Source organism: Acidobacteriota bacterium (genome assembly GCA_020845575.1).
Classification (GTDB): Bacteria; Acidobacteriota; Vicinamibacteria; order Vicinamibacterales; family Vicinamibacteraceae; genus Luteitalea.
The window spans coordinates 1-115,343 of sequence record JADLFL010000001.1 but is presented as its reverse complement, the minus strand read 5'-3'; the positions used below and the strand labels follow the sequence as shown (position 1 = coordinate 115,343).

Sequence of the window (115,343 nt, the reverse complement as noted above, 5' to 3'; positions counted from 1 at the left end):
GGCGTGGTGCCAATGGTGTCGGTAGCGTACGCGATGCAGGGATCGACGACACCTCGGCCATGGCCAACTCGACGCCGGCGGCCTGACGCCATCGGAACTCGTGGGTGGCGCGATCGACGTGATACGGTTGGCGCGCTATGCCTGCACACGGCGCGACACGACGGCACATCCCCCGACGGCACGTGCTCCATCTGCTGGGACTCGCGGCGCTTGGCACCACGGCAGGGACGGGCCACGCAGCACAGGGGCCCGCTCCTCTGCGCGTGCTCTCCTACAACATCAAGCGCGGCCTTGGCATGGACGAGGTCACCGACATCACGCGCGCGGCGGCGGTCATCAACCGGCTGACGCCTGACGTGGTCGCGCTGCAGGAGATCGATGTCGGTGTCGAGCGGTCGGGACGGATCGATCAGGCGAAGGAACTGGCCCGCCTGACGAACATGACGGGGTTCTTCGCCGAGTTCATGCCGTATCAGGGGGGCCAGTACGGCCAGATGGTGTTGTCGAAGCTGCCGGTGATCGAGTCGCGGCGCATCGCGCTGCCCGACGGTCAGGAAGAGCCGCGCGCATCGGCCGTCATGCGCGTGCGTGCGCCGTTCGGCGAACTCACCATCGCGTGCGTGCACTTCTATCGCACGGAAGCAGACCGCCTCGCGCAGGCGAAAACGCTCATCGCCGAACTGGCCACGCGGCCGGAACCGGTGCTGCTCGTCGGCGACTTCAACTCGCGACGTGGAAGCGTGGTGATGAACCTCGTCGAGCAGACATACGCGAATCCGGCCAAGCACGGCCAGCCGAACACCATCCCCGCGTCGGCGCCGCGCGCCGAGATCGACTTCATCACCTACCGTCCGGCCAGCGCCTTCACCGTTACCGACTACCAGGTCATCGCCGAACCCGTCGTCTCTGACCACCTGCCCGTCGTGATGGTGTTGCAGCCGGCCGCGCGCTGAGATCAGTCTCCCGCTGCGTCTCCGGCGAGTTCGGAGGCCACGCTCCGACCGTCGAGGCTTGCCTCGACGGCGAAAGCGCCTCTATGCTGCGCGATCGATGGCGCGCACGTTCCCCGTCGAGGAGATCGCTCGCCGCATAGAGGCGCTCGAACCCATGCGCCGTGCGGCACGCAGGTCGACAGTCGGCCTGATCGTGCGCTTCGGCGTGCTCGGCGTGGCGTATCTGTTCGCCCTCATCGTCGGCACGGTCGGCGCGATGTACATCGTCGGGCGCTTCGTGACGACGGTTCCTGTCGTGTGGCTCGGCGCCGCGCTGCTGGCCGCCGTGTTCATCACGGCCATGACCATCGCGATCGGGAAGCGTGTGTGGCGTGCACACAGTGACCCGACGCACGCCTACGAGGCTGCCTACGCCGCCTCAGTCGCGGTACCACTGCTTCGAGACGTCCTGCCCGGCTGCGAGGCGTCTGCCGAGCCGGTCATCGATGTCCACACGTTCGGCGCCAGCCGCCTGTTCACCGTACCCGACGAGAGATTCGAGGAGCGGACCGGCACGCCAGGCTTCGTGGGAACGTGCGGCATCGAAGGCCGCGTGGACGATGTGCCGTGGCGTGCCGCGGTGCTGCGCGTGCGGCGCTGGGGACGCGACTACGACAGCCGCGAGCGAAGCCTGCCGGCGTTCACCGGCGTGTTCCTCCACGTGGAGCATCACGGCGCGGCCTCCGACAGCGTACGCCTCGTGGACAGCGGCAGAGACCGTGCGGACCTGCGTTACCACTTCCCGCAGGGCGCGACGCTGCGTGGCTTTCCCGACGTCGACGATCCGGAGTTCGCCAGCCAGTTCCACGAGCTTGCTGCGCCGGGCTCGCCAGGGGCGACACTGCCATCAGCCGCACTGCGTCGCGCGTGTCTCGACGTGCGGCGTCAACTCGAACGGCCGCTGTTCCTGGCCTTCAACGAGACCGGCGCATACCTCGCGATCTCCTGGCCATCCACCGAAGCGCCGTTCGAACCTGGTGGCCTCATGCAGCCATCGGCCGCACATGTCGCCGCCGACCTCGACGTCATCGAACACCTGCCCGCCGCCGCGGCCACGCTCGCCCGCGCCTGGCGCTGACGCGACATCGCCATGACGACCGCGCAACTGCCAGACGCACTACACGGCATCCTGAGCCGGCACTTCCGCACGCCCGCGCCGGGCGAACTGCACGACGCGCTCGATCTCGGGCCGGCGGGATTCGGGCTCGACTCCATCGCACTCGCCGAACTGCTCATCGTGTGCGAAGACCACTTCGGCTGCCCGTTCCCGTACACGCTCTTCGACGAGGGACCGCTCACGGTCGGCAGACTCATCGCGCACGTGCGCGACGCCCGCGCGTCGACGATCGAGCCATGACCGCGCACAACCCGCTGGTGCCCACCGGCGGCGATCACTGGCCCGACGTCGATCCCCCCTGGCGGCTTCGTCTGCTGAGCGCGTACGACAGCGCGACACGGGCTGTCGCGCGCATCAATCTGCCTGGTGCCGTCGCACTCTGCGACACAGCGGGTCGCGCCGCAAACCTCGCGCGAGTACAGGGTCCGTCGACCTCCGACATCGCTGCGTTGTTCGACTGGCTTCCGCCCGGCGATCGCGGACGCGTGGCGCGCGACATCTCCGCGCAGCGGGTGAAGAATCGCCTGGCGATCGCACTTGTCCTGGGCGATCGCACCGCCGATCTCGCCAGACTCGTACGCTGGCCCGACGAGGCGGCGCGGCGCGCGCTCGTGGAATCCCCGTCAGGCGTGGTGATCGTCGCGTGTCACATCGGCGCGTTCTTCGGCGTGCGCGCGGCGCTGCACGGCGTGGGCCGCTCCGTCTTCATGCTGCGCGACATGATGAAGGCCGATGCCGCGGCCAGGGCCGGCGTCCTCAAGCGCGCCGTCGACGGCCTTCGCGCAGGCGAACTCGTCGTCGCAACGCTCGATGGCCCCGGCGGCACGAGTACACGCGAGGTGACGTGTCTCGGCCGACGCGTCGCGTTCCGGCGAGGACCGTTCACGCTCACCCGCCTCACGGGCGCCCCGATCGTACCCGTAGCCTGCGCCTGGACGCCACACCATCACATCGAGATGCGCGTCGGACCACCCATCGCGCGCCCGTCGCGAACCGACCTCGACGCCGTGGGCTTCGAGGACGACATGGCCGCTCGGACGGCGCAGTGGTTCGATGCCTACCTTCGGGCCGAGCCGCAGGAGATGTGGCCGAACACGCTGCGCCACTACCTCGCCGCGCCGCGCGTTGACGCGTCACCCGAGTGAACCGGCGATCACGAGACGTCGCAGTTCGTCGTACTGCACCTTGCCGGCTGCGGTACGAGGCAGGCGACCGGCCGGCACGAGCAGGATCCTTCCCGGCGTGAAGCCCATCGCCCGTCGAACCTCCGCCCCGATCGCGGCGACGAGGGCGTCGGCGTCGGGCCCGCTCGTCGGCACGGGCGCGGCATGTTCGGCGACAACGACGACGTCCTCGGTGCCTGTCAGCGTCGACAGGACCACGCCGACGGCCGCCGCACTGGCCACGCCCGGCACGCGATGCACCGCGTCCTCGATCTCGCGCGGCGCGATGGCCACGCCGCCGCGCTTGATCAACACACGCGCGCGAGCCGTGACGAACAGATACCCGTCGCCATCGACATGCCCGACATCACCCGTGTGGAGCCAGCCATCACGCAGCGTCCGTCGCGTCGCATCCTCATCGTCGAAATAGCCGCTGAAGACGGGTATCCCACGCGTGAGGATCTCGCCCGTCGATCCGGGTGGCAACGCGAGGCCATCCGCATTGGCAATCCGAAGGTCCATGCCCTCCAGCACTCTGCCGCACGAAACCACGCCATGGCTGTCGACGCGGAGACGTTCGCCGGGACGCGTGGTCGTCACCACCAGCGTCGCTTCGGCAAGTCCATACGCGGGGCGCACCACGCCGGGACACGCGAATCGCCGTTCGAATGCCTCGATCGTCGCGAGCCTGACGGGTTCACCACCATTGCCTGCGAAGCGCAGCGCCGAGAGATCGAGCCCGGTGGGATCGACGGTGTGTGCCGACAGGCGATACGCGGAGTCCGGAGCACCGGTGACCGTGGCTCTGACGCGCGCGACGAGCGCCAGCCACGGATGCAGGTTCCCCATCGACGGCGGCACCAGATGCGACGACGCGCCCACGAAGAGCGCGTTGAACACGTAGCGCACGAGACCCAGGTCGTGGTGGAGCGGCACCCATGTCGCCAACACGTCGTCTGCGGAGAACGCAAGGCAGGCGGCCGTCATGCGCAGCGACGCCGTCAGGCTGCGATGCGTGATGACCGCGGCACGCGGCTCGCCGGTCGTGCCGGAGGTGAGCTGCAGGAACGCCGTGTCCTCCGGCGCCGGTTGCACGTCAGGCGTCGGCGAGGCCTGACACGTCGCGACGTCCTCGACCGACACGGCACCGTACGCGGTATCGCCCGTGGCAACGCCGGCGACGAGGGGCACCTCACCGACCGCGAGAGACGCACGTACCAGGTGCAGGCGACGACGGATCGCGTCAGGCGGCAGGCTCGGGTTGACGACGACAGGCACGGCGGCGAGCAGCTGCGTGGCGTACACCGCGCGAATCAGATCGAGGCCTGTCGGGAGCGCGATGACGCACCTGTCGCCGCGGCCGACGCCTCGGCGGGCGAACGCGCCGGCGATGTGCCTCACGTCTCGAAGCAATTCGCCGTACGTCGTCGTTTCGCCGGCGGCCGAGTACGCCACGGCGTCCGGCCGATCGCGCGCGTGGGCGATCAGGGCCTCGATGATGTTCTCTGCGCTCGGCATCGGCAGACAGGATTTCGGCGCGGACACTACCACGATCCCTCCCGTCGCCTCGCCCCTGCGCTATAGTGACGCGCTGGTGAACCCCGAACATCCGCCAGATCTCGACGCGCACGAAGCGCGATGGGGCCGCTGTACGCCGCAGGCGCTCGTCGCGCCCGGTGATGCGCGCAAGGTCTTGCGGCGCATACCGCTGGCGGCGCGCCTGGCGGTGGCGGCGATCCGCGATCCCACGGCGTTTCGCACCACGATGGTGGCCATTCGCCGGTACGGCGCCCTGCAAAAGCCCCTGGAGCTGTTCGAGTACCTGCGCGTCGTCCGGCGGCAGCGTGTGGTGCGATTCATGGAGATCGGCACGCTGTGGGGCGGAACGTTCTTCGCGCACTGCGCGTCGACGGCGCCGGACGGCCACGCCATCGCCATCGACGCGTTTCCGCAGGAGAGTGCCGACGCGATGTCGGCGCGATATCGTGCGTTCGCACAGCCGGCGCAGCGCGTCACCTGCGTCTGGGGCGACTCGCACGCCGACGAGACGAAGCACGCCGTGGCGACGGCACTCGACGGCGCGGCGCTCGACCTGCTGTTCCTCGACGGCGATCACTCGTCCGAGGGAGCCGCGCGCGACTATGAAATGTACGCGCCGCTCGTGCGCTCGGGCGGCATGATCGCGTTCCACGACATAGACGCCGCACACGAGGGCGGCGTCCCCGCGCTCTGGCGCTCGCTGCGCGAGCGGCACCGGAGCCTGGACATCGTCGATCGCCGGCACGCGCCGCACGGGCTCGGCATCGGCATCCTCTTCAAGGAGTAGACGCGCGTCGATGCAGCGGTCCATCCCGGGGTTGCACCACGTCACGGCCATCACTCGCGATCCGCATCGCAACGCCGGCTTCTACGTACGGGTACTGGAACTCGCCCTCGTCAAGCGCACCGTCAACTTCGACGTACCAGACGTCTTTCATCTCTACTACGGCGACGCGGCGGGACACCCGGGTACGCTGCTCACGTTCTTCGTCAGGCTAAATGGCGAGTCCGGTCGTCAGGGCAACGGTCAGGCAACGCGCGTCAGGCTCAGCGTGCCGACGTCGCACGTCCAGCCCTGGGCCGAATGGCTCACGGAGCATGGCGTCGGCGTCGAACGCGGCGAGACGTGGTGCGGCGCGCCAGCGCTCTCGTTCCGCGATCCTGATGGCCTCTCGCTCGAACTCGTCGGCGTGCCGGAGGGCGGCGTGACGTACGACAGACCGCGCGTGATTCTGGGGCTCCACAGCGTCGAACTGCCGACGGTCGATCCAGCCCCCACCAGCGCGCTGCTGACCGACACCATGGGATTCCACATCGTCGAAGCGCGGGCGTCGCGACGACGATTCGCGATGTCGGGCGGTGAGCCGGGCGTGTTCGTCGACGTGCTGACCGACACCACCGGCGCCGACGGGGCGATGGGCGTTGGCTGCGTGCACCACGTCGCGTTCCGCACCGAAGACGATGACGGGCAGCGCGCGTGGCAGGCACGCCTGCGAGGCGCGGGCCTCGACGTGACCGACGTCAGGAACCGCACGTACTTCCGGTCGATCTACTTTCACGAGCCTGGCGGCGTACGCCTCGAGATCGCGACCGACGGGCCTGGATTCGCCGTCGACGAACCCGCACACGCGCTCGGCGCGCGTCTTCAGCTGCCCTCGTCGCTGGAACACGCGCGTCGCGAACTGGAGAACCGCCTCGGCGACCTCCCTGGCTCCGTCATCTGACAAACATGTTGCGTACTTTCCTCTCGGCCCTCATCGTCACGACTGCGCTGACACACGCCGTCGCGTTCGCGCAGGCGCTGGCGGCAACCGACACCGAACTCTCGTACATCGACACGGGCATCGAGAACGCCTCGCCCGTCTGGTACGAGCGTGCGGAGGATGGCGCGTATCTCGTGCACCTCCTCTACGACCACGAGCGCGACTCACCGAATCGCGCCGCTGGTCACATCAGCGTGCGGCTCGTCGGACGCCCCGGCGCGCGCATCACGATCGAGTTCCGCAATCTCGACAACGTCTGGAACGGCACACCCGGGTCGGTGGCGCGGGAACTCCGAAGCGTGGCGATCTCACCGGACGGCGACACGTGGACCACGGTGCCCACCACCGCATTGCCGGACAACCGTGTACGCGTCACCGTGACGATGCCCGGGGAATCGCTGTGGCTGGCGCGCATGCAGCCGTATCGCCTGTCGGATCTCGATCGCTTCCTCGCGCGCGTCAGCGCGAGCCCTCACGCGTCTGTCGCCACGATCGGCCACACGGTGCAGGGGCGTCCGCTGGAGATCATCACCATCGGGAACGAGGAAGCACCGACGCGCGTGTTCGTGCGCGCACGGGCGCATCCGTGGGAGTCTGGCAGCAACTGGGTGGCGCAGGGGCTCGTGGATCGACTGCTGCGAGACGATGCCGTGGCGCGGGAATGGCGGGCACGCCACGTGCTGTACGTGCTGCCGATGGCCAACAAGGACGGCGTGGCACGCGGCCTCACGCGCTTCAACGCCAACGGGCGCGACCTGAATCGCAACTGGCAATCACCGGCTGACGCCACGCTCGTGCCCGAGAACGCGGCGCTCGAACGCTGGCTGGAGGCGATGATCGCGAAGGGGCGCACGCCCACCCTCGCCATCGAACTGCACAACGACGGACGCGGCCTGCTGCACATCAGCCGTCCGCCGGTGCCGGGCCTCGACGCGCACCTCGCACGCATGGCGCGCCTCGAAGCCCTGCTCCGCGCGCACACGTGGTTCACCGAAGGCCACACCGACGGCGAGTTCCGCAACAGCGGCACGCTCGGCGACGGCTGGCTGCAACGCTACGGCATCGACGCGGTGGTCCACGAGCTCAACGCCAACTGGATCGAAGGCCGCAAGAGCCACACGTCCGCCACCCTGTGGCAGGAATACGGCGCGTCACTGGTTCCTGTCCTCGACGCGTACCTGCAGGGCAGGTAGCGGTTGGGCCGGGCTCGGAGAGCCGGCCCGAGCAGTTGCCCGTTGCCCGTTGTCGGTCAGGCAATCCCCCTGGCAATCGTCGCCCACTCGACGACCTTGCCCGTGGTGATGGCCTGGTGGCCCATGATGGCGGTCAGCGCGCCTGTCGCGCCGACCATCACGTCGGCGGGGTTGTGGCCGGTGCCGCGGATGCAGTCGTAGAACGCGCGCATGTGCGCGTTCTGATCCTCGTCGACCTTCGGCACGAGTTCGGCCGGCGGCGCCTGGCCGTCGAGCGGATACACGCGCGTATCGCCCATCAGATCGCACGCGCCCTTCTGTCCGTAGACGTGCACGAACTGCCCGCCGCCGGGCAGCCCCTTCGGATGGAACACCATCTGCGTGAAGTACAGCTTCACGCCGCCCGGATAGTCGTAGCTGAGCGTGTAGCCGTCCATGATCGATCGCCCCGGCGGGTCGTCCTTGTACAGCAGGATGCCGCCGAAACCGGCCGCCTTCACCGGCGTGGCGCCGATCGCCCAGTTGCACAGATCGAGGTTGTGCACGGACATCTCGATCAGGTACCCGCCGGACTTCTCGACGTCGAAGAACCAGTCCGCCGAACTGCCGGTATGGCTCAGGTCACTCTCGGAGTGCCGCTGCGCCTTCACCATCAACACGTCGCCGATGGCGCCGCTCCGAATCTTGTCCACCGCCGAGCCCAGACGACGATACGACCGCAGCTGCTGGCCCGAGACGAACACCTTCCCTGACGCTTTCACGGCCTTGACCACGGCCGCAACGGTGTCCGGCGTGATCGCCACGGGCTTTTCGCAGTAGACGTGCTTGCCCGCCTGCAGCGCCGCCACCGCCATCTCCGCGTGCAGGTGCGGCGGCGTGGCGATGACCACCGCCTGGATGTCCTTGCGGTCCAGCACGCGGCGATAGTCGTCGTACGACGCCGGCGTGTCGCGCGCCGCCAGATCGACGGCGGCCTTCAGGCGATCGGCCTTCACGTCGCACACCGCGGCCACCTTGCCGAGGTCGAGCACGGCGCGCAGGTCAGCCGTGCCCCGTCCGCCGGTGCCGATGACGCCCGTCGCGATCGCGCCGGCCACGGGCGTTGCGGGGATTGGCGCCTGGGCTGACGCCACGGCGCGGCCCGCCAGCGCGGTGGTGACGGCCAGCGAGGTGCCGGCGCCGAGGAAGGCTCGTCGAGTGCAGTCGTTAGTCACGTAAGGAAATCCTTTCTCTACCAATCAGGCGCGCGTGCGCAGTCCGCGAATCACGCCGTCCACGTATTCCCTCGCGCGGCGCGCGAGCGCATCGATGCCTTCCGCCGTCGACGGGCGCGGCACGAGCGGTTCGAAGATGTTCTCGAAGACGAGCGGGATCGTCAGCCCCGTGTGCATGACGGGCTCGAAGAGGCGGTAGTGATCGATCTCGCCGAAACCCGGGCCGCAATCCTCGTCTTTCGGCCAGTCGCGATGGTCCTGGATCGCGAACGCGCGGATGTCCGAGACGCACGTCCTGATGTCGGCGATCGGATCATGGCTCTCGTAGTCGAGCACGTTGCCCGCGTCGTAACACAGGCGCACGCCCTCGTCTCCTACCTCGGCGATGATCCGCGCGCACATCTCGCCGGTGGCCGTGTTCCCGCCGTGCTGCTTGATGAGCACCATCACGCCCGCCTGGCGCGCCACGGGCCCGATGGCCTTCAGGCACGCGATCACGCGCTCGTACTCGCCGGGCCGCGTACGGCCGAACGTGAGCACGTAGGGGATCCGCGCCGCGGCCGCCTGCGCGATGCGCCGCTGATGCGCCTCGGCGGCGCCTGCCTCTTCGAGGAAGACCGTCGAGAACATCATCACGGGATCGAGTCCCATGTCGCGGCACCTGCCGGCGAGCGCCGCGGCCTCCGACGGTGGCGCGTCGACGGCCATCGCCGGACGCTCGCGCCCGTCGCTCCCCTTGTGCGTGACACCCCACGCCACGTTCCGATACCCCGCCTTCACGACGCCCTCGAGCGCGCGTTCCATCGGGAAGGCCGCGTACGGCAACGTCATGCAGGCCATCTCGAACGCCGTCGGCGCCAGCGATGGCGGCTGGGCCGCCTGCGCGATCGCCCGTCCACCAGCGACGGCCGGTATCAACCCCGACGCAGCCACGGCTCCGAGGAACTCCCGTCTGTGCATGCGCGACAGTATATGTGCGTCACGGCGCTATGATTCCCGCCATGCGTACCGTCCTCGTCGCACTTGGCGCTTTCATCCTCTCGTCGCCGGTCGCCTACGGAGCGACCACCATCCGCATCATGCCGCCCGATGGCGGCGTGCTCGTCGCCGGACAGATCATGGACATCCGCGTCGAGGCAACCAGCAGCGACGCCGCGGCGCCCACGGGTCTGCGCGTCTGGGTCGATGGCCAGGAATGGACCGCGCGCAACGACCCGAAGGCCCAGGATGGCGCCCCGGCCAACACCGCCAACTTCCTCTCGCGCCGCTTCAGCGCCTCGCGCCAGGGGCCGCTCGTGATTCGCGCTACGACGAGCGACGGCGCGTCCGCCGAATCGCACCTGCAGGTCGAGACGTGGGCGGGCCCCGCGCGCCGACGCCAACCGCGCGCGCGCAACGTCATCTTCTTCCTCGGCGACGGCATGGGCGCCGCCCACCGCACGGCCGCGCGCATCGTCTCGCGCGGGACCCACAACGGCAAGGCCGCCGGCCGGCTCGCGATGGACACATTGGAGGTCACGGGACAGGTGATGACCGGTTCGCTCAACGCCGTGATCACCGACTCGTCGCCCGGTATGGCCGCCTACGTCACCGGGCAGAAGAACGCCAACAACCAGGAGGGCGTGTTCCCCGACAACACGCCGGATCCGTTCGACAACCCGCGTATGGAGTACCTCGGCGAGATCCTGCGGCGCACGCGCGGTCCCGGATTCAACGTCGGCATCGTGACCACCGCCGATCTCACCGACTCGACGCCGGCGGCCAACGCGGCGCACACGTCGAGCCGCTTCGCGGGACCCGGCATCGCCGCGCAGTTCTTCGACGAACGCGCGACCAACGGCGTGACGGTGCTGATGGGCGGCGGCGCGAACCACTTCGCCCCGAAGGACGCGGGCGGCACGCGGCCGGACACCCGCAACCTGATCGAGGAGTTCCGCGGCGCGGGCTACGACACCGTGCGCAACGGCACCGACGTGCGGCGTCTTCTCGATCCGCAGACGCCGGCGCCGAAGGCGCTGCTCGGACTCTTCCATGCACAGCACATGGTGGTGGCTTTCGACAAGGTCGGCGCCGGGCGGTACAGCGACGAGCTCGCGCTCGAGAAGAACGCGCCGTACCGCGACACGCCGATGCTCGAGGACATGACCCGCCTCGCGCTCAGGTCGCTCACGGCACACTCGCCGGCAGGCTTCTATCTGATGGTGGAAGGCGCGTCGATCGACAAGCGCGCGCATGCCGCGGATCAGGAACGCTCCATCTGGGACATCATCGAGTTCGATCGCGCGATCGCCGTTGCGCTGGAGTTCGCGAAGCAGACCAACAGCGACAACAATCCGGACAACGACACGCTCGTGATCGTCACCGCCGACCACGAGACGGGCGGCATGGGCATCATCGGCGTGGGCAACGAGCACTACGTGCCGTCGCAGATCGGCAAGGCCGTGCGCGACTACGCCGCCGTCTTCCGCTTCCTGCCCGAGCAGGTCCTCCCCTTCACCACCAACTACGTGGTGGACGAGCGCGGTTTCCCCGTCGATCCCGATCCCACGCGCAAGCTGTTGCTCGGATGGTCCGCGGCGCCCGATCGCATCGAGAACTGGATGGCCGATCGCGTGCAGACCGAAGCCGGCGTGCTGAAGAAGGAAGACGATGGGCGGCTCGTGGCGGTGGCCAATCCGGCCCGCGGCGAGGCGGGCGGCGTGCCCGGGTTCGTCGTGTCCGGCACGATCGAGAACGGCGAGACCGCATGTCCCGATTCGCGCGGATGCCCGGCAGACACGGCGTCCAACGGCCACACGTTCGCGGGCCACACGGCGTCCGACGTGCCGCTCTCCGCGTCAGGCCCCGGCGCGTGGCAGTTCACGGGCGTGTACGAGAACTCCGACGTGCTGCTGAAGATCCTGCGCGCGACGGCGGGCACCTATCCGCCGAAGTGATGCCGATGCGCGTCAGACCCACCACTGACGACGACGCGCCGGCGCTGCAGGCGCTCGTGGAGGCCGTGGCGCGCGAGCGCAGGTACCTCGGCTCGACGGACGGCTTCACGATCGCGCAAACGCGCGAGTACCTGTCGCACGTGCGCGCGTCCAACGGCGTCGCGCTCGTGCTCGTCGATGCCGATCGCCTCATCGGCTGGGTCGACATCGTCTGCGGTCCCTTCGAGGGACTCAGGCACTACGGCCGCCTCGGGATGGGCCTCGCGCCGGACGCACGAGGCCGCGGCCTGGGGCAGCGCCTGCTCGACGATGCCCTCGCCGAAGGGTTCGGCAAGGGCCTGACGCGGATCGAGCTCGAAGTCTTCGGGTCCAACCTGCGGGCGATCGCGTTGTACAGGCGCGCGGGATTCGTCGAAGAAGGCCGCCGGCGCCTCGCGCGCATCCTCGACGGGACCGAGGACGACATCCTGCTGTTCGGCCTGCTCCGCCGCGAGTGGCGCGGCGAGCCCCGCCTTCCGACTCCCTGACGCCTGTCCGCTCAACCCGCGGCAGCGGCCGTGGCGCGCGGCAGCGTCAGCGTGAACACGGTACCGCCATCGGGCGGGCAATAGACGGAGAGCGATCCGCCGTGGAGCTCCGCCGTCCGTTGCGCGATGGGTAGGCCGAGCCCGCCACCGCGCGCCTTCGTGGTGAAGAACGGTTCGAAGATCTGCGCCCGGATGTCCGGCGGAATGCCGGGGCCCGTGTCGCGGACCTGCACCTGCACGAATCCATCGACCGTGGGCGTCAACGACACGGTGATGCGCCCTTCGCCTGCCAGCGCCTGTGCGGCGTTGAGCACGAGGTTGAGGATCGTCGCGCGCGTCAGATCGGCGTCCGAGTGGACCATCAGCGCGGGGCCCGTCACGTCGAGCTCGATCTCGGCGCCCGCCGGATCCTGCCGCACCGCCGCGAACACATCGTCTATCAGGGGCAGGAGGTCGACGTCGGCAAAGCGCGGCGGACGCGGGCGCGCGAACACGAGCAGGTCGCTGATCAGGTCGTTGAGTGCCTCGGTGCGCGCGAGGATCTCCTGCATCACGCCCCGCTCGGGGTCGTCGGCGCGCCGACGGCCGATGAGGACCTGCATGGCGCCGCGGATCCCGGCCAGCGGGTTGCGCACCTCGTGCGCGAGCACGGCAGCCATCTGACCGACGCGTGCCAGCGCCGCCTGGTGCGTGAGCGAGTCCTCGGCGGCCTTGCGCGCCGTGACGTCGGCGCGGATGGCGATGTACTGGTACGGCTTGCCCGCCTCGTTGACGAACGGCACGATCGTCGTGTCCACCCAGTAGTAGTGCCCGTCCTTCGCGCGATTGCGGATCTCGCCGTGCCACACGCGTCCGCTGGCGATCGTGTGCCAGATCGCGCGGATGAACTCGGGAGGATGGTGGCCCGAATTGATGATGCGATGGTCCTGTCCGATCAGTTCGTCGGAGGTGTAGCCCGAGATCTCCACGAACTTGTCGTTGACGTACGTGATGCGGCCGCGCACGTCGGTGATGGCCACGATCGCCGCGGCGTCGAGCGCGCGCTTGAAGTCGCTCAGGTGCTCCACGCTGACCTGCGCCTGCCGCTCCACCGCGACGAAGCGGCGGACGACGAACGCCGTGATGACGAACACCGCGATCCGCAGCAGGCCGTTGACCAACACGCCCGGCGCGGCCTGCGGATCCCATGCGAGGTACAGATCGACCAGAACGAGCGCCGACGACACGTAGGCAGCCACCAGTGGGTACGCGCGCCATGGACTCCACAAGCCGAGGAGGATCACGCCCACGTACAGGATTCCGATCGCCGTGCCGACGGGCGCTTCGATGTCGATGGCGAGGATGACGATGGCAAGCGCGAGACCCAGGACGGGCAGGGCGGTGTCGCGCGACCATGCGGGGCGTGAGGGGACGGTCACTGGCGGCGATGCTATCCGGGTTGGCGCGTCCGGGCCAGCGGCCAGCACGGCACGAGCGTCCAACCTCCCTGTGGGCATGGTTCGGAGGCCAGCAACAGCCGTGCCGCTGAGGGCAGCGCGGAAAACGCGGCCAACGTGGGGCACTGCGCAGACGTGGGGGAAAAGTCCGCGCGCACGTGCGGGAAAACCCGCGGCCTACGCCGACACCTTGCCCAGGCCGAACTTCTCGACGCGGTAGCGGACCTGGTCGCGATTGAGGCCGAGCAGCGTCCCGGCGCGCGCGTGGTGACCGCCGGCCCGTTCGAGCGCCTGCACCACGAGGCTGCGTTCCAGTTCCTCGAGGTTCACGCCTTCGGCCGGCAGCGCCATACCCGCGGCCAGCGGCGGAGCCCCGGCCAACGCCGGGAAGTCGGCGGGCTCCAGCCAGGGATGCTCGCAGAGCAGCATGGCCCGCTCGACGGCGTTACGCAGTTCGCGGATGTTGCCCGGCCATCCGTACTCCTGCATTGCCTTGAGCGACTCCGGCGACGCGCCGCGCACCGACTTGCGGAACTCGCGATTGAACTGATCCACGTAGAAGACCACGAGCGCCGGGATGTCCTCGAGGTGCGAGCGCAACGCGGGCAGTTCGATGGGCAGGACGTTGAGGCGGTAGTAGAGGTCCGACCTGAAGAGGCCGCGCTTCACCTGCTCCTCGAGGTTCCTGTTGGTCGCCGCGATGATGCGCACGTCCACGCGCACGTCGTGCTGCCCGCCCACGCGCTTGAACGCCTTCTCCTCCAGCACGCGCAACAACTTGGCCTGCAGCGCGGGCACCATCTCGCCGATCTCGTCGAGGAACACGGTGCCGCCGTCGGCCGATTCGAGCAGGCCCCGCTTCTGCTGGCGCGCGTCGGTGAACGCACCCCGTTCGTGGCCGAACAGCTCGCTCTCGAGCAGCGTCTCGGGAATCGCCGAGCAGGTGATGTTCACGAACGGCTTGTGCGCGCGGTCGCTGTTGAAGTGCAGCACCTTGGCGGCGAGGTCCTTGCCCGTGCCGCTCTCGCCGGTGAGCAGCACCGTGGACGCCGGACTCATGGCCACCTTCTTCAGCAGCGCCTTCACCTCGATCATCCCGGGCGACTCGCCGATGATGCGCTCGGGCGCGAACGGCTGCGCCTTCTCGGCGCGCAGCTGGCGCACTTCGCGCCGCAGCTGCGTGGTCTCGAGCGCCTTGGCGACGAGATCGGAAATCGCGTCGATGTTGAACGGCTTGTTCGCGACGTGGTAGGCGCCCGTCTTCATCGCCTCGACGGCGGTGTCGACGGTGGCGTACGCGGTCAGCAGGATGACGACGATGTCGGGGTCGTAGTCCTTGATGTGGCGCAGCACCGAGACGCCGTCGGTGTCGGGCAGCTTGTAGTCGAGCAGGACGAGATCGACGCCATCCTGCACGCGCTGGATCGCCTCCTGCCCGGTGCCCGCCTCGATCACGCGCATCCCGTCGGCCTGCAGCCGCTCGGACAGCGACCACCGAATCAGCTGCTCATCGTCGGCGACGAGGATCGTCGGCATGGGGGGAGTATACCGGCCGGCAACGGGCAACCGGCAACGGGCAACCGGACGCCCGGGCTCGAACAGTTGTTCCGGTTTGCCGGTTGCCGCTCTCCCCGTCCTCCCTATGGCAGCGGATAGTTTCGTGGCACGCGCACGACGAGGGTGCCGGCGACGCGGTCGTGCCAGGACTGGCGTTCGGGGTCGCGCGTGATCGCGAGGACGCCGAGGCCGAAGGCGCCCAGGGAGAAGATGGCGACGAGGGCACGCACCAGGGCGTCCACCAGGCGCAGCTCCGCACCGTCGACGCGCACCACGCGCAACTGGCAGATGATCCCGCCGACGGTGGTCGACTTCCAGAGCCAGAACGCGATGTGGTACACGAGCAGCAGCGGCACGATGAAGTCATCGGGATCGCGCCCGCCGATCGTCGACGCGACGACCGCGACGATCAGTACGTCGAGCAGGAACGCGCCGGCGCGCGGGCCGAGGTCCGCGCGTGGAAACGCCAGCAGCGCGCGCCCGGCGGCCGACGGCGCCGCACCCGCCCGGGCCATCGGCGGCACGCCGGCGAACGCGGGTGGCGGCATGGCGAATCCGTCAGCACCACCTGACATGTCCAGCGGCGCGGCCGCCTCGTCGAATCCGGCCAGAGGAGCGGCACCGACGGCGGCCGTCTCGTAGGGCGTCCCCACGGGCGGCGGAGGTGGCGCGGGCGGCGGAACGCGCACGGGCGGCGGGTTCTCACGCCGGAACCCGCGCACGAACGCCATCGCGGCGGAGCCCAGCCCGAGCACGCTCGTCAGGCCCCACACCACGATGCCGAGCACGGGGATCATCGCGACGATGGTCAGCACCACGAAGCCGATGGCGAACGATCGCGTGCCTTCCATCCGGCTGTCGGGATCGTCCTGCTCGAACAGGCGGGATCCGATCCAGCGCCCCACGGCGATCTTGCCGACGATCCACGCGATGATCAGCGCGCCGAACAGCACGGGCAGCGCCGCCAGACCAATCACCGTCACGGCCAGCAATGCCACGACCGGTGCCGTCAGCACGATGACGAGCAGTCCGGCGAGGAACGTGCTCAGCGGGCGATCCACGATGATCGCGGTGGCCGACGCCGTGGCACGTGGGAAGAGCAGGTTGATGAGCGCCTGCACGAAGAACACGACGGCCACGATCCACCACACCCAGGCCATGTCCGGCACGATCAGCCGGCCGAGCAGCAGCCCGCGCGTGACGTACGGCACGACGAGCCGCGCCTGCGTGCCGATCACCGGAATACCGACGAGGATCTGCTCGCGACCCGGACGGAAGTCCGCCGGCGCGTCGACGGCTCCCGCCACGACGACGAGTTCGCCGCGTACCGTGGCGCCAGGCTCGATGGTGACGGTGCCGCCAACGACGACCAGCTGCCCCTCGACGAACGCCTCGGGGCCGAGACGCACGTCGCCGAGCGTGACCGACAGGTCGCCGCAGACGGCGCCCTCGACCACCGCGTTGCCGAGCACGACGGCGAAATCGCGCACGACCTCGCCCTGGCGCACCACGTGGTCCTGACCGAGACGGAACCCGGGGCCGGAGTGATAGCCGTCGCACGGTCCGTCGATACGCGTGATGCGCGCTCCCGCCTCGGGCGGAGGCACGGCCTCGCTGCGCACCGCCGGAGCGTTCGGCGCGGGTGACACCGGCGTATCGGACTGCGCGAACGCCGTTGCCGACATCGCGCACAGCACGATCGTGGACACCAGTCGGAGTCGTCTGGTCATGACTGGGAAGCCCCTCCAAGGGCGACGCGGCTCAGAGCCGCCAGACACACCGCGCACGCGGTGCACAACAGGACCGAAATCACCAGTGCGAAACGCGCCACGGGCGCCACGACGCCCGTCCACGTCAACTGCAACAACTTCATCAGCGCGTGGTTGGCTTCGGCGAGTGCCACCACGCGCGTCGTGCCTTCGTGGACGGGCGCGGGCAGCGACGGGGCGATCGCCGCCACGAGCGCGGGCCACTGCCACACGAGCACGCCCACCACCAGGCACAGCGCCGTCGCCGCCGCGACCTGTACCGGCCACGGCCATGTGAACCACGGACGACCGACCACCGGCGTCACGGCCGCCATCACGCGCGGCCGCAGCGTGCGTGGCGCGCGCGGTGGCGGCAACGCCGCGAGGGCCCGCTGCACCTGCCGTTCGAGTGCTCCCTCGTCTTTCGTCATGACAACCACCTGCGGAGCGCGAGGCGTCCGCGATGCATGTCCGTCTTCACCTTGCTCACCGACACGCCGAGCAGGCGGGCGATGTCGTCGTACCCATGCTGCTCGAAGTGGAACAGCACGATCGGCACGCGCTGGTGCGGTGGCAGTTCGCGCAACGCCGCTTCCAGCCGCGCCTGCCGCTCCGACTCGTCGAGGGCCTCGTCAGGCCCCGCGCCGGCGCTCGGCACGTCGTAGGTCGTGTCCGCCGTGTCGCCCATCTCGCTGAACAACCGCCACCGCGCCCGATGGCGCTCCAGGTGATTCAGGCAGAGATTGGTCGCCACCGCCTTGAGCCAACCCGCCACGCGCGCGTCGGAACCAATCGACGCGAACCGCTCGAACGCACGCAGGAACACCGTCTGGGCCACGTCTTCCGCGTCGGCCTCGTCGCCGAGCAGCCGAACGGCCACGGCGAAGACCATGTCCTGGTACTCACGAACGAACGCATCGAATTCGGCCGCGCCTGGCGCGCCCGTCGGGTCGCCACCGCCGGCCATCTACGTCACATACACGGGAGGATGGGGAAAGTTTCAGTAGAGATCCGGCAACCGGCAATCGGCAAGCCGGCAACCGGGGGACCATCGCCGCCACGGCGTGGGGGCCGGCCTTGCCCGGCCCCTTGCTACGGCGCGATGGCCGAGAGACCCGGCCCGGTCAGCTGGCCGGTGCGCATCACGCCATTGCGGATCTTGAACAAACCCGGGAAGCGGGGCTCCCATGCGGCGCTGGCCGAGGGTACGAACTGGCGCGCATTGGCTTCGATGCCGGCGTTGCCCGGCACGCGCGCGGCGATACCCGCCGACTGGATCAGCGACGCGCCGGGGCACGTGAGGTCCTGCACGCACAGGAACATGCCGTACTTCTGCGCGGCGGCCGCCATCAGCATCGCCTGGCTCTGCCCCTTGCACGCCTTCAGCGCCACGCCCGTGTACCCCATCTCGCGCGCGATGAGCAGCGACTCGAGGTCGATGAGCCCCTCGTCGACGACGACGGGGAGAAGCTTCGATGCCTCGTGCATGACGTTGGCGCGATCGGTGGCGAGGTCGCGCGACGTCGGCTGCTCCACGTACTTGATGCGGCGGAAGCCGTCCGGCGTTGCCTCGCGCACCTTGCGCAGCAGCGCGAGCAGGTACTCCACGTTCGGGCACCCCTCGTTGAAGTCGAGCAGGTAGTTCCAGTCGTCGACGCGCCTGGCGGTCATCGCCTCGCGCGCCACGCGATCGATCCGCGTGATGCGATCGAAGTCCTGCGCCTCGTTGCCGCCGTTCAACTTGATCTTGAAATGCGTCAGGCCGTCGCGCGCGATCCACTCCGCCAGCGTGTTCGGCAGCCCATCGTCGAGGCGCGTCTTCACGTCGGACGACTCGATGGCATCGCTCGCACCAACCGAATGGAAGACAGGCGTCTCGGCGCGCGGCGCAACGGGCACGTAGCGATCGAGGTATTCGCCGGCGAAGCGCGGACCGAGATCGCGCGAGAGATCGTGGCGCACGTGCGCCTTCGAATACGTGGCGTAGCTGCTGACGCCGAACGCCTTGCCGTAGGCGTCGTGGATCGCGGCGTCGAAGGGGCTGGCCACGACGAGCGTACACAGCGGCGGGATCGGGTGCGTCAGGGCACGCGTGCGCGTGAGGTCGACAGCGGCGCGCAGGTACGCCGGTTCGAGCACACGCCACAGATCGAGCGGATGCCCCTCCTCGTCGCACGCCGCGGTGAGCGTGCGGCACGACTCGGCGAGTGCCATCATCGCGCCGAGCCCCTCGTCCTGCGAGGCCTTCGGATACGCCCACGCGTTGCCGAGCGTCATCGATCCGAACCCCGTCGATTCGATGCCGCTGCCCGTGCGCACGCGCACGTGGACGTTCAGCAGCGTCACGCGATCGACCGAGCGTCCGCCGAACATGTACGGTGCGCGGTACGTGTGGCGCTCGAAGTCGTACGTGGCGTCAACGATCCGGATGTCCGTCGGTCGGCTCGCCCTGACGGCCTGAGAACCGGCGCTGCCGGTGCCCGATGCCCGGTGCCCGGTGCCCGGCGCGTGTGCCGCCGCAAGGGCGAGCGGCGCCACGCAGAAGCCGATCGCCTGACGACGAGTGACACCGGCACGCATGGCAGACGAAGGAGATGGTGGTGTGCTGTTCATTGTCGACACGTCCGTTCTACGTGGTCTCACCAGCAGACACAACAGCCTGTACCTGCGCATCGGTCACGCCCGCGAGACGCACGCGCTTCCGGCGCGCCCGCTCCCCGGACACGATCGCGACATGCCGCTTCGGGATGTCGAACGCCTCCGCGAGCACGTCGACGAGCGCGGCATTGGCCGCACCATCGACAGGCGCCGCCGCAAGCCGCACGAGCACCGCCCCGTCGCGCGTCCCCGCCACCCCCGACCGCACGGCCCGCGGAATCACGCGAACCTCGATCGTCACGCCCTCATCCTGCGCGCGCACCCGTGCAGTATCTCGCACCCTTCTCTCCTCTGTCCTAACATGGCCCCGTGCGCGCGCTGCTGGTGGAGGACGATTCCCGAATTGCGGAGTTCGTGGCCAATGGACTGCGTGAGGCGGGGTTCGTGGTGGATCGGGCCGCCGAGGGCGAGACGGGGCTGGATCTCGCGACGTTCGGCAAGCACGACGTGGCCATCGTCGACCTGATGCTGCCGCGGCTCGACGGCCTGGAGTTGATCCAGCGGATGCGCCAGCGCGGCGTGCTCACGCCCGTCCTCATCCTGAGCGCCAGGCACTCGGTCGACGACCGCGTCAACGGACTCACCGCCGGCGGCGACGACTACCTCACGAAGCCGTTCGCCTTCCCCGAACTCCTCGCGCGCGTGAACGCGCTGATCCGTCGCGCCACGCAGGCGCCTGTCGCCACGCAGCTCACCGTTGGTGACCTGCACCTCGATCTCGTGTCGCGGACGGCCACGCGCGAGGGCCGCGTCATCGAACTGCGTCCGCGCGAGTTCACGCTGCTGGAGTACCTGATGCGCCACGCGGGCCGCGTCGTCTCCAAGACGATGATCCTGTCGCACGTGTGGGACTACTCCTTCGATCCCGGCACCAACGTCGTCGACGTACTGGTGTTCCGCCTGCGCGAGAAGGTGGACCGCGGCTTCGAGTCGAAGCTGATTCACACCGTGCGCGGAGTGGGTTATGTCGTCAAGGTGGCGTGACGGCCTGCGCGACGCGCTCGGCCTGCGCCTCGCGCTCTGGTACGCGGTGGCCTTCGTGGCCAGTGCGCTGGCCCTCGTCGCGCTCACGTACGTCCTGCTCTCGGCATCACTTCGTCGCTACGATCACGACGCGATCGACACGGCCCTCGTGCAGTACGCCCGCGCGTACGTGCGCGGCGGCGTGCAGGCGCTGGCGCGCGAGATCCAGGACGGCACGCTCGCGATGGCGCCCGGCTCGATGCTGGTCCGCACCGTCGGCCCCGGACAGGAGCTGGTGTTCTACAGCATGCCGCAGCAATGGCGTCGCCTCGACCTCTCGCGGGTCGAGACACCTCGCCAATTGGGCGAGGAAACGTGGTCCACGCTGCCGATCGGTTCGACGGGCGAGGTGCTCGAAGTGGCATCGGTCAGGCTCGGCGACGGCACACTGCTCCAGGTGGGACGCAGCACCGAGCGTCGCAACGAAGTGCTCCAGCGATTCAGGCGCGTGCTGCTCATCGACCTCGCGCTCGTCCTGATAATCGCGTTCGCGGGTGGCGTGGCGATCACGTGGTCGGGCCTGCGGCCAGTGCGCGCGCTGGCCGACACGGTGCGCGGCATCGTCCGGACAGGACGCACCGATGCGCGCGTGCCGCCATCCAATCCCGACGATGCGCTGGGTGAGCTGGGAGGGCTGGTCAACGCGATGCTGGATCGGATCGATCGCGTGGTGACCGGCATGCGCGGCGCGCTCGACAACGTGGCGCACGACCTGCGCACGCCGCTCACGCGCCTGCGCGGAATCGCCGAATCGGCGCTCGCGTCGGGTGACGCCGAGCGCATGCGCGCGGCATTGGCCGAGTGCGTCGAAGAGGCAGACAGCGTGGACAGGATGCTGCACTCGCTGATGGACATCTCCGAAGCCGAGACGGGCACGATGGCGCTGCGACGCGAGCCCGTGGCGCTCGCGGACGTCGTGCGGCAGACGCTCGATCTCTATGAGGACGTGGCCGACGAGAACGGTCTGGTGATCGCCACCGACGTGGCACCCGATCTCGTCGTCTCCGTCGATCGCGCGCGCCTGCGCCAGGTGCTCGCCAATCTCGTCGACAACGCGGTGAAGTACACGGCACCCGGCGGGCGGATCGCGATCGACGGCCGCCGCGACGGCCACGAGGCGTCGATCGCCGTGACGGACACGGGCTCGGGCATCCCCGCCGACGAACTGCCGCACATCTGGGAACGCCTGTACCGTGGCGATCGCAGCCGCGCCACGCGCGGACTGGGCCTGGGCCTGAGCCTCGTGAAGGCCATCGTCGAAGCGCACGGCGGATCCGTTGCTGTCACGTCGACGACGGGTGTCGGCACGCGATTCGAGGTCCGTCTGCCCCTCGATGCGCCGTCCCTGTCACAGATGTAATCGCCGCGTAAGACTCGCGTAATCCTGTCTTCGTCAGAGATCTCAGGACCGGAATTCCTGACTTCCTTTCCCGAGGACCTATGGCTAGCGACTACATCAGATTCGGACGGAAGGGCGCGGCGGTGGGGGCGGTGCTCCTGACCGGCGTCCTTCTTGGATATTCGGCGGCGCCACAGGCGACCGTCACCAATCCTGCGCCCGTGGCGCACGAGGCAGGCAGCGCGACGCGCGCGCTCGGGCCTGCCACGCACTCCTATGCCGGCATCGTCGAGAGCGTGACGCCCGCCGTTGTCACCGTGCGGTCGGAGCGGCGCGTGCGGCAGGTGAGCCAGCCGATGCAGGACGACTGGCTGCGCGAGTTCTTCGGCGACCGCGTGCCGGCGCCCCGGCGCTCACCGAGGACCGGCGGGCTCGGTTCGGGCGTGATCGTTCGCGCCGACGGCTACGTGCTGACCAACCACCACGTGATCGACGGAGCCGAGCAGGTCACCGTGGAACTGACGGACGGGCGCAGCTTCAAGGCCGACGTCGTGGGTTCCGACGCCGCGAGCGATCTTGCGGTGTTGAAGCTGGAGAACGCGTCGAACCTGCGCACGCTCAGCCTCGGCGACTCGAACGCCGTGGCGGTTGGCGACGTGGTGCTTGCCGTGGGCAACCCGCTCGGCGTGGGTCAGACGGTGACGATGGGCATCGTGAGCGCGAAGGGCCGCGCCACCGGCGGCACGACCTACGAGGACTTCATCCAGACCGATGCGCCGATCAACCAGGGCAACTCCGGCGGTGCGCTCGTCAACACCGACGGTGAACTGATCGGCATCAACTCGCAGATCCTGTCGCCGTCGGGCGGCAACATCGGCATCGGCTTCTCGATTCCCGCCAACATGGCGCGCAACGTGATGACGCAGCTGATCGATCACGGCAGCGTGCGGCGCGGCATGCTCGGCGTGACGATTCAGCCCGTGACGTCCGAACTCGCGACGAGCCTCGGTCTGAGCGGCGCGCGTGGTGCGCTCGTGAACGGCGTGCAGCCGAACACGCCGGCGGCGTCGGCGGGCCTGCGACGCGGCGACGTGATCACGCGCGTCAACGGCGAGGACATCAAGGACTACAACGACGTGCGCAACCGTGTGGCGCAGACGCAGCCCGGCACCGAGCTGTCGCTCGACGTGGTGCGCGGCGGCAAGACGCAGGCGTTCACGGTGAAGGTCGGTGAGCTGAAGCCGACAGGCGACGAGGCACCGGCAGATGAACGCGGCGGTGCGACATCCGACACGACGGGCTTCGGCATGGGCGTGCAGCCCCTCACCCCCGCGCAGGCGCGCGAGCTCGGCATCGACGCGAACCGCGGCGTCCTCGTGGCCACGGTCGATGGCGACGGCCGCGCGGCGTCCGCAGGTCTGCGCGAAGGCGATGTCATCGAGGAGGTCGACGGCGCACCGGTCTCCAACGTCGAGTCGCTGCGCACCGCACTCACGAAGGGCGACCGCCCCGCCCTGCTCCTCGTCCACCGCGGCGAGAACACGATGTATCTCGCGCTTCCGAGAAAGTAGAAGCGCGAGATCCGGCAACCGGCAATCGGCAACGGGCAACCGGTGAAGTCTCCGGCCCCCTGGCACTGTCCGGTTGCCGGTTGCCCCTTGCCGGTTGCCGAACGATCCGGTGCCCGGTGCCCGCTGTCCGGACTACGGTCTTTGTATCGTCTTGTGCAGGCCGTTCAGCAGCATCAGCGCGGCCGTCGCGTAGTGGCTGTGGTACTCGGCCACCATTTCGCCCTTCACGATCACGGGGTCCGTACTCACGAGACGTCTGGCTTCGTCGAGATCGGTGGTGGCGAAGATGAAGAGGCCGCGCCAGCCATCGACGCCATCGAGCGGACCGGCCATCACCAGCTTCCCTTCATCGGCCAGGCGCGTCATGTTGGCGAAGTGCCCCTTGAACATCTCGTCGCGCTCGGGCCCCTTCGGCACGGGCGTCTGACTCGATCTGAGCAGCACGAACACGTAGCTCCGCATGCCACGTTCGTCCGCTCCTACGCGCGCCGCAAGCGCCGCGTCGTACGACGATGCCGGCTGCGGCGCCGCCGCCGGAGCTGCCGGTGTCTGCGCGAATGCCGATGCCGTCGCCAGCAGGGTCAGGACGAGAACAGTCACGAGGCGCATGCCCACGACGATACACCCACCCGCCTTCGCGCCTGCGGCGCTACGGCGCAGCAGGCCATGACGCGTAACTCCCCACATCGTAGGGGCCGGGCTTGCCCGGCCCGCGACACGGCGGATCGCGACGAACGGGCCGGGCAAGCCCGGCCCCTTGTCGCGCAGCGCCTCCATGGGCGACACGCGCGAGGCGCGGACAGCTGGGAGATAGCCGGCGGCAAGCGCGACGGTGACGAGAACGGCGGCAGTCGACACGAACGTCGTGACGTCCGTGGCCGACGTGTCGAACAGCAGCGCCGTCATCAGTCGCGTGAGGGCGAGCGAGGCAACGGTACCGATCGCAACGCCGATGGCTGCGATGACGAGCGTCTGGCGCACGACGCCCTGGCGGATGTCGCCGGCCGTCGCGCCGAGCGCCATGCGCACGCCGAACTCCTTCACGCGTTCGCCGACGCCGTATGCAATGGTGCTGTAAATCCCGAGGCACGCGAGCACGCGGTTCATCACGTCGGCGATGCGCTGCCAGTTGGTGGTCTCGGTGACGAGTTCGCGCTCGCCGCGCCGCGTGAGGCTGTAGAACTTCGCGCGGCGGTTGTTGTCGGACACACCCCACGCAGCCTCGATCCAGCCGCGGTTCTGCAGCCTGACGAGCGCCGCGTAGATGGTGCCCTGAAGGAGATCGAGCTTCGACGAGTCATGTGGCATCACCACACGACGGCACGCTCACTCATGTGCGATGTCAACAGAAGGACACCTGTGCCAGGGGCTCACCCCTGGTGACGGCAGGGAATCGGCTACCATCGCCAACGCGCTCCGGTGCCCTTCGATCTGGCTGTGCCAGCGCATCAGCCGCTCGGCCACGATCCCCCGCGGCTGCCCCGTGTCCCGCCCCGTCGCCACCAGTCGCGTGCTGTGCTCGCTCGTCGGCAGGTCCGGATTGACCGTGACTCGGGTCACTCCCGGGCCGGCCGGGATCGGCACCGTCCTGGTGAGCAGCACCGCGCCCGTGGCGCCATAGAACGTCATCGCGACATTGACCGCCTCGTCCGACGGGTTGAAGATCGCGAACGACTCCTGGAAGTGCACCGACAGTCCCGTCGCCCCTTCCGCGCACAGCCACGTCGACGAGGGACGCACGCCTTCGGTGGCCTCGCCCGCCGGCCACCCGCTCCCGTGGTAGTTCCACTTCTTGCTATTCAGGAAACCATTCGTCCCACCAAGGATGATTTTTCATCGCTGGCTCGCGTTGCAGCAGGAGATCTCGAACGTGATGTCGAAACTTTCGCACCGCTCCGATCATCTCGGTTGCCGGTACGATCTCGGCGTTCTCGGGCAAGAGCGTTGATGACACACGCATCGTCCATCCTGATCGCTCGAATTCCAGGCGACCTCCGTCCGCGACGTGACAAGTCGATGACTCTCCATGCTTCAACTGGAGAACAGCTCCGGCCATGTGCACCGCAAATCCAAGGATGGGTTGCGGGTACCATGTTTCGTTCGCTCCAGGGAACGCGAGCATGTTCGTGGCACCAACGACAAAGCTCACAGGCATCACGAAATATGTCTCCTCGAGAGCTGCCGGGTTCGCGCTATTCGGACTCTCGGACAAATCCCGTGTTAGTTCCGCTTCGTCTACTTTGAACTCGAGCACAATCATGGGACACGAATAGGATACGCCGTAATCACGGAGCCTGCCGCATCGGTAACGATTCGTAAGCCTGATGTTGCACTACCAGCGTGGTCCGTCCCGATCGCGCGACCCATATTCACGTCCAGGACTCGCGACGCCCCCTCAACCCGCCATGCGGTACTACCTCGCGTAGCTTCACTGACCAGCGCACGAATCTCGCTTGGCCCCATTCCCTGCGCGAACCTCGACACCGAAGTTGTCGTGACCGCATTTGACGCGTGCCGCAGCAAGATGTGCTCCATGCCGGCCTTTGCGCTGCCCATTGGAATCTTGATCGCGGCCGGTAGTGCCTTTACGGCGGTTTGCCGGAGACCGCCTACGATGCCACCTGCGTTCAGTACGTCCGAGACGATGTCGCTGGTTGTGACGTTGCCGTTGGGCTCCGTCAGCGTCGTGGGGTCGATTTTGCCAAAGCCCGCAGCATTCGGATACTTCTCGAGGACCGTGGGGCCGTCCCACGTGTCCGCCGCGGGCCCACCCACCGGTGCCACCATGCGGTCACGTAGCCACGCGAGCATGTCGGCAACGGCCGAAGCGGTCCACGCACTACCGCCCTCACTGCCCCCACCTGCGCGAGCAGACACGCACACGACTTGCGTGTCCACCGTCTGCCCGTCGAGTTCGATCTGGATCCACGAGTTGCAGTCCGCTGCCGCCAACCGCCCATCGGGATCGATCATCACCAGTGGACTGTTCAGCGCATAGGCATAGCGATTCCACCGCTGCGGATTGCCGACGGCGCCCGCATACAGCGGGTCGACACTGGGCATCCGGCCAATCGCGGCCAGGTACAGGCGTGCGCCGAAGTAGTCGACGCCCACCTCGCCATCCCGCTCGTGGCCCGTGTACTGTTCGCGCGGCTGCGGGCCGGTCGTCGTGCTCGCCGCCGCCCCGAACGGTTCGTAGTCGGCGCGGCTGACTACTGCCCCCGCTGCGTCGAACAACACCCGCACCGACCCCAGCGCGTCCAGCCCGTAGTACCGGAACCGCGGCCCGCCGCCCCCGCCCGGCTGCAGCATCCCGCCCGCGTCGCCGTGGGACGGCGGAGCGGACAACGCCGCCCAGGGGACGGCGTCGCCCGACAGCGGTGTGTCCGCCGGCAGGCCGGCGCGGAGCACGGGCGCCGGGAGCAGCGTCGGCGGGATCGCCCCGTCCGCTCGCTCGTCAGCCATCGCACCGGTCGAGCCGATCAGCGCCAGGACCAGCACGCCCAGCAGCCGTCTGATGTAAGCCCTCACGCGATGCGCGCTCATGGCCGTTTCCCCAGCGTCAGGTGCGACCCGTGCCACGTACTACTGCTCTGGACCTCTGCTCCGCCCCCCGCCAGACTCCCCGGCACCGGCTTGCCCACCACCACCGCCGCCGTCTCGGCCGTCCCCACCACCGGCGGCAGCTCCACCCCCTCGGTCAGCGTGTACGGCGCCGGCCCGCCGCTGCCCACGGCGCTCGTCTGCGCCTCGCTCGCCTCCGGACCGCCGCTCTGCAGGCTGGCCCCCGTCGGCCAGTACATCGCCCGCTCCGCCACGATCGCCTGCGTGCTCGTCACCTCCGTCGTGAACGCCTGCGCCCCCGCTGTCCCGTTCGCCCACACCGTCCCCCGCACCCCCGGCGGCACCCCCAGGACATCACTCCCGATCACCGCCCCGGCCGCCGTTCGGTACGTCAGCGTCACCGTCGCCGACACCGTCGACAGGTTCGTCACCAGGAAGTACGTCTCGAACGGCGCGCTGCCCGCCCCTTCCGCGAACCGCCACGCCGTCCCCGTCCCGCTGAACGTCGGTGCCCCCGGGCCCGCGTGCCCGATCGTCCACGCCGGCCCGGCATACACCATCCGTTCGGCCACGATCGCCGTCGGCGTCAGCGCGTAGACCTCCAGCCCGAACCCGCCGGCCGGTACCGACGACGGCGTGGCCACCACCACCCGGCCCAGAGCCGGGATGCCCACGTCCTGGGTGTAGATCGACCCGTTCTCGTGCCGGTACGCGAACCGCACCGTCGCCGCCACCGCGGTCGGGTTCCACACCGCCACGTACGTCGTGAAGAACCCCTTGCCGCCTTCGGCAAACGCCCACGACCCCTGCGCCGCCGGCACGCCCGCACTCCGGGGCCCTGCGATCTGGCTGTTCCAGCGCATCAGCCGCTCGGCCACGATCCCCCGTGGCTGCCCCGTATCCCGGCCGGTCGCCACCAGCCGCGTGCTGTGCTCGCTCGTCGGCAGGTCCGGATTCACCGCCACCCGCGTCACCCCCGGCCCGGCCGAGATCGGTACCGTCTTGGTGAGCAGCACCGCGCCCGTCGCCCCGTAGAACGTCATCGCGACGTTCACCGCTTCGTCCGACGGGTTGAAGATCGCGAACGACTCCTGGAAGTTCACCGAGAGCCCCGTCGCCCCCTCCGCGAACAGCCATGTCGACGAGGGGCGCACCCCTTCGGTGGCCTCGCCCGCCGGCCACCCGCTCCCGTGGTAGTTCGACAGTTCCGCCACCAACGGCCGCGCCGCGTCCTGCGTCTGCACCACCGCCGCGTGCGGCGTGTTGGCGATCACGAACGGGTCGGCGTTGACGTGCAGCCCGATCCGCTGTTTCGCGCTGAGGGCATACGTGCGCTTCACGCCCTTGCCGCTCGGCTGCACGTACGTCACCCGCGCCGTCACCGCCACCGGGTGCGGGTTGTAGATCAGCAGATAGGTCGCGTCGGACGTCGACGTGTGCGCCAGCGCGAAGTAGTCGCCCGGCAGCGTCGGATCGATCGCCTCACGCCGCCCATCGTCATCGACGATCGTGACCTGGCCGATCGCGCCGGCCGTGGCGTGGGTCAGGCCGCTCAACACGAAGCTGAATTTCTCGTTCGGCTCCGCGTACGCGTCGTTGACCAGTGGTACGTCGAAGAAGCGCTCGACGGTGCCCGGGTCGAACGTCAGCACGGCCGACGTGTGCACGTAGTCGTGCGTCGCAACCGCTTCGCCGGGAGTCGTCGTCACCGTGGCCGTGACCGTATAGCCACTCACGCCCGAGAGTTGCACGTACACTCGCACGGTCCCCGCGCTCTCGTTGGCCGACGTCGCGAGCACCTTGACCGCCACCGGCGGATCGTCGTCGAGGATCGACACGACGTGCGACGTGACGGCACCGAGCACGGCGCTCGTGGCCCCGGTCAGCCGCACCACGAACGTCTCCGTGGGTTCGTCGAGCGTGTCGTTCACCACCGGGACGAACGCGCCGATGACGGTGCCGCTTGCCGCCCCGGCCGGGAACGTCATCATGCCGGCGGTGACCGGTGTGTAGTCCGCACCCGGCGTGGCGGTCCCCGATGACGGTGTCACCGGCGTCTCCCACCGCACCGTGACGGGGCACGCCAGCGCCGCGCCCGTGGCCGTCGTGACCCGGACGCCCGCACCGACGCTGCCGACGTTCTCGTTCGGACTGCTGGATGGCGAGACGAACTCGACCACAGGTGAGCTCAGGTCGGCCTCGAAGGCGCCGAGCAGCCGCCCGCCCGCGTAGATCGTGTCCGCCGTCCACTCCAGGGCGCCTGTTGCACAGGACTTGCGGTAGCGGCTGAGCGTCGACGCGCCCAGCGCCGAGCGCAACGAGTAGTCCGTAGTCACGGCGGTCCCGACGGTGACCTGCCGCTTGATGCGCCACTCGTCGGCGTCGTAAACGTTCAGGAGCGACGCCCCTGGCGCCGTGACCTGCGTGGGCAGGCCGGTGGCGGTGTAGCCGAAGCTCGTGGTCCCGCTCGCGTGCGTGTACGTCAGCGTGCGCCCGTCCGCGCCATAGGTGAAGGAGGCGGAGGCGAGTCCGGTGATCTGCTGGAGACGCCGCGACGGATTCGCATAGTCGTAGGTGAACGACCCGTGCGGCGCGCGCCCTTCGGTCAGGCGATCTCCGTTTGCCGCGTACGTCCAGGTGATCGCCCCGTAGACGCCCTGCGCGGACGTCAGGCGCCCGAGCGGGTCGTAGCCGAACGTCTGGGAATGGCCCGGCCGGGCGTCGCCGATGGTGGTGACCAGCGAGGCGCGATCGTAGCCGTAGTCGAGACTCAGGGTGTTGGGCGCGGTGACAGGCCCGGCCGACAGCAGGTCCACGCGATCGCGCGTGTCGTACGTGATCGCGTGCTTCACGGGACCTGTCGTGTACGACGTCAGGTTCCCGGTTTCCGCGTCATACGTGAACGTGGCGTACGGCGCGCCCAGCCACTTGACGGCGGTGAGCCGGCCGGCCGCCGCGTATTCGTACGTGGCCGTGTGCCACGACGGGTACTTCAGCGTGATGAGGCGGTCCAGGTTGTCGTAGGTATAGGTCGAGCCGAACGTGATGCCATCGACCGTGTCGGCGCGCTGCGAGGGACGCCCCGCGGTGTCGAACTGCGTGGCCGTTGTCACGCCGCCGAACGTGCGCTGAGACACGCGGCCCAGCGCGTCGTAGGTCACGCTCAGGTCGTACGACGTCCCGGGCGCGTCGCGTCCGACGAGCCGATGCGCGTTGTCGTACGTGTAGGTAAGCGTTTCGCTCAGCGGCGTGGTCACGCTCGCGAGCGTGCCCACAGGGTTCCACGTGTAGGTGGTCGTCCCGCTCTCCGGGTGGGTCTCCGATATGAGCCGCCCCGCGCTGTTGTACGTCCACGTGCGTATGCCGCTCACAGGACCAGCCGTGGCCGTCAGCGCGCCCGCCGCGTCGTAGGTGTACGTCGTCTCCTGGTTGGCCGCGTCGCGTACCATCTCCAACTGCCCGCCGCCGGGGCCGCTGTCGCTGTAATAGTGGTAGACCGTCTTCCGGCCTTCCGGATCGGTGATCCACGTCTCGGTGCCGTTGTACGTGTACAGCGTCTGGCTCGTGCCGTCTGCCGCGACCTGTCGCGTCGGGCGATCCAGCGCGTCGTATTCGTATGCGACGGAGCGCGTACCGGTTCCGGTGGTGTAGGGCAGATAGCTGCGCGTGACGCGCCCGATCGCGTCGTACTCCTGCCGTGTCTGCACACCATGGGCGTCCTGCGTGCGGATGGGTCTGCCGAAACCATCCACGTATGTCCTGACGTGCGTGCCACCGCGTTTCTGCTGGCTGTACCCACCAGCGGCCGCGGCATAGCTGAATTCCGTGAACTCCGCGTCGCCTGGCGGCGTCACCCGCGTCACTCGCATCAGATCGTCGTACTTGAATGTTGTCGTCAGGCCGCCGTTCAGCGGCCCCACTGTTTCCACCGCCACAGTGCCGTCCGCGCTGATCGTGCGCGTCACGTCCGCGCCGGTCGTGAGGCCCGCATTCGGCGCGTCGATCGTCGCCACCACACCGTAGTTGTAGGTGAACGTGGTGGTCTTGCCCGCCGCGTCGGTCACCGTGCTGACGTTGCCCTGGGTGGTTCGCGTGAAACTGGTCGACACGCCGCGGACGGTCTGCTGCGTCGGGAAGCCCGTCGCTGCCTGATACGTGGCCGACGACACCAGCGACTGACTGCCCACGCTCACCGTCGTGGAAGCCACGCGATCGCGGATGTACGGCGTCGAACCGGTGCCGTACCAGAACGTCTGCGTCGTCGTCCTGGCGCGCGCCGGGAGCGGGTGATACCAGGACACGACCTGCTTCGGCCTGAAGTAGTCGTTGTAGCGGTACGGCAGCGTGTCGTCGTACGTGAACACGCTGTGCCAGATTCGCGGCCCCTGCGTCAGCGTCGTCTGGAGCACGATGGCCTTGCGCACCTCTGGTGCACCCCACACGCCGCTCGGCAGCGGCTCCACGTTGTCGTCCGACACGGGCAGCGACCAGCCCCAGGTCGTGAGTGATTCCTGCAGCACGTTGGAGGACAGATCCTCGACGGTCTGCCGATCGATCGCTCCCACGAGCCAGGGGGCGAACTCGGCCATCCCGCCGCCCTGGTGCAGCCCGATGCCGCGGTAGCGATACGTCTCGCGACGGGTCGGCCCCGTGACGACGGAGATGTTCTCGTACGGGCCGGTACGGTACGCGAACGACCACGTACCATTGCTCGCGCCGGGCGTCAGCCCTATCGTGCGCGAGAACACGCCGCGCGTACTCAGCGTCGTGTCGTAGTCCCACACGTGCGTGTTGATGTCGCCGTAGGTGTAGCGGACCTCACCGCCCAGCGGCCCGGCGACCGTCAGCAACTCCGGGCCCGGCAACGTCGTGCGGTACGTGAACGTCCACGACGTGCCCGCCACGGGCCCCGACGTGCCGGTGAGCCACACCTGCGTCGGATGCCCCGATGGCTCGATGTGCGTGTACGTCCACGTCCGCCCCGCGTACTGCATCGTCGCCAGGGCATACCCGTAGACGAGCGGCGTCACCGTGAACGTGACCACGCGCGTCTGGCTGTCGATGATCTGCGTGATCTGCTTCACGCCGTCGGTCGGTCCCTGGTTGCTGGCGAAATACTGGAACTGCAGCTTGTTGTTGTACTGGTCGCGGATCTCCGTGACGTAGCGGACCTGTCCCTCATCGGCGTCGACGGCGCCGATATGGCCGAAGACGTAGATGAGGCCGTTCGGCAGGCGCAGCGTGTGCGTGGACGCGTTGTAGCGCCACAACTCCGCGGTCACCAGATTGCCGAACGTGTTGTCGGGATCGCCCGGAAGCGCGTTGTACAGGGCATGCCCGCTGCCGTCGCCCATCTCGATCGCCCGCTGCCCGGGCGTGCTCGCGTGCAACACGCGTCCGAAGTGCAGCGACCAGCCGAGTCCCACCCACCGGCGCGGCTTGAAGTGATTGGGCGTGTCGTGGTAATCGCGGTGGATCTTGCTGTTGTAAACCCGCTGCACGCGCAGGTTGAGGCCTGCGTTCCCCGGGAGTTCGAGATCCGTGAACGTGAGGAGCAGGTTGCCCGAGAACGGATCCACGTGCTCGAACGGCACGACCGAGTGCGTTCCTCGCAAGGGCGAGAGTCCCGACGCCCCAAGGGCACCCTGCCCAGACGCCGGTGCGACACCGCCCCACAGCCCCGCGGTGAGCCCGATGGCCGCCGCGACACACCACGACCGGCACGCCGCCATATACGCTCCCTGAAAGGACGCGCGGAGTCTGGATCAAGTCGTGATGTCAGTAAAGGGAATATCGCAAGCTCATCTTTCTGCGGAAACGAGCTTTTCGAACGCCGCCTGTGACGCTGTGGTCACTTCGCGTAACGCGTCTGGCTCGACGTACGCGCGAACGCCTTCGGACTTCGCACGCTCTCGCTTGTCGTGGAACGCGAACGACTGCGCGTGCGCACCGAGAGGAATGTCGACGGGGAGCGCGAGCAGGCGCGCGAAGGAGCGGCGGTAGTCGGTCTCGATGCCGGGATACGAGGGATCTTTCACGAGTCGCGTGCCAGGGTTGACGAACGTACTTCCCGCAAATATCACGCGATAAGTACGCCAACCCTCGTCCACCGTCATCGTCCATGTCGTCGTTCCGGGCGTGTGGCCGGGTGTGTGCACGGCGGTCAGTGATACGCCGCCGAGCGACACGACGTGACCGTCTTCAATCACTTCATCGACAGTGACCGATGGAAAGTGGAAATCCTTGTGTGGGCCGAAGAGGTAGTCTGTCGCCCCGCCCGACGCGAGAATCTTCTCGTCGCCCTTCATCACGATCACGCGCGCACCCGTGGCCGCCTTCAGGTGCGCGTGCGTGCCCACGTGATCGAAGTGCGCCTGCGTGGTGAGCAGCATCTTGATATCGGCAGGCTTGAAACCAGCCTCCTCGATCGCGCGCACGATGTCGGGGCCGGAGGCAGGCGTCGCACCGTCGATGAGGATGTGGCCGGCCGGCGTGGCGATCAGATATGCCGCAAGACCGTACGTGCCCACGTAGTGGATGGGGCCGACAATGTGCGCCGGCGGCGTGGGCTTGCGCCAGCCATCAGGATCGTTGTCGGTCTGAGCGGCTGGCGTCGACGGAAGCAGCCAGGCACACGAGAGCGCCAGGAGCGACAGGAGGAGCGTGCGGCGAGCGGAGCGCATGGGGGATCATTGTGGCCTGCGGCTACACGTTCGAGGAGGATGAATCCGGTGTTCCTGCTAGATTGTTCCCATGCGACGGCTTCTGGTCGGACTCGCGGTGGCGGCGGTGGTCGTGGCGGGGCTGACGATGCGGCCCCGCGCGCAGCCGTCGCAGCCGTCGCAACCGCCCGCGCAGCAGGGCACCGCAGCGCAGCCAGACGAGCTACGTCAGCCGACATTCCGCGTCGAAGCGAACTTCGTGCGCGTGGACGTGTATCCCACCAACGCGAAGGGCGAGCCCGTCACCGACCTCACGGCCGATGACTTCGAGATACTCGAAGACAACAGGGCGCAGGCCATCACGCAGTTCGAGCGCGTGGCCGTCTCCACGACGACGGCACGGGAAGAGCGGCGCGATCCCGTGAGCGCCGACGATGGGCGGCGGCAGGCTGCCGATCCGCGCCGGCGCGTGTACGTGGTGTTCCTCGACACGTGGCACACGACGTTCGAAGGCGCCGTGCGCGCGCGGCGCCCGCTCGTGAACATGCTCGAACGCCTGATCGGGCCCGACGATCTGTTCGCCGTGATGACGCCCGACATGGACCCGCGGCACATCACGTTCGCGCGGCGTACCGAGACCATCGAGGACATGCTCACGCGCAACACGCGCTGGGGCGAGCGCGACAGCATCGTTCGCGAGCACCCCGAGGAGCAGCAGATCGAGATGTGTTTCCCGGAAGGCGTGCCGCGCTGCCAGGGCGGGAGCCCGCGCGCCAACGACGGCGTCGCCGCGCAGTTGATCCGTCGTCGTCGCGAGATGGAGGTGCTCGACGCGCTCGAAGGCCTCGTGCGCTATCTCGGCGGCGTCCGCGAAGAGCGAAAAGCTCTCATCGCCGTCACGAGCGGGTACCAGATGTTCGAGCCGAAGCCTGAACTGCTCGCACGCGAGGACTGCGAGCGGCCGCCAACGCTCGGCACGCCCGGCACCGGACCGGATGGTCGCGTGACCACCAATCGCGGCAGATTCCAGTCGGGCCCGATCGGCGCGATGTCCACGGCCGATTGCGCGGCAACCGCCATGAAGTACGCGATGCTGAACCACAGACAGCGCTTCATCGCGCTCACGCAGGACGCCAACAGGTACAACGTGTCGTTCTACCCGTTCGACACACGCGGGCTCGCGGCGATGGACTCGAACCTGGGCGATCGCGACGAGCGCATGGTGAACGACCGCGGCGAGTGGTTCAACCGCCAGGACGGTAACAGGCCCGGCACGCTGGGCGGCGACATGGCGCTGCTCAACACGCGCCTCGACTCGCTGCGCCTCCTCGCCGACAACACCGACGGCCTCGCGGTGATCAACACGAACGATCTCGAGGGCGGAGCGGCACGCATCGTGCGCGACCTGTCGTCGTACTACCTGCTCGGCTACTACTCCGGCAACGAGAAGCTCGATGGCAAGTGGCGCACGATCAAGGTACGCGTGAAACGGCCGGGCGTGCAGGTGCGCGCGCGGCGCGGCTATCGCGCACTGCGCGCCGAAGACATGGCGGCGATGGCGGCGGCAGGCGCAGCGGCGGAGGGCGGAGCCGGCGATGCGGCAGCGGCGGCGGAAAGCGCGCTCATGGCGGCTGCGCTGGGCTCGGTGGCGGGCCTGCGTGCCGATCAACCATGGCACACGCGCGCCGCATACTTCTTCCACGCGAGCGGCGGCGCGGCGGCGCGCACCGGACGCATCTGGCTCACCACGGATCTCGATCCGTTCGCGAAAGGTGACGTATCTGTAGCGAAGGGCGGCACGCTTGCCGTCACCGTCACGTCGAGCAGCGGCACGACACTCGCACAGCAGGATGTCGACATCGCCGCGGGCGCCCGCACGGCGACGATCGAACTCGCCACGACCGAGGCGCCGCTCGAGGCAGGCGATCTGCTCGTCCGCGCCAGGCTCACCCCCGTCGGCAGTACGTTGCCGTTCACGGACTCGGCGCGCGTCGTGCTGCCCGCCTCGGAGACAGCCGTGGCGTCACCGCGCCTGTCGCGCGCGGGGCCAATCACGAAGCAGCAGTTCGTCGCCACGGCCGATCTGCGGTACAGGCGCAACGAGAAGGTGCGCGTGGAGGTTCCCGTGCCGCCCGGCGCAACGGCCGTCACGGGCACGCTGCTCGATCGATCGGGTAATCCGATGACGGCGATCCCCGTCGCGGGTGCGCTCGTCCCGCCCGACGATGCGGGGATCGGATGGGCGACGGCGACGCTGTCGCTCGTGCCGCTGGGGCCTGGCGACTACGTCGTGCGCGTCGACGTCTCGCATCCGGATGGCGAGCAGCGCACGTTGACGGGCTTCAGGGTCGTGCAGTGATGTGAGCGTGCCGACCGGTTGCCGGTTGCCGGTTGCCGGTTGCCGGTTGCCGGTTGCCGGTTGCCGGTCATATTTTGGATCGCCGGTGACGGAAAGTCCGGAAAGTTGAACAGCCCGGCGCGCCGGCACGTGTGCGGCGCGGGACTACTCGCCTGACTGCGGGACGGTTCGTCCTGCCGCGCAACCACTTCGACATCCTCCACACCACGAGCGATCCCTGGCGCGTGACGAACCGTCACGTGCGCGGGCAACGCGGCGTCCGACGGCGCGCGTGTTGCTGTTGGTGAGGCCATTCGCGGCCATACGACGAGCCGCAGGAAGGGATGTCCTCATGCGTACTGCGGGCAGAATGCTGACCGCCCTTGCAGCAGTGCTCCTGCTGCTTCCCCGCCCGACCGCCGCACAGGAGCGGTTCGGCGGCCTCACGGGCACCGTCACCGACACGAGCGGCGCCGTGCTTCCGGGCACCACCGTCACCATCACCAACACGTCCACGAACGCACCGCGTGCAGTGGTCACCAACAGCGACGGCTCCTACATCGTCTCCGACCTCGAGCCGGGCCGCTACGCGGTGACCGTCGAGCTCTCGGGCTTCGCGAAAGCGGAGATGCCCGACATCGTCGTCACGCTCGGCAAGACGATCAGGCTCGACGCGCAGTTGAAGGTGGGCGACCTCACGGAGGTCGTGCAGGTCACCGGCGCCGCGCGCGACATCGATGTGCGCAGCACGCTCGTGGCGCACAACGTCCGCGAAGAGGAGATCGATCGCCTGCCGAAGGGACGGAGCTTCCAGTCGATCGCGCTCACGGCGCCATCGGTCAACACCGGCGAGATCGAGGGCGGCTTCCAGGTGAACGGCGCGAGCGGCGCCGAGAACGCGTTCACCGTCGACGGCGTGGTGACCAACAGCCTCGTCGACGGCCGGTCGCGACAGAACACCGTGTTCGAGTTCCTGCAGGAAGTGCAGGTGAAGACGGCGGGCATCGGCGCCGAGTACGGCGGCGCGCTGGGCGGCGTCATCAGCGCGGTCACCAAGTCGGGCGGCAACACGTTCCGCGGCGAAGCGCACTACTACTACGAGGGATCGCCCCTCGGCGCCGGTCCCGTGAAGCGGCTCGTCCTCGATCCCTCCGACGATGTCACCGTCAGCTACGTGCAGGACAGCAAGCAGCCCGACCATCGGAACGAGATCGGCGGGTCGCTCGGCGGCCCGATCCTGCGCGATCGCCTGTTCTTCTTCGGGTCGTACTCGCCGCGTTTCGCGCGCCGCACGAACACGTACCTGTTCGGCAACGGCGCCGAGCCCGGCGACATCCGCCGATCGCAGACCTACACGCAGGCCTTCGGCAAGCTCACCTACCGGGCGGGCCGCGTCACGTCGTCAGGTTCGGTCCTCTTCACGCCGACCACGTCGGAAGGCACGCTGCCGGCGTACAACGGCGCCGCGCGCGACGTGATCACGAGCTCGCTCGCGGCCAATGCCGTCAACGTCGGTCGCGGCTTCAAGACGCAGCAGCTGAACACGACGGGCAACGTGGACATCACGCTGACCAACTCGTCGTTCCTGTCCGTGCGTGGCGGCTACTTCCGCGACAACTACGAAGACACGGGCATCCCGAACACGACGAACTATCTGTACCAGACGTCGAGCGTGGGCCTGGCCGGCGTCCCTGCCAGCGTGCAGGGGCCCATCGGCACGCAGAACACGCCCCGCGCCCTCATCGTCGAGCACGACACGACGACGAGAGGGTTCGTGAACGCCGACTACAACGTGGCGTTCAACGCCGGCGGCGCGCACACGCTCAAGGGCGGCTTCGGATGGCAGAAGACCGTCAACGACGCCAACCAGGCGTATCCGGGCGGCTACGTGAACGTGTACTGGGACTCGAACTTCAACTTCCAGGGCAACCGCGGGCGCGGCATCTACGGGTACTACGAGGTGAACAATCGCGGCGTCCAGGGTGAGACCGGTGCCGACATCTACTCGCTCTACGTGCAGGACCAGTGGACGGTCGGCAATCGCCTCACGCTGAACCTCGGCCTGCGCACGGAGAACGAAACCGTCCCGTCGTTCCGCGACGGCGTCCCGGCGATGAAGTTCGGCTTCCGCGACAAGCTGGCGCCGCGTCTCGGGGCGAGCTACGACGTTCGCGGAGACGGCCGGTTCAAGATCTACGGGAGCTGGGGCCGCTACTTCGACTGGACCAAGTACGAGCTCTCTCGCGGCAGTTACGGTGGCGATACATGGCAGGTCTACTACCGTGCGCTCGACACGACCGATGTCGGAAGCCTCAACCTGTCGAACATGCCCGGTGCCGATCTGTGGGTGGTGCCAGGTGCCGCGCGCGATCGCCGCGTGCCGAATTTCGAGTCCACCGACCCTGATATCAAGCCGATGTACCAGGACAGCACCAGCATCGGGACGGAGTACCAGTTCGGTTCCAACCTGTCGCTCGGCCTGCACTACGTGCACAACGCGCTGTCGCAGACGATCGAGGACATCGGCGCGGTCGACGCGGCAGGGAACGAGACGTACGTGATCGGCAACCCGGGCCGCGGCCTCGCCGAGACGCAGTTCCCGTCGGGCGCGACGCCCGTGGGTTATCGGGTGCCCACGCCGAAGCGCCAGTACGACGCGCTCGAGGTGACGCTGAACCGCCGCTTCGCCAACAACTACTTCTGGAGCGCGAGCTACGTGTTCAGCCGGCTGTACGGCAACTACTCCGGACTCGCGGCCACCGAGGAAGTCAACACGCCGACCACGAACGTGACGTCTGCCACGGCGCAGCAGCAGACAGGCAGTATCGCGCGGCCGGGCGGCAACGCCAACCGTGCGTGGGACATCGACGAGATCTTCTGGGACTCGCGCGGCAACCTCGACGTGCTCGGCCGGCTGCCCACCGATCGCCCGCACGTGGTGAAGCTGTATGGCAGTTACCTGATGCCGTTCGGCACGCAGGTCGGCGCGTTCTTCTACGCCGGCAGCGGCACGCCGCTCACCACGTACGTCGTGTCCACCAACCAGACGCAGCTGTTCGTGAACGGCCGCGGAGACATGGGACGCACGCCGGTACTGTCGCGCACGGATTTGCTGGTGTCGCAGGAGTTCGGGTTGGGCGACGGGCACAAGCGCCTGCGGCTCGAGCTGAACGTGCTCAACGCGTTCAACCAGAAGTCCACGCGCCACGCGTTCAACTTCCTCAACCGGGGCGCCGGCGCGCCACGCGCCTCGTCGGCGGTCGACCTCAGCACGATCGATCTGTCGCGCGGGTACGACTACAACGCGCTGATCCTCGCGTCGCCGGACGGCAGCAACGCCTACGACCCACGCTACGGCAAGGCCGACCTGTTCGACCCGGGTACGCAGGCGTTCTTCACGGTGAAGTTCCTGTTCTGATTCAGGAGCGCCGGCGGAGGAGAGCCAGGAGATCCTTGTGCGCCAGGATGGCGTCGGGGAACTCCTGGATCGCCTCGAGATAGCGCTGTGCATAGGGCGTGCCGCTGGCGTCCGGTGACGCCAGCGCGCGCACCTGGACCAGGACCGCGTCGGCATCCCCGGCCGACGGATCGGCGATGGTCTCGTCGATGCGGACGATCACTTCCGAGATCGGCCGCAGCCACGCGAACTCGGGATCGTGCAGCAGCACCTGCAGGAGCTCGCCAGCCGACGCCCGGCCATACCGGCGTTCATGCGCGCGACGCTGCCATTCGAGCAGGGCCCTGTGCAGCCGCAGCAGGGCCGCGCGCACCTCCGTCAGGTGACTCGCAGGGATTGGCGATGCTGACACGCCGCTGACCTCCTGCCGCCCAGCCTATCCCAGGTCAGGACCGGACACCGGGCACCGGGCAGCGGACATTCCCGGCATCGCCGCGTTCCGGGCATTTCCCTCATTCCCGGCATTCCCGGCATTCACGCAGGCGGTCTGTCGTCGGCCAGCCAGCTCACCACGACCTGCCGGAGCAGTTCCGGGTCGTTGAGCACGCCGGCGATGCGCCACTCGACATACGTGCCGCGCGCGCCAAGCACCGTGGGCACCGCCTTCACGCCGAGCGCGCGGCGCGCCTCGCCTTTCACGTCGGTGGCGATCACCGCGCCCGGCAGCTTCTCCTGCCACTCACGCGCCGCCTCCGCGACGCTCGCCGCCGATCCTTCCAGCACGAGCACGATGCCCGACGCACTCGGTCCGAGCGACCACGTCTGCAGCGCATCGAGCAGGCGACGGCTGCCCGCGGCGTCGGCGTCGACCACCATGAGCAACCAGCCGCGCGGCTGGGCGAGCGCGGGAATCGACAGCGGCGTGCCGTCCGCGCGCGTGATCGTGACGACGGGCAGTTCCCGGCGCTCGAACGCACGAGCATCGACGGCTCCCGCGACACAGACACACGAGGCGAGCGCGACAACGCCCAGTGCCCGCCTGACAACGACTTCGAATGACGACATGCGCATGGCGATCAGGGCTCCAGTCTGAAATTGACGACGCGCGCCCGTTCCTGCGGCGTGAGGCCGCTGGCCGCCGTGGCGGGCGATGCCGCGATGGCGCGCAGGCGCGCGTCGATGCCGGCGCTGTTGTCCGGCGCGTCGACGGCGGTGAACGACAGCAACGACAGCGACTGACCGGCCGCGATCGTCAGGCGATACGTGAACGACGGACGATGGTTGCCGTCGACTTCTCCGTCGTACTGGTTGAGTGCCACCGCCGGCGCGACGGGCGCGTCGATACCCGCATAGAGCAGCCCCACGCTCACCTGCGCCGGTACCAGCGCGGAACTGTCGTACACCAGCAACCCGGCGTCGGCCGCAGACACCGTACTCGACGCGGCGATCGCGTGCGAACGCATCTCGTTGCGCACCATCACCTCGATGGTCAGATCCACTGTCGTCGGATTGGTGAACGTGTCGAGCGCGTAGAGATACCCGCCAGCCTCCGGCACTTCGAGTCGACGCGTGACCACCACGGGGCTGCCCGTCTGCAGCGGCCCGAACGTGACCTGTCGTCCCGATCGCCCTGACGCGGTCCAGCCGCGCATCTCCTGGCTGTCCACCGAGAGCACGCCCGCGAAGGTGATGCCCCCCTGCTGTTCCAACGTTGATCCGGGCAGATACGCACCTGTTGTCAGGTTTCCTGCCGGACCCGCGCCGTAGTAGTAGCGATCCGCGCCGTACAGGCCCGCGTACTCGCCTCCAGCGTTGCCGGGCACCACGAGCACCCGCATCCACCCCGACGGAGGCGTCCACGGCGCCACCACGATCTCCACGCGGGCGTACGGGTGCCAGTACGGCCCGTCCATGTACTCGACGAGCACTGTTGCCGGGCCCACCGGCAGCGGACCGGCCAGCACCTCTCGCTCCATCGGCAACGTCGTCTCGAAGACCGACGACGGGGTACCCAGCGGCCCACCGTGCATCGTCGAGATCGCCGTGATGCGCACGCGCGTCCCCTCGGCGAGATATCCCTGGCTGAAATCGAGCCTGACGGACGGCTGGAGATCGAACACGAGATCGACCTGCGCCGTTGTCCCGCCTTCGGTGAGCGTGGCGGTTCCAGACGCGTACTGTCCCGGCGTACACACCTCGACGTACTCGTCGTTCTCCTCGTCGTACATCTCCTCGCAGACGTCCCGCGATCGACCCTGCACGTAGTACGTGCCGAGCGGGACGTACGCGAAGCGACAGACGCCTTCGTGCGGATAGACGTCGTAGCCTTCGGCGCAGCTCATGTCGACGCCCGCCGGTCCGCGCAGCGCCACGTCGACGTCGTCGAACTCCATGCCGTTCTTCAACAGCCGCACGTCGATCGACGCCACCTCGGGAAGCTGCAGGTCGACGTCGAGCACTGCGTCGTCTGCCGGGAGCACCACTTCGCGTTCCACGGTGAGCCCCGACGGATACTGCGTCGCAACGAGCGTGTACGTACCGGCCTTCAGCCCGATCAGCCTGTAACTGCCCTGGTCGTCGCCACTGGCCCACGTGATCTGGCCTGATTCGCGCCTGGCGAACACCTCGACATCCGGTGCCGGCACGTTCGTTCCGAACGTCACCCTGCCGCGAATCAGCGAAATCGGCAGGACGATGTCGCCGACATCGGTGACGGCGCCCTGCGTGAGCTGCACGATCTCGCGCGTCTCGACAGGCGACCCTGATACCCAGGCCGACGCCGTCAGCGTCGCTTCACCGCTCTCGGGCAGCAGCACGGGCAGCGAGAACCGCCCGTCGACGCCGGCGTTGACGCTGCACGACGACCCCACGCACGGCCCATCGAGCCACGAGACGCGCGCCGACGCTTCCTCGAGCGGCGTCACGCCGTCGCCCACGAGAATGCGTCCGGTGATCGTCGTGTAGACCGATGGCGGCAGCGTGATGTCGCGCACGATCACCTGCCCCGGCGTGGCCGGGAGCGGCCCCGTGTCGACCGCGTAGCCGGTGTTCGGGAGGCCGGGGCCCGTGTACCGCAGGAGCACGCCGGCGGTCGGCAGGTACGCCGGCGACAGCGTGTACTCGCCGGCCGCGGTGACCGGATTTCCGGCGACGCCCGCCAGATCGTTGAGCGACCGCGGCGAGACGGTGCCCGTGGTGACCGGCGTGACGCCATCGTTGGCCAGGACGCGCCCGGTGAACGACGTCTGCACGAACGGCAACGTGAACGCCACGTCGATGACGCCGTCGGCCGTGGGCACCACGAGCTTGTCGTAGGTGCCGACAGTGTCACCGCCGAACGGGGCGATGGCACGCAGCAGCACGCCACCACCCGTCAGCGGCAGGTTACTCACTTCGAACTGGCCAGGCGTCGCACAGAATATCGACACGCACGCCGAGTTCGCGAGCGTCGACCCATCGTCGGGCCTGCGCAACTCGATGGCGTTGGGCAGCGGCAGCAGCGTCACGCCATCGGCCTGGTAGATCCTGCCGCGCAGCGTGACGGTGAACGCACGGACCACCACCGTGACGTCGATGGTCTGGCCGTCCATGTCACGCGTGATCGAGACCGCCTGCATCTCGTGAATCGTGTTGCCTGTCGCGCCACGCAGGATGCGGACGTCGGCCACCGGTTCGACGACGAACGGCACGTCGAGATCGCCGGCCGCGTTGGTGGACCCGCGCGGCTCGAAGAAGGTGACCAGGCCGTCGCGCACCTGCACCCGCGCACCCTGCACCGCCGCGCCCGACGTCTCGCGGACGTGGACGCGCATCGTCGAGACGACCGACGGCAGGAACGTGTCGACGGCCAGGACCTGGCCATCCGTGGTGATGGCCTGCGGCGTGGTGCGCGACCGTGGCGCCGTGAAGCCCGATCGACTCTTCGTCGGATGCTCCGTGTCCACCGTGAACGGCGTGGCCGCCGGCACGGGACCGAAGCTGTAGCGACTGTCCGAACTGATGGTCTGGCTGTATGTCGCGCCAAGCACGGCGGCGCCGGAGCCCGTGAGCAGGACGCGTACGCCGGCGCCCGTGAGCGCTCCGGCCGTCGTCCTGACGAGTCCCGTGACCTCGCCGAACGCCGGCAGAGCGATCGACAGGCTGGCCTGGCCGCCCGACGCGGGCGTCAGCGTGCGCACGACGGACCGCTGGATCGCCTGGTTCGACGGATGGTACGCGCGGATGGTCGCCGCCTGGTCGAGCGGGATGTCGGTGACCACCGCCACGCCGTTGGCGTCGGTCTCGACGAACGGCCGCGAGAACGACGCGACCGTCACCTGCACGCGCATGCCGGCGATCGGCGTGCCGTTGGCGCGCGTCACGGTCGTGGTGATGGTGCCGTTGCCGATGTAGCGCACGACGATGTCGGTCGCCTGCCCCTGGAGCACCGTCGTGACGACTTCGGTGGTGAAGTTCGACGCCGGATCGGTGGCACGCACGCGCGCGGTTCCCGCGCGCACGTCCGTCAGCACGAACCTGCCCGCCGAGTCCGTCATCGTCGAGCGCGTGAACGACGTCCCCGAGGTGCCGCCGTAGAGGATCACCTGCCGGTTCGGCTGCGCCACGCCGGCGGCGTTGGTGAGCAGACCCGTCACGGCACCTGTCGGCTCCACGACGAGATCGACGGTCGACGTCGCGCCTGCCGCGATCGTCGTGGTGACGGGAAGGATGGTGAGCGACGAGCCCTGGGTGTGCGACACCGTCCCACGGAACGTGATCTCGAGCGCCGCGGGCACGCCGCGGAACTCCGCCTCGCCTGTGGCGTTGGTCTGCCGCGTGGCGTACGACGCCAGTTCCACCGACGCACCGACGACGGGGATGCCGTTGCTCGTGACCCTGGCGCGCACGACGCCCGTGTTCGAGAACGGCACGTCGGCCGCCGCGACGGACGTCCCATCGGGGAACGTCGTTGTCACCAGCGGAGACACCACGGACGTCGTGTTGAGCGGATGCCGCGCGTCGAGGACGAACCCCGTCACGGGCACCGGACGCTGCGGCACGCCGTTGAACGAGAACGACCCGTCGGCCGCGCTCGTCACGAACCAGTCGCGCGCGTGCACCGGACTCTCGCTGCGGAAGCGCACCTGCGCGCCCGACACGGGCGTGGTGCCGTCGCCCTCGAGCACGCGTCCCGACACCTGTCCCGTGACGGGCGGCAGCGCGGGCGCCTGGCTCAGGCCGTCGGCAGGCAGCGCGAAGTTGACCACCGACGCGAGTTCGGCGGAGGTGAGTCCGTCGAGCGCCTCGGGCGGCAGGCTCGCGAGTCTGCTCGCCGCGGCGGTGGCCGCCGGTGCCGTCGGCTGTTGCCCCACGAAGTGCAGCAGCGCGACCTGGCCTCCCGCGGGCACCGTGATCGACTCCCAGCCGAGCGAGAACGTGCCCGGCTCGAACGAATTGAACTGGCCCTGCGCATGCTCCAGCACGTCGGCCGATTCAGCGGCGTTCTCGCCATCGAACACGAGCGCGAGGCGCGACGACCCGCCCGACTGGTAGTAGCCGTCGACACCGGATCCATCCAGCGTCACCCAGCGATCGACACCGGGATTCAGCGTGGCATCGCCCGACGATGTCGTGCCGACGAAGTAGTGGATGTACGCGCCGAAGCCGTTGGACCGGCCGCTCAACTTCGACGTCAGGTGGACGCCCACCGTGATGGGTGCCTCGGTCGGGTTGGTCAGGATCTCGAGGTGCCGCGAGAAGTAGCCGCTCACCGGCACGAACACCTTGCGCGTCACAGTGAGGCCCTGGAGCCCCTGCTGGCGCACCACGAACTGGCGTCCGCCGAGCTCGCGCGTCGCGAAGGTGGTGCCGGCAAACGGCTGCCGCACGCCGGCGAGATCCAGTTCCAGTTGCGTCGCGCCCGACGAGAACACGCCGCGCGTGCCGCCGGCCAGGCCACCACCGGGCGCCACCGTGTACGTGGAGTCGTTGACGTCGTTCAACGTCACAGGCAGCGTCACCGAGTTGTTCTGCAGCAGGATGTCGAGCGACAGCGCCGGAGCCTGCAGGAGGCCCGAGCTCTCGCCCTGGAGCGACTCGGCGGGCTTGGCCACGCTCACGCGCACGGCGCCGTACGGGACGTCCGCGATCGAGTAGAGACCGGCCGCGTTGGTCGTCGCCGACCGGAAGCCGCCGAACTCGGGGTGCAGGCTCTGGAGCTGCACCGTGAGGTTGCTCACCGAGCCGCCTTCGGTCGGATGCAAGACACGGCCGGAGACCGTGCCCACGGCGACGAAGAGCATGTCGCGCGTCTCCACCTGCGCGTTCGCCGTGAGCGCCACGTTGTACGCGATCGCGCGCCGGCGCCCCGTGGTGTCGAAGGCGACGAGGTCGTACGTCCCGAGCCGCAGGTCCGTGCTGAAGTGCCCGCCCGTCGTGGTGAGCTGCCGCTGGAAGTTGTTCGCGCCGTAGACGATCACGGTGCCCGCCGCCGGCGTCACGCCGTCGGCTTCGAGGATCCGGCCGGCAATCGTCGCCTGCGGTTCGAGCGCCACCTGGACGTTCGTGACCACGTCGCGCGCCAGCAGCACGCCCGTCACGCGGCCGGACAGGCCGCCCGCGAACGCGTCGACGGTGAGAGTGCCTTCGAGCAGGCGATCGAGCAGCACGCGACCCGCGATGCCGTCCACCACCGACGTCGCGCCCTGGCGGCTGTCCTGCAATCCGTAACCCGTTGTCGACACGTTGACCGTCGCGCCGTTCACGGGTTCGCCGTCGGCACCGAGCACCTGGACGAGCACCGTGCCCTGCGGCAGCAGCTGGACGTCCCGCGTCAGTGTCTCGCCGCTCGACGAGAACCCGCCGTTGGCGATGCCCAGACCACGCGTGCCCGTGTCGCGCACGGTGATCGAGAAGCCCTCGAACGGCAGGATGTCGAAGCGATACGTGCCATCGGGCTGCGTGGACACCGTGAACTGCGCCCCGCCCGTCATGCGAACGGTGACCGATGCACCAGGCACCGGCGTGACGCCGTCCTGCCGGTACACGGTGCCTTCGAGCGTGCCGAACGCGGCCAGCGTCACGGGCACCTCGATCTGCTGACCGTGCGCCGCGATCGCGCCGGTGCCGACGCCGCCCTGGTTCAGCGCGTCGCGCGCGCGAACCGTCACGGTGCCGACGAACACGTCGGCGAACGCGTACCGTCCGTCCTCGGCCGAGTGCGTCGTGCGCGTGGGCGCCGCGCCGAACAGGCTCGACGCGAAGAGTTCGACCGTGGCCCCCGGCACCGGCTGTCCGACGGCCGTACGCACGAGCCCCGTCACCGAACCACGACCGAGGTACACGAGCGCCACGTTCGATTCGACGCCCGCTGCCGCCGTCGCCGAAGCGCGAGCCCTGTTGCCCGCGAGGTCGGCGGCGTCGATGACGTACGGTCCCGGCGCGACGAGTTCGAAGCGCCACCGGCCCTCTTCGTCCGTGCGCACGCGCTGCGCGACGATGGCCGGCGTGGCCGCTTCGGCCAGCGTGACCTCGACGTTGGCCCCGACAGGCGTCACGCCGTCGGGCTGCAGCAACGTGCCCGTGAACGCGCCCGCCGGTACGAGGACCACCGTGGCCTCGGCGGAACCGCCGGCCACGTCGAGCGAGCCCGCCACGTATCCGAGCAGGCCGACTTCTCCCGCGCGGACGCTGAACGCGAGTCCGATGACGCCGGCGACGTCGAACTGCCCCAGCGCGTCTGTCGTCGTGACGAGCGCAGGACCGGCGTGGAACACCGTGACCTGCGAGCCGGCAACGGGCTGCAGTCCGGGGACGCCGTCGACGGCCGTGAGCACGGTGCCGTGCACGACACCGCCGACAACGGTGACCGTCATCGACTGGCGCACGACGCCACTGATGCTGGCGTCGATCTGCGTCACGCCGCCGGCCACGCCACGCAGCGTCGCGTTGGCGGTGGTCGCGCCTGGCGCGAACGTGAGTGGCGCGGGCACCAGCACCCTGCCTGCCGTACGCGCGACGAACGTCACGGTCAGACCACCGGCGGGCGCGGGCGATCCGAGCGAGACGGGGAACGTCTCGTCGAAGCCGGCACGCACGAGCAGCGATGCCGGCAGCGTGACGGTGGTGAGGCCGCGCGCCGTCAGCGTCAGCGTCGCGGGGCTGCTCACGTTGCCCGTCGTGTCCGTGGCGCGCGCGGTGAGCACGATCGTCTCGCCATCGGCCATCGTCGCGGGGACCGGCACCGTGAAGTCGGCCGTGGCGGGCGATACGGGCGCCGTCGAGCGCGATTCGTCGAACGCGTAGCCGAGCGGTCCTGTTCCCGTAAGCCGCAACTGACCGATCGCCGCGTCGTCTGTACCCTGGACGCGAACGGTCACGGGCACGCCGGGCGTGACGTCGAGGCTGCCGCCCACCGTGAACAACGTGACGGTCGGCGCCTGCGCGTCGCCCACGAGCAGCGTGAGCTGCGCGGCGGTGGTCCTGTTGTCTGCCGTGTCGAGCGCGAAGGCCTCGATGGTCAGGCTGTCGCCCGTGGAGACCGTCGACGGGACCACGAGCGTGAACGTGGTCGCGGCCGAGGGCAGTGGCGGCGTGACCTGACGTTCATCGGTCCTCGCGATGACGCCCGTCGTCTTGATGCCGATGCGGGCCACGCCCGCCGGATCGTCGGCGCTGACGAGGACCGAGAGCGTCTGTCCGGCAGAGATGCGCTGCCCCGCCGTCACGCCCGTCACGGTCAGCGACGGTCCCTGCGTGTCGGCCACGGTGAGCGTCACGACGGGATTCGTGGTGACCTGCCCGCCCGTGTCGGTGGTCGATGCCTCGATCGTGACGAGATTGCCGGCCACGGCGTCGGTGGGAATGACGACCTCGAAGGTGTCCGCGCGGGGCGTGACGGGCGGCGCGACGGTGCGCGTCTCGTTGAGCAGGCCGCGGATGCTGCCGCCGCCCGCGGGAGACATGCGGGCGCGCAGGAACGTCGACGCGATCCCCACATCGTCGGACGCGGTGAGCGCCACCTGGAGGCGCTGGCCGGGGACGACCGACGGCGCGAGCGGCGCGAGCGTGAGCGAGGGCGCGCCGTCGGCAACGATGGTGACCGTCGTCTGCGCGGGCGCGACGCTGCGGTTGCCCGACGTGTCGATGGCGAACGCGGCGATCGTCATCGTGCTGCCGGGCGCGCCGAACGCGGAGGTCGCCTGGAGCGAGAGCGAGAACGGCGCGAAGCGATCCGTGTAGACCAGCGTGCCGTTGACGTAGAAGTCGACGAGCGCGACGTCGGCGGGGGCCGTGATCGCCGCCACGTCCACCGTCGAGCCCTGGATCACCGTGGGTGACGATGGCACGAGGGCCGTGACAACGGGCGGCGTGCGATCGGTTGTCGCGAACGAATAGGTGAACGGTGCGCCCTGCTGTCCGACGAGGTCGGTCGCCGCGGCCACCTGCACCGTGTACACCTGGTCTTCGAGCAGTGGCTGCGCGGGCGAGAAGACGGCCACCGTGTTGCCGAATGCGAAGTCCACGCGCCCGGCGACAGGACCGGCCGACGTGGACAGCACGATCGCCGGCCCCGTGAACTTCTGTGGATCGACCGCTTCACTGAACGTGACGCGCACGACCGACACGAGGCTCACGCCGGAGCTGTTGGCGGCGGGCGATGCCTGCGACACCGAGGGCGGCGTGATGTCGACGGTGGTGAACGTGCCGACGAACTCGGCGGGCATGACGCGGCCGACGAGATCGCGCACCTCGCGTACGCGGATCGCGTAGCGCGTCTCGTCGCGCAGCTGCGATCCCGGCAGCAGCGACAACCGCACCACGCGATCGGTGTCGGCGAACGTCTGCGTCGTGGTCACGGGACCATCGGGGCCCACGAGGCTGACCGAGTCTGCCGTCACGCTCGCCGTGGCGATGCGCTCGCTGAACGTGATGTCGATCGTGGGTGTCCTCGACACGCCGATCGCTCCGCTGCCAGGAGTCGTTTCCGCGACGCCCGGCGGCGCGGTATCGAGTTCCAGGTTGCCGAGGTCGAGCGGCGTGAGCGTGGCGAGCGTGCCCGTGCGCCGCGCGAGACCGCCGCCGATCGGATCCTCGAGCGCCACGGTGTACGCACCGAGGCTGATGCCGTCGAAGGCGAAGTGGCCGTCGGCGTCGGTTTCGTCGAAGAGACGCTGGCCCTGGCGCGTGAGCTCGGCGACAACGCCCGCGGCGGGCGTCCCGTCGGGCAGCACCGCGCGACCGCTCACCGTCACCGACGGCGCCACGACGATCTCGATGCCGCTCACGGTGCCTGGCGCGTCGATCGCGCCGCCCGTCGATCCCACCTGCCCGCTTCCCGTCGTGGCGGTGAGCGTGAACGTGCGTGCGGCCACGTTCGTGAAGCGGAATCGTCCGTCCTGATCCGCGCTCTGCTGACACCCCCACGGGCATCCGTCTGACGGCTGGCTGTTCAGCCGCACCGTGGCACCTGCCGCCGGCACGCGGTTGTTGTTCACCATCTGATACACGGTGCCTTCGACGATGCTCACGTCGACGAGCGAGACGGCGACGTTCAGCGTGTCGCCCTCGAAGAGCAGCGTGCCGCCCGACTGGCCGAGACTGGTCCCGCCGGTCACCTGCGCCTGCGCGTTGACGAGCACGCGGCCGAGGGCCACGCCGTCCACGGAGAAGCGGCCGGCGCCGTCGGCAACGGTCGGGAGACAGGCCTTGCCCGTGGGGCACACCGTCACCTGCGCGTTGGGGGCCGCGGCGCCGGTCACCGACGTGACGCGTCCCTCGACCCGTCCCGTGACCTCGCGCAGGATCGATACGGCCAGGGGCACGTCGACCAGTTGCCCGCCGCGCGTGACGACGCCGGAGGCCGTCCCGTTGACGACCACGCCAGGCGTCGACGCGCGCAGCGTGAACGAGCCGATGGCGGCGCCGGGGAACGAGAACGTGCCATCGACGCCGGCCTGCGTCATCTGCTCCGGCATCGCGCGGCCAGACGCGGTGACCTGCCGCAGCGACACGTGCCACCCGCGCAAGGGCGCGCGCGTCGCGGCATCGATCACGACGCCGCGAATCAGGCCGAGCGCGTCGAGCGAGACGTCGATCGCCGTGTCGACGGTACCGGGCAGCACGAGGCCCGACGCACGTCCACGACCCGCGGTGACGGGATCGAACGCGTCGACGGCGATCGCTCCGGGCGGCACGAGCGGGGCCTCGTAGCGGCCGTCGCCACCCGTGACGGCGAACGCGATCGGACGGCCGTCACGCAGCAGGACCACTTCCCCGTTGGACACGACGGCAGGCAGACCCGTGTCGTCGACACGCGTCACCACGCCAGTGACGGTGCCCGTGGCATCGTCGATGTACACGTCCACGCTGACGGGCGCGTCGGTCGCGGGCACGACGGCCGACGCGCGGCCGGCGAATCCGCCCGGGCCCATGGCCATGACGACGATCGCCCCTTCGTCGAGGGCGTCGGCGCCGCCGAACGTGATGGTGCCGTTGACGGCAAGGCCCTGGCGCACGAGGTCGGGTCGCGAGAGCGAGCGCACTTCCACCGACGCGCCGGCGACGGGCGTGCTGCCACTCGCGGGCAACACGCGCACCGTCACGGCGCCGCGGCCGAGGAGGCGCACCTGCATGTCGGCCGTCTCGCCGGGGCGCACGTTGCCGCGCAGCGTGGCGGTGCGTCCGAGCGCGGCGTCGGTGGCGGTGATCGTGAACGGACCCGGATTGACGATCGGGAACGAGAACCGGCCGTCGGTGTCGGTCGTGGCGAACGCTTCCTGGATGCCCTGCGGCAGCGTCTTGCACTCGGACTCGCCGGTGGTCTTGTCCTCGGTACACACGACGATGGTCGCGTTGGACTGGAACTTCAGCGCGATCTGGCGCGAGCGCACGGGCTCGACGCCATCGGGCTCGAGCACCACGCCCGTCACGCGGCTCGTGGCCTGCAGGCGCAGATCGACTTCGGCCGTCGCGCCAGGCGCCGTGATCACGCCATCGCCCGCGACGGGTTCGGGACTGAAGAGTCCCGCGGCGCGGACGGTGAACGGCCCGACGAACACGTTGGTGAACGTGAACGCACCGGTCCCCGGATCGTTGTCCCTGATGGCGAAGTTCTGCACCCACTCGAACCGCACGGGGATCACGCCGCCGGCCATCACGAGTCGATCGCCGGAGATGCCGACGCGCGCCGGCAGCGGCGTGTCGGCGCAGGGCGGCGTGTCGCACTGCTCGGCGCGCAGCACGCGGCCCGTCACGGTGCCCGTGCCGCCGCGATATGTCACGTCGGCGATCACCGTCTGTCGATCGAAGCGAATCGCGAACGTGAGAATGTTGCCGTCGCGACGATCCGGACGGAACGCCGAGAGGTGGTACGTGCCCACGCCGAGGCCGTTGATGCGATACGCACCCGCGGCGTCGGTCTGCGTCTCGCCCAGCACGCAGATGCTCTCTTCCTGGTCGTCGTTGAAGCAGTCCTGGAAGACCCACACGTTCGCGCCTGCCTGCGGCACGCCCGTGCGATCGCGCACCACGCCCGCGACGGCGCCGGTTGCCGACAGCACCACGCGCGCGAACACCTCGTCGCCCGCAAGCGGGAGATCGATGGTCATGCGCCCTTCACCGCGGATCGATTCGCTCACCGCGACGATCTCGCGGCGCCCCACGGGGACGTCGGGCAGCGTGAACGTGCCGTCGGCCGGGTTCACGGTCACGAGCGATAGACCTCCGCCCACGACCGCGTCCGTCACCGGGACACCGGACGCATCCACGACCACGCCGCGCACGGTCCCGAACCCGCCGCCGAGCAGGATCGTGACCTGCTGTTCGGCGGTGGTCTGCAGCGACACGCGCACGCCGCCCTGCTGGAGGCCGCCGTTGTCGAACGTGTCGAGACGCAGCGTGCCGGCAGGCACGCCCGGGAAGTCGAAGCGGCCGTCGCTGTCGCTCGTGGTACTCGCCACCGCGCATTCGGATGGTTCGTACTGTCCCGGTGGATTGGGACACTTCACGCCCGGCTTCGACCCGTTCTGGTAGTACGCCACCACCGGCAGGCCCGGTGCCGCCGTCACGCCATCGGCGCGCACCACGCGCCCCGTCACGCGGCCCAGGCCAACGGGTGGGGCTTCGCGCACGTCGAGCAGCACGATGTCTCTCGTTGTCGTGCTGCCCGCGAAGGGAATGGTGGCCGAGAGGAACACGCGCGCGCCGCGCGCGACGTTGACGGCCTCGATGAGGAGGTTGCCCACGGGCAGCCGCGACAGCGCGAAGGCGCCCGTCGCGTCAGACTGCCCACCGTACTGCGACTGATCGGTGAGGCTCGTGATGCGCAGCTGCGTGTTGGCGAGCGGCGTGACGCCGTCCTCGGCGAGCGTGCGGCCCACGATCGTGCCGCGCCCCACGAACACGAGATCGGCCTGCATGCGCTGGCCCGCGCGCGCGAGCGAGAACGCGAGGCGGCGCGTGTCGCCCGACTCGGGATCGAGCGCGACGATGCGCAGCGCCTGGGGGGCGGTGAGGACGTAGTCGAACTGGTAGCGCCCTTCGGCGTCGGCGATGTCTTCGAGCACGCCGCTGACCGTCGGCTGACCTCCGCACTGGAACTCGTAGAACAGGCGCACGGTGGTGAACGGGAGCGCCTGACCTTCGGCGTTGCGGACCTGGCCGAACACCACGCCGGCCTCGTTGCCCACCGTGATCTCGATCGGCACCTGCACCGTCCCCGTCGACTGGCCCGTCGCGTCGCGCACGTCGACCACGGTGAGCGATCGGGGTTCGAACGGCCCGATGCCCTCGCGCAGGGCGAGGTAGGCCATGCGCCGGCCCGGCTGCAACGCCACGCCTGTCACGCGCGTGCCGCCCACTTCGAACGCCGTGATGCCGGCCGACAAGCCGTCCTGCACGCTCTCGGGCGTCACCTGCTCGCTGAAGAGCACGGCGATCACGCGCCCCGTCGAATACTGGCGGCCCGGGAACTCCGCACCCGAGCAGCCGGTGAGATCGGCCGAGGCGATCTGGCGGACGGCGACGACCGTCGGCGGGGGATCGGCAACAGGCGTCCACGTCACCGCGCGCGTCGCGGCACCGGACGCGCCGATCACGCGCACGCGCGTGGTCACGTCGGCCGCCGCGTCGGGCTCGACGATCTCGCCCGGCAGCACACCCGTCGTGGCGGCGAATCGGAGTTGCCCCGTCGTCGTGGGCACCACGATCGACACGTCGACGGCCTCGTCCGCCGCGGCGCCCGCCGCGCGGCTCAGGCGCAGGTCGTATGTGCCTGCCTGCGGGACGGCGACCGCGAAGAGACGGCCGACGACGATGCCGCTGCCGTCGCGCAGCACGATGGCGTCGGCCGACGGGATCTCCAGCAGCGTCGTGCCATCGTCTCCGCGACCGGTGCGGAGGCCCGCCGGATCGACGAGCACGCCGTCGACGTGTGCCGCGCCGGGGCCGCTGAGGAGCACGGAGACGTGACCGGGACGCGACGTGAACTGGCTGGCGAGCGCGGCGTGCCATGGCGCGCCGATCGATTCGCCGGCGCCGATCAGATCACCGACGACTTCACCGAAACGTGCGCCGCGGAAGGACCGCCGGCGCACGAGGTCGAATCCGTTGACGTCGCGCTCGAGCAATGCGAGAAGACCCGACGTGTCGCCGGCGGGCACGCGGCTCGAGAGCTGCGTGAACTCGTTGCCGAGCACGTCGAGCCACAGATCCGCCACGGCGCGCGCCGCGGGTTCGCCGAGCGAGATGCGCAGGCCCGTCGTGGCGGCCTGCACGCCGCGGTCGAGCACCACCTGCTTCGAGAAGCGCGTCAGGTCCGGTGGGATGGCGGCCACCGGCGCCGTGGCAACCGCCCACGCCCTGCCGAGCAGGCCGACCGTCGCTTCGCGCAGCGCCGCGGGCAGGCCGTTGGCTTCCTGCGGAAGCACGAGCGAATCGGGCGACAGCGGGACGCCGAACTCGCCGATGCCCGTCTTGAAGAGAAAGCGTCCGCTGACGTTTTCGTGGCTGTCGAGCGTGGCGGCGGTGACGGTGCCCGTGCGCTGCGCCACGAGGCCGTAGGTGACGGTCGCCGAATCGCCAGGCGCGAGGTGCTCGATGGCCTGGCTCGGATCCGAGGTGAGCGTGGCGCCGCTGACGTTGCTGCCGAACAGGTTGAGGCTGATGAAGTTGGCCGGCGCGTTCGACGTGTTGGTCACCGTGACGTCGAGCGTGTAGGGCTCGCCCGCGTTGACCACGTCGGGGTGCGTGAAGGTGAGCGTGAACGCCGGGTTGCGCACGAGCACCGCGCCCGCGGCGCGGCCGCGTACCGGTGCCGGACCGATGGGCAGGCCGTCGAGCGTGCCCGCGAGCTCCATCTCGATCACGTGCGTGCCTTCGCGCAGGCCCTCGACGAGGAACTCGGCGGTGCCCGTCTGCCCGGGTCCGAGCACGAGGATGTCGTCCGCCGTGCCCACCTTGCCGTCGGGACCGGCCTGCAGCACAGGGCGTTCGGCCTGGACACCGGCGGCCGTGGTGGCGAGGCGCAGCGGATCGTCCGCCGATCCCACGACGCGGTCGATGCCCGCGGGCAGCGAGATCGTCGCGCGCAGATCGCGCACGGCGAGACTGGAACCCTCGGGCGCGACGTTGCCGACCATCAGCGTGACGCTGAAGAACTGGTTGAGGAACCCGATGTCGCCCGGGATGACGATCACGCCGGGAATCGCCGGCATGACGAGCGACTGCGACTCTGCCGTCTCGTCGAGGCGCAGCGTGAAGCCGACGACGCTGAGATTGGGGATGCGCGCCTGGATCTTGAGCGTGTCGGGAATGAGCGTCTGCACCGTGCGCAGTTGCGGCACGTCGACGTCGAGGAGGTTGAGCCGGGTCTCCGCGTCGTACGCCAGCAGCGTCGGCAGCACCACGGGGAACCTGATGTCGATGAGCGAGCCGTCTTCGATGGCGAACGCCGCGGTGAAGTCGTAGGCCTGGAAGCTGGATCGATCGAAGACGATGCCTTTCTCGCGGATCTCGTCCGCGGTGAGGGGCCGTGCGGTGACCGACGTCACGAGGAGCTGATCGATCACGTCGAGGCGTGCACGATCGGGCACGCCGTAGAGCAGCACCTCGCCGTTGACGACCAGGCGGATGTCGTCGAGCGTGTAGGTGCCGGCGCGGTTGAGGGCCGGGATGTCGAATGGCGTGCCGAGCGGCGTGACGAGCGCGCGCGGCGACGCGAGGCCCGGTCCGCGCAGCGTGGCGTGGACCTCGGCGCCGGGCGCGAACGCGGGCACCGACGCGGGATCGGATCCCTCGGGCACCTGGAGGTACGCCGACACGATCGTCGCGTAGTCCTTCGGCACCGTCTGCGTCTCGGGGCTCACGCGGAGCATGAGCCCGTAGACCTCGATCTCGGCGCGCGAGAGCACGCGCCCGGGTGTCTGGGCCAACGCGAGCGACGGCAGCGCGGCCAGGACGAGCGCGAGCGCGCTCGTCCACCAGCCACCGGGACGCGCACCGGGGAACCGACGCATCGGCATCCTCATGGCCGCACCACCTTCGCCGTCCCCAGTGCCGTGCCGATGTCGGAGAACCCGCGCACGCCGAGCCACTTGTCCGTGCCGGGGACCGTCACCACCACCTGGAAGCGGCCGTTCGCGTCGGCGAGGACCTGGTGGCCCGGCTGGGGCGACGCGTCGGCGGTGCCGAACGTGGCTGTCGTTTCGTCCACGTCGGTGAGTTGCACGTGTATCAACGTGCCCGGCGCGAGAGCACTGCCGTCGTTCGTCTTGACGCCCGTGCCCTCCAGCGTGATGGTCGTGCTGGTGGAACCACTGTTCCAGGCGAGAACTCTCCAGGTGATGGCACCGGCCGGCATGCGCGGCGCGAGCGTGTACGCACCCGGCGGCGTCACCGACGCCGTCACGCGATTGGCCGCGAGGTCGATCGTCGCGGGTACCGGGGTCCACTCCTGCGCACCTGTCAACTGATAGAGCCGCAGGGTGCTCTCGTCGATGCCTGCCACTTCGGCGTCGTCGTACGTGAACGAGAGCGTCACCGGACCGGACAGCGGCGCGGTGGGTTGCACGACGTAGACGTCGCCCACACCGTAGTGAGGCTTGCCGGCCGGATAGGCGTCGGCGTTGGACCTGTAGGGCGCGGGCCGCGACGGTGCCGGGACCGGCTCGACGCCGATCGAGAACACCCGCATCAGCCTCGCGTCGATGGAGTTGCTGGCGCGGACTTCCGCCATGGTGCTCTTCCGTTGTCCTTCGGGGGTCTCCTCCCAGCCCTTACGGAGCAGCTCTCCCAAGCCCTGATAGACCTGATCGAGCCGGCTGGCGATGATCGTCGAGAGAATCGCGCCGCCGTCCGGCGGATTCACACGGATGCCGGAGTAGTCCTCAAGCAGGTATCCCTTCCCGCCGACGATGACGCCCCGCGCGCTGTCGTGCGTGGTCACGTACTCCAGATTGAGCGGTGAGACGGAGAAGCCGATCTTCGCCGCACGCGCGCCGACCCCGAGGTCCGTGGTCTCACCCTTGCCACGACGTACCTCCTCGTAGAAGTAGGTCTTGGTCGCCGGTGTGGCCACTTCGGAAACGTCGAACAACGCGCGGACGAACGCGATCAAGTTGTCGTACAGGTCCTGCGCCGAGAAGACAGACGGCTGTTCGGCCAGCAGATTGACGTTCCAGCCGAGACCGTTCAGGAAGTCGTTGGTGCGTTTCTTCTCGGCATCGGACAGCAGTTGCACGAAGGCGCCCGTCTTGCCGATGACGCGCCACAGCGCCTGTTCGACCTGGTCGTCAGCGGCCGTCCCGTCCTTGCCGTCCTTGTCTTCGACGACGAAGTTGAGACGGTACTGATCGTCGGTGTCGGCCGAAGGCGTGTCGGGATCCGCGATGTAGCCGAACGTCTTGGTGGTCTTGAACCCGACCTCGAGCCTGTAGAGCCGATACCGGCCTTCGCGGGGTCGAGCGAACACGCGGAAGCGGATGCCACCGTCGAAAGCCCCCGTCTCGCTGTTGGACAGCCGGCTCTCCACCCACTTCAGGTAGTCGACGACTTTTTCCTTGGCGACATCCGGCGCGCCACTCCCGTCGATCTCGCCCTTGGCCTTCTCGAGGCTCGTGGTGTAGCTGGACTTCCAGTCGTACTTGCCCTGGATGTCGATGGTGTGGACGAGGTCAGTCGGCACGTCCTCGTCGACAACCCGCCCCGGGATCAGGTGCTCGAACTTCTCGTATGCCACGGAGGCCGAGGCGGTGCCGCCCGCCTGCTCGCTGAAGAACGGAGACGTCTTGTTCTCCTCGCCCTTGGGGCCGCTCGACTTGTCCACGAAATCGATCGTTCCGTTGAAGCCCTCGGCTACCGCTTCCGCGCTCAGCGCGAGACCTGCGACGCGTGCATTCCGGTACTCGCGGTAGGCCTTCTCCGGATCGAAGAGCTGGCCCATCTCCTGCTCGAGCGCCTTCTTCATGTACTGGTCGGTGCCGAAATTGAAGAGGGAGTTGAGTTGGGATGCGTCAGCCTCCGACATGTTGGGGAACAACAACACGAGGAACGGCCAGTCCAGGCCCATCGTGCCGAAGTTCGCAGGATTGGCGGCGAAGTGGTAGCGGTACGCCTGCGTGGCCGACGCCTTGCCGCTGGCCTTCAACGACAGCCCCTTGGCCTGCCACTGGGCACCATTGAACTCGCTGGAGGCCGAAACCCCTTCCCAGCCGAGATCGCCACTGATGCCGACCTCCGCCTTGCGCTCCCAGGTGACGCCCTGAATGTTCTCGACCGGCGGCTCGATCGTCGTCCGACCGGCTCCGGCCGGATCCAGGTTCAGCGGTGTCGACGGCAGTTCGACACGGTACGCGCCACCGAAGTCGGCCGACAGCCCCTTGCCGAAGACCTTGAGGCCGACGCTGATGGCCGCCCCCGCCTCGATACTGGGCTGGTAGGGGAACGTCCCCAGCGACTGCACGGAGAACGTCTTCTCGGCGTTGCACACCGGCGCCCGTCCGTTGACGGACGCGAGTGTCCACGTCTCCAGACGCGTCTCGTTCCGCGCGGGGATGGCAATCCCCGCGATCGGGTTCTTGCTCGACGCCACGACGGTCGTGAACAGGCCCTTCTCGTCGGACACGAACGTGTACCCGTCGAGGCTCGTGCCGCCGTCGCCCACGAACGTCACAGCTACGTTCGGGAGTGGCGCCAGCGTGGTCGGATGGAGCGCCATGTAGTGACGCACCGCACGGCCGCCCATCTTCACCCTGGAGACGAGCGGATTCGGGTTGGGCTCCAGCTCGGCGATCATCGGCTCGCACCGCGCGCCAATCCTGAGTATCGACGCCGTCGAGATGCCCATCTCCGGCGCCATCGCCGTCGCGACCGACTCCAGATTCGCCGGCTCGGACGGCATCAGCATCGGCACGTCTCGCACCTTGGTGGCGCCCGGAGCGATCCCTCCGACGCTGACGTAGTTGCCCTTGAGCGACGTACCGGCGAGGACGTTGTCGACTGGCGTGCCGCCCGTGTTCGTCACGGCGACGCGCAGCGTGTAGCTCGCCCCGAGATATGCCGACACGGGGCTGGTGTGCTCCTGTCCGTCGAGCACGACAGACTGCGTGACAGTCAACTGCGGCGCCGCGAGGCAGTACGGATCCGGCGCGAGCAGCGACGGGTTCACGTGCGTGGGCACGTTTGCGGGCAGGTCCGGCGGAACGCCGAAGGCATTGAGGATGTAGTAGAACGCACCCGCCACGTTGTTGGTGCGATCGGCCTCATTGGCGGACCGCTCAGGGAGGTCGAGCGTGAAGGCGATGTACCCTCTCTGTCCCCACGCACGCTGGTCTACCTTGATCGGAAACGCGTCGATGGATCGGCTCGTCGGCACCGGCATGTACTTGCCCGTCGTCGCGTGGCGATACGCGGGGAACATGAGCGAACCGCCAGGGAGATTCAGCGCCATTCGGCACCTGTCGCGAAGCATGGGGTCGGGATCGTCTCCCTCACTGTCCTCGCCCACGCACCCGAGTGCCCCGTCCCCACCCGGAGGTGCGACGTACGCGCGCAGGTACACGTCCGGTGCGCTCATGAAGCCGCGGTTGTAGACCTTCGGAGCTACGGTGACCTTGGTGTTGCGGAGCACCTCCACGATGCGTCCGCCCGACGCGGCCCGACCACCTGGACCGTTCCCTTCGGCATACACACGATTGGCCTCTCGTTCCGAGGCACGCGGATCGCCAGCAACGGCCGTCTGGTACACGGGCCACGTCCGGACCTTCGTGAGGCCCACGAAGAGGTCCACGTCAGCGATGAACTTGTCGGCTTCGCGCTCGGTGACGATCGGCTGCTCGTCGGCCTTCACCCGATAGAACTCATTGATCTGCAGTACCTCCGCTTCCGTGAAGAGCCCCGTCGCCATGGCACGCACCGCCGTCGCGGCGACGTACTCCTCCATCGAGCCACACGGTTTCGATGGCCACTCGGACGGACGCACGGACCTCTGGTAGATGAGACAGGCGTCCTTGCGGAACACTTTCAGGCCGTCGGCCTCGTTGCCTTCCTCGCGGCGCAGCCTGAGGAAGATGTCGCGAGACGGCGCATGCGCCACGATGCGCGCGGCCGCAGCGCGGATTCCCGCCTTCGCCGCCGTGTGGTACTGCTTCACCCAGAGATCGTGGAAGGTGGAACGCTCGTCGCTCGCGCCGCGGAAGCGCAGGTACACCTTGGCCTTGGCGAGCATGAACTCCATCAGCACGCCCCACTCGTACCCTTCGGCTTCGGAGATGCGTGTCACCTCGCGGAACCGGCGGAACCTGGCTTCGAACTCGGCCTCGTCCACCATCACCGCGGCGTACGCGGGCTTGTAGCCCTCGGTCCCCCGTAGGTCCACGCCGTATGCCTCCGTCAGGTGCTTCATCGCGAGCAACTGACGGCCCATCGCCAGGTCGTTGTCGGCGTCGCCGGGTAGTCCCTGGATGGTGCGCTCGAGGCGGTACTCCATGTTCTCGAGGTCTCTTGAGAAGTTGGGGATGAACGAGATGTCCTTGAAGACGACGCCGGTATCGCCGACCGCCCGAGGCTGCTCGGTGATCGGATCGATGAACGGGTCGCTCAGGCCCGCCACCACGCACCCGGCCAGCAACACCGAGGCCCGCTCGCCTTCGCCGTCCCAGTTCGGATCGGGGACCTGCGTCTGGTACCACTCGTCCGGCATGAACGTGGAGATGTCGTGATCGCTCACGAGCGGCTGGTAGTTGGATCCGCAGGCACGTACGGGATCGGCGGCCCAGAGACATGCCGAACTGCCTGACTCGATCAGGCGCAACTTGCTCACGTCGAACCCAGGGCACGTCTGTTCCGCACGCGCGAGTCCGAGCACCACGCCGCGCTTGATGGCCGACAGTTCCTTCGCGAGGACGTCTCCGAGACTGCCGGAGACGACGCCGCGCGCCTTCTTGTCGAGGTCGGCGGTCAACTCGACACCGAGATCGCAGCAGCGATCGGCGACGAGCCATGTATCGAGCGTGGAGGGCGTCGAGATGTACAGAAGTCCCGTGTCACGGTCCAGGCGCAGCCCGTTGGCACCCTGTGGATACGAGCGGCTGTAGATGATCCGCGGATCCGCTTGGCCGTCGGGAGGGTCGATCTCCCCGCGAGCGAGGTCGACGATCTTGAGGAACGTACCGGATCCCGAGTCGACGAGCGCAATCGCGCGCGAACGCTCCTGGTCGATCTCGATCTGCTTGACGACGCCGTCGACCGATACGTCCATGAATCGGTACGCGTCGGGCTCGCCGTTGGCCTTGGAGATCCGCACGACCACGATCGACTGCTGCGTGCCGACGACGGCGATGTCCATCCGTTCGTCTGCCTGCTGCTCGCCGTCACGATTGAGGTCGATGTGCACGCCCTCTCCCACCGTGACGACAGTTGGCCTCAGCGACTCGAACGCGGGGGTCGGACCAACGGCGAGTTCGTTGAGCGACTCTCCGAGCACCACGAGCTTGCCCTTGTTGTCGGAATCCCAACCGACAGCGACTACGCCGTCCCTGTATCGAGCGATGTCCTTGACGCGCAGCATCGGATAGGTGGTCCGCACACGCCCGCTACCGGCGATGGCATCGGTCACGCCGAGAGCCATCACACCGTGGTTCTCCACGGCGACCATCGCCACCACGCCATAGCTCACTTCGTGCAGCACCACACCGCGTGCGTATCCGGCCACGTCGACCAGGCTGTTCGAAAGGGTCATGCCCCCCATGTAGTCGAGAGAACCCGGCTCGGAAGCGCGGAAGAACTGGACCCCGCTGCGATTGACGTTGAAGTACGTCGTGGCCAGCAGCATCTGCCTGCCAGCCCCGAGTGCCGGCAACCGATCCGTGTCGATGGCCGCGATCCGCTGCAGACTCTCCGTCCCCGTGTTCAGCCCCCGCGACACCGGGCGTGCCGGGTCGGTCCCGTCCAGCCACCGCACGTTGTCCCGCGAGCCGCCAAGGACGGCGAAGAGATGTCGTTTCCGCTGCGTGCCGTCGTCGCGAAACAACCAGGCCGTGTCCTTGAAGAGGCCCGTCGGTGTCTCCTCCGCGTCGGGCAACGACAGCGACCGCGGCTGGAACGTGTTGACGAGAAACGTCGCAGGCTCGGCGAGCGTGTTACCGGCCAGGTCCAGTGCCCCGCTCACCGTGACCGTGTACCGCCTGTCGAGGTCCAACGGCACATCGGGCACGAACGTGGCCACCCGGTTCTGGTCCGAGATCCGGACCTGCCCGGCGACCTTCTCGTCGCCCGACATCACCGCGATCGCCTTGCGGACGCTCTCGACGTTCATCGACTCCGAGAACGTGAATGTCAGCAGACCTGCTGGGTCGAACGTGTCCATCCTCGACGGCGCGGACAGCAGCGTGGGACTGACGTCGTCGTCGGTCAGGGGCGGTAGTTCGACGGGTTCGTCACGCGGCGGTGCCTGGCCGAAGATCGTCTTCAGGATCTGCCCCGTGTTGACGTTCCGCAGTACGTACTTCACGGTCGGGAGCTCGACCGCATAGGGGGGTCGCGTGTCGTACTCGGTGACGACTCTGTACGTGGCGCCTTCTGGTCCGTCGAACGGGAACTCCAGGCCACCCTGCACGATCGCCTGAGAGGGAATGTCAATGCCTCCGAACCCATCCTCGTCGGACGCCAGGTAGAGGCGGGTCCTCGCGGGTCCAGAGACGCCGCCCATCTCCTCGCGCGGAGGATCGATGGTGCCGGGCGATGCACGCAGCACCAGGTTTCCGGGACCAACCGCCTGGAATGTCATGAACGGCACATCGCGGCGCAGGTCGAAGTCCACCAGGCCGAGGTAGTCATGGGGCGTCACCGCCTTGACGGCGACGACGTCAGCGACCGCGCCCGGCACGTTGACCGTCATCTTCTGGTCGTCCACCAGCGCGACCAGGGATGCGTTCGCTCTGACGGCCACGACCTTGAACGCCGTCACGGGCTTGCTGATGATGTCGGGATCGACAACGAGCGTGACGGGCGAGGCGACACCCGACGACTCGAAGCGAAAGTCCATCGTCTGCTTGTCGGCCTCGTTCACATCGATGAACGAACGCTCGTTGTCATAGCGCGTCGCGTGCACCTTGGTCCCGGTCGGATCCTCGGGCCCGATGGCATACACGGTGAACGCATCGTTCCTGAAGCCGTGAACGCGCAGGTGAAACGGGGCGACGCGACGCTCGAACCGCAGCGGCGCGGATCGGCCCTTCAGTTCCACCTCCAGAGCCGTGTCCGCCGGCCGCAGGGCATCACCCGGCACAGTGACCCGCGTCGTGTTCGGCGTGATCGACATGCGCCCGACGAACGCCGGGAAGCAGACGACCTTCGGCAACTCGACGCTGAATGCCGAGTAGGGAATCGCGATGGGCGCGCTCTGGAAGACCTCCATCGACATCTTCAGCTTGTAGCGGCCGTCGGCATACATCTGCGCGTAGTTCAGGCCGTACGGCACCGTCGACTTGAGCAGGCCGTACACGGCGGCGGCCGTCACGCCCGGGCACGGCGGCGACGCGGTGGTCAGGCGACCGTCGCGGTACTTCACCGTGTCGGTCACGTTCATCGCCCATTCGCCGTTGACGAAGATCGACTCGGTGAGCACCCACTGATCGGTCGGCTTGTCCTCCGGCCCCGCGGGCCACGAGACGTCCACGTAGTGCGCCGGCGTCGCGCCGTCGAAGTCGAGGCTGATCGCCTTCTCCAGGCTGAAGTTCACGCGCTCGGCCTCGGACAACTGCCGCGGGAAGTCGGCCACGGGCACGGCCTTCATCGTCACGACGGTCCCCGCGGGGAACGTGCCCGGCTTGATCGACGCGCGCGTGCCTTCCGGTCCTTCGACAACGCCACCCGCCGCCGACACCGCCTGCGACACCGACCCGTCGGGGTTCTGCTGCCGCATCGTCTCGATCGCCACGATCGTCGCGTGCTCGTCCTCGTCCACGATGCGGACGCGCAGGACATCGGTGACCGACGCGACGAGACCCGTCGCGAAGCTGCCGTCGGCTGTCGTGAGCGCGAGCGCGCTCGTGCCGCGCGTCATGTTCTCCACGAACACGCGCGTGCCGGGGACCGCCGTGCCCGGCGCACCGGTCACCGTGACGCGACCACCGGCGTCGGGGACCGACGCGGTGACGGTGCCCGGCGGCGGCACCTCCGGACCCGACAGATCCACGGTCCTGAACGCACTCGTCAGCGCCGACTGGAGCGCGTGTCCCGCCAGGTCGGTGATGGCCGTCGAGACGGTGAGGACGTAGCGCGACGCCGTCTCGAACGCGGCAACCGAACGCACTTCGAGCACCGTGCCGCCCCGCGTGAGCGCCGTGGTGAACGGCACGTCGACGTCGCCAGGACCCACGAGACGGACGGCGCCCGTCACGCTGCTCGCGGCGATCGGCTCGGAGAACGTGACGGTCACCGGGTCGTCGACGAGCACGCCACGCGCGTCGCCGGCCGGACGCACCGCCGTGATCTGCGGCGGAACGGGCACGATCGTGAGCGTGAGCGGCGTCACCGTCTGCGATGGCAGGAACGCCGGCCGCTCACCGCGATCGCCGCGCTGTTCGTCAGCCGCGGCCACGACGACCGCGCCATTCGGCGCCGCGACGAAGTACGCGCCTGCCGCCGTCGAGACCGACACCACGGGCAGCGTGCTCGGCGTCACGACGGCGCCGACCACCGCCGCACCAACCGGATCGACAACGCGACCGGCGGCAAAGCCGAGCGGACTCGGTGCCTGGAGCAGGACGTACGTGCCGGCGGCGCGGATCCCGGGCAGTCCGGTCGGCTGTCCGCCGGCCTCGAGCACCACCTGCACGCGGCCGCCGACAACGGCGGCAAGACCCGCGAGTTGGTAGACCGATCGTCCGTTGATCTCCGTGAGGCGCGCGACGACGACGCGCGTGGCGTCGGTCAGCCCCGCGGGCACGGGCAGGCTCAGGCTGGCCGGCTGCGTGAGGCTCGTCACGAGCACGTCGATCGCGTCGAGCGCCGTCACGCCGATGGGCAGCGTCAGGCCGAGCGACTCGACGGGCACGCGGCGCACGGCCATCTGCGTGGCGGCATCGACGGCGCCGGCCGGAATCGCCAGTTCGACTTCATCGTCTCCCTGCACCGTCCCGCCACCGCTGCCGACGATGCTGCCGCCGGTGAGCGCGATCGGGATGCGCAGTTCGACGCTGATGACGCCGCGCTGGAGCGAGAGCGGATCGAACGCGCGCGACGGTCCGACTGGCACCGTCGCTTCCGACGTGAGAGGCGCCGCCGGGCGCTGATAGAGCACCACGTCCTGCAATCGACCCACGGGCCGCCACCGCTCGCCGTCGACGAACGCATACGTCTCGTCGAGCGCCGCGTGCAGGAACAGGCCGCTGGTCACCGGCGCGACCGACGTGACGGTGCCCGTCACCATCGATCGCGCGTCTGGCGATGCGAAGAGCACGCGCGGATCCGGCGTCACGGCGCTCGTGACGCTGTCGCTCGGTTCCGGCCGCGGTACGCCGGCGAGCCACGCCCCTGTCACCGCGGCGGGTGGCACCAGCGGCAGCGCGTCGGCGAGCACGACCACGTACTGGCCACCGCGCGTGACGCCGTGCTCGATACGACCGGATGCCACGGCGACGGCATCGGCCACGACACGCCACTGCTCCGCAACAGCGTCCCACTGCACGAGCGCGGGCGTGCGTCCGGCGGGCACCGCCACGTCGAGCGGCATCGACAGCGACACGGGCAGCACGAACGCCTGCGCGTCGGGCCCGACGTGCGCCGCGGCCACAGGCGTCCATCCGGCGGGCAGATGGGCCGTGAGTCCCTGACCCGACACGTGCGCGAGCGTCAGCGCCGCCGATCCGACGACGGCCCCGGCGGCCACGTCGAGCCGATGTGCGCCCGACGTCAGCGCGCCACCCGCCGCCGACGTGACGGGGACGGCCGTGCCGCGCGGCGTGAGGCGCGCGTCGAAGACAGACGCGATGGCACCAGCCGCGACATCGACCATACGCGTCGTCTGCACGTAGCCGTCCAACTGGACGACCACGCGCACCGCGCCCGCCGGCGTGTCCACCTGATAGCGGCCCGCGGCGTCGCTGATGATGTCGCGCCTGAACGAGACGGGGCCACCGGGTACACCAGAAGTGATCGCCACGCGCGCGCCCGCCAGCGGCAGGCCCGAGCGATCGTCGAACACGCGTCCGGTGACGAGCCCGACGCCCGTGATCGGCCGATCGACAATCGTGATCGTCGCCGAGGCACTGCCGGTATTGCCGGAGAAGTCACGCGCGACGGCGGTGACCTGCAGCGTGGTGCCGACAGGCAGATCGGGAACGGACACCGGCACGCTCCACGGCGCCTTGCGCAGATCGTCGATCGTCAGCCCCGCGACCGAGAACGTGACGCCAGCGACGCCGCCCGGATCGGTGACCACGGCTTCGACCTGCACCGTCGCGCCACCGAACGCTGTCGCGGGCGCGAACACCGACACCGTCGGCGCGGTGGTATCGGCGTCGGCCGTCACCTGCACGACGCGCGTGACCGACGCGCGATTGCCCGCGTTGTCGACGGCGTCCGCGCGGACGGCCAGCGGGCCCGCCGGTCTCGACACCGGCACCGCGTACGCCCACTCGTACGGGGCATCGGTGTCGACACCCACCGACACTTCGTCGACGAAGAACTCGACCTGCGCGATCCCTGATTCGTCGGAGGCGAGGGCGAGCGCCGTCACCGTGTCGCCGGGCCGCGTGGCCTCGGGCGTGCGCAGATCGAGCTCCGGAGGCGTGACGTCGGGCGTCGAGGCGATCGCGATCGCCAGTTCGTCGGCGCTGACGTGTCCGACCGCGTCCTCGGCCGTCGCGCGTACGCGCACGATCTGCCCCGGCGCCGCCACGTCCGGCAGGCGCACGAGCGTGGCGAACGGCGCTGTCGTCTGGGGATCGCGCGGCTCGCCATCGACGACGAACGTCACGCGCGTGACGCCCACGTCATCGGACACGCGCGCCGTGACGCGCACCTCTGTGCCTGGCAGCGCGCGCGTCGGGCCGTCGAGCGTGATGACGGGCGCCAGCAGGTCGTCGCCCTCCGCGGGCACGACGTTCACGACGAGCGTGTCGCTGCCGACGAGCTCACCATCGCTCGCGACGAGTTCGATCACGTAGCGGCCAGGCATGCCGAAGGTGGCCGTCGTGGCGAGACTGCCCGCGGCGGCGAACGACACCGTCGACGGGCCGATCGCCATCGACCACTGCGTCGAGAGCGACGACCCGCTCGGCAGGCCATCGTCCTGCACCTGACCGACGAGCGGCAGCGGCGTGCCCATCACCGCACGCACGTCGGGGCCCGCGTCGACGCGCGGCATCGTGTTGGTGGGTGGCGCGGCGTCGACGATGACGGTGACGTCGGCGCTGGCCGACAGCAGGCCGTCGCTGGCCGTCGCGCGCAATACGTAAGTACCTGCCTGCGAGAACGTCACGGCCGATGAGGCGGCGGCCGGCGAGGCGAACACCGCCACGCCGGGTCCGGTCACCTTCGACCACGACACGGCCGGCGGCGCCGCCGTCGGACGGCCATCGTCGGCGACCGTCGCGCGCAGCATCGCGGCGCTGGGCAGCGTCACGCGGGCATCGCCCGCCACGCTGATCGTCGGCGGCGCGTTGACGGGCGGCGGCTCCGGCTGCACGACCACCGTCATCTCCGCCGATCCGGCGAGCGCCCCGTCGTCGGCCGTCACGCGGAAGACGTACGTGCCGGCCACGGTGGTCGTCGCGCTCGTCATCGCGCTGCCGCGATCGGCGATCACCGCAACGCCGGGACCGCTCACCTGACTCCAGGTGACGACGATGCGCGCGGGCGCCGGCCTGCCGTCGTCGGTCACCGTGGCGCTCAGCGCCATCGGCGAGGGCAGGACGATGGTGGCTGCCGCGCCGGCCGTGACGACCGGCGCGGCGTTCGCGGGTTGCGGGGCCGGATTGACGGTGACGCGCACTTCGTCTGACGACGAGAGGTCACCATCGCTCGCATTGACGCGCAGCACGTAGACGCCGGCGTTCGGGAAGAACACCCCCGTCGATGCCTGGGTCGGCGTGGCGAACGTCGCCAGCGCCGGGCCTGACAGTTGCTCCCAGGTGATCTGCAACGCGGACGGTGCCGGGTAGCCGTCGTCGGTCACCTGCGCGTCGAGCGTGACGCCGGCGGGCAGCGTCACGACGCGATCGACGCCGGCGTCGACAGCCGGTGCGCGGTTGGCGGGCGTCGGATCGACGCCCCCGCCGCCCTGTTCCGCAACGGTGACCGTCACCGTGTCGCTCGCGCTCAGCAGGCCGTCGCTCGCGGTGAGACGTAATACGTAAGTCCCGACTGTCGAGAATGTCGCGGACGTGCTCGCGCTCGTCGGCGCGCCGAACGTCGTGGTGCCAGGCCCGCTCACCTGCGACCACTGCAACGCCAACGTGCTCCCGGCCGGCAGCCCATCGTCGTTTGCGGAGCCGTTCAACGTGGCAGCAGCGGGCAGCGTCACCGCCTGGTCGGCGCCGGCATCGACCGTGGGCGCCGCGTTCTCCGGCGGAGCCGCGGTGACGGTGACGGTCACCGTGCTGTTCGCGCTGAGCTCCCCGTCGCTCGCCGTGAGACGCAATACGTACGTGCCGGCTGCCGAGAATGTCGCGGACGTGCTCGCGCTCGTCGGCGCGCCGAACGTCGTGGTGCCAGGCCCACTCACCTGCGACCACTGCAACGCCAGCGTGCTGCCGGCCGGCAGCCCATCGTCGTTCGCGGTGCCGTTCAACGTGGCGGCCGCGGGCAACGTGACGGCCTGATCGGATCCGGCGTTCACCGTCGGCGCCGCGTTGGTGGCCGATGGCGCGACAACGCTGATGCTCCTGTCCCGCGCGAGGACGCCTGGCGACGTGACGTCGAGACTGCGCACGCCGAGCGCCGCGTTCTGCGCGACGGACACCTGCACGACAAGGCTCGTCGGCGACGCGACGGTCACCGCGCCGACGGTGATGCCCGCACCAAGCGCCACGCGAGCGCCCGACGTGAACCCGGCGGCGGGCGAGCCCGTGACAACGATCTCGCGCGACTCACCCTGCTGGAGCGTGGTGACCGACGGCGTGATGCTGACGATCGAGACCGACGCCGCGGTGCTCTCTTCACCGGTCGTCGTGTTGCGTACGCGGATGGACGCCTGCCCCAGCGGGAGCGCCGGAACGGCGACGGACAGGCGGCGAATGCCCTGCGCCGCGTTGACCGTCGCGATGGCTGACGCGCGCACGGTCACCGCATTGCCGCCCGCCGGCGTGAACGTGACGTCGTTGGCCGTTGCCGTTGTCGCGAACCCCGTACCTGTCAGATTGACCAGCACGCCGGCCGACACGCGGCCAGGATCGACAAGCGTCAGTGCGCCCGCCTGAAGGCGCACCTGATGGCCGGCCCCCGCGAGGCTCGCGAGGAACAGCAGGATGGCGGCGGTCAGTCCCTTGTGTCTCATGTCGAGCGGATGCGGCGTGGGCGGAGCGGTTGGATGGAGGGAGACGTCAGGAGGTGTGCGTAGTACGCCGGCGGCGGCGCAGACGTACGGCTGCGAGTGCGCTGACTGCCGACGCGGCGTGAAGCAGGAACGCCGGCGATTCCGGGATCGGCGTGGGCGTGGGAGTGGGGGTGTACATGATCGACGCGCCAGCCAGTCGCCACACCTCGTCGACCATGTCCACCTCTACAAAGCACCCTTCGGCGTCCTGGGCGTCGAGCGCGCAGGCGAACAACGACGCTGAGAGCAGTTGGCCTCTGAACGTCAGAGACAGCGCGACCGTATGGGCCTGTCCGAAAGCCACGACGACCGCACCGGGCTCGAAATCTGGACTCCAGAAATCGTCGACGTCGAGATGCAACCTGTCGTACTCCGCCAACACGTCGCCGTTCTGGCCCCTCACCTCGAGTTTCAGGTCCTCGAACACGTCCCCTGAGTCGGGCCAGGACGCCGAGAAGTTCCACACCGTCAACTGCAGGCCGGTGGGATAGTCATCTCCCGACAACTGCCCCACGAAGATGGGCGCGGCGAAGGCCGTGGAACTGGTGACGAGCAGCGCCAGTGCGGCAAATGAACCGACGAGAAAGCGGTGAATCATCGACATGGGGACTCTTCCTGAGACACGGTGGAGCGACGCACGAGATCACGACCGCGAGAGGCAAGGTCCTTGCCAGCGAGCGACGCCACCGCGCGGGTGTCGCGACTCACGATTTGTCCTGACAGCGACTCCGACTGCGCGCCGCGGCGCTCGACGTCGCGCCAGATGCGCTGCACCGACGCGGCGCTGATGCCCACGTGCGCGGCGAGTCGGCGCACGCTCCACGAGCCCGTCGGCGACGTGCGCAGGGCCTCGACCACGCGGGCGACATGCGTGGCGTTGCGTCCCGGACGACGACCGCGTCCGGGCCTGTCGTGTCGAAGGGCGTCGACCCCCTCGACAGCGAAGCGACGCTCCCAGCGGCACACGGTGTCGCGCGACACGCCGAGCAGACGCGCCACGCTCACCTGACTGCGCCCATCGAGCAGATGCAGGACGATCTGGCTGCGCAGGACGAGCCTGTGCGGCGCCGTCGTGGAACGCGCCCACGCCTGGAGCCGCGCGCGGTCCGCTTCGGTGCCGCGCAGGCGTCCCTGCGCGTTCAATTGGTGAGTCGGCTCACCCGCCGCAACTACGTGGGCGCGCCGATCGCTATCGTTTGTCTTCGCATCAAATGACATTTGTCCACCGAAGAGCTCATGGATGAGCGAGTTCTTCAACTAGACAATGCGCAAACGAGGAAGGAGCGGGGCCACGGTCCCCGCCGGGAGGACGTCAGGCGTCGTCGTCGATCCGTGCGAGCTCTCGCCGCAGCCATGCGCGTGCCATCTGCCAGTCGCGCTTGATGGTGCGGGTGGAGGTGCCGATGAGGGCGGCGGTTTCGTCGACGGTGAGGCCCCCGAAGAAGCGGAGTTCGACGATGCGGGCCTGGCGCGGATCGAGCGCGGCCAGGCGTTCCAGCACCGTGTCGAGCGCGACGAGATCGACGCCCGTCGGCTCCCCCGCCGCCACGTCGACGCCTTCGAACGGGACGCGCAGGTCGGCCTTGCCGCGCTTCAGCGTGTTGCGTCCGCGTGCGTGGTCCACCAGCACGCGTCGCATCGCCCGCGCGGCCAGCGCCACGAAGTGGCCACGGTCGTGCCACTGCTCCTCCGGCACGTCCACCAGGCGCAGGAACGCCTCGTGCACGAGCGCCGTCGGCTGCAGCGTGTGATCGGCGCGTTCCCGGCGCAATGCCGACGCGGCAAGCCGGCGCAGCTCGTCGTAGACGATCGCGAAGAGCCGCGCGGCGGCCTCTTCCTCACCGGCGGCCGTACCGGCCAGCAGCGGCGCGATGTCCTGCCGCGTCACGACGCGCCTCCGTCGCGCTCGGAGGCTTCCAGGAAGATGCGGCGGACGTCGGACCAGTGGTCGTGCATGTGGGTCCAGTGAAGCTCAAGCATACGCACATCCGCGCGGGTGGCGCCACGGATCCGGGACGAATGCGCGTCACCCGTTCGCCGCGGGACGACAGCCGGGGTAGAGTCTGCCCATGGCCACGGACCGCTCTCCCCTCGTCGGCTTCATCGCGCTCGCCATCATCGCCGTCACGCTCGGCGTCGTCGCACAGCCTCGCGGCGGCGGATCCGCAACCGCGCCTGACGCCAACGGGCAGTGTCCACCAGGCACGACGGAAGTGCGCGCCGGACGATGCCAGGCGCCGGAACTGCCGGCGCCGAGCATCCTCGACTACCGTCCACGCTCGACGCTGGTGACAGAGACGCACCTGGTGCCCAGGGCGAAGTTCCCTGTCGTCGACATCCACAGTCACACGGGGCCGACAGCCGAGAACATCGAACGCCTGATCGGCGAGCTCGACGCGCTGAACGTGCGCGTGCTCGTGAACCTCAGCGGCGGCGCGAGTCCGGACGCCATCAAGCAGAAGACGGACTTCATCAAGGCGAGCGCCTATCCCGATCGTTTCCGCGTGTTCGCCAACGTGAACTGGGACGGCGCCGACGCGCCGGGCTGGGCCGGGAAGGCGGTGGCCGATCTCGAGGCTTCGGTCCGCAACGGCGCGATCGGCCTGAAGATCTTCAAGAACCTCGGGCTCACCACGCGCCGCAGCGATGGCAGCCGCCTGAAGCTCGACGACCCGGTGCTGAACCCGGTGTGGCAGGCCTGCGCGCGGCTCGACATCCCCGTGTTGATCCACACGGCGGAACCCATGGAGTTCTTCGCGCCGATGGACTACCGCAACGAGCGGTGGCTGGAACTGGCGCTCTTCCCGAGCCGCCGCAACAACGCGCCGGGACAGCCGTCGTTCGAGGATCTCATCGGCGAACGCGAGCGGATGTTCGCCGCCAATCCGAAGACGCGGTACATCGCCGCGCACTTCGGCTACTACGGCCACGACCTGAAGCGCGCCGCCGCCGCGCTCGACGCGCTGCCGAACATGGTGCTCGAAGTGTCAGCCGTCCTTTACGAATTCGGCCGCGCCCCGCGGTCGGCGCGCGCGTTCTTCATCAAGTACCAGGACCGCATCCTGTTCGGCAAGGACGCCTACGCGCCGCGCGAGTACCCGTACTACTGGCGCGTCTTCGAAACCGGCGACGAGTACTTCGACTACTACCGCAACTACCACGCCTTCTGGAAGCTGTACGGCATGGAACTCCCAGACGCGGTGCTGAAGAAGGTCTACTACGCCAACGCGCTCCGCGTGACACCGGGGCTGCCGCGGTAATGACGAATGATGAATGACGGGCACCGGGCACCGGATAACCTGACCGACCGTGGCGTGGGCTTGCTCATCGCGGCGATCGGCCTGTATGGCGTGGTGAGTTACGCGGTGGCGCAGCACACACGCGAGATCGGCCTGCGCATGGCACTCGGTGCCGCACCGCGCAGCATCCTCGCCATGATCCTCGACCGTGCCGGCGTGCTCGTGACGGCAGGCCTCGCGATCGGCCTCATCGGCGCGTGGTTCTTCGGCGCGGCGATCGAAGCGTTCCTGTCCGAAGTCCCCGCGCACGACGCCGGTGTGTTCGCCCTGGCGCTGGCTACCCTCGCCGCCACCGCCCTCGTCGCCGCCGGCCTCCCGCACGCCGCGCAGCGTCAGTCGACCCACTGATCGCCCTCCGCAACGACTGATCTGTCTTCGCGCTACGGCACCGGGCACCCACAAGGGGTGCCCCTACATCTACGGGAGAGGTGCGTGCGAACGGTCCCACGACGCGCCTGGTGTCATTGCCCCTGGCATCGCGGCATTCCCGCTACGGCTTGACGTTCCAGACGACCATCGGTCGTGTCGGTCGTCCGGCAGCGGCGCGGGCGCGGTTCAACTCCACTTCACGCTGCTGCAGCTTCAGCACGATCGCCACCTTCTCTTTCGGCGCCAGCCGCCGCTGCTCGGCATGCCAGACCGCTTTCGCGTCGAAGTATCGTCGGGCATCGGTCATGCGTGGTCCGGCAGTAGCCGCTGCAGCAGGGCCTCATCGATCAGAGCGGCTTCGCGAAACCGTGCGATTCGCTCGCGTCGACGCGGGGTCAGCGCACTTGCGTCGGCCAGCCAGATCGCCGCGAGATGAGTGGGCGTCATCACTCTGAGACGCGGGCCATCACCGTCTTCCGGATCGTACGGTCCTTCGTGTGCGTCGCGCACGGCAGTCGCGACACGCGCATTCCACGCGGGAAGGAACTGTACCGGTACGCCTGCGATCTCGATGTGCTCCCCCCTGCGCGGGTACGCGGCCTCCGGGAGACGGTCGAAGATCGGGCGCAACGGATCGAGCGGCGAGTCGGACTCGGAAACGATCACCACGACGTCGAGATCCTGTGTCGCCACGGCCTCGTCCCAGAAGTTGGCGGCCATGGCACCCGCAATCGCGTAGTCCACGACCACGCCTTCCGTCTTCAGACGCTCCAGCAGTCGAAGGACGTCGCCAAACGCGAACACCACGTCAGCATACCTCCGATGCCGTGCAGGAGGTCGGGCGTTCCGGCGGCCTCGGCCCTACGGGTCGTCGTCGCGGGAGCGGCGGGCGCGCTTGACGTCGCCGCGCTTCTGTTTGTCTTCGAGGCGCCGCACCTTCGACGCGCGCGTGGGGCGCGTCTCGTGGCGCGGGCGCGGCGGCGTGGCGGCCTGCTCCAGCAGCGCGGCGAGCCGCTCGCGCGCGGCGACGCGATTCTGCGCCTGCGTGCGGTACTCGCGCGCTTCGATGACGAGCACGCCCTCGCCCGTCACGCGCGTGCCCGCGAGCCTGATGAGGCGCGCCTTGACAGCAGCCGGGAGCGTGGTGGACGAGACGTCCACGCGCAACTGCACGGCCGTCGAGACCTTGTTGACGTTCTGCCCGCCGGGCCCGGACGCGCGGACGAAGCGCTCTTCGAGCTCGCGTTCGTGCAGGACGATCGCGTCGGAGACGCGAATCACGGCGTGCCGGCGTGCGCCGCGGGCTTCTTGGCCGGCAGCGGCAACACCGCGCGCGCGCCCCCGCGAATCGCGTCGGCAATCGCGTGCCCCTGCGATCCATTGGGCGGCTCGACGCCGAGCACCGTCGCCAGTGTCGGCGCGAGATCGTTGAGCGCCACGTTGCGCGGGTACGTGCCGGGCTTCACGCCCGGGCCCATGATGATGAGCGGGATGTGCGCGTCGTATCCGTACGGGGTGCCGTGCGACGTCCCGGTCGTGGCCGTCGTCCAGTTCGGCTCGAGCACCACGAACAGATCGCCGGACCGCTCGCGATGGTACGCACGGACGACGAGTTCGGAGATGTGGTCGCCTTCCATCTGCCCGTTGACGATCGCGTCACGCGTATAGGTGCGCGCGACGTGCGGCACGGTGGCCGCCGCCTCGGCCGCCACGCGACGCGCCAGCACCGGCTCGATCTTCTTCTCGGCGAGCAACGCGTGATTCAGGTAGATCTGCGGCAGCGACATGCTCTCGACCCACGTGGCCTGGCCGAATCGCGCGTCGAGCGCCGCCTCGACGGCATCCTGCACGAGTTGCGCCTTGAACCGGCCCCCGGGGATGCGCAGCGCCGTGATGGCTTCGGGCAGCGGCAGCGCGCCGTGATCGGCCGTGAAGGCGACAAGCACGTTCGCAAGGCCGACGCGTTTCTCGATCTCGTCGAAGAGACGCTGGATCTGCCGATCGACCTGCGCCGTCATGTCGCGGACCTCCGGAGACTCGGGCCCGTACTTGTGACCGACCGAGTCGTTGGCCGAGAAGCTCACCGTGAGGACGTCCGTCACGCCGCGCTGCCCGAGTCGCTCGTGCTCGAGCGCCCCGGCGGCCATCGCGAGCACCAGTTCGTTGCCGACGGGCCCCGTCAGCACGTCCGTCGTCAGGCGTGAGCCCGGCTCGGCCGGATACTCGTGGACGCCCCCCTCGAACTCCCACCGCTTCCCTGCCTGGCTCCCGATCAGGTCCTTCGCGTTGACGGCCTCCACCCACGCGGGCAGCGCGTCGCGATAGTAGGAACTGGTGACGAACTTGCCGTTGCGCACGAAGTACGCCGCGTCCGCCGCGTGCCCCGACGGCAGGATCGCGCTCCGGTCCTTGATCGAGATGCCGATCACCCGCGGCGCCTCGGACGAGCCCGGTGCCGCCGGTGATGCCAGCTTCAGCTGATCGCCGAGCGTCGTCACGAGCAGGCGACGCGGCGACACGCCCGGCGCCGACCCCTCGCCGCCGACGATGCGGACGGTGGCGTCGGTGACGCTCTCGACATTACCCTTCGTCGATCGCTCGTACCACGAGTTCGCGATGATGCCGCTCACCGACGGAGTCGCGCCCGTGAGCATCGTCGAGTGGCCGACGGCCGTCACCGTGTGTCCGTGCTCGAGGTACGCGTTGGTGAACACGGCGCCGCGCGTCACCAGCGTGCGCAGGCCGGCACGCGGCGCGCCGAAGCGCGTGAGGTAGTCGGCCCTGAACTGGTCGACGGCCACGAGCAACACGAGCTTCACAGGCTGATCGCCGGCGCGCGCTGCGGCGGTCGCCGCGGTGCGCGGCGCCTGCGCGCCGGGCATGGCGACGACGAGTGCGGACATCACCAGCGCGAGCAGCGCGCGGGTGACCAGGACACGACGAGGGGGACGACGAGCGGCCATGACCGAGCAGATTACCCGAGCCGTGCGCTAAGCTTCACGCGTTTTCTGCAAACGGCCGTGCCGTGCGTCCGCGAGGCCCGCGCGCCCGGGCGGAGGTGGTTCATCGCGAGGAGACGGCATGGCGCGTCGTGTACGCGGGCTGCGGTGGTACATCGGCGGACTGTTGTTCCTGTCGACGGTCATCAACTACATCGACAGGCAGACGCTGGCCGTGCTCGCACCGGAGCTCAAGCGCCTCTACGAGTGGAGCAACGCCGACTTCGCCCGCGTGCTCATCGCGTTTCGCGTCGCCTACGCCGTCGGCCAGACGATCGCGGGGCGCGTGATCGACAAGCTGGGCACCCGCAACGGCCTGGCGTTCGGCGTGGCGTGGTACTCCGTGGCGGCGATGGCCACATCGATGGCGACGGGCCTGGGGTCGTTCATGGGCGCGCGCTTCCTGCTGGGTCTCGGCGAAGCCGCCAACTGGCCCGGTGCGACCAAGGCCGTCTCCGAGTGGTTCCCCCGACGCGAGTCCGGTTGGGCCGTCGCGCTCTTCGACAGCGGCTCGTCGGTGGGCGCCGCCATCGCACCGTGGCTGGTGCTGTCGCTCTACGCGGCGTTCGGGAGCTGGCGGCCGGCGTTCATCATCACGGGCGCCCTCGGCTTCGTCTGGCTCGCGCTGTTCCTCCTGCTCTACCGCAAGCCCGACGCGCACCCGCTCATCACCGATGAGGAACGCGAGATGCTGCGGCGCGACAAGGCACTCGACGCCGCCGAGCACGCAACGGGCACGGCGCTCCCCTATCGCACGCTGATCAGGCTGCCGCAGACGTGGGGCTACGTGCTCTCGAAGACCTTCACGGATCCGGTGTGGTTCTTCATCACCGACTGGTTCGCCATCTATCTCGTAAGCCGTGGCTTCAGCATCGAGGAAGGGCTGCTCGCGTTCTGGGTGCCGTTCCTTGCCGCCGACGCGGGCAACTTCTTCGGTGGCGGCGTGTCGAGCCGCCTCATCGCGCGCGGCTGGTCCGTTGGCGCGGCGCGCAAGGCGATCGGCGTGATGGGCGCCATCGGCATGACCATGCTCGTGCCGACGCTGTGGGTCGTGTCGCTGCCCGCGATCATCGCGTGCTTCGCCGTCTCCACGTTCGCCTACGCGGCGTTCTCGACAGTCGTGCTCAACCTGCCGGCCGACCTCTACGATTCCGCGTCAGTGGCGTCCGTGAGCGGCTTGGGCGGCACCGGCGCCGGCCTCGGGACGATCGCCGCGATCTACCTCACGGGCTGGATGGCCGACGAGTACTCCTTCACTCCCGTGATGATCGGTGCCAGCATCGTTCCATGGTTCGCGCTGCTCGCCATGCTCACGCTCGTCCGCAACACGGCCGCCACACGGGCGGGGTTGGTGAGGGAGGTGTGAGGGGGGACCGGCAACCGGCAACGGGCAACCGGCAACCGGGGAAGGCACAGCCGGGTACCGGGCAGCGGGCACCGGGCACCGGACGGCAGTGCGATGCACGGCCCGGCACCGGGCCGTCACGACGCGCGATTCTGAGGTGGGGGCTCGCGGCGGCGGGGGCTGTTGTCGGCACGCGTGGTGCGTGGGCGGGGCAAGCGGCGGCGCCGGGGCGCGTGGCGATCGAGGCGCGGCGGTTGTTCGACGGGACGCGTCTCATCACCGACAACGGCGCGCGGGTCGTCGTGCTCGACGGACGCATCGTTGCCGCTGGCGCGGTCGGTCATGTGCCGATCCCGGACGGCGCGTCCGTCACGCGGATCGACGGGGGCACCATCCTGCCCGGCCTCATCGACTGCCACTTCCATATCGAGGAAGACCCGGCGATGGCGTTGCGGCAGCTCGCGCACGGGATCACGGCGTTCCGCGATCCGGGTGAGTGGCTCGAAGTACACGAGCCTCTCCGGCGCCTCATCGCCGACGAGCGACTGCCCGGTCCGCGGCTCTTCCTCACCGGCCCGCACATCGACGGCGAGCGACCCGCGTATCCCGCCGACGCGGTCGTCGCACGCGACCCGCAGGAAGCGCGCCGACAGGTGGAGCGCGCGATCGACGGCGGTGCGACGGCGATCAAGATCTACTTCCGCCTGTCGCTCGCCAGTGCGCTCGCCGTCATCGACACGTGCCGGACGCGCGGTGTGCCGAGCACCGCGCATCTGGAGATCCTCGACGCGCGCGACCTGCTCGACGCCGGGATGACGGGCATCGAGCACATCACGTCATTCGGCACGGCGATCGCCTCGCCGATGCAGGCCGAACGCTACCGCCAGGCCGTCCTCGCCGACAACGGTGCGCGCCGCGACGGTCGCTACGCGCTCTTCGCCGAGATCGATCTCGACGGACCGGATGCGAAACGGCTCTATGCAGTCGTGGCACGCACGCGCCCGTTCGTCGACGCGACGCTCGCAGTCTTCGAGCGACGACCGACAGACGCCGTGCCGGCGGGCTCTACTCTTTCGGCAGCGCGACGCGCGGAAGGGTTCGCGCGCATGCAGGCGCTCGTGCGGCGGCTGCACGACAACGGTGCGCGCATCGTGATGGGCGGACACACGGAGGTGCCACACGCCGGCCGCGGCGAAGCGCCATGGCGCGAACTCGAACTGCTGGTGGAGAGCGGACTCACACCCGCGCAGGCGCTGACGGCGGGCACCACCAATGCGGCGGCATTCCTCGGCGTCGGCGGCACGGATCTCGGTGCGATCCGTCAGGGTGCGGCAGCGGACCTCCTCGTCGTCGACGGAAATCCTGCCGACGACATCCGCGCCATCCGCCACGTCAGGATGGTCATGGCCGCTGGGCAGCAGGTGGACATCGCGCGGCTCGGCACACGCTGACAACATGCACCCGGGCAGCGGGCAGCGGGCAGCGGAATTCAGCAAGCGACGACATGACGGACATGATCAGATTCGACGGGCAGGCGTTGCGCGCGGAAGCGCGCGCGCGGCAGGACTGGATGGTCGACGCAATCACCGCGCTCGCGCGCATCGAGTCGCCGAGTGGCGACGATGCGGCGCTAGCGCGGTGCGCGGATGCCGTGATGGGGATGTTACGCGAGTGTAGTGCAGCGCCATTCGACTCGCATCAGGACTCGCCTGGCGGCGAGTTCTCACGCTCGCTCATGGCTGCCGCCTCGCTTCGCTCGGACGGCAGGCGTGTGCTGCTGCTGGGGCACTTCGACACGGTCTGGCCTGTCGGGACGCTGGCGACCATGCCGGTGGAGATTCGCGACGGGCGTCTGTATGGTCCCGGCACGTTCGACATGAAGGCAGGGCTCGTGATCGCGGGGCTGGCGGCGGCGCTCGCGGCGCCGCACCTGCGAACGATCGGCGTCGACATCCTGTTCACGAGCGACGAGGAAGTCGGCAGCGTGGCATCGCGCGCGGCGATCGAGGCGGCGGCGCGGGAAAGTATCGCCGTGCTCGTGTTCGAACCGTCGCTGCCGGGCGGCGTGCTCAAGACGGCGCGCAAGGGGATCGGCACGTTCCGGCTCGACGCGCACGGCGTGGCGGCGCACGCGGGCGTGGCGCCGCAGGATGGTGCGTCGGCGGTCACGGAGATCGCGCGACAGGTGCTTGCGCTCCAGGCACTCGAAGACCCGGCGCGCGGCACCACCATCAACACGGGCGTCATCAGCGGCGGCACGCGTACCAACGTCATCGCCGAACACGCGAGCATCGAGGTCGACGTGCGCGTGTCGGAACGGGCAGAACAGGCGCGCATCGAAGCGGCGTGGGACGCGCTGCGCGCGCACGACCCGCGCGTCGTGCTCACGCGTCACGGCGGGTTCGACAGACCGCCGATGGAACGCGGGCCGCAATCGCGCGCGCTCTACGAACTCGCGCGCCACGCCGGCGCGTCGATGGGCATCGACGTTGCCGAAGGATCGACGGGTGGGGCGTCCGACGGCAACTTCACCGCCGCTCTCGGTATCCCCACGCTCGACGGCCTCGGCGCCGACGGCGACGGCGCGCACGCGCGCCACGAACACGTGGTGATCGAGTCGCTCACCGACCGCGCCGCCCTCGCCGCCGCCATCCTCCTCGCCCTCGACGAATAGTCGTGTAGTCGGAATAGCGTGCGTAGGGGCGGCCCTACATATTCGGGAGATGCGTCAGTTGCCGGTGAAAACCAGGCGTTCGACGGTGATCGTGTCGAGGAAGTCCTCGTCGATCGCGACGCCGATGCCGGGGCCCTGTGGGACGGCGACCGTGCCGTCGGCGTCGACTTCGAACGGGCGCTCGGTGATGTCGCGCGTCCAGTAGCGCTTGCTGGCGGAGATGTCGCCGGGCAGCGTGAAGTTCGGCAGGCTCGCCAGCGCGAGGTTGTGCGCGCGGCCGATGCCGCTCTCCAGCATGCCGCCGCACCACACCGGCGCACCGTGCGCCTGACACACATCGTGGATCCCGAGCGCCTCGGTGTACCCGCCCACGCGCCCGATCTTGATGTTGATCAACCGGCAGCTGCCCATGGCGAGCGCATGCGCCGCCGCGCGCGTGTGGACGATCGTCTCGTCCAGGCAGATGTCCGTGCGCAGCATCTTCTGCAGTACTGCGTGATCGACCATGTCGTCGGGCGCGAGCGGCTGCTCGATCATCAGCAGGTCGAACGCATCGAGCTCCCGCAGGTGATCGGCCTGCGCGAGCGTGTACGCGGTGTTGGCGTCCACAGACAGCCACCCTTCCGGGTACGCCTCACGCACGGTGCGCACCACGTCGACATCCCATCCCGGCCGGATCTTCAGCTTGATGCGCTGGTAGCCCTGCGCCACGTGCCGCAGCACCTGATCGACGAGCGCCGGGACGGCCGGCTCGATGCCGAGGCTCACGCCGACGGCCACGCGATCGCGGACGCCACCAATCGCTTCGGCGATCGAGACGCCGCGCGTCCGCGCCGCGAGATCCATGAACGCGAGTTCGAGGCCGGCCTTCGCCATCCGGTGCCCCTTGAAGTGCCGCAGCGCGCCCGCCACGTCCTCGACCGACGACAGCGATGTCTGGAGCAGCGCGGGGATGAAGCAGTCGACGAGCACATGCTTCGCCGTCGACACGGTCTCGGAACTGAAGAGTGGCTCGCGATCGGCCACCACCTCGCCCCATCCCTCCACGCCATCGGCCTGCATGCGGAGCAGCGGGACGATGCGCGAGTCTGTGCGGCCGAAGCTTGTGACGAACGGCCGCACGAGGGAGAGCTCGATGAACCGGAGTTCGATCGCCGTCAGGCGCAGGGGGGCGGCAGCCGTGAGATCGCGGGGACGCGCGTGGGCGTCGGCATTCGACATGCGAGAATCCTACAGGTGCGCGCGAGCATGAGTACAGACGTCGATTTTCGTGAGCTGACCAGCGTGGACGACATCCGTCTCGTGCAGGAGATGGAGCGGCGCGTCTGGCGGCTCGACGATGTGGACGTCAGCCCGGTGCTGCTGCTCGTGGCGCTCGTCAAGTCGGGTGCGCTGCTGCTCGGCGCGTTCACCGACGAGGACATCTGCGGCTTCGCGCTGTCGGTCCCCGGCGATCGCCACGGCCGGCGCGTGCACTGGTCGCACATGACCGGCGTCGACGACGCGTTGCGCAGCTCTGGACTCGGCACGCGCCTGAAACTCGAACAGGCGCGACGCGTGGCGGCGCGCGGTTACAGCGAGATCCAGTGGACCTACGATCCGCTCCAGAGCCTCAACGCGTACCTCAATCTGGTCAAGCTTGGCGGCGTGGTGTCGGAATACGGCGAGCACGTATACGGTGATTCGTCGAGCACGCTGCATCGCGGCGCACCGACGGATCGCTTCATCATCAACTGGTCGATCGACGCCGACGGCGTGCCCGTGCGATCGCCGCGGCAGGCACGCGCCACGACGGAAGCGGGGTCGCCGGCGGGCGTCATGCTCGAACGCGACGGCTGGCACGGCTACGAACCCGCATCGACGCTGCCCGACGATGACGTCGTCCGCGTGCCGATTCCGTCCCGCTTCTCGACGATGCTGCAGGAGGCCCCGGACATCGCGCTCGACTGGCGCATGAAGACGCGCGCGCAGTTCCAGGCGCTCTTCGCCAACGGCTACCAAGCCGTGGACTTCCGCCGCGACGCCGACCGCGGCGAATACGTCCTCGTCCGCTGACGAACGGGTTTCCGCCGGCGCGCTTCGCGCTATGGCGCGACGTTCGCTCCATCAGCAGATGTGGGGCGACCTTCGGGCCGGGCCCGCCCGACCGAACGGTTGCCGGTTGCCCTTTGCCGGTTGCCGGTCTCCACCTCACCGTGGTCCGGCTTTGTCCGGGTTGTCCGTGATGACGCCGTCGACGCCTTGCGCGAGGGCGGCCTGGATCTCCGCCGTCACGTCGGCGAACGTGCCGACCGCCGACGCGCGGAAAGTGTACGGGGTGACGGGCATGCCGAGCGCACGCGCTCGAGCGATGAGCGTGGGGTCGGTGCGGATCACCTGCTTGTCTGGACTCAGGCCCGTGGCGAACGTACGCGCCTCGGCAAGTCCCTCTGCCGACGTCCAGCGCGCCGCGTCGGCAGGCCCGAACAGCAGGTGAATCGGGAGCGGCGTCCGCAGGTCCGTCGCGAGCAGTCGCAGGCTGCTCACCGTGAACGACTGCAGCAGTACCGGCGTACGCGGATCGGCCCACGGCTGATCGAGTCCGGCCGCCTTCAGCTCCGCGATCATCTCGCGCTCGATGCCCGGGTACTGGTCGGGCGCCTTCAGCTCGATGAACAGGCCCGTCCGTCCGCGCACGGCGGCGATGGCCTCGCCGAAGGTCGGGATGCGCGTGCCCGCGAAGCGCGCGTCGAACCAGCGTCCCGCGTCGAGTCGTCTGATCTCGTCGAGCGTGAAGTCGGCGAGCGGCCACTGCCGTCGCGCCTCACCTCTCACGGTCACGACGCGCGCGCGATCGGGGAAGACGTCCTCGACGTCCGTCGTGCGTTCGAGCGTCGAGTCGTGCAACACCACGAGCGCGCCGTCGCGCGTGCGCTGCAGGTCGATCTCCACGAACGTCGCGCCCTGCTCGGCTGCCCGCGTGAAGGCCGGCACGGTGTTCTCGGGCGCGTACGCCGACGCGCCTCTATGCGCCACCACCCACGGCGTCCGCGGCGCCGCCGGCGCCGCATACAGCACCGACAGCGCCGCGACCACGGCCACGCCACCAACCAGCAGCACCTGAGTCATCGTCATGCGCAACAGGATGACAGAGTTCAACCCGGCAACCGGCAACCCGGCAACGGGCAACCGGTGCGAGATCTCGTGAAGGCCGAATGCAGACAATGCCGAATGACGAATGATGAATGACGAAGGGCCGCGGACATCGAAGACGCCGCGGCCCCTGACCGGTTGCCGGTTGCCGGTTGCCGGTTGCCGGTTGCCGGTTGCCGATCTACCAGAGATACGTGGCCTTCAGCCACACCGTGTTCGCGGTGTATCTCTCCCAGCCGTATCCCATCAGCAGGAACGTGTTGCTCTGTGCGAGACGGTCGAGGGCCTGCGTGCCGAGGGCCCAGTCGTTCACGTCGAACCTGTCGTACAGGTACACGAGGCCGAGCGACAGGTTGCGCTTCAGCCAGTACGACGATGTGAAGCGCACCTGCGTCCAGTCGTTGAACACCGGCCGGAGCTGCGAGACGGCGGGCAGCGTGCTGTCGGCAGGCAGCGAGTAGGTCCACGACGTGTCGGCCTTCGTGTAGTCGTAGGTCAGGCCGAGGTCGACCTTGCCCGCCACCTTGGGTGCTTCGATGTACGCGTTGAAGGTGTGGACCTTCTCGTCGATGTCGTCGCTCCAGTTGCGGCGGGGATCGTTGAAGCCCGGATCCGGCAGCGGGTTGGCGGTGCGGCTCGTCTCGAGCGACGAGAACGTCTCGTACAGGTAGTTCGCGCCGATGCCGAACGCGGCGCTCGGCGAGTAGTCCACGCCGAACCCGACCGTCGAGAAGTCCTGGCTCCGCAGGCCGAACACGCCGTCGGGACGATCGTCGGTGCCGATCGAGCCCGTCACGTTGAGCGACAGATCGCCGCGCGGGATGAAGGTGATCACGAACTGCGTGACGTCGCGGTCGCGATTGCTGATATCGGCGTGACGCATGTCGGACTGCTCGCTGTAGGAGGCGAGCAGATCCGTGTCGAGTCCCCTGCCGCGGCGCTGCTGGTGCTGGTAGCTGGCGCGCAGCGTCACATACCTGTTCGACGTCCAGTCGTATCCGAGACGGACCGTGTCCTCGACCGTCGTGTCGTAGATGCGGTGCGTGCGATCGATGTCCTCGCGCACGTAGCCCACGCGGAACGCGCCGTTACGCCATGGCGTGAACGACGCGTCGACCTCCGCCGTCTGCCGGTTGAACGAGTACGGGTGCGATGCCGCGCCCGGCGAGTTCACGAGCGTGGTGTCGTAGCTCACCTTCTGGTCGTAGTGGAACGGTGCGGTCCTGTTGTCCATGTCGTACGAGCGGAAGCTCGCGTTGAACCAGGACCAGCGCGTGGGACGCGCGGTGTACCGCAGCAGCACGGTGGTCACGGCGGCTTCGCCGCTCACCGACGTGCGCTCGAGCGCGGGCTGCGTGATCGCCGGATTGATCGTCCACGGCAGCAGATCCACGTCGCTCGTCATCGCCGAGCGGCCGACGTACGCGAGCGCGCGGCTCTTGCCTGGCAGGGCGATGGAGCCCGTGGCCGACACCGTGTGCATCGTGCTCGACGGCCAGCGCGCAAGCCGTCCGACCGACGTCGCCGTGGCCGTGTCGGTGATGCGGAGCGGATTGTCGAACTGGAGCGACTCGGTCCGGCTGGTGAACCATGAGCCGTCGTACCCGGCGCGGAACATCGCCTTCTTCGTGGACCACTCGATGTTGGCCGCCACTTCGTTGTTGCGCTGGTCGATCGGCGCGGGCACCTCGAAGGTCGACGCCATGCCGAAACTCGCGCCAACAGGCTGATGGCCCTTCCTGCCCGTCGACGTCACCGCGAACGCGATGTCGGTGTCGCGGTTCACCTGGTACTGGGCGCCAACCGTGCTGACGTCGCGCGTGGTACGCAGGCGGAACGGGCTGGCGTACGCGTCGACCGCCGGATTGAGCGTCGCCTGACCTGCCTGAATCGACGTCTGCAGCCCATCGTCCACCGTGACGCGCGTGGGGCCGGCCACCGTGAACGGCGTGCGCGTGGTGTACGACTGCTCGTACGGAATCTGGTTGTACTGGAACCAGCCCTTGAAGCGGCCGAACTGCTCCAGGCTCGCGGCGAAGCGCTGATCGCGATAGCCGACGTTGTCGGCCTCCAGGCGCCAGATCCGCGCGTCTGTCTCCGAAGTCCAGCGCACGCCCTGGAGCATGGCGCCGGTGCGCCTGTCGGCGTAGCGATTGAAGCGGGCCTTGTCGCCGTCGACGTCGCTGAGCCTGACGCCGAAATCCACCGACCGCAGATTCGGATCGAGGACCGCGGCCGACTCCGCGTCACTGGCGGGAGGCTGGCCGATGGGGGTCTGTGCGGCGGCCGGCACCACGAGCAGGACACCGAGCAGACCGACGGCAAGCGTACGTGTGGTCATGATCGTTCTCCCTAGCGAAGCAGCGTGACGCCCGCCGGATGGTTGCTGCCGTGGATGGCGGAGTGGCAGTTGATGCACCCGCGCGACAGCATCCTGTTGCTCCGGCCCGTGAGCTGGGTCTGGTCGTAGATCGTCGCCGGATGCCGCGCGTGGTTGTGGCAGCGCTGGCACAGCATCGGCAGCTTGGCGACCAGCATGCGCTCGTGCGGCGAGCCGTGCGGATCGTGACAGCTCGTGCAGTTGTCGCGCACGGCGGCGTGCTCGTGCAGGAACGGTCCCCGCTTCTCGGTGTGGCAGCTGATGCAACTCTCGTTCAGCCAGTTGCCGACCTTGAGCAGCTTGACGTTGGTGGCGCCGTGCGGTTCGTGGCACGTCGAGCACTCCATCTTGCCCTCGGTGATCGGCATGTGCGAGGCGCGCCGCATCTTGGCGGCCTGCTGCTGGTGGCAGGTCTGGCACAGTTCGCTCTGCGTCTCGGTCTTGAGCTGGTGCTCGAACGACTTCGGCGCGTGGACGCTGTGGCACGACGCGCACGCGAGGTTGCGGCTGTCGTGCGCGCTGCCCTCCCAGAGGGCGTGCGCCCCGCGTGTGTGGCACGAGAGACACGTCTCGTTGGCCGTGCGCGCGTCGGCGTTCGCGTCGCCGAAACGCAGGATGGGACCCGTGTCCTGATCGTCGGCGTGCGCCTGGCCAGGGCCGTGGCAGCTCTCGCAGCTGCCGCTGGCCTGCGCCATGGGCGAGCGCGGGTTCTTCGCACGACCGTGCGGCGTGGCGCTGATCGCGCCCTTGTCCTCGTGACACTCGAGGCACACGGCATCGCCCGCGAAGCCTGCCGCGGGCTGTCCCGACGCGTCAGTCGTGACGAAGGTGCCGGTGCCCGCCGACGTCAATGACGCGTGCGCGGGCGTGGCCGGCGGCATGGGCGCCGGCTGTGTCGCGGCACGCGGCTGCGGCTTGACGAGGCCTTCCTGTTCGGCACGGTCCTGTCGGCCACCGCCGCGCGCGTCGATCGACACGACGGTCACGACCATCCACATGGCGAAGGCGGCCAGGATGCCCGTCCACGCTGTTACTGCTCGCTTCATCTCGTCCACCTCTCACCTGCGTTCGCGGCTTGCCACGAACGAACGCCGTTGCTGGTGCGATCAGGGGGTCGCAGGAGGCTGCTCCACTTCCCTGTGGCAGGACTCGCATTCCTGGGTGATGACCGAGCCGTCCTTGGCCGTGTGCTCGTCATCGTGGCATCTGAAACAGCCGTCGGCGTCTGTGTGGCCGAGGAAGCTGGTGTACGTCCCGAACGTCACGCGCATCGCGGGATGCACGTTGGCCGCGTGGATGTCGGCCAGTGTGCGCCCGGCAACCGCCACGCCCTTCTGGTCCACGGGGCCGGCACTCGCACCGTCCCCCTCACCGGCGTAGAACTCGGCAAGGCCCGACGTGATCGCCGCGCGCGCCTCGTCCTCGGAGGCGTACTCGGCAGTGAGCAGTCGCACGGCCTCGCGGCGCAGGTACGGCAGGCGCGCATCGAGGCGGCCGTCGACAAACGCACGGTCGACGGCGCGCTCGGCACTTGGCGCGAACGGATGCGCCACCTTGTTATGGCAATCGGCACAATCCATGCGCCGGCGCTCGCCACCCGACGCCGGATCGAAGCCCTCGACACTGAATTCCTTGATGTCACCCGTGGGGAATTTCACGCGGACCCACGGAATTTTTCCGCGACTCGCATCGGTGGCGATGTACTCGATTTCGAGGCCAGGCGTGGCGTGCCAGTGGATGCCGGACGCGCTCCCATCGGGTCTCGTCCCGCCCACCAGCAGCGTCATCAGCGTCGTCGACGGCGTGTTGGCCTCGTCATCGCCGATCTCGGTGTAGTCACGCGTCCGTTCGCCGATCCACCGCTTCGCGTCGTGGCAGGAGCCGCATGTCACGTTCGCGTCGGGGCGATGGGCGACGGGCGTCGGCACGGGCGTGGGATACGTCCCGGTGATCACCTGGATCAGCTGCGACGTTCCGCGCGCTTTCGCGAGCACGAACCCCTCGGGACCGGGACCGATATGGCAGCTCGCGCAGGCGACCTTCGTGTGCGCCGGGCCCAGTTGCCACTGCACGAAGTGCGGATCCATCTGCGTGTGGCACACCTGGCCACAGAAGGACGGCGAGTCCATGTAGTGCACGGCCTGCATGCCCGCCGCGCTGACGATGAGTGTGTTCAGCACTGTGGCGACGGCCAGCAGGAGCATCCAGCCGCGTACGCGTGCGTCGCGAAGATCGAGTGTCGGCCACTGCAACTCCGGCAACCCGCGACTCGCACGCCGGCGCGCCCGCCACGCCCCGATGGGGATCAGCAGCAGGCCCATGATGAAAAACGCGGGCAGCGCGATGAAGGTCAGCAACCCGATGTACGGGTTCTGCAGCCAGCCCAGGGCCTCGGCGAGCAGGGAAAGCAGGAACAGGCCCGCGCTCACCGTGGTGAGCGCGGTGCCGAGGGCGGCCACGGGATGCGCGGTGAGCGCGCGTGGCAGGAGGGGCCGGCTATCGATCACGATGGCCTACTTCAAGCTCTGCATGTAGCTGACGAGCGCCTTGAGGTCGGCATCGGCGAGCTTGTATGGCTTCATCCGAACCTTCGGCTTTTCGGCCAGTTTGGCTTCCATCTCGGCCGGCGCGGTGATCCACTTGCTGATGTCGTCTGCGGAGAGCTTCGCGCCCACGCCATCGAGTGGAAAGCGCTTGTTGCCCTTGCCGTCGATCTGATGGCAGGTCTGGCACTTGTTGGCCGCGTACACCGTCTTGCCCTTCTCGATGTCCTGAGCGCTCACCCACGCCGGCAGCGTGATGAAGGCGGCAAGCACCGCTCCGAAGGCCATTCGTTTCATGATCAGTTCTCTCCTCTGGTCGTCAGACGGTAACCGCCGCGCACGCCCTTCATGGCTTGCCTATGCAAATCTGGTACTCACGGCCGGGCCGAAAAAGAGGTAAGCGAATGCTAAATGGCCGACCTTTCAGGTCGCCACTCTCAGCGTTCCGCGAATTGGAATGCTGTTGACACCCGGCGATGGCTATCGCCCGCGCTTCGGGCGATCCGCGCCGTGGGGACGCGCGTGCATGGCAGGGGCGTGGCTGCGCCCGCCGCGGCCACTGCCCGGCTTGATGACAGGACCCGTCGCGTTGCCACGGACGCTGCCGGGCAGGCGAGCGGCGCGCGCCGCGGCCTTGGCCTGCGCGCGGGCGCGCTCCTCGGCCTTGCGTTTCCTGATCGCGGCGATGCGCTCGGCCAGCGGAATCTCGAGACGCGTGTCGGGAACGGCCTTGTAGTCGAAGTCAGGCAGCTGCACGCGAGGCAGGCGCTTGCCCACGACCTTCTCGATCTGTTGCCACTCGCCTTCCTCTTCGCGCGAGACGAACGTGAACGCCTCACCTGTCGCTTCCGCGCGGCCCGTGCGCCCGACGCGATGGATGTAGTCCTCCGCCGCGACGGGCACGTCGAAGTTCACCACGTGACCGAGGTCGGAGACGTCGATGCCCCGCGCGGCGATATCGGTGGCCACGAGCACGGGGAACTCGCCATTCTTGAATCCGGCGAGCGCCAGCGTGCGCTGCGCCTGCGATCGATTGCCGTGGATGCGCGCGGCTTTCACGCCCTGCTTCTCGAGATACGCGGTGAGGCGATCGGCGCGGTGCTTCGTGCGCGTGAAGACGAGCGCCTGCGTCATCACGCCGCGCTCGAGCAGCGTGGCCAGCAGCGCGCCCTTGAGGTCCTGCGGGACGGGATAGACCGCCTGCGTGATGCCGACCGCCGGCGCGGCCTGGCGGGCGAGGTTGATCGTCGCGGGATCGCGCAGCAGCTCACGCGTCAACGCCACGATTGGCGCCGGCATCGTCGCGCTGAAGAACAGGGTCTGTCGCGCGGCGGGGACGTGCTTGAGCACGCGGCGGATGTCGGGCAGGAAGCCCATGTCGAGCATCCGGTCCGCCTCGTCGAGGACGAGGAACTCGAGCCCGGGAAGCTTCGCGTACGGCGCGCGGAAGTGATCGAGCAGACGACCGGGCGTCGCGATGATGACGTCGACGCCGCGGCGGAACGCGTGCTCCTGCGGCCCCATGCCCACCCCGCCGAAGACGGCGGCTGCGCTGATGGGCGTGTGGACCGCGAAGTTGTTCAGGTCTTCGAGAATCTGCGCCGCCAGTTCGCGCGTGGGGGTCAGCACGAGCGCGCGCGTGGTCCCGCGCGGCTTGTCGATCAGCTTCTGGAGGATGGGCAGGATGAACGCGGCGGTCTTGCCGCTGCCCGTCGCCGCGCAGGCGAGCACGTCACGTCCGGCAAGCGCGGGCGGGATGGCATCTGTCTGAATCGGCGTGGGTCGGGTGAAGCCGAGTTCCTTGAGCGCGCGCGTGAAGCTGGGATGCAGTCCGAAATGAGCGAATGGCACGTGACAGTGTAATGGATGCCAGGAATCCGGAGCGGGCGTGCGGAACGCCAGACAACTTCGGGAGAGGCGCCTACGCCTCGCCCCCGTACAGCTCCGGTCGGCGATCGGGGCGGTATGTGGCGATCTCCCGCCAGCGCGTGAGATCGGCGCTGTGGCGCACGATGTCGGCGACGATGACACGGTCGACGACGGTGCCGGCAGACGCGAGCAGCTGGCCGGACGGCGCGACGATCGCCGAGTGCCCGAGCGAGGTGAAGTGCAACTCCTGACCGATGCAGTTGGCCATCGCGAGGAAGATGCCGTTCTCCAGCGCGCGCGTGCGCGCCAGCGCCTCGACCATCGGGCCGTTCCAGTCCCACGTCGCACGCTGCCAGTCGTCGGCGATCCAGTTGGTGCTGTTGATCACGAGCTCGGCGCCACGCGCGGTCAGCGCCCTGATGTACTCGGGGAAGATCAGGTCGTAGCAGACCGTCAGACCCAGACGCCCCAGCGCGGTGTCGACCACCACCGGCGTGTCGCCCGCCGCATACCATCGGCGCTCGGCGGCAAACAGGTGCGCCTTGCGATAGGTCGCCAGTCGACTCCCATCCGGACCGAACAGGAGCTGCGCGTCGTAGAACCGGCCCTCCTCGGCGAGCGCCATGCCGCAGACCAGATGCAGGCGCGCCTCGCGGGCGAGGGCGGACAGGTGCGTCGCCGTCGGACCGTCGTCGGGTTCGGCGAGCTCGCCGAGCCGGTCGGCGATGAAGTACCCGGTGGTCGCGGTTTCCGGCAGCACCAGCAACTGCGCGCCGTGCCCGGCGGCTGCTCGAACCAGACACCCGATGGTGGCCAGATTGGCCTCCACATCGAACGGCACCGGATGCATCTGCCCCACGCCCACGCGAATCGCATCTGTCATGGTTGAGTCGCTCATGCTGGTCCTGGACCCGGGACCACCGGCCTTCGGACATCCTACCGGTTTGCCGGTTGCCGGTTTGCCGGTTGCCGGTTGCCGGTTGCCGGTCTGCCGGTTGCCGGTTGCCGGTTGCCGGTTGCCGGTTGCCGGTTGCCCGTTGCCGGTCGCCGGTCGCCGGTTGCCGGTTGCCGGTTGCCGTTAAAGTGTCCCCCGTGCGCTCCTCCTTCGACTCCCTGACCACCCCCAGGTCCATCGCGCTCGTCGGGGCGTTGATGGCCGCAGCCGGATTGATCCTGCTCTTCATGGGCCGGCTGCCCATCTGCCAGTGTGGCTACGTCTCGCTCTGGCACGGGCAGGTGCAGAGTGCCGGCAACTCGCAGCACCTCACCGACTGGTACACGTTCTCGCACATCATCCCCGGATTCCTGTTCTACGGTCTGTTCTGGTTGGTGGGGCGGCGGTGGCCGATCGGCCTGCGGCTGGCGGCGGCGGTGGCCGTCGAGGGCGCGTGGGAGGTCCTCGAGAACACCGACATGGTCATCAACCGCTATCGCGAGGCCACGATCGCGCTCGACTACTACGGCGACAGCGTGATCAACTCGCTCAGCGACATCGCGGCCATGGTCGCCGGCTTCGTGCTCGCCGCCCGCCTCCCCGTGTGGGTCATCGTGGTGGCCGCCGTCGCGATGGAGCTCATCGTCGGCTACCTGATCCGCGACAACCTGACGCTGAACATCCTCATGCTGCTCTATCCCATCCAGGCCGTGCGCGAATGGCAGACCGCGGTGGTAGACTTCGGGTTTCGGAACACCGGATCGTTCGGGTGAGGCGCGACCCGCCTGGCCCCGACAGGAGGCCAACGTGGCAGATCAAGAGACAGGCAAGGGCATGTCGCGGCGGGAGTTCGCGTCGCGGCTCGGCGTGAGCGCGGCCGTGGTGGCCGCGGGCAGCCATCTCGTTCCGTCGACGGCGAGAGCCGCGACACGCATCCAGGGCGCCAGCGACAAGCTCGTGTTCGCGAGCATCGGCGTGCGCGGCCAGGGCAACGGACTGAAGCGCGGCTTCGCGAAGCTGAAGAACGTCGAGATCAAGACGCTCGCCGACATCGACCTCAACCTCGAGGCCGAGCGCGTCAACGACAAGGCCCTGGCCGAGGTCGCCACGTTCAAGCCGAACTTCGTGCAGGACTTCCGGCGCGTGCTCGACGACAAGGACATCGACGGCGTCATCATCGCCACGCCGAACCACTGGCACGCCCTCATGACCGTGATGGCGCTGCAGGCAGGCAAGCACGTCTACGTCGAGAAACCATCCAGTTACACGATCTGGGAAGGCCGGCAGGAAGTCGAGGCGCAGAAGAAGTACGGCAAGATCGTGCAGGTCGGCACGATGAACCGCAGCCGGCCCGCGGTACGCCAGGCCATCCAGTTCCTGAAGGACGGCGGCATCGGCAAGGTCTACATGGCGCGCGGTCTGTGCTTCAAGCCGCGTCCGTCGATCGGGAAGTACCCCGACGGCCCGCTCGGCGCCGGGCAGACGTTCCGCATGAACGCCGAAGCGCGCCCCGAGCCGAACTGGGACGCCGCGTATCTCTCCAAGGTCGACTACGACCTGTGGCTCGGTCCGGCGGCAAAGACGCCGTTCAACGTCAACCGCTTCCACTACAACTGGCACTGGAACTGGTCGTACGGCAACGGCGACACGGGCAACCAGGGACCGCACCAGTTCGACATCGCGCGCTGGGGGCTCGGCAAGATGGAGCACCCGGTGAAGATCAGTTCCGTGGGCGGCTACTTCGGTGCGCCCTCGGCGCAGGAGACGCCAGACGTCCAGACGTCGTTCTTCGAGTACGGCGACGGCACGGTGATGGAGTTCGCCACGCGCGGCGAGGCCACCAACGAGGAGGGCGGCGTCACCATCGGCAACCTGTTCTACGGGTCAGACGGCTGGATGTGGGTCGACGGCGACGGTCGCAAGTGGCAGTCCTACAAGGGCAAGACGAAGACCGAGAAGGGCCCCGGGTCCGAGGCGCCGCCCGAGTCCGGCGGCAGCGATCCGCTCGTGCTCTTCAGCATCGAGACGCCGCACTACCAGAACTTCGTCGACGCCATCCGCGCCAACGACCCGAAGGTGCTGACGTGCGACGCCCTGGAAGGCCACCTCTCGTCGGCCCTCCCCCACCTCGCCAACATCGCGTACCGCACGGGCCGCCAACTCCAGTTCGACGGCAAGTCCGAGACGTTCGTGAACGACAAGGACGCCGACAAGCTCCTCACCCGCGAATACCGCAAGGGCTGGGAACTGAAGCCCCTCGCGAAGACGGAGTAGCGGTTCACTCCCGCAACAGTGGAAGAGCCAAGGCTTCATTCAGCCACTGGCTCTTCCATCGCACTTGACAGATCGTCCGGACACATAGACAATACAGGCATGAATGAAGTGTCGAGCTGCAAGGGCCATCCGTGCCCGGTGTCGGCGGCGTTGATCGCCGCGGCGCGCACGCTCGAAGCCAGGCTCGAACAGGCGCTGGCACCGCTGCAGTTGTCGCTCGCCAAGGTAGGCGTGCTGCGGTGCCTCGTCGAGGCGCAGCGCCCGCTGCCGCTGAGCGCGATCGCGCAGTTCCAGAAGTGCGTCCGCTCCAACATGACCCAGCTCACCGATCGCCTCGAAGCCGACGGGCTCGTGCGTCGCGTGGACGACCCGCAGGACCGCCGCGCGGTCCTCGCCGAGCCGACCGCCGCCGGCCGCGCGGCCTTCGCGCGGGCGGGCGAGATCCTGGGCGCCGAAGAAGAACGCATCCTGCGCAGCCTGAGCAGCACGGAGCGCGCCCTCATGACGGACCTGGTGCACCGGTTCGTCGCGAGCGAACACACGGTCACGTCGTGAGTCTTTTTTTCAGCCCCAATAATTCATCACTAGACAATCTTCCTATAGACCATGTCTGACGCAACATCGCAGCAACATACGGAGCCCACCATGAGCAGCCACCCGCACCTTTTCGCCCCCGCCACAGTCGGCCACCTCGCCCTGCCGCAGCGTTTCGTGATGGCAGCGATGACGCGTAACCGCGCGCTTCCGTCTCTCGCGCCGGGACCGCACGCCGCGTTGTACTACGCGCAGCGCGCGTCGGCCGGCCTGGTCATCACCGAGGCGACGCAGGTCTCCGACTCCGCCGCCGGGTACGTGTTCACGCCTGGCATCTACTCGCCGGAACAGATCGCCGGCTGGCGTCAGGTGACCGAGGCCGTCCACGCCGCCGGCGGCCGCATCGTCGTGCAGTTGTGGCACACGGGCCGCGTCTCTCACCCGAGCATGCGTCCTGATGGATCCACGCCGGTGAGCGCGTCGGCGATTGCGGCCGATGGCGAGGTCATCACCTACGACGGCCCGCGCGCGATGCCCACTCCGCGCGCGCTCGACGTGCAGGAGATCCGCGCGATCGTCGGGGATTTCGCCCAGGCCGCGCGCAACGCCATCGCGGCAGGCTTCGATGGCATCGAGCTTCACGCCGCCAACGGATACCTCATCGACCAGTTCCTGCGCGATGGCTCCAACCACCGCACCGACGACTACGGCGGTTCGATCGCCAATCGCGCGCGCTTCCTGCTCGAGATCGTCGACGCGACGAGCGCGGCGATCGGTGCGTCGCGCGTCGGGGTCCGCATCTCGCCGACCAATCCGTACAACAGCATGTCCGACAGCGATCCGGCAGCGCTCACCCGGTACGTGGCCGAGCAGCTCGACGCGCGTGGCGTGATGTACCTGCACCTGCTGGAAGCGCCGGCGAGCGACGACATCGACGCGGTGCGCCCGATGACCGCGATCGCGCGTGAGGTCTTCGACGGCGTGGTGATCGCGAACGCCGGCTACACGGCCGACGCCGCCGAGCGCGTCATCGCACGCGGCGAGGCCGACCTGGTGGCTTTCGGCGTGCCGTTCCTCTGCACGCCCGACTTCGTGGCCCGCACGCGCGACGGCCAGCCGCTGAACACGCCCGTTCGCGAGACGTTCTACGGCGGCACCGACGTCGGCTACGTCGACTACCCCTTCCACGACGGCCGCGTCAGAACGCTCGACGACCTCACCGCCACGCCCGCCACCGTGTGACAGGCGCACCCATCCACGCCAGGGGCATGTGCGTAGGGGCGGCCCTTGCCTGCCCTCCGTAGCCGTGTAGCAGCGGAGAGGGTGGCCGCGGGCACCCCTGCGGGTCCCATACTGAATCGTGAGGGTGGCTGTCGGCCGATTCGCGGCACTCGTCAGGTCTCGGTCGACGAGGTCAGCGTGAAGCCGGCCTCGTCGATCGCCTGGGCGAGCGCTTCCGGCGTCACCGATGCGTCCACGTCGATCACCGCGCTGCCGACGCGCACGTCCTTCACGTCGACGCCCGACACGTCCTGCAACGCCAGCGTCACCGCCTTCACGCAATGCCCGCACGACATGCCGGCAATCTCGATCGTCCTGGTCGCCATGCGAGACAGGATACTCACAATGCCGCAATGCCGGGAATGCGGCAGGCAGCTACTATGATTCGCCAGTGGTGCTGTCCACGACGTCGCTCGATTCGCTGACGCGGTTCCTTCGCATCCGGGGATGGATCCCGCCCGGCGCATTTCTCGTCGATCGGGTGCGGCTCGGTGGCGGGCGGACGGCGACGACGGTGCGCGTGACGACGAACGCAGGCGCGACGCGGGTGCTGCGCCAGCCTGACGCCATCACGCACGCCGACGGCAGGCATGTGATGTCTCCCGCCGATCGCCTGGCTGTCGAGGGCGAGTTCTACAGCCTGATCCAGCCGTGGTCGGCGATCACCGAGCGCATGCCGCTGTGTCTCGGCGTGGACCGGAGCGATCACATCATCGCGCTGCAGGATCTCGGCACCGCGCGGGCACTCACGGATCTGTACGTCGGGCGCCTCCTCTCGTCCGATGAAGTCGACGACCTCACGGCCTATCTCGTCGCGCTGCACGGCATCTCGGTCCACGCCGACCGACTCGGCGCGCTCCGCGGCGACGGCGTCAGGCTCGCGCGGCACGCCGATCGCTTCGAACACCCGATGGATGCGCCGCGCATCGACACGCTCGCCGGCACGCATCCGCGCCTGCATCGCCAGGTCGACGCGATTCGCACGGACGTCCACGTGCGCGCGACGATGCGGGATCTCGGCGGGCGGTACCTGGAAGGGCGCGGCGTGCTGCTGCACGGCGACTTCCGTCCCGCGCGCTGGATGCCGTCGGCGCACGGCCTGCACATCCTGGCACCGGCATACGCCACGGCGGGACCCGCCGCCTTCGATCTCGGCTTCTTCGTCGCGCACCTGCTGCTTGCCGCGCAACCGCACGCCATCATCAGCGACGTGCTGCAGCGCTATCGCCGCGCCACTCCGATCGATATGGCCGACGTGAGCGCCTGCGTGGGACTGGAACTGATTCGCGGCAGGCTCGGCGCCCTGCCGGTACCTGGCGATGTCGCTCCGGCGCGCCTGGAAGCAGAACTCGACTACGCCGCTCGACTGCTCGGCGGCCGGGCCACCGTGGAGTTGCCGCTGTGATCCGACTGCCGGCGATCCTGTTGCTCGCGCTCATGGCATCTGCCTCGAGCGTCGGCTGTCGACGCGACACGCCGGCGCGCACGGACGGCCGCACGGCCGTGTGGCTCGACGTCAGTCCGTCGTTCGGCGATCCTCCACGCAACCCCGCCGATGCGTTCGCGCTGGTGCAGGCGTTCGGCTCCGGCCAGCTCGCTGTGCGGGGCGTGTCGATCACCTACGGCAACGTCCCGCTAGTCCGGGGCTTCCCCGCCGCGCAGGAGTTGCTGAAGCGTCTCGACACGGGCCTGTTACGGCCGTGGCGCGGACCGTCGAGTCCGGAAGAACGCGCCGCCCCGACCGAAGCCACCGAGTTGCTGCGCGAAGCGCTCACCGCCACGCCACTCACGATCGTCGCGGCCGGCCCGGCAACCACCCTGGCGTCGACGCTGCGACGCGACGGCACGCTCGCCAGTCGCATCGAGCGGCTGATCCTCGTCGCTGGCCAGTCGGCCGACGCGATCGGCCAGACACCGCTCGACGATGTGAACGTGACGGCCGACGTCGAGAGCCTGCGCATCGTGCTCGACAGTGCGGTGCCCATCACACTCATCGCTCCCGCGCTCGGTGCCGCGATCGGCTTGGACCGATCGGATCTCGACCGCCTCGACACGGGCAGCGGGGCCGTACGGCTCATCACGCCGTCCGCGGGTCTCTGGCTCCATGCGCAAACCGAGCAGCACGGCGCATCGACGTTGGCCGTGGGTGCGATGGCGGCCGTCGACGTCGCCGCCCATCCCGGCCACCTGCGCTGTGAGTCGGCGACTGCACGGCTCAGCGGCGACTCGCCCGCCACGGCGCGCCTGCTCGTTTCGAGCACGACAGCGCCGGGAAGTCGCCCCGTCACGTGGTGCCACACGGCGGACGCCGAGGCGAAGAATCGCATCATCGCCGATGCGCTCGCGGCATCGGCAGCCCGCCACTGACGTGCCGGGCTGATATCGTAAGGGGGCGTTCGGACTCCGCGTGCCTCAGTTCCCCATTCGCGCGATCTCCCGGGGTCGCGTTGCACAGGTCGTCCCGGCGGCGCGACTCGCGACCGTCCTCGTACTGGTCCTCCTCCTGTGGGTAGCGGCGTCGGTGCTGACGCGGACGGCGCACGACCAGCGCACGCGTCGGGTCGCGCGCGCGGCCGGCGCCGGTGAACGCGCGCTCGCGGACGGCCATCCGGAGGCGGCGGCCTCCGCGTTGCGTGAGGCGGTCGGGCTCGAGCCCGATCGCGCCGATCATCGACTCGCGCTGGCGCGAGCCCTCGTCGCCGGCGGGCACGACAGAGAAGCACTCCCTTACGTGAACGAGGTGCTCCGGCAGGCACCGGTGGACGGCGAGGCCAACCTCGTGCTCGCACGCATCCTTCGTACGACCGGCGCGAACACGGAGGCCGAGTCGGCGTACTACAAGGCGATCTTCGGTCGATGGGCACCCGATCGCTTCGCGGGACGCCAGCAGGCACGCCTCGAGTTGGTGGCGCTGTACGAGGAGACAGGCGACACCGCGCGCCTCCGCGCCGCACTGCTGGAACTCTCCGCGGCGTTCCCCGGCGACCGTACCCTGCAGATGCACGCCGCCGATCGCCTGCTGGCGATCGGGTCGGTGGACGAGGCCGCGCGCGTGCTCCGCAGCGCGATGGAGCGCTTCGCCGATCCCGGCGATGCCCCTGCGCGTCTCGCCATGGCGGAAGTGCGGCGTGGCAATGCCGCCGCCGCGTACGACATCGCGCGGCGGGCGCTCGCGCGCGATGCGCAGGACGCGGCCGCGCGCGCCGCGCGCGATCTCGCGGCAAGTGTCCTGTCGATCGATCCGTCCCTGCCACGACTCTCGGGCGCGGAGCGAACGCGCCGCACCAGGCGATTGCTCGCCGAGGCGAGCAATCGCCTCGAATCCTGCGATGCGGCGGGAACCGCAGGTGGTCCGGTCACGCTGCCTGTCGCGGCACGCCGCTGGCTTGGTCAGCCCAGGGCCGACGCCGACGCCGGGTATGCCCTGCTCGAAGCGCTCGCCCGCCGGCTGCGCGAGCGCTGTCCGGCGCCGACAGACACGGATGCCATCGGCCTGGTGCTCGGCCGCCTGATCGGGGAGCACCGCGATGCGCAATGAGGCAGGCTCTCCAACGGACACGCCGTGGCGCCTGGCCGAAGCGCAGCGCTTCCTGCTGCTGTCGGTCCTGATCGGCGTCTGCACGGGATTGCTCGTCGTGTGCTTCCACACGGCCATCGAACTGGTCGACTGGTACGTGCGCGACGCGGCGCAGAGCGTGGTGATGCGCGTGCTCGTGCCTGGCCTCGGCGCGGCGCTCGCGGCCTGCGTCGTCTACGTCGTGCGCGCGGGCGCCGGCAGCGGCATCGTGCGTGCGAAGGCGGCGCTCTATGCGTCGGATGGTCACATTCCGTTCTCTGCGGTTCCCGGAAAGTTCGTGGCATGCGTGCTGTCGATCGGCACGGGCACGCCGCTCGGTCCAGAGGATCCCGCGCTGTTGATGGGTGCTGGCATCGCGTCGCGGCTGGGGAGGACGTTCGCGCTCACGCGGAGGACCATGCGGATGATCGCGCCGGTGGGCGCCGCCGCCGGCATCGCCGCCGCCTTCAACACGCCGATCACGGGCGTACTCTTCGTGATGGAAGAAGTCATGGCCGGATGGGACACGGCCGTCATGGGTTCCATCGTCCTGGCGGCCGTGGCGTCTGTGGTGACCACGCGGATGTTCCTCGGTGAGAGTCCGCTGTTCCGCGTGCCCGATGTGGCGAGCATCGGCACGCCGCTCGAAGCGCTGGCATACGTGGCGCTCGGCGTGGCTGCCGGCCTCTTCGCCACGCTCTACGTGCGCGGTGCGGCACTGGTGCGCTACAGGCTCGGCGCGTTCCGGCTGCCGGTGGCCGTCGGGCCGTTGCTCGCCGGGTTCGTGGTCGGCGCCGTGTCGCTCGCCGCGCCAGAAGTACTCGGCACGGGCTATCGTCCGATGGACGCCGCGCTGAATCTCCAGTACCCGTGGCAGACGATGGCGTGGCTGGCGCTGGCCAAGCTGTGCGTGGCGGTACTGGCGTTCGCCGTGGGCACGCCGGGCGGACTCTTCGCGCCGACGCTGTTCCTCGGCGTGATGCTCGGCGGCGCGTTCGGCGGACTCGCGCCCGCGCTCCTGCCGATGGTGCCCACGTCGCAGAGCATGCTGGCGCTGGCCGGGATGGCGGGCGTCTTCGCCGGCGTATTCCGCGCGCCCATGACGGCGGTGTTCATGACGTTCGAGTTGAGCGGCACGTCGGCGGCGATCCTGCCGGCGATGGTGACGTCCACGCTCGGCTTCCTCATCGCGCGGCAGTTCCAGCGCACGTCAATCCTGGATCTGGTGGCCGAACACGAGGGCGCGACCCTGCCCTCCGCGCGCCTGGCTCGTGCCGACGAACCGCTTCATGTGGAAGACGCGCTGCAGCCGGTGACGGAAGACACGATCCTGGTGCTCCGCGGCGACACGACGGCCACAACCGCGCTCACGGCAGCCACACCACGCACTACCACCGTTGTCATCGCGCTCCCCGACGATCGATGGGCCGTCGCCACGCGTGGGACGCTCGAACGTGTGGCCGCCGCGAGCGCAGCGAACGAACCGCTCGCCACGCACGCCGACGTGGCACACGTCTCTCCGGCGTATCCGGACGAACTGCTCGACGTCGCGCTGCGTTTGCTCGCCCGTGCACCGGCGGTCCCCGTCGTCTCGCGCCTGGATCCGGATCGACTCCTCGGCGTGATCACCAGGGAGGACGTCAGGAACGCGTACGGGCTGACGTAAGTGAACGGTGCATCGTCAGTGCGCGCCGACGAGGAGATCGAAGCCGCGCGGCCGTGGCAGTTCGTCGGCCACTCTCGCGCGACGCGTGCGTTCGAGCGTGCCGGCGGCAGTCTCCTCGGGCACGGGCGAGCACGCACCCGTGCGAACCACGGTGAGCGCCTCGGCGAGCGACGCCTCTTCGGGATCGCCGAGCTGGTGCGCGGGGTCGTCGAGCGCCGGGCAGTCGGCGGCGATGCCACCGAAGAAGTCGCCCTGTCCGAGTGCGTTCCTCAGCGAGAAGGCCACCGGGTACACGACCTGGTCACACATCGTGAAGCCGTACTGTCCGACGGGCTTGCCGTACGTGGCCTGGCCGACGGTGACGACGGGGATGAACGGGCGCAGCGCGTTGATCACGAGCTCGCTCGCCGACGCCGAAGCGCCAGTCGTGATCACCACGATCCTGTCGAGTGGCAGCGCGTGCTCACGCACGTCGAACCTGGTGATCTCGTTGCGGAACGCGTTGCGCGTGTTGTGGAAGTACTCGGCGAACACCTGTCCTTCGGTGCGGCGGCCGCCGATGAGGCTCGCCAGGTGCTGCGCGACGGCCACCAGTCCTCCGCCGTTGTATCGCAGGTCGAGCACCAGTTCCGTGGCGCCTGCCTCGCGCAGCGCGCCGAACGCCTCGTCGAGCGCCGCGTGCGATGGCGTGACGAAGTTGCGGAAGAACAGGTAGCCGACCTTCTTCCCGTCCACCTCGTTGACCTCGAGCACCGATACCGTCGGAATCGTCACCGGCCGCTTGACCATCGTCGCGTCGACGGAGGTGCCGTCGGGCCGCTCGTAGCGGATCTCCACGGTGACGCCCTCGGTCGAGGGTCCCAGCGCCGCCGCGAGTCCGCCGGCCATGAGGAGCGTGGTGACGCGCTGCTGCGCGATCCACGTGATGCGATCCCCGCGACGCAGTCCGACGTCAGATGCCGGGCTGTCGGGGAACACCTGCAGCATGCGCAAGCCGAGACCGTCGTACTCGTGGCTGAATCCGAAGCCGATGAACTGGCTGTCCGAATAGAAGGCCTCTTCGGCCTGCCGCGCGCCGATGTAGCTGAAGTGTGAATCGAGCGGCATGTAGCGCAGCGCTTCGAGCACCTGCTCCGGCGAGCTGTAGCTGGTGACGTTGATCGTCGGCAGCTGGGTGTCCCAGTAGTAGAACGTCCGCATCACGTCATGGACGTAGCGGTTCTGCCCGAGCGTGGAGCAGTTGGTGAGCGTCTGCGCACCAGAGGCGGGTACCAGCGCCGCGAACGCGGCGGCGACGGCCGTGGCGACAAGAGCGAAACGACGCATGACGAAGACACTCCCGTACGCGACGGCTGGCACGCGGCGCGCAGTATCGGAGCGTAGCACGAGCGATATCATGCCCGGTATGCGCTCCCTGTGGTTGGTCGCCGTCGGTGGTGCGATCGGGGCCGTCGCGCGGGCGACAGTCGCCACGACGATTCACAGTCGCTGGCCGTCCACACTCCCCCTGGGCACCATCATCGTCAACATCTCCGGCTGTCTGATACTCGGCCTGCTGTCGGGTGTCCTTGAATCGCGGCCGGACGTGAGCCCGGTCTGGCGCGCGTTCGGCGCCGTCGGCGTGCTCGGCGCCTACACCACCTTCTCGACGTTCGAGTTCGAGACGCTCTCCCTCATCGAACGCGGCCACCTCACCGCGGCACTCGCCAACGTCGCCCTCAGCCTCCTCGCGGGCCTCGCCGCCGTCTGGGCGGGCCAGGCCGTCGGCCGCACGCTCTGACGTCGGGCCGGGCACCCACAAGGGGTGCCCCTACACCCATAGGGCGAGACCGGTGCTCACGACCTCCAAGAAGCGATCGCCGTCGTCATCGATTCACGTGCGATGCGGGTGACGATGGGGCGGGCGATGGGGCCGAGGCCTGTGGGGACGGGACGGCTCAGGGTGATGGACTCGCATGTGACGATCACGCCTTCGGGTACCGCGGCGAAGCGCCATGACGACTGCATCCGCCAGAGGAAGCCGCGCTCGTCGGCCGGCGACGCCCTACGCTCCGTCGCGGTGCCGGCATCTCGCACTTCGTCGATCCGCGTCGCGACGCTGGTGCTGTCGACGCGCGTGGTCGATCGCGTCCTGTGACGCACGGCGTGCCACGTGTCGTAGGTGGCCGACACCAGCCAGGACCGCCTGATGCGCAGGAACAGTTCGTGGCCGTCTTCGTTCCAGTGACTCACACGCAGCGCCATCACGTCGCGAGGCCGTGGAAAGCGCTCCGGATGACGCAGGCGCTTCGACACCTGCTCCAGCGTCGCACCACGGAGGAGCACGCTGCCCTGCCAGTGCTCGATGGTCGCATCGTCGACGGCCACGCTCTCGATGCGGCGACGCGTGACATCGATCGCACCACCCGCGAGCGCGCGCCGTACGCGCACACCGCCCCGATCATCGTCTGTCGCCCATGCCGGCACGCCCGCCGCATCGTCTCGTTCGCGAGCGCGTTCGAGCACAGACACGTAACGATCCCATGACGCAATCGCTTCGCGCGACGGCCCGTCGGCCAGCGCGAGCGATGGCATCCCGAGCAGGCAGACGGGCAGCAGCCATGCGCCACGACGGCCGGCTCCAGACGTCGCGAAAATCCACCGATCGGCGAGCCAGTAGTTGGCTGCCGCACACAGCAGTACCGCGAGCACCTGCGCCGCCATCGGCGCCACGCGATCGGCGAGCAGGAGCACGGTGCCCGCGCCGACGATCAGCGACGTCGCACCCGCTCCTACGTGCGCGCGCCGCAGCGTGGTCGTCCACGGACGCCGCGTCGATCTGTCGCGCCACGTCCAGCGGCGGTGCATCGCATGATTGCTCAGGATCGCCGCCTCGATGGCGAGCACCGTGGCCAACACGGGGCGCACGCCGAAGCACAGGAGGATCGCGGCAGCGGCCATCTGGAGGAAGAACCCCACGGTGCCGACAGCGACAAAGCGCGTGGCCCTGCCCGTCATGACGGCAGGCGCTCCTCACGCGCCAGCGCGGTGGCCGTACGCCACGCCGAGACGAGGAATGCCGCCGCAAGTCCGGCAATGGCGACGATGCCGCCGACGTCGAAGAGCGGCACGGGGCCGACACCGGGCACACGCACAAGCGGACGGCCGATGAGCGCGATTGCGCCAACGGCCAGCACGATCCGCAGTTCCGTGGGGCCGAAGCGGAACGACGTCAGCCTGAACACGCGCGTGACGTGCGTGGCCAGGAATACCTCCGCCATCACGGCGACGTACGCCACGAGCAGCGCCATCGCGACCAGGGGCTGCATGGCACCTGACCACGCCAGCCCCGTGAAGAGCGCAATGGCCCCCACGACGTCGACGACGTGATCGACGTAGTAGCCGTAGCGCGGTCGCTGTCTGTCGCGCACGCGTGCGAGCGTGCCGTCGAGGCTGTCGCCGAACCAGTTCAGCGCGAGCAGAACGGGAACGAGATACAGCACGCGTGCATCGTGCGCCGACGCCGCGAAGGCCGCGCCAACGCCGATCATCGACGCCAGTCCGAGCAGCGTCAGGTGATCGGGCGAGACGAGGCGCGGCAGGCGTCTGGCGATCCAGACCAGGACGCGCGTTTCGAGCGAGGCCAGCGCGCTGTGGTTCTGGCGGGTGTGCGAGGCGGATGAAGTGGTGGCCGTCGATGCGGACATGTGCACGCTCCTGTGACGGAAGGCGCAATCCGCGACCGAATCGGCTCAAGCCTCATCGCGTTACCAACGCTGGCGGGATGATCACCCCGTCGTCAAGGACATCCCTTTGACTGAGCAGAGGCCGACACGGCGTCAGAGTGAGTTGACGCGCTTGACGCCGACTGGAGGCAGGCGTAGCCTTCACCAATCCGACGTGGATTGCGGTAACCGGAGGCACCCAATGACGATTCGCCGTCGCTCATTCGCCGTCGCGTATGTGCTGTACTTCGTCCTAGTTGTTTCTCTCACGTTCTGAGCCACGCGGACAGTCCTCGCTCAGCCTGGCGGAGGATGCTACGGATCCTGTCCCGTGGGCAATTGTCCACCTGACAACTGTGACAACATCTGCGAATCATGCAGAACCGTGTTCGCGAACTACTACTGCAATACGTGGTTCTGCGTGTGCTGCCCTCTCGGTGGGGGTCAAGAAACGTTCGGCTGTCGCGATGCTGTTCTCTCGAGTTGGTACTACTCGGGCTCAGAGTGCACCTCACTGTGCCATGAGAACAGCGCGAGTTTTTGCATTGCGTGATGTGCCCTGTCATTGCCTATCGCACACAGCATGAGATTGTCGACCAGGAGGTGGAACGTGGTCCGAACGTCACGAGTGGCTCTTGCGGTGCTCGCGTCCGTTGCACTGTTGGCGCCTGTCGCCGTCGGCTGGGGCATGTCACGCACCTACACGCGCATGGAAGCGCAGCCGACGAACGAGGGTCAGGAGATCGCATCGCCGCGCACGTGGACGGCTTTCATCGCCGAGGGTGTGATCGACAACGAGCGCAAGCAGTTCCACGCGGAGGGCACGCTCTACCGGGACAGCAACGGATCCGAGCGATGGGATCAGGGGAAACCGGACGTCACGTACATCAGCATCAAGAACATTCCACAGTCGCTGTGGTACGAAGGCAAGCGGCAGCCGGATGGCACGTGGCAGTGGCAGTCTCGCCCGATGGAGCTTCCTGAAACAGGCTGGCTGCCGCCGCGTATCTCGGAGAACCGTGCCGGGATGCAAGCCGACACGATGACGTTCGAAGGACTCGAGCTGCGAAAGCAGATCAGCGCGTCGGGCCGGCAGGCGTGGCTGTCTCCTGATCTGAATTTCTTCACCGTGCGTGTTGACGACGATCCCGTCACTGGAACCCGGCAGCGTTACTTCGATATCCGGAGAGAAGAGCCGAACGCCGAGCTCTTCGCTCCTCCAGCTACGGCCGATGTCGAGACGAGGTCCGATCCGGGCGGCATCGTGCGATCCGGACGCCGCCAGTAAGCGAAGTCCGCGGGCATCGGCTCATGGGGTCATCGCGCGACGAGCGGCAGTGTCAGCGTCGCGAGGCCGCCGTCGGGGACGTCGACCGTCCGTGCGCGACCTGTCAGCTCGCGCAACTGGTCAGGATCCCAGATGACCTCGGAATCAGCCTGCGCCGCCGAGACCGCCATCGCGTAATACGTACCCGGACGCAGGCCCGTGATGCGGAACGTTCCGTCGAGCGCGGGCCTGACGACTCGTTTCCCGTCCTGTTGACGTCCTGTCCGGTGCTCCCAGAGCGCTTCGTCTTGCGGGAAGACGATCACGGCGCAGTCGGCGGCCGTGATGCCCGTCGGCATGGTGACGGTGCCGGCCACGCCCGTCGGCTGCGTGCTGACCACGATCTCCAGGCCTGTGAAGGTGCGGCCGTGGCCGAAGTCGTAGCCCTCGAGCGCCGACTGCCCGCCGACGCGCACGTCCCTGACCCACCAGCCGTCGGGCATGTTGCCAACGCTGATCGTCTGCTCGCCGCGCAGGCCCGTGATCTCGAATGTCAGATCGGCCTGCACGCGGCCGCGGCCGGGGATCGTGAACGTGAACTGGCCGAGATCGTCCGTCTGATCGGGCGACGACATGCCGGCCGCGCGGATCTCGCCGCTCCCCTGGCGCAACAGCCGCACCGCCCGAACGCTGACGCGCTCCGCAGGTTCGCCCGTCTCGGTCGTCACACGACAAGAGCCGTTCTGACGAACACCATCATCAGACTCTCCTCAGATGGAGGCCGGAGATCAGGCCTCGATGCACACGCGAAATGCAGAGAGTGTGCGACCTCCCCGCGTCGCGCATCAAGCTCACGAACGCGTGAGTCACCCACGACGGGTCGGGCCCGGAGGGCCGACCCTACCTACCACCGCAATGGGTAGGGCCGACCAGGCTGCCCGTCGAAGGTAGGGCCGGCGCCTGTCGCGCCGCAGCCCGGAGGGCGAAGGCGGAAGCCCGGCCCGTCGTCGTCATCCGCTATAGTCGAGTCGTCGATGCGCGCCCCGATCGTGTTCCTGGCGTGGTGCCTGTCGGTGCTCGTCGCCTCCGCGCAGTCTCCTCTCTCGCTGGCCGAGCGCCTCGAGCAGCTTCGCGTCCAGACGACGGCGTCGGCCGACGAGGCCATCGCGCTGGCGCGCGCCCTGCGTGACGATGCCGTCGCGGCGGGCGAGTACGACACGGCCGCCATGGCCCTGCGCCTCGCGGCGGCGACGGCGATCGACGCCGAGCAGTTCGCCGACGCGCGCGCGCTGCTCGCCGCGATGCAGGACCTGGCGCAACAGCGCGGTCTCCGCCAGCGCGAACTCGAAGGCACGCTCCTCGTCAGCCGCATCCGCGCCCTCGACGGCGAGCCAGCCGTTGCGGCCACCGATGCCACCACCGCCGTGGACGAACTGGCCCGCCTGCCAGGCGTCAGTCGCGAGTCCGTTCTCTGGGCGTATTCGCAGGCCCTCGCGGCCCTCCGAGGCACTGACGAACGAGTCGTGATGCTCGATCGCGCGACGCGCCTGCTGGAGCCCGGCGACAGGTTCCCCGTCGCGTGCAGCCTGTGGCACGCCATGGGCGACGAGCAGTTCAACACCGCCCACTACGTCGAGGCCCACGAATCGCTCCAGGCCGCACTTGCCTGCTACGAAGGTGCCGATCAGCAGAACAGTACGGGGCGCGTGCTCGTGAGCCTCGGTCGCGTGCAGCGCGCCCACGGGCAACTGCTCGCCGCGCTCGAGTACTACGAACGCGCCGCGCGCCAACAGGACGCCGACGGCGACATCCCCTCGATGCTCCAGAGCCTCAACGCGCAAGCTGTCACGTACGACAGGCTGGGGCGATTCGCGAGGGCCGAACGGCTCTACAGGTCGGCGCTGGCCACGGCGCGCGAGCGATCGCTCGAGCGCTACGAGGTATTCCTCCAGGGCAACCTCGGAGGATCACTGCTCGCGGCAGGCCGCGTCGATGCAGGATTGCGCGAACTGCAGGCCGTGCTGCCTCGCGAGAAGAGCCCGTTCCTGCGCGCTACGAGGCTCCGCCAGATCGCCTCGGCACTCGGCGAACTCGGGCGGTACGACGAAGCGCTCGCCCGCCTCGACGAATCGCTCGCGGCCGTTCCGTCGCAGACCTTCGACGACAGGGTCTCGTACCTCGTCACCCGCGCCATGCTGAAGGCGCCGATGGGCGAACTGGACGTGGCGCAGCGCGACGTGGACGAGGCCGTCAGGCTGATCGAGGACGCGCGTGCACGGGTGCTCGCGGGCGACGCCGCGCGACGCGGCTTCGGCGACCTGCACCAGGGCGTGTTCGCCGTGTCGATCGACGTCGCGATGCGGCGCGGCGACGTTCGCGCGGCACTCGACCTGGCCGAACAGGCCCGGGCGCGCGCGCTGCTCGACCTGATGCAGCACGGCCGCGCGGACGAGGGTGCGCAGGCGCCACCACGCGTGGCCGACATGCAGGCCTTGGCACGCGATCTGGACTCCACGCTCATCGTCTTCTGGGTGGACCGTGCGTCGACGTTCGTGTGGGTCGTCACGCGTGACGCCGTCCATGGCCGGCGCCTGGATGTCGGCGAGCGCGCGCTGCGTCAGCTCGTGCAGGTCGCGGCGGGATCGGGCAACGTGCAGGGCGCGATCAACGCCGCACTGCTGGGTGGACCTGACCTGCAGGCCTGGCGAAGCCTCTATCGCGCCGTGATCGCGCCGATCGAAGCGCATCTGCCCACACTGGCCGACGCCCGCCTGACGATCGTGCCGCACGGTCCACTGCTGCACCTGCCCTTCGCCGGCCTGCTCGACGCGCGACGCCGCCATCTCGTCGAGCGCTACACGCTCCACTACACGCCGTCGCTCGCGGTGCTGCGCGAAGCGCTGCAGCGTCCCGGCCCGGCGTCTCCGGGACGCGCGCTGGTGTTCGGCGATCCCGCGCCGCTGCCACGCCGCGCCGGCGTGCAGCTGCCACCACCGCTGCCCCACGCACGTGAGGAGGCCAGGCGCGTGGCGCGGCGATTCAAGGACGGTGCGTCCCTGTCGGTGGGAGCGACCGCCACCGAAGCCGCGCTGCGCAAGAACGTCTCCTCCTACGGATGGCTGCACGTGGCCACGCACGCGCGCGTGGCCGAGGAAGCCACCGCACCGTCCTACCTGCTGCTCGCACGCGGCGCGGGCGGCGACGCCGACGATGGGTTGCTGACGGCGGAGGAAGTACGGACACTCTCACTCGATGGCGCGACGGTGGTGCTGAGCGCGTGCGGCACGGCGCTGGGCCGCGTGACGGACGAAGGCACGCTCGGCTTCACCCGCAGCTTCCTCGCCGCCGGCGCACGCTCGATCGTCGCCACCACGTGGGAGATGCCAGACGTGGCCGGCCTGCGCGTGATGGACGCGTTCTACGCCGCGCGTGCCACGACCCCACGTGTGAGCGACGCCCTCCGCACCGCCCAACTCCGCACCCTCCGGGCCCTCAGAGCCGGCACCATCACCATGCGCGTCGGCACACAGGCGGTCAAACTGCCGGCGTCACCGCTGCTGTGGGCCGGATACATAGCAGTGGGAGTACCCTGAGAAAAGTCCAAAGTCCAAAGTCAAAAGGCCAAAGACAGTGAAAAAGGGGCAAGGGACGGAAGGTACAAGGTCAAGGTCGGTGTCGCCACCTTTCCGGCCTCTTCCTTTTCGGTTTTCCTCTTGATGCTTTCCGCTTTTTCGCTGTCCTTGGACTTTTGACTTTGGACTTCGGACTTTTCTCAGTGTGCTGCGCTGAGCTCGTCCAGTGCAGCGATCAGCCGCGTTGCGTCGCGGGCGGTGGTGGCACCGGTGTCTCGAGCGGTGGCGAAGGCCTGGCGGGCGTGGGGGATGTCGCCCTGCTGGAGCGCGGCCTTGCCGATATAAAAGACGCTCTCGCGGGCGTAGGGCTGCACGCCGCTCGCGCGGGCGCGTTCGAGCGTGGCGGCGGCGGTGGCCGCTTCGCCGCGCATCAGGTCCGCGATGCCTTCGTAGAACCGCGCCTCCGCCGTAGCGACCTCCCCCAGCAACCGCGCGGCCGTCGTCCAGTCGGCCTTCGTGTAGGCCTCCATGCCCTGCGCGAAGCGCGCCGCTTCGTCTGACGCCCCGCGCGTAGTGAGCGTGAGGTAGGGCGGCGGCATCACCATCGCCAGGACCGCCACCTGGAGGGCATGCGAGCTCGATGCATGCGCCGGCGATGTCGGCTCGGCCGGCTCGGGTGCAGGCGATCGCTCCGCGACCCGCTCGACAGACACCACCAGCGACGCGGGTGGCCGGTTCCATGTCGCCACGCCGATCGCCGTGACAACCAGGCCCGCCGCCACGGCGCCGAGCGCCCACCACGGCAGTCCGCGCGAGGGGACGGGCACCGCCACCTCGTTGGATGCGGCGACGATGACCGGCCCTTCGAGCGGCGCGCGTCTGGCCAGCACCTGCTGCGCGGCCTGATAGCGCTCCACGCGCGCCAGGCATGCATCGCAGGCGAAGAGGTGGTCCTCGAAGACGCTCAGCTCGCCGTCGTCCATGTCGCCGGCGACATAGCGGAGCACCTCATCCTCGTCCAGGTAGCGGCTGCAGGGGGTCATCGCAGCATATGTGGCTGCGGTGCAGAAGAACGTGACGGAGGGGGTGGACCGAACACCTCCATCAGCCGGCGCTGCGCCCGCAGCTTCCTGGCGCGCGCCGCTTCCGGGGAGATGGCGAGCCGCACGGCCAGGTCAGCCGGCTTGCACCCCTCGACGAGGATGAGCCGGAGCACCTGCTGATCGGCGGGCGGCAGGCGGTCGAGGGCGCGTTCGACGTCGAGCCGGCGCACGTCGCTCTCCTCGGTGGAGCCCTGCACCACCTCCGTTTCGAGCGGACGCACGTCGTGCCTCGTCGACGCCCGATGCTCGGACCTGACGATGTTGCGGGCAATGCCCGCCGCGAACGCGGCCAGGGCCGACGGTTCGCGCAGGCCGCCGCGCCGCAGTTCCAGCAGGAGGGCGATCATCGCATCCTGCGCGAGATCGCTGGCCAGGTCGGGCCGCCTCGTCCGTGCCAGGCACAGCGCACGCATGCGCGGACCGAACCGGTGGGCCAGCTCGGCCTCGGCATCGGGATCCCCGGCACGAATCCTCGCCACGAGGGCCGGATCGTTGGACGCGGGTCCCGACTCGGCGATGACGTTCAGCATCGAGACGGTCTCATCAACTCCATCTCCACAACGCCGTGGAACGCCCAACAGAACAACCGAGGCGCGCGGGCGTCTTCCGAGAGGTAGGGGAAGGTCCGGCAGCCGCACGGCGATGGTCCGTCGGAGAGGTGTTGCCGCCGGATTTCATCCGGCGGACAGAGATGCCGTCTCACTTCGTCCCGAACGTGTAGGTCGTGCTCGAGCGATACGTCTCTCCGGGACGCAGGATGGTGGACGGGAACGCCGGTTTGTTCGGCGAATCAGGGAAATGCTGGGTTTCCAGGCAGAAGCCCGAACGCCGCGCATAGACCCTGCCGCCCTTGCCGGTGATCGTGCCGTCGAGGAAGTTACCCGTGTAGAACTGCGTGCCGGGCTGCGTCGTCGCCACGCTCATCGTCCGGCCTGTCGTCGGTTCGTACACCGAGATGACCTGTTCGAGCCCATCGCCCGTACGCGTGAAGACCATGTTGTGGTCGTAGCCCCCGCCGAAGGCGATCTGCGCGTGGTCGGCATCGATACGTGCGCCGATCGCCGTCGACGATCGGAAGTCGAAGGGCGTGCCCTCCACGCTGGCCAGTTCACCCGTCGGGATCAGGCCCTTGTCGACCGGCGTGTAGCGATCGGCGCGGATCGCGATCTCATGCCCGAGGATGTCGCCATTGCCGGCACCCGCCAGGTTGAAGTAGGTGTGCTGCGTCAGGTTCACGGGCGTCGCCTTGTCCGTGGTCGCCTCGTAGTCGAAGCGCAGCGCGTTGTCGCGCGTGAGCGTGTAGGTGACGATGGCCTGGAGCGTGCCGGGGTAGCCCATGTCGCCGTCCGGGCTCGCGAGCCGGAACACCACGCCGACGCCGTCTTCCCGCTCGAACGGCTCCGCGGCCCACACCTTCTTGTCGAAACCCTGCGGTCCGCCGTGCAGATGATTCGCGCCGTTGTTGATCGGCAGCGAATACGTGTGGCCATCGAGCGTGAACCGGCCCTTCGCGATCCGATTGCCGTAGCGCCCGACGATGGTGCCGAGAAAGGGCGACTGGTCGAGATAGCCCTGCAGCGCGTCGTAGCCGAGGACGATGTCGCCCGGAGTACCTGTACGGTCGGGCACCTTCAGCGACGTGATGATGCCGCCGTAGGTGATGGCCGTGACCTCCACGCCGCGGCCATTGCTGAAGATGAAGGCCTCGACGGCTTGACCGTCTGGCAGGGTCCCGAAGGGCGATCGAGTCATCGAGAGCGTGGTGCGCGCGTCGACCGGTGCCGGCGCCTGGACAACAGGAGGGGGCGAGTCAGTGGAGGACCCGCAGGCGCCTCCGAGGGCGGCTGCCAGCACGATCGGCAGCAGGGCGAAGTCCGAACGAACGTGTCGCATGCAATGGGCTCCAGCGCAGTATCATCTCTCCGATCCGATGCTCACGCCACGAGTGCTTCGCAAGGTGGCCGCCCCGCTCATCCTGGGCGCGGTGGTCGCGGTGTCCTGGCAGCAGGACTGGCTCCCCGGAGCGGCGGTCGCCTCCGCGCAGCCGAAGGTCGACTTCACCGCGCACATCGAGCCGATCCTCGCCGAGCACTGCTACGAGTGCCATGGGTCGCAGAAGGCCCGCGGCAAGCTGCGCCTGCACGCACGCGAACTCGCGCTGAAGGGTGGGGCGACGGGTCCGCTGCTGGTGCCCGGCGACAGCGCGAAGAGCTACATGGTGCAGCGACTCCTCGGCGCGGGCGGCGAAGACCGGATGCCGCTGGACGCCGACCCGCTCGGCGACGCGCAGATCGCGCTCATCAGGACGTGGATCGATCAGGGCGCCGAGTGGCCTGGCCCTGCTGGCGACGCGCCGACGCCAACCGTCGAGGAACACTGGTCGTACGTCGCGCCGAAGAAGGCGCCGCTGCCGGCCGTCTCGAACGAAGGCTGGGTGCGCACGCCCGTCGATCGCTTCATCCTCGCGCGCCTCGACGCCGAGAAGCTGATGCCGTCGCACGAGGCCCCGCGCGAGACGCTGCTGCGACGGGTGTCGCTCGATCTCACGGGGCTCCCGCCGACGATTGCCGAACTCGACGCGTTCCTTGCCGACACGCGGCCCGACGCCTACGAACGCGCCGTCGATCGCCTGCTCGCCTCGCCGCACTTCGGCGAACGATGGGCGCGCCTCTGGCTCGACGTCGCGCGCTACGCCGACAGCAACGGCTTCGAAGCCGACAGGCTGCGATCGATGTGGCCGTACCGCGACTGGGTGATCGAGGCGTTCAACACCGACATGCCGTTCGATCGCTTCACGATCGAGCAGATCGCCGGAGACATGCTGCCCAACGCCACGCGCGCGCAACGCGTGGCCACGGGCTTCCACCGAAATGCGATGACCAACGAGGAGGGCGGCGTCGATCCCGACGAGGCGCTGTACGACGTCCTCATCGATCGCGTGAACACGACGGCCACCGTGTGGCTCGGCAGCACGGTGGCGTGCGCCCAGTGCCACAACCACAAGTACGACCCCATCAGCCACAAGGACTACTTCCGGCTGATGGCGTTCTTCGCCAACCCTGCGTACAAGGTGCAAGCCCACGGCGCAGGCACGAAGTACAGCGAGAGCCGGATCGATCTCGCCACGCCGGAGCAGGAGAAGGACCGGGCCGCGCTGCACACGCAGCTCGAAGCGGCCGAACAGGCCCTCGCGAAAGACACGCCGGAACGCGCACGCGATCAGGCGCGATGGGAAGCGGAGGTGCGCGATGCCACACGTGCGTGGACACCTCTGATGCCGAGTCACGCCACGGGCACCAATGGTGTCGTGCTCCGCGTCGCCGATGATGCGAGCGTCACGGCGAGCGGGGCCAATCCGCCGCTGACCACGTACACCGTCGCTGCGCGAACCGAGAGCACCGGCATCACCGGCCTGCGCATCGAGGCGCTGCTCGAACAGTCGTTGCCACAGACGGGGCCGGGGCGCGATCCGTACGGACATTTCCGCGTCACGTCGATCCGCGCGTTCGCGGCGCCGGCATCCGATCCGGAACGCCGCGTGCCTGTCACCTTCTCCGCCGTGAAGGGCGACGGCAACATCTCGCGCGACGATCTGCGCGACATCGTCACTGACGCGTCAGGATCGGATGCGCGGGCGCGCAAGGCCTGGGTCGTCGACGCGATGCGCGAGGGCTGGCGCGTCCCGTCGCAACTCGTGCTGGTGCCGGCAACGCCGATCGGGTTCCCCGGCGGTACCGTGGTGACGCTGGAGATCGCGCACGAAGACGGCACGCTCGGCCAGGGGCTCGGGCACTTCCGTCTCTCGACGACCACGGCAGCCACACCGCTCGACGTCGTGACCGTCACGGCGCGTACGCGCGCCGCAGCACTCGTCGCACCGGCGACGCGTACCGAGGTCCAGGCCAGGGATCTCGCCACGCAGTTCCGCGAGCTGTCGCCCGCGTTCACGGCGGAACGTGCGGAGGTGGCGCGGCTGAAGAAGGCCATCGACGACATGCAGGTGCCGACCACGCTCGTGATGGAGGAACGCCCGTCATACGAGCGTCCGTCGACGCCATTCCGCAATCGTGGCGCGTTCACCTCGCCCGGCGAGCCCGTCTTCGCCAACACGCCATCCTTCCTGCCGCCGATGAGCGAGGCGATGCCGTACAACAGGCTCGGCCTCGCGCGCTGGCTCGTGAGTGCCGACAACCCGCTCACGGCGCGCGTGACGGTGAACCGCTTCTGGGAAACGCTGTACGGACGCGGGCTCGTCGAGACGAGCGACGACTTCGGCACGATGGGCACGCCGCCGTCGCATCCCGAACTGCTCGACTGGCTGGCCGTCGAGTTCATGGAGCGGGGATGGAGCGTCAAGACGCTGGTCCGCACGCTGGTGCTTTCGTCCGCGTACAGACAGCAGTCGGACGTATCCGACGCGCTGCAGGCGCGCGATCCGTACAACCGGCTGATTGCGCGCGGACCGCGCTTCCGCATGGAAGCCGAGATGGTGCGCGACGTGGCGCTGGCTGCCAGCGGCGCCCTGAGTCCGAAGCTCGGCGGGCCGAGCGTGTTCCCGTCGCAGCCGCCCAACATCTGGAACAACCCGTACGACAACTCGAAGTGGATCGAGAGCACGGGCGAGGATCGCTACCGTCGGAGCCTCTACACGTTCCTGCGCCGTACGTCGCCGTACCCGATGTTCACCACGTTCGACGCGACGAGCCGCGAACTCTGCACGGTGCGGCGCGTGCGCAGCAACACGCCGCTGCAGGCGCTCGCCACGCTCAACGACGAGGGCTTCTTCGAGCTGGCACGCGCGTTCGCGCAGCGCCTGCGCACCGAAGCCCCCGCGTCGGTCGACGCCAGGCTCACGCTCGGCTTCCGTCTCGTCACGAGCCGCGTCCCGTCTGCCGCGGAACTGACACGGCTGCGCGCATTCCATGCGCAGGCGCGCGAGCGATACGCCGCGTCCCCCTCAGAGGCCGCAAAGGCACTCGCGCTCGGGACAGGTACCGCCGTCACCGCCGATCACGTGGATCGCGCGGCGTGGACCATGGTGGCCAACGTGCTGCTCAACCTCGACGAGGCCGTGACGAAAGGGTAAGCCATG

75 protein-coding genes are annotated in these 115,343 nt (G+C 69.0%); 32 read left to right on the top strand and 43 right to left on the bottom strand.

Annotated features, from left to right (window positions below; genetic code table 11):
• Window positions 1-182 precede the first annotated feature (182 nt).
• The 4 genes from IT182_00375 to IT182_00360 all read left to right on the top strand — a co-directional run bounded on the left by IT182_00375 (window position 183) and on the right by IT182_00360 (window position 3,254).
• A complete protein-coding gene (locus IT182_00375; GenBank protein ID MCC6161791.1) occupies window positions 183-953 on the top strand; it encodes an endonuclease/exonuclease/phosphatase family protein in 771 nt (256 codons plus the stop codon).
• 97 nt (window positions 954-1,050) lie between these two features.
• Window positions 1,051-2,070, top strand: coding sequence for a hypothetical protein (locus tag IT182_00370; GenBank protein ID MCC6161790.1), 1,020 nt, complete (start codon window positions 1,051-1,053; stop codon window positions 2,068-2,070).
• A 12-nt stretch (window positions 2,071-2,082) separates the two neighbouring features.
• The gene (locus IT182_00365) at window positions 2,083-2,349 is read left to right on the top strand and encodes an acyl carrier protein (GenBank protein MCC6161789.1); all 267 of its coding nucleotides are present in this window, start codon (window positions 2,083-2,085) and stop codon (window positions 2,347-2,349) included.
• Window positions 2,346-3,254: a hypothetical protein gene (locus IT182_00360; protein MCC6161788.1), complete on the top strand. Its 909-nt coding sequence runs from the start codon at window positions 2,346-2,348 to the stop codon at window positions 3,252-3,254. Before IT182_00365 ends, IT182_00360 begins: the two co-directional genes overlap by 4 nt.
• Here the strand turns inward: IT182_00360 and IT182_00355 are convergent.
• Window positions 3,243-4,790: an AMP-binding protein gene (locus IT182_00355; protein MCC6161787.1), complete on the bottom strand. Its 1,548-nt coding sequence runs from the start codon at window positions 4,788-4,790 to the stop codon at window positions 3,243-3,245. The genes IT182_00360 and IT182_00355 overlap by 12 nt on opposite strands.
• Here IT182_00355 and IT182_00350 point away from each other — a divergent pair.
• Genes IT182_00350 through IT182_00340 form a run of 3 tightly spaced genes read left to right on the top strand, consistent with a single transcriptional unit; the run spans window position 4,768 to window position 7,767 of the window.
• Window positions 4,768-5,598 carry a class I SAM-dependent methyltransferase gene (locus IT182_00350; GenBank protein ID MCC6161786.1) on the top strand — a complete coding sequence of 277 codons (831 nt, stop codon included), beginning with the start codon at window positions 4,768-4,770 and terminating at the stop codon, window positions 5,596-5,598. The two genes, IT182_00355 and IT182_00350, sit on opposite strands and share 23 nt — an antisense overlap.
• 10 nt (window positions 5,599-5,608) lie before the next feature.
• Window positions 5,609-6,535 carry a ring-cleaving dioxygenase gene (locus IT182_00345; GenBank protein MCC6161785.1) on the top strand — a complete coding sequence of 309 codons (927 nt, stop codon included), beginning with the start codon at window positions 5,609-5,611 and terminating at the stop codon, window positions 6,533-6,535.
• Window positions 6,536-6,540: 5 nt separating this feature from the next.
• Window positions 6,541-7,767 carry a succinylglutamate desuccinylase/aspartoacylase family protein gene (locus tag IT182_00340; protein ID MCC6161784.1) on the top strand — a complete coding sequence of 409 codons (1,227 nt, stop codon included), beginning with the start codon at window positions 6,541-6,543 and terminating at the stop codon, window positions 7,765-7,767.
• A 56-nt stretch (window positions 7,768-7,823) separates the two neighbouring features.
• On the opposite strand, the gene IT182_00335 is transcribed toward IT182_00340, so the two are convergent.
• On the bottom strand, window positions 7,824-8,981 hold the full coding sequence (locus IT182_00335) for a Gfo/Idh/MocA family oxidoreductase (protein ID MCC6161783.1): 1,158 nt from the start codon (window positions 8,979-8,981) through the stop codon (window positions 7,824-7,826).
• A gap of 24 nt (window positions 8,982-9,005) precedes the next feature.
• Window positions 9,006-9,941 carry a TIM barrel protein gene (locus tag IT182_00330; GenBank protein ID MCC6161782.1) on the bottom strand — a complete coding sequence of 312 codons (936 nt, stop codon included), beginning with the start codon at window positions 9,939-9,941 and terminating at the stop codon, window positions 9,006-9,008.
• Between the two features lie 41 nt (window positions 9,942-9,982).
• Here IT182_00330 and IT182_00325 point away from each other — a divergent pair, with 41 nt between their 5' ends.
• Together IT182_00325 and IT182_00320 are read left to right on the top strand one after the other, a co-directional pair.
• Window positions 9,983-11,917: an alkaline phosphatase gene (locus tag IT182_00325; protein MCC6161781.1), complete on the top strand. Its 1,935-nt coding sequence runs from the start codon at window positions 9,983-9,985 to the stop codon at window positions 11,915-11,917.
• 5 nt (window positions 11,918-11,922) lie between these two features.
• Complete coding sequence (locus IT182_00320; protein MCC6161780.1) at window positions 11,923-12,444, top strand: GNAT family N-acetyltransferase; 522 nt, start codon at window positions 11,923-11,925, stop codon at window positions 12,442-12,444.
• Window positions 12,445-12,455: 11 nt separating this feature from the next.
• Here IT182_00320 and IT182_00315 read toward each other — a convergent pair whose 3' ends face one another.
• The 7 genes from IT182_00315 to IT182_00285 all read right to left on the bottom strand — a co-directional run bounded on the left by IT182_00315 (window position 12,456) and on the right by IT182_00285 (window position 20,105).
• A complete protein-coding gene (locus IT182_00315) occupies window positions 12,456-13,940 on the bottom strand; it encodes a PAS domain S-box protein (protein ID MCC6161779.1) in 1,485 nt (494 codons plus the stop codon).
• Window positions 13,941-14,057: 117 nt separating this feature from the next.
• Window positions 14,058-15,416 (bottom strand): sigma-54-dependent Fis family transcriptional regulator, encoded by a 1,359-nt coding sequence (locus IT182_00310; GenBank protein ID MCC6161778.1) that lies wholly within the window; start codon window positions 15,414-15,416, stop codon window positions 14,058-14,060.
• Between the two features lie 104 nt (window positions 15,417-15,520).
• Window positions 15,521-17,167: an RDD family protein gene (locus IT182_00305; protein ID MCC6161777.1), complete on the bottom strand. Its 1,647-nt coding sequence runs from the start codon at window positions 17,165-17,167 to the stop codon at window positions 15,521-15,523.
• Complete coding sequence (locus tag IT182_00300; GenBank protein ID MCC6161776.1) at window positions 17,164-17,616, bottom strand: hypothetical protein; 453 nt, start codon at window positions 17,614-17,616, stop codon at window positions 17,164-17,166. The genes IT182_00305 and IT182_00300 overlap by 4 nt, the downstream gene beginning before the upstream one ends.
• Window positions 17,613-18,152, bottom strand: coding sequence for a sigma-70 family RNA polymerase sigma factor (locus tag IT182_00295; GenBank protein ID MCC6161775.1), 540 nt, complete (start codon window positions 18,150-18,152; stop codon window positions 17,613-17,615). Before IT182_00295 ends, IT182_00300 begins: the two co-directional genes overlap by 4 nt.
• Before the next feature lie 125 nt (window positions 18,153-18,277).
• On the bottom strand, window positions 18,278-19,765 hold the full coding sequence (locus tag IT182_00290; GenBank protein MCC6161774.1) for a hypothetical protein: 1,488 nt from the start codon (window positions 19,763-19,765) through the stop codon (window positions 18,278-18,280).
• Window positions 19,766-19,814: 49 nt separating this feature from the next.
• Entirely contained in the window at window positions 19,815-20,105 is a 291-nt protein-coding gene (locus IT182_00285) for a DUF167 domain-containing protein (protein ID MCC6161773.1), read from the bottom strand.
• Between the two features lie 47 nt (window positions 20,106-20,152).
• Between IT182_00285 and IT182_00280 the strand changes: the two genes are divergently transcribed.
• The 3 genes from IT182_00280 (at window position 20,153) to IT182_00270 (ending at window position 23,776) form a co-directional block, all read left to right on the top strand.
• Window positions 20,153-20,827, top strand: a complete 675-nt coding sequence (locus IT182_00280; protein ID MCC6161772.1) for a response regulator transcription factor — start codon at window positions 20,153-20,155, stop codon at window positions 20,825-20,827.
• Window positions 20,808-22,226 (top strand): HAMP domain-containing protein, encoded by a 1,419-nt coding sequence (locus IT182_00275; protein ID MCC6161771.1) that lies wholly within the window; start codon window positions 20,808-20,810, stop codon window positions 22,224-22,226. Before IT182_00280 ends, IT182_00275 begins: the two co-directional genes overlap by 20 nt.
• An 80-nt stretch (window positions 22,227-22,306) precedes the next feature.
• A complete protein-coding gene (locus IT182_00270) occupies window positions 22,307-23,776 on the top strand; it encodes a DegQ family serine endoprotease (GenBank protein MCC6161770.1) in 1,470 nt (489 codons plus the stop codon).
• A gap of 132 nt (window positions 23,777-23,908) precedes the next feature.
• Here IT182_00270 and IT182_00265 read toward each other — a convergent pair whose 3' ends face one another.
• The 6 genes from IT182_00265 to bla form a co-directional block, all read right to left on the bottom strand.
• Window positions 23,909-25,084 carry an FtsX-like permease family protein gene (locus IT182_00265; protein MCC6161769.1) on the bottom strand — a complete coding sequence of 392 codons (1,176 nt, stop codon included), beginning with the start codon at window positions 25,082-25,084 and terminating at the stop codon, window positions 23,909-23,911.
• A gap of 18 nt (window positions 25,085-25,102) precedes the next feature.
• Window positions 25,103-25,516 carry a hypothetical protein gene (locus tag IT182_00260; protein MCC6161768.1) on the bottom strand — a complete coding sequence of 138 codons (414 nt, stop codon included), beginning with the start codon at window positions 25,514-25,516 and terminating at the stop codon, window positions 25,103-25,105.
• 55 nt (window positions 25,517-25,571) lie between these two features.
• Complete coding sequence (locus IT182_00255; GenBank protein MCC6161767.1) at window positions 25,572-26,036, bottom strand: hypothetical protein; 465 nt, start codon at window positions 26,034-26,036, stop codon at window positions 25,572-25,574.
• On the bottom strand, window positions 26,033-27,322 hold the full coding sequence (locus IT182_00250; GenBank protein MCC6161766.1) for an RHS repeat-associated core domain-containing protein: 1,290 nt from the start codon (window positions 27,320-27,322) through the stop codon (window positions 26,033-26,035). Before IT182_00250 ends, IT182_00255 begins: the two co-directional genes overlap by 4 nt.
• Window positions 27,319-32,955: a hypothetical protein gene (locus IT182_00245; protein MCC6161765.1), complete on the bottom strand. Its 5,637-nt coding sequence runs from the start codon at window positions 32,953-32,955 to the stop codon at window positions 27,319-27,321. The genes IT182_00250 and IT182_00245 overlap by 4 nt, the downstream gene beginning before the upstream one ends.
• Window positions 32,956-33,141: 186 nt before the next feature.
• Window positions 33,142-34,023: a subclass B3 metallo-beta-lactamase gene (gene bla, locus IT182_00240; protein ID MCC6161764.1), complete on the bottom strand. Its 882-nt coding sequence runs from the start codon at window positions 34,021-34,023 to the stop codon at window positions 33,142-33,144.
• 70 nt (window positions 34,024-34,093) lie between these two features.
• Between bla and IT182_00235 the strand changes: the two genes are divergently transcribed.
• Both IT182_00235 and IT182_00230 read left to right on the top strand, forming a co-directional pair.
• Window positions 34,094-36,361 carry a VWA domain-containing protein gene (locus tag IT182_00235; protein MCC6161763.1) on the top strand — a complete coding sequence of 756 codons (2,268 nt, stop codon included), beginning with the start codon at window positions 34,094-34,096 and terminating at the stop codon, window positions 36,359-36,361.
• Window positions 36,362-36,692: 331 nt separating this feature from the next.
• On the top strand, window positions 36,693-39,758 hold the full coding sequence (locus IT182_00230; protein ID MCC6161762.1) for a TonB-dependent receptor: 3,066 nt from the start codon (window positions 36,693-36,695) through the stop codon (window positions 39,756-39,758).
• A 1-nt stretch (window position 39,759) separates the two neighbouring features.
• Here IT182_00230 and IT182_00225 read toward each other — a convergent pair whose 3' ends face one another.
• From IT182_00225 to IT182_00195, 7 genes are all read right to left on the bottom strand, one after another.
• Window positions 39,760-40,149, bottom strand: coding sequence for a hypothetical protein (locus IT182_00225; GenBank protein ID MCC6161761.1), 390 nt, complete (start codon window positions 40,147-40,149; stop codon window positions 39,760-39,762).
• A 122-nt stretch (window positions 40,150-40,271) separates the two neighbouring features.
• Entirely contained in the window at window positions 40,272-40,808 is a 537-nt protein-coding gene (locus IT182_00220; GenBank protein MCC6161760.1) for a hypothetical protein, read from the bottom strand.
• Window positions 40,809-40,813: 5 nt separating this feature from the next.
• Window positions 40,814-56,230: an Ig-like domain-containing protein gene (locus IT182_00215; GenBank protein ID MCC6161759.1), complete on the bottom strand. Its 15,417-nt coding sequence runs from the start codon at window positions 56,228-56,230 to the stop codon at window positions 40,814-40,816.
• A gap of 8 nt (window positions 56,231-56,238) precedes the next feature.
• Window positions 56,239-69,711, bottom strand: coding sequence for an Ig-like domain-containing protein (locus tag IT182_00210; protein ID MCC6161758.1), 13,473 nt, complete (start codon window positions 69,709-69,711; stop codon window positions 56,239-56,241).
• 46 nt (window positions 69,712-69,757) lie between these two features.
• Complete coding sequence (locus tag IT182_00205; protein MCC6161757.1) at window positions 69,758-70,354, bottom strand: hypothetical protein; 597 nt, start codon at window positions 70,352-70,354, stop codon at window positions 69,758-69,760.
• Window positions 70,345-70,893, bottom strand: a complete 549-nt coding sequence (locus IT182_00200) for a helix-turn-helix domain-containing protein (GenBank protein MCC6161756.1) — start codon at window positions 70,891-70,893, stop codon at window positions 70,345-70,347. The genes IT182_00205 and IT182_00200 overlap by 10 nt, the downstream gene beginning before the upstream one ends.
• Before the next feature lie 169 nt (window positions 70,894-71,062).
• Window positions 71,063-71,638: a sigma-70 family RNA polymerase sigma factor gene (locus IT182_00195; protein MCC6161755.1), complete on the bottom strand. Its 576-nt coding sequence runs from the start codon at window positions 71,636-71,638 to the stop codon at window positions 71,063-71,065.
• A gap of 181 nt (window positions 71,639-71,819) precedes the next feature.
• Here IT182_00195 and IT182_00190 point away from each other — a divergent pair, with 181 nt between their 5' ends.
• Window positions 71,820-73,010 carry an amidohydrolase family protein gene (locus tag IT182_00190; protein MCC6161754.1) on the top strand — a complete coding sequence of 397 codons (1,191 nt, stop codon included), beginning with the start codon at window positions 71,820-71,822 and terminating at the stop codon, window positions 73,008-73,010.
• A gap of 9 nt (window positions 73,011-73,019) precedes the next feature.
• Window positions 73,020-73,397 carry an FtsX-like permease family protein gene (locus tag IT182_00185; protein MCC6161753.1) on the top strand — a complete coding sequence of 126 codons (378 nt, stop codon included), beginning with the start codon at window positions 73,020-73,022 and terminating at the stop codon, window positions 73,395-73,397.
• Window positions 73,398-73,539: 142 nt separating this feature from the next.
• On the opposite strand, the gene IT182_00180 is transcribed toward IT182_00185, so the two are convergent.
• From IT182_00180 to IT182_00165, 4 genes are read right to left on the bottom strand one after another with little or no spacing between them, the layout of a single operon-like run.
• Entirely contained in the window at window positions 73,540-73,725 is a 186-nt protein-coding gene (locus IT182_00180) for a hypothetical protein (protein MCC6161752.1), read from the bottom strand.
• Window positions 73,722-74,225: a hypothetical protein gene (locus IT182_00175; protein MCC6161751.1), complete on the bottom strand. Its 504-nt coding sequence runs from the start codon at window positions 74,223-74,225 to the stop codon at window positions 73,722-73,724. Before IT182_00175 ends, IT182_00180 begins: the two co-directional genes overlap by 4 nt.
• A gap of 54 nt (window positions 74,226-74,279) precedes the next feature.
• Window positions 74,280-74,699: an aminoacyl-tRNA hydrolase gene (arfB, locus tag IT182_00170; GenBank protein MCC6161750.1), complete on the bottom strand. Its 420-nt coding sequence runs from the start codon at window positions 74,697-74,699 to the stop codon at window positions 74,280-74,282.
• The gene (locus IT182_00165) at window positions 74,696-76,381 is read right to left on the bottom strand and encodes an alkaline phosphatase family protein (protein ID MCC6161749.1); all 1,686 of its coding nucleotides are present in this window, start codon (window positions 76,379-76,381) and stop codon (window positions 74,696-74,698) included. Before IT182_00165 ends, arfB begins: the two co-directional genes overlap by 4 nt.
• A 118-nt stretch (window positions 76,382-76,499) precedes the next feature.
• Between IT182_00165 and IT182_00160 the strand changes: the two genes are divergently transcribed.
• The 3 genes from IT182_00160 to IT182_00150 all read left to right on the top strand — a co-directional run bounded on the left by IT182_00160 (window position 76,500) and on the right by IT182_00150 (window position 80,436).
• Entirely contained in the window at window positions 76,500-77,783 is a 1,284-nt protein-coding gene (locus IT182_00160) for an MFS transporter (GenBank protein MCC6161748.1), read from the top strand.
• Window positions 77,780-79,213 (top strand): amidohydrolase family protein, encoded by a 1,434-nt coding sequence (locus tag IT182_00155; GenBank protein MCC6161747.1) that lies wholly within the window; start codon window positions 77,780-77,782, stop codon window positions 79,211-79,213. The genes IT182_00160 and IT182_00155 overlap by 4 nt, the downstream gene beginning before the upstream one ends.
• A gap of 119 nt (window positions 79,214-79,332) precedes the next feature.
• On the top strand, window positions 79,333-80,436 hold the full coding sequence (locus IT182_00150) for a M20 family metallopeptidase (GenBank protein MCC6161746.1): 1,104 nt from the start codon (window positions 79,333-79,335) through the stop codon (window positions 80,434-80,436).
• 54 nt (window positions 80,437-80,490) lie between these two features.
• On the opposite strand, the gene menC is transcribed toward IT182_00150, so the two are convergent.
• A complete protein-coding gene (gene menC / locus IT182_00145) occupies window positions 80,491-81,603 on the bottom strand; it encodes an o-succinylbenzoate synthase (protein ID MCC6161745.1) in 1,113 nt (370 codons plus the stop codon).
• A gap of 81 nt (window positions 81,604-81,684) precedes the next feature.
• On the opposite strand from menC, the gene IT182_00140 reads away from it, so the two are divergent.
• Window positions 81,685-82,491 carry a hypothetical protein gene (locus tag IT182_00140; GenBank protein MCC6161744.1) on the top strand — a complete coding sequence of 269 codons (807 nt, stop codon included), beginning with the start codon at window positions 81,685-81,687 and terminating at the stop codon, window positions 82,489-82,491.
• Between the two features lie 135 nt (window positions 82,492-82,626).
• On the opposite strand, the gene IT182_00135 is transcribed toward IT182_00140, so the two are convergent.
• The 7 genes from IT182_00135 to IT182_00105 all read right to left on the bottom strand — a co-directional run bounded on the left by IT182_00135 (window position 82,627) and on the right by IT182_00105 (window position 91,258).
• Window positions 82,627-83,550 carry a glycerophosphodiester phosphodiesterase gene (locus IT182_00135; GenBank protein ID MCC6161743.1) on the bottom strand — a complete coding sequence of 308 codons (924 nt, stop codon included), beginning with the start codon at window positions 83,548-83,550 and terminating at the stop codon, window positions 82,627-82,629.
• Window positions 83,551-83,749: 199 nt separating this feature from the next.
• A complete protein-coding gene (locus IT182_00130; GenBank protein ID MCC6161742.1) occupies window positions 83,750-85,909 on the bottom strand; it encodes an MtrB/PioB family outer membrane beta-barrel protein in 2,160 nt (719 codons plus the stop codon).
• A gap of 11 nt (window positions 85,910-85,920) precedes the next feature.
• Window positions 85,921-86,994 (bottom strand): DmsE family decaheme c-type cytochrome, encoded by a 1,074-nt coding sequence (locus IT182_00125; protein MCC6161741.1) that lies wholly within the window; start codon window positions 86,992-86,994, stop codon window positions 85,921-85,923.
• A 60-nt stretch (window positions 86,995-87,054) separates the two neighbouring features.
• Window positions 87,055-88,455, bottom strand: a complete 1,401-nt coding sequence (locus IT182_00120; GenBank protein ID MCC6161740.1) for a cytochrome C — start codon at window positions 88,453-88,455, stop codon at window positions 87,055-87,057.
• Between the two features lie 6 nt (window positions 88,456-88,461).
• The gene (locus tag IT182_00115) at window positions 88,462-88,788 is read right to left on the bottom strand and encodes a cytochrome c (protein MCC6161739.1); all 327 of its coding nucleotides are present in this window, start codon (window positions 88,786-88,788) and stop codon (window positions 88,462-88,464) included.
• A 183-nt stretch (window positions 88,789-88,971) separates the two neighbouring features.
• Window positions 88,972-90,342, bottom strand: coding sequence for a DEAD/DEAH box helicase (locus IT182_00110; protein MCC6161738.1), 1,371 nt, complete (start codon window positions 90,340-90,342; stop codon window positions 88,972-88,974).
• Window positions 90,343-90,412: 70 nt separating this feature from the next.
• Window positions 90,413-91,258, bottom strand: a complete 846-nt coding sequence (locus IT182_00105; protein MCC6161737.1) for a carbon-nitrogen hydrolase family protein — start codon at window positions 91,256-91,258, stop codon at window positions 90,413-90,415.
• Between the two features lie 254 nt (window positions 91,259-91,512).
• On the opposite strand from IT182_00105, the gene IT182_00100 reads away from it, so the two are divergent.
• The 4 genes from IT182_00100 to IT182_00085 all read left to right on the top strand — a co-directional run bounded on the left by IT182_00100 (window position 91,513) and on the right by IT182_00085 (window position 95,344).
• Window positions 91,513-92,067, top strand: coding sequence for a DUF2585 domain-containing protein (locus tag IT182_00100; protein MCC6161736.1), 555 nt, complete (start codon window positions 91,513-91,515; stop codon window positions 92,065-92,067).
• A 61-nt stretch (window positions 92,068-92,128) separates the two neighbouring features.
• Window positions 92,129-93,568, top strand: coding sequence for a Gfo/Idh/MocA family oxidoreductase (locus IT182_00095; GenBank protein MCC6161735.1), 1,440 nt, complete (start codon window positions 92,129-92,131; stop codon window positions 93,566-93,568).
• A gap of 99 nt (window positions 93,569-93,667) precedes the next feature.
• Window positions 93,668-94,123 (top strand): MarR family transcriptional regulator, encoded by a 456-nt coding sequence (locus tag IT182_00090; protein ID MCC6161734.1) that lies wholly within the window; start codon window positions 93,668-93,670, stop codon window positions 94,121-94,123.
• A gap of 90 nt (window positions 94,124-94,213) precedes the next feature.
• Window positions 94,214-95,344, top strand: coding sequence for an alkene reductase (locus IT182_00085; protein MCC6161733.1), 1,131 nt, complete (start codon window positions 94,214-94,216; stop codon window positions 95,342-95,344).
• Window positions 95,345-95,496: 152 nt separating this feature from the next.
• On the opposite strand, the gene IT182_00080 is transcribed toward IT182_00085, so the two are convergent.
• Window positions 95,497-95,709, bottom strand: a complete 213-nt coding sequence (locus IT182_00080) for a heavy-metal-associated domain-containing protein (GenBank protein ID MCC6161732.1) — start codon at window positions 95,707-95,709, stop codon at window positions 95,497-95,499.
• Window positions 95,710-95,774: 65 nt separating this feature from the next.
• On the opposite strand from IT182_00080, the gene IT182_00075 reads away from it, so the two are divergent.
• From IT182_00075 to IT182_00060, 4 genes are read left to right on the top strand one after another with little or no spacing between them, the layout of a single operon-like run.
• A complete protein-coding gene (locus tag IT182_00075; GenBank protein MCC6161731.1) occupies window positions 95,775-96,788 on the top strand; it encodes a hypothetical protein in 1,014 nt (337 codons plus the stop codon).
• The gene (locus tag IT182_00070; GenBank protein ID MCC6161730.1) at window positions 96,785-97,750 is read left to right on the top strand and encodes a nucleoside hydrolase; all 966 of its coding nucleotides are present in this window, start codon (window positions 96,785-96,787) and stop codon (window positions 97,748-97,750) included. The genes IT182_00075 and IT182_00070 overlap by 4 nt, the downstream gene beginning before the upstream one ends.
• Window positions 97,751-97,790: 40 nt before the next feature.
• On the top strand, window positions 97,791-98,921 hold the full coding sequence (locus tag IT182_00065; protein ID MCC6161729.1) for a tetratricopeptide repeat protein: 1,131 nt from the start codon (window positions 97,791-97,793) through the stop codon (window positions 98,919-98,921).
• Window positions 98,911-100,605: a chloride channel protein gene (locus IT182_00060; protein ID MCC6161728.1), complete on the top strand. Its 1,695-nt coding sequence runs from the start codon at window positions 98,911-98,913 to the stop codon at window positions 100,603-100,605. The genes IT182_00065 and IT182_00060 overlap by 11 nt, the downstream gene beginning before the upstream one ends.
• A 15-nt stretch (window positions 100,606-100,620) precedes the next feature.
• Here the strand turns inward: IT182_00060 and IT182_00055 are convergent, their stop codons facing one another.
• Window positions 100,621-101,931: a PDZ domain-containing protein gene (locus tag IT182_00055; protein MCC6161727.1), complete on the bottom strand. Its 1,311-nt coding sequence runs from the start codon at window positions 101,929-101,931 to the stop codon at window positions 100,621-100,623.
• A gap of 79 nt (window positions 101,932-102,010) precedes the next feature.
• On the opposite strand from IT182_00055, the gene crcB reads away from it, so the two are divergent.
• Window positions 102,011-102,385 carry a fluoride efflux transporter CrcB gene (gene crcB, locus IT182_00050; GenBank protein ID MCC6161726.1) on the top strand — a complete coding sequence of 125 codons (375 nt, stop codon included), beginning with the start codon at window positions 102,011-102,013 and terminating at the stop codon, window positions 102,383-102,385.
• Between the two features lie 56 nt (window positions 102,386-102,441).
• Here crcB and IT182_00045 read toward each other — a convergent pair whose 3' ends face one another.
• Complete coding sequence (locus tag IT182_00045) at window positions 102,442-103,602, bottom strand: GtrA family protein (GenBank protein MCC6161725.1); 1,161 nt, start codon at window positions 103,600-103,602, stop codon at window positions 102,442-102,444.
• Window positions 103,599-104,291: a CDP-alcohol phosphatidyltransferase family protein gene (locus IT182_00040; protein ID MCC6161724.1), complete on the bottom strand. Its 693-nt coding sequence runs from the start codon at window positions 104,289-104,291 to the stop codon at window positions 103,599-103,601. The genes IT182_00045 and IT182_00040 overlap by 4 nt, the downstream gene beginning before the upstream one ends.
• A gap of 628 nt (window positions 104,292-104,919) precedes the next feature.
• On the opposite strand from IT182_00040, the gene IT182_00035 reads away from it, so the two are divergent.
• Window positions 104,920-105,597: a hypothetical protein gene (locus tag IT182_00035; GenBank protein ID MCC6161723.1), complete on the top strand. Its 678-nt coding sequence runs from the start codon at window positions 104,920-104,922 to the stop codon at window positions 105,595-105,597.
• A 29-nt stretch (window positions 105,598-105,626) separates the two neighbouring features.
• Here the strand turns inward: IT182_00035 and IT182_00030 are convergent, their stop codons facing one another.
• Complete coding sequence (locus IT182_00030) at window positions 105,627-106,304, bottom strand: hypothetical protein (GenBank protein ID MCC6161722.1); 678 nt, start codon at window positions 106,302-106,304, stop codon at window positions 105,627-105,629.
• Window positions 106,305-106,610: 306 nt separating this feature from the next.
• Between IT182_00030 and IT182_00025 the strand changes: the two genes are divergently transcribed.
• On the top strand, window positions 106,611-109,169 hold the full coding sequence (locus IT182_00025) for a CHAT domain-containing protein (GenBank protein MCC6161721.1): 2,559 nt from the start codon (window positions 106,611-106,613) through the stop codon (window positions 109,167-109,169).
• A 179-nt stretch (window positions 109,170-109,348) separates the two neighbouring features.
• Here IT182_00025 and IT182_00020 read toward each other — a convergent pair whose 3' ends face one another.
• The 3 genes from IT182_00020 to IT182_00010 form a co-directional block, all read right to left on the bottom strand.
• Complete coding sequence (locus IT182_00020; GenBank protein ID MCC6161720.1) at window positions 109,349-110,191, bottom strand: hypothetical protein; 843 nt, start codon at window positions 110,189-110,191, stop codon at window positions 109,349-109,351.
• Window positions 110,188-110,781, bottom strand: coding sequence for a sigma-70 family RNA polymerase sigma factor (locus IT182_00015; protein MCC6161719.1), 594 nt, complete (start codon window positions 110,779-110,781; stop codon window positions 110,188-110,190). The genes IT182_00020 and IT182_00015 overlap by 4 nt, the downstream gene beginning before the upstream one ends.
• A 169-nt stretch (window positions 110,782-110,950) precedes the next feature.
• The gene (locus tag IT182_00010) at window positions 110,951-112,003 is read right to left on the bottom strand and encodes a galactose mutarotase (protein MCC6161718.1); all 1,053 of its coding nucleotides are present in this window, start codon (window positions 112,001-112,003) and stop codon (window positions 110,951-110,953) included.
• 178 nt (window positions 112,004-112,181) lie between these two features.
• On the opposite strand from IT182_00010, the gene IT182_00005 reads away from it, so the two are divergent.
• Entirely contained in the window at window positions 112,182-115,337 is a 3,156-nt protein-coding gene (locus IT182_00005; GenBank protein ID MCC6161717.1) for a DUF1553 domain-containing protein, read from the top strand.
• Window positions 115,338-115,343: the final 6 nt, after the last annotated feature.

What these genes read in the sequence shown, in the direction of transcription:
- IT182_00370 (MCC6161790.1), top strand. Translation starts at nt 1,051, where the DNA reads ATGGCGCGCACGTTCCCCGTCGAGGAGATCGCTCGCCGCATAGAGGCG.
- IT182_00365 (MCC6161789.1), top strand. Translation starts at nt 2,083, where the DNA reads ATGACGACCGCGCAACTGCCAGACGCACTACACGGCATCCTGAGCCGG.
- IT182_00360 (MCC6161788.1), top strand. Translation starts at nt 2,346, where the DNA reads ATGACCGCGCACAACCCGCTGGTGCCCACCGGCGGCGATCACTGGCCC.
- IT182_00350 (MCC6161786.1), top strand. Translation starts at nt 4,768, where the DNA reads ATGATGTTCTCTGCGCTCGGCATCGGCAGACAGGATTTCGGCGCGGAC.
- IT182_00355 (MCC6161787.1), bottom strand. Translation starts at nt 4,790, where the DNA reads ATGCCGAGCGCAGAGAACATCATCGAGGCCCTGATCGCCCACGCGCGC.
- IT182_00345 (MCC6161785.1), top strand. Translation starts at nt 5,609, where the DNA reads ATGCAGCGGTCCATCCCGGGGTTGCACCACGTCACGGCCATCACTCGC.
- IT182_00340 (MCC6161784.1), top strand. Translation starts at nt 6,541, where the DNA reads ATGTTGCGTACTTTCCTCTCGGCCCTCATCGTCACGACTGCGCTGACA.
- IT182_00330 (MCC6161782.1), bottom strand. Translation starts at nt 9,941, where the DNA reads ATGCACAGACGGGAGTTCCTCGGAGCCGTGGCTGCGTCGGGGTTGATA.
- IT182_00325 (MCC6161781.1), top strand. Translation starts at nt 9,983, where the DNA reads ATGCGTACCGTCCTCGTCGCACTTGGCGCTTTCATCCTCTCGTCGCCG.
- IT182_00320 (MCC6161780.1), top strand. Translation starts at nt 11,923, where the DNA reads ATGCGCGTCAGACCCACCACTGACGACGACGCGCCGGCGCTGCAGGCG.
- IT182_00315 (MCC6161779.1), bottom strand. Translation starts at nt 13,940, where the DNA reads ATGCCCACAGGGAGGTTGGACGCTCGTGCCGTGCTGGCCGCTGGCCCG.
- IT182_00310 (MCC6161778.1), bottom strand. Translation starts at nt 15,416, where the DNA reads ATGCCGACGATCCTCGTCGCCGACGATGAGCAGCTGATTCGGTGGTCG.
- IT182_00305 (MCC6161777.1), bottom strand. Translation starts at nt 17,167, where the DNA reads ATGACCAGACGACTCCGACTGGTGTCCACGATCGTGCTGTGCGCGATG.
- IT182_00300 (MCC6161776.1), bottom strand. Translation starts at nt 17,616, where the DNA reads ATGACGAAAGACGAGGGAGCACTCGAACGGCAGGTGCAGCGGGCCCTC.
- IT182_00295 (MCC6161775.1), bottom strand. Translation starts at nt 18,152, where the DNA reads ATGGCCGGCGGTGGCGACCCGACGGGCGCGCCAGGCGCGGCCGAATTC.
- IT182_00290 (MCC6161774.1), bottom strand. Translation starts at nt 19,765, where the DNA reads ATGCGTGCCGGTGTCACTCGTCGTCAGGCGATCGGCTTCTGCGTGGCG.
- IT182_00275 (MCC6161771.1), top strand. Translation starts at nt 20,808, where the DNA reads ATGTCGTCAAGGTGGCGTGACGGCCTGCGCGACGCGCTCGGCCTGCGC.
- IT182_00270 (MCC6161770.1), top strand. Translation starts at nt 22,307, where the DNA reads ATGGCTAGCGACTACATCAGATTCGGACGGAAGGGCGCGGCGGTGGGG.
- IT182_00265 (MCC6161769.1), bottom strand. Translation starts at nt 25,084, where the DNA reads ATGCCACATGACTCGTCGAAGCTCGATCTCCTTCAGGGCACCATCTAC.
- IT182_00255 (MCC6161767.1), bottom strand. Translation starts at nt 26,036, where the DNA reads ATGATTGTGCTCGAGTTCAAAGTAGACGAAGCGGAACTAACACGGGAT.
- IT182_00250 (MCC6161766.1), bottom strand. Translation starts at nt 27,322, where the DNA reads ATGAGCGCGCATCGCGTGAGGGCTTACATCAGACGGCTGCTGGGCGTG.
- bla (MCC6161764.1), bottom strand. Translation starts at nt 34,023, where the DNA reads ATGCGCTCCGCTCGCCGCACGCTCCTCCTGTCGCTCCTGGCGCTCTCG.
- IT182_00235 (MCC6161763.1), top strand. Translation starts at nt 34,094, where the DNA reads ATGCGACGGCTTCTGGTCGGACTCGCGGTGGCGGCGGTGGTCGTGGCG.
- IT182_00230 (MCC6161762.1), top strand. Translation starts at nt 36,693, where the DNA reads ATGCGTACTGCGGGCAGAATGCTGACCGCCCTTGCAGCAGTGCTCCTG.
- IT182_00220 (MCC6161760.1), bottom strand. Translation starts at nt 40,808, where the DNA reads ATGCGCATGTCGTCATTCGAAGTCGTTGTCAGGCGGGCACTGGGCGTT.
- IT182_00215 (MCC6161759.1), bottom strand. Translation starts at nt 56,230, where the DNA reads ATGCGTCGGTTCCCCGGTGCGCGTCCCGGTGGCTGGTGGACGAGCGCG.
- IT182_00210 (MCC6161758.1), bottom strand. Translation starts at nt 69,711, where the DNA reads ATGAGACACAAGGGACTGACCGCCGCCATCCTGCTGTTCCTCGCGAGC.
- IT182_00205 (MCC6161757.1), bottom strand. Translation starts at nt 70,354, where the DNA reads ATGTCGATGATTCACCGCTTTCTCGTCGGTTCATTTGCCGCACTGGCG.
- IT182_00190 (MCC6161754.1), top strand. Translation starts at nt 71,820, where the DNA reads ATGGCCACGGACCGCTCTCCCCTCGTCGGCTTCATCGCGCTCGCCATC.
- IT182_00185 (MCC6161753.1), top strand. Translation starts at nt 73,020, where the DNA reads ATGAATGACGGGCACCGGGCACCGGATAACCTGACCGACCGTGGCGTG.
- IT182_00180 (MCC6161752.1), bottom strand. Translation starts at nt 73,725, where the DNA reads ATGACCGATGCCCGACGATACTTCGACGCGAAAGCGGTCTGGCATGCC.
- IT182_00165 (MCC6161749.1), bottom strand. Translation starts at nt 76,381, where the DNA reads ATGGCCGCTCGTCGTCCCCCTCGTCGTGTCCTGGTCACCCGCGCGCTG.
- IT182_00160 (MCC6161748.1), top strand. Translation starts at nt 76,500, where the DNA reads ATGGCGCGTCGTGTACGCGGGCTGCGGTGGTACATCGGCGGACTGTTG.
- IT182_00150 (MCC6161746.1), top strand. Translation starts at nt 79,333, where the DNA reads ATGGTCGACGCAATCACCGCGCTCGCGCGCATCGAGTCGCCGAGTGGC.
- IT182_00140 (MCC6161744.1), top strand. Translation starts at nt 81,685, where the DNA reads ATGAGTACAGACGTCGATTTTCGTGAGCTGACCAGCGTGGACGACATC.
- IT182_00135 (MCC6161743.1), bottom strand. Translation starts at nt 83,550, where the DNA reads ATGACGATGACTCAGGTGCTGCTGGTTGGTGGCGTGGCCGTGGTCGCG.
- IT182_00130 (MCC6161742.1), bottom strand. Translation starts at nt 85,909, where the DNA reads ATGACCACACGTACGCTTGCCGTCGGTCTGCTCGGTGTCCTGCTCGTG.
- IT182_00125 (MCC6161741.1), bottom strand. Translation starts at nt 86,994, where the DNA reads ATGAAGCGAGCAGTAACAGCGTGGACGGGCATCCTGGCCGCCTTCGCC.
- IT182_00115 (MCC6161739.1), bottom strand. Translation starts at nt 88,788, where the DNA reads ATGAAACGAATGGCCTTCGGAGCGGTGCTTGCCGCCTTCATCACGCTG.
- IT182_00105 (MCC6161737.1), bottom strand. Translation starts at nt 91,258, where the DNA reads ATGAGCGACTCAACCATGACAGATGCGATTCGCGTGGGCGTGGGGCAG.
- IT182_00100 (MCC6161736.1), top strand. Translation starts at nt 91,513, where the DNA reads ATGGCCGCAGCCGGATTGATCCTGCTCTTCATGGGCCGGCTGCCCATC.
- IT182_00095 (MCC6161735.1), top strand. Translation starts at nt 92,129, where the DNA reads ATGTCGCGGCGGGAGTTCGCGTCGCGGCTCGGCGTGAGCGCGGCCGTG.
- IT182_00090 (MCC6161734.1), top strand. Translation starts at nt 93,668, where the DNA reads ATGAATGAAGTGTCGAGCTGCAAGGGCCATCCGTGCCCGGTGTCGGCG.
- IT182_00085 (MCC6161733.1), top strand. Translation starts at nt 94,214, where the DNA reads ATGAGCAGCCACCCGCACCTTTTCGCCCCCGCCACAGTCGGCCACCTC.
- IT182_00080 (MCC6161732.1), bottom strand. Translation starts at nt 95,709, where the DNA reads ATGGCGACCAGGACGATCGAGATTGCCGGCATGTCGTGCGGGCATTGC.
- IT182_00060 (MCC6161728.1), top strand. Translation starts at nt 98,911, where the DNA reads ATGCGCAATGAGGCAGGCTCTCCAACGGACACGCCGTGGCGCCTGGCC.
- IT182_00055 (MCC6161727.1), bottom strand. Translation starts at nt 101,931, where the DNA reads ATGCGTCGTTTCGCTCTTGTCGCCACGGCCGTCGCCGCCGCGTTCGCG.
- crcB (MCC6161726.1), top strand. Translation starts at nt 102,011, where the DNA reads ATGCGCTCCCTGTGGTTGGTCGCCGTCGGTGGTGCGATCGGGGCCGTC.
- IT182_00045 (MCC6161725.1), bottom strand. Translation starts at nt 103,602, where the DNA reads ATGACGGGCAGGGCCACGCGCTTTGTCGCTGTCGGCACCGTGGGGTTC.
- IT182_00040 (MCC6161724.1), bottom strand. Translation starts at nt 104,291, where the DNA reads ATGTCCGCATCGACGGCCACCACTTCATCCGCCTCGCACACCCGCCAG.
- IT182_00025 (MCC6161721.1), top strand. Translation starts at nt 106,611, where the DNA reads ATGCGCGCCCCGATCGTGTTCCTGGCGTGGTGCCTGTCGGTGCTCGTC.
- IT182_00020 (MCC6161720.1), bottom strand. Translation starts at nt 110,191, where the DNA reads ATGACCCCCTGCAGCCGCTACCTGGACGAGGATGAGGTGCTCCGCTAT.
- IT182_00015 (MCC6161719.1), bottom strand. Translation starts at nt 110,781, where the DNA reads ATGCTGAACGTCATCGCCGAGTCGGGACCCGCGTCCAACGATCCGGCC.
- IT182_00010 (MCC6161718.1), bottom strand. Translation starts at nt 112,003, where the DNA reads ATGACTCGATCGCCCTTCGGGACCCTGCCAGACGGTCAAGCCGTCGAG.
- IT182_00005 (MCC6161717.1), top strand. Translation starts at nt 112,182, where the DNA reads ATGCTCACGCCACGAGTGCTTCGCAAGGTGGCCGCCCCGCTCATCCTG.